General features: G+C 56.4%; 101 protein-coding genes and 1 pseudogene. 33 read left to right on the top strand and 69 right to left on the bottom strand.

The window, feature by feature from the left end:
- Positions 1 to 159: 159 nt before the first annotated feature.
- Positions 160 to 1,473 carry a glutamate/aspartate:proton symporter GltP gene (gene gltP, locus ACOTXF_RS12280; protein ID WP_008503398.1) on the bottom strand — a complete coding sequence of 438 codons (1,314 nt, stop codon included), beginning with the start codon at positions 1,471 to 1,473 and terminating at the stop codon, positions 160 to 162.
- A gap of 423 nt (positions 1,474 to 1,896) precedes the next feature.
- On the opposite strand from gltP, the gene acs reads away from it, so the two are divergent.
- The 3 genes from acs to actP all read left to right on the top strand — a co-directional run bounded on the left by acs (position 1,897) and on the right by actP (position 5,944).
- Positions 1,897 to 3,855: an acetate--CoA ligase gene (acs, locus tag ACOTXF_RS12275; protein WP_047745036.1), complete on the top strand. Its 1,959-nt coding sequence runs from the start codon at positions 1,897 to 1,899 to the stop codon at positions 3,853 to 3,855.
- A 128-nt stretch (positions 3,856 to 3,983) separates the two neighbouring features.
- Complete coding sequence (locus ACOTXF_RS12270; protein WP_008503396.1) at positions 3,984 to 4,298, top strand: DUF485 domain-containing protein; 315 nt, start codon at positions 3,984 to 3,986, stop codon at positions 4,296 to 4,298.
- On the top strand, positions 4,295 to 5,944 hold the full coding sequence (actP, locus tag ACOTXF_RS12265) for a cation/acetate symporter ActP (protein ID WP_045909181.1): 1,650 nt from the start codon (positions 4,295 to 4,297) through the stop codon (positions 5,942 to 5,944). The genes ACOTXF_RS12270 and actP overlap by 4 nt, the downstream gene beginning before the upstream one ends.
- Before the next feature lie 32 nt (positions 5,945 to 5,976).
- On the opposite strand, the gene ACOTXF_RS12260 is transcribed toward actP, so the two are convergent.
- Both ACOTXF_RS12260 and ACOTXF_RS12255 read right to left on the bottom strand, forming a co-directional pair.
- Complete coding sequence (locus tag ACOTXF_RS12260; RefSeq protein WP_045909180.1) at positions 5,977 to 6,666, bottom strand: LrgB family protein; 690 nt, start codon at positions 6,664 to 6,666, stop codon at positions 5,977 to 5,979.
- On the bottom strand, positions 6,659 to 7,069 hold the full coding sequence (locus tag ACOTXF_RS12255; RefSeq protein WP_021242769.1) for a CidA/LrgA family protein: 411 nt from the start codon (positions 7,067 to 7,069) through the stop codon (positions 6,659 to 6,661). The genes ACOTXF_RS12260 and ACOTXF_RS12255 overlap by 8 nt, the downstream gene beginning before the upstream one ends.
- Positions 7,070 to 7,171: 102 nt before the next feature.
- On the opposite strand from ACOTXF_RS12255, the gene ACOTXF_RS12250 reads away from it, so the two are divergent.
- On the top strand, positions 7,172 to 8,059 hold the full coding sequence (locus tag ACOTXF_RS12250; RefSeq protein WP_024906729.1) for a LysR family transcriptional regulator: 888 nt from the start codon (positions 7,172 to 7,174) through the stop codon (positions 8,057 to 8,059).
- Positions 8,060 to 8,140: 81 nt separating this feature from the next.
- Here ACOTXF_RS12250 and ACOTXF_RS12245 read toward each other — a convergent pair whose 3' ends face one another.
- From ACOTXF_RS12245 to soxR, 4 genes are all read right to left on the bottom strand, one after another.
- The gene (locus tag ACOTXF_RS12245) at positions 8,141 to 9,787 is read right to left on the bottom strand and encodes a Na+/H+ antiporter (RefSeq protein WP_008503391.1); all 1,647 of its coding nucleotides are present in this window, start codon (positions 9,785 to 9,787) and stop codon (positions 8,141 to 8,143) included.
- Positions 9,788 to 9,937: 150 nt separating this feature from the next.
- A complete protein-coding gene (gene ghxP / locus ACOTXF_RS12240) occupies positions 9,938 to 11,287 on the bottom strand; it encodes a guanine/hypoxanthine transporter GhxP (protein WP_008503390.1) in 1,350 nt (449 codons plus the stop codon).
- Positions 11,288 to 11,581: 294 nt separating this feature from the next.
- A complete protein-coding gene (locus ACOTXF_RS12235; protein ID WP_008503389.1) occupies positions 11,582 to 12,253 on the bottom strand; it encodes a glutathione S-transferase family protein in 672 nt (223 codons plus the stop codon).
- A 374-nt stretch (positions 12,254 to 12,627) separates the two neighbouring features.
- Complete coding sequence (gene soxR / locus ACOTXF_RS12230; RefSeq protein WP_008503388.1) at positions 12,628 to 13,086, bottom strand: redox-sensitive transcriptional activator SoxR; 459 nt, start codon at positions 13,084 to 13,086, stop codon at positions 12,628 to 12,630.
- Between the two features lie 98 nt (positions 13,087 to 13,184).
- On the opposite strand from soxR, the gene soxS reads away from it, so the two are divergent.
- Positions 13,185 to 13,511 (top strand): superoxide response transcriptional regulator SoxS, encoded by a 327-nt coding sequence (gene soxS / locus ACOTXF_RS12225; RefSeq protein WP_008503387.1) that lies wholly within the window; start codon positions 13,185 to 13,187, stop codon positions 13,509 to 13,511.
- 6 nt (positions 13,512 to 13,517) lie between these two features.
- On the opposite strand, the gene ACOTXF_RS12220 is transcribed toward soxS, so the two are convergent.
- Positions 13,518 to 15,083, bottom strand: coding sequence for an EAL domain-containing protein (locus ACOTXF_RS12220; RefSeq protein WP_232926932.1), 1,566 nt, complete (start codon positions 15,081 to 15,083; stop codon positions 13,518 to 13,520).
- A 636-nt stretch (positions 15,084 to 15,719) separates the two neighbouring features.
- On the opposite strand from ACOTXF_RS12220, the gene ACOTXF_RS12215 reads away from it, so the two are divergent.
- A complete protein-coding gene (locus tag ACOTXF_RS12215; RefSeq protein WP_008503385.1) occupies positions 15,720 to 16,001 on the top strand; it encodes a YjcB family protein in 282 nt (93 codons plus the stop codon).
- A 62-nt stretch (positions 16,002 to 16,063) separates the two neighbouring features.
- Here the strand turns inward: ACOTXF_RS12215 and ssb1 are convergent, their stop codons facing one another.
- Positions 16,064 to 16,588, bottom strand: coding sequence for a single-stranded DNA-binding protein SSB1 (ssb1, locus tag ACOTXF_RS12210; protein ID WP_008503384.1), 525 nt, complete (start codon positions 16,586 to 16,588; stop codon positions 16,064 to 16,066).
- 250 nt (positions 16,589 to 16,838) lie between these two features.
- Here ssb1 and uvrA point away from each other — a divergent pair, with 250 nt between their 5' ends.
- Positions 16,839 to 19,661, top strand: coding sequence for an excinuclease ABC subunit UvrA (gene uvrA / locus ACOTXF_RS12205; RefSeq protein WP_047745038.1), 2,823 nt, complete (start codon positions 16,839 to 16,841; stop codon positions 19,659 to 19,661).
- 3 nt (positions 19,662 to 19,664) lie between these two features.
- Here the strand turns inward: uvrA and ACOTXF_RS12200 are convergent, their stop codons facing one another.
- From ACOTXF_RS12200 to tyrB, 4 genes are all read right to left on the bottom strand, one after another.
- The gene (locus tag ACOTXF_RS12200) at positions 19,665 to 20,018 is read right to left on the bottom strand and encodes an MmcQ/YjbR family DNA-binding protein (RefSeq protein ID WP_008503382.1); all 354 of its coding nucleotides are present in this window, start codon (positions 20,016 to 20,018) and stop codon (positions 19,665 to 19,667) included.
- Between the two features lie 2 nt (positions 20,019 to 20,020).
- A complete protein-coding gene (locus ACOTXF_RS12195; RefSeq protein WP_045417704.1) occupies positions 20,021 to 20,437 on the bottom strand; it encodes a secondary thiamine-phosphate synthase enzyme YjbQ in 417 nt (138 codons plus the stop codon).
- A 113-nt stretch (positions 20,438 to 20,550) separates the two neighbouring features.
- Positions 20,551 to 21,264, bottom strand: coding sequence for an acid phosphatase AphA (aphA, locus tag ACOTXF_RS12190; protein ID WP_047745039.1), 714 nt, complete (start codon positions 21,262 to 21,264; stop codon positions 20,551 to 20,553).
- A 259-nt stretch (positions 21,265 to 21,523) separates the two neighbouring features.
- On the bottom strand, positions 21,524 to 22,717 hold the full coding sequence (gene tyrB, locus ACOTXF_RS12185) for an aromatic amino acid transaminase (protein WP_045417710.1): 1,194 nt from the start codon (positions 22,715 to 22,717) through the stop codon (positions 21,524 to 21,526).
- A 206-nt stretch (positions 22,718 to 22,923) separates the two neighbouring features.
- On the opposite strand from tyrB, the gene ACOTXF_RS12180 reads away from it, so the two are divergent.
- The 7 genes from ACOTXF_RS12180 (at position 22,924) to ACOTXF_RS12150 (ending at position 26,428) form a co-directional block, all read left to right on the top strand.
- On the top strand, positions 22,924 to 23,481 hold the full coding sequence (locus ACOTXF_RS12180; RefSeq protein WP_045335167.1) for a DUF2589 domain-containing protein: 558 nt from the start codon (positions 22,924 to 22,926) through the stop codon (positions 23,479 to 23,481).
- Between the two features lie 75 nt (positions 23,482 to 23,556).
- On the top strand, positions 23,557 to 24,159 hold the full coding sequence (locus ACOTXF_RS12175) for a DUF2589 domain-containing protein (protein WP_045417716.1): 603 nt from the start codon (positions 23,557 to 23,559) through the stop codon (positions 24,157 to 24,159).
- Positions 24,159 to 24,608, top strand: a complete 450-nt coding sequence (locus tag ACOTXF_RS12170; protein WP_045335165.1) for a lysozyme — start codon at positions 24,159 to 24,161, stop codon at positions 24,606 to 24,608. The genes ACOTXF_RS12175 and ACOTXF_RS12170 overlap by 1 nt, the downstream gene beginning before the upstream one ends.
- Before the next feature lie 14 nt (positions 24,609 to 24,622).
- Complete coding sequence (locus tag ACOTXF_RS12165) at positions 24,623 to 25,105, top strand: ribonuclease domain-containing protein (RefSeq protein ID WP_045417719.1); 483 nt, start codon at positions 24,623 to 24,625, stop codon at positions 25,103 to 25,105.
- Positions 25,106 to 25,129: 24 nt separating this feature from the next.
- The gene (locus ACOTXF_RS12160) at positions 25,130 to 25,666 is read left to right on the top strand and encodes a hypothetical protein (RefSeq protein WP_049107607.1); all 537 of its coding nucleotides are present in this window, start codon (positions 25,130 to 25,132) and stop codon (positions 25,664 to 25,666) included.
- Positions 25,667 to 25,737: 71 nt separating this feature from the next.
- Positions 25,738 to 26,142 carry a hypothetical protein gene (locus ACOTXF_RS12155; RefSeq protein ID WP_045335161.1) on the top strand — a complete coding sequence of 135 codons (405 nt, stop codon included), beginning with the start codon at positions 25,738 to 25,740 and terminating at the stop codon, positions 26,140 to 26,142.
- A gap of 1 nt (position 26,143) precedes the next feature.
- Positions 26,144 to 26,428, top strand: a complete 285-nt coding sequence (locus tag ACOTXF_RS12150) for a hypothetical protein (RefSeq protein WP_045335159.1) — start codon at positions 26,144 to 26,146, stop codon at positions 26,426 to 26,428.
- Positions 26,429 to 26,520: 92 nt separating this feature from the next.
- On the opposite strand, the gene ACOTXF_RS12145 is transcribed toward ACOTXF_RS12150, so the two are convergent.
- Positions 26,521 to 27,114: a helix-turn-helix transcriptional regulator gene (locus ACOTXF_RS12145; protein ID WP_223861881.1), complete on the bottom strand. Its 594-nt coding sequence runs from the start codon at positions 27,112 to 27,114 to the stop codon at positions 26,521 to 26,523.
- 380 nt (positions 27,115 to 27,494) lie between these two features.
- Here ACOTXF_RS12145 and ACOTXF_RS12140 point away from each other — a divergent pair, with 380 nt between their 5' ends.
- A complete protein-coding gene (locus ACOTXF_RS12140) occupies positions 27,495 to 27,971 on the top strand; it encodes a hypothetical protein (RefSeq protein WP_249577485.1) in 477 nt (158 codons plus the stop codon).
- Between the two features lie 40 nt (positions 27,972 to 28,011).
- On the opposite strand, the gene alr is transcribed toward ACOTXF_RS12140, so the two are convergent.
- Both alr and dnaB read right to left on the bottom strand, forming a co-directional pair.
- Complete coding sequence (gene alr / locus ACOTXF_RS12135) at positions 28,012 to 29,091, bottom strand: alanine racemase (protein WP_234115286.1); 1,080 nt, start codon at positions 29,089 to 29,091, stop codon at positions 28,012 to 28,014.
- Positions 29,092 to 29,107: 16 nt separating this feature from the next.
- Positions 29,108 to 30,520 (bottom strand): replicative DNA helicase, encoded by a 1,413-nt coding sequence (dnaB, locus tag ACOTXF_RS12130; RefSeq protein WP_008503375.1) that lies wholly within the window; start codon positions 30,518 to 30,520, stop codon positions 29,108 to 29,110.
- A 60-nt stretch (positions 30,521 to 30,580) separates the two neighbouring features.
- Between dnaB and ACOTXF_RS12125 the strand changes: the two genes are divergently transcribed.
- The gene (locus ACOTXF_RS12125) at positions 30,581 to 31,564 is read left to right on the top strand and encodes a quinone oxidoreductase (protein ID WP_008503374.1); all 984 of its coding nucleotides are present in this window, start codon (positions 30,581 to 30,583) and stop codon (positions 31,562 to 31,564) included.
- Between the two features lie 184 nt (positions 31,565 to 31,748).
- Here ACOTXF_RS12125 and pspG read toward each other — a convergent pair whose 3' ends face one another.
- From pspG to ACOTXF_RS12105, 4 genes are all read right to left on the bottom strand, one after another.
- The gene (pspG, locus tag ACOTXF_RS12120) at positions 31,749 to 31,991 is read right to left on the bottom strand and encodes an envelope stress response protein PspG (protein ID WP_023293521.1); all 243 of its coding nucleotides are present in this window, start codon (positions 31,989 to 31,991) and stop codon (positions 31,749 to 31,751) included.
- 136 nt (positions 31,992 to 32,127) lie between these two features.
- Complete coding sequence (gene dusA / locus ACOTXF_RS12115) at positions 32,128 to 33,123, bottom strand: tRNA dihydrouridine(20/20a) synthase DusA (protein ID WP_023293522.1); 996 nt, start codon at positions 33,121 to 33,123, stop codon at positions 32,128 to 32,130.
- An 82-nt stretch (positions 33,124 to 33,205) separates the two neighbouring features.
- Positions 33,206 to 34,516, bottom strand: coding sequence for a conjugal transfer protein TraF (locus tag ACOTXF_RS12110; RefSeq protein ID WP_021242754.1), 1,311 nt, complete (start codon positions 34,514 to 34,516; stop codon positions 33,206 to 33,208).
- A gap of 172 nt (positions 34,517 to 34,688) precedes the next feature.
- Positions 34,689 to 35,177, bottom strand: coding sequence for a cupin domain-containing protein (locus ACOTXF_RS12105; protein WP_008503370.1), 489 nt, complete (start codon positions 35,175 to 35,177; stop codon positions 34,689 to 34,691).
- 115 nt (positions 35,178 to 35,292) lie between these two features.
- On the opposite strand from ACOTXF_RS12105, the gene zur reads away from it, so the two are divergent.
- Positions 35,293 to 35,805, top strand: a complete 513-nt coding sequence (gene zur, locus ACOTXF_RS12100; protein ID WP_008503369.1) for a zinc uptake transcriptional repressor Zur — start codon at positions 35,293 to 35,295, stop codon at positions 35,803 to 35,805.
- Positions 35,806 to 35,874: 69 nt separating this feature from the next.
- On the opposite strand, the gene ACOTXF_RS12095 is transcribed toward zur, so the two are convergent.
- From ACOTXF_RS12095 to ACOTXF_RS12080, 4 genes are all read right to left on the bottom strand, one after another.
- Positions 35,875 to 36,084 carry a CsbD family protein gene (locus ACOTXF_RS12095; RefSeq protein ID WP_014830284.1) on the bottom strand — a complete coding sequence of 70 codons (210 nt, stop codon included), beginning with the start codon at positions 36,082 to 36,084 and terminating at the stop codon, positions 35,875 to 35,877.
- A gap of 120 nt (positions 36,085 to 36,204) precedes the next feature.
- Positions 36,205 to 37,542 (bottom strand): MATE family efflux transporter DinF, encoded by a 1,338-nt coding sequence (gene dinF, locus ACOTXF_RS12090; RefSeq protein ID WP_045417732.1) that lies wholly within the window; start codon positions 37,540 to 37,542, stop codon positions 36,205 to 36,207.
- Positions 37,543 to 37,605: 63 nt separating this feature from the next.
- Positions 37,606 to 38,214 (bottom strand): transcriptional repressor LexA, encoded by a 609-nt coding sequence (gene lexA / locus ACOTXF_RS12085; RefSeq protein WP_008503366.1) that lies wholly within the window; start codon positions 38,212 to 38,214, stop codon positions 37,606 to 37,608.
- Between the two features lie 108 nt (positions 38,215 to 38,322).
- A complete protein-coding gene (locus tag ACOTXF_RS12080; protein WP_021242750.1) occupies positions 38,323 to 38,691 on the bottom strand; it encodes a diacylglycerol kinase in 369 nt (122 codons plus the stop codon).
- Positions 38,692 to 38,845: 154 nt separating this feature from the next.
- Between ACOTXF_RS12080 and plsB the strand changes: the two genes are divergently transcribed.
- Positions 38,846 to 41,266, top strand: a complete 2,421-nt coding sequence (gene plsB, locus ACOTXF_RS12075) for a glycerol-3-phosphate 1-O-acyltransferase PlsB (RefSeq protein WP_032675776.1) — start codon at positions 38,846 to 38,848, stop codon at positions 41,264 to 41,266.
- 104 nt (positions 41,267 to 41,370) lie between these two features.
- Here plsB and gntU read toward each other — a convergent pair whose 3' ends face one another.
- From gntU to ACOTXF_RS12050, 5 genes are all read right to left on the bottom strand, one after another.
- A complete protein-coding gene (gene gntU / locus ACOTXF_RS12070; RefSeq protein WP_232926926.1) occupies positions 41,371 to 42,711 on the bottom strand; it encodes a gluconate transporter in 1,341 nt (446 codons plus the stop codon).
- A gap of 3 nt (positions 42,712 to 42,714) precedes the next feature.
- On the bottom strand, positions 42,715 to 43,242 hold the full coding sequence (gntK, locus tag ACOTXF_RS12065) for a gluconokinase (protein ID WP_008503362.1): 528 nt from the start codon (positions 43,240 to 43,242) through the stop codon (positions 42,715 to 42,717).
- Between the two features lie 126 nt (positions 43,243 to 43,368).
- Positions 43,369 to 44,364, bottom strand: a complete 996-nt coding sequence (gntR, locus tag ACOTXF_RS12060; RefSeq protein WP_021242747.1) for a gluconate operon transcriptional repressor GntR — start codon at positions 44,362 to 44,364, stop codon at positions 43,369 to 43,371.
- A gap of 101 nt (positions 44,365 to 44,465) precedes the next feature.
- Positions 44,466 to 45,161, bottom strand: a complete 696-nt coding sequence (locus tag ACOTXF_RS12055) for a pirin family protein (RefSeq protein ID WP_021242746.1) — start codon at positions 45,159 to 45,161, stop codon at positions 44,466 to 44,468.
- A 123-nt stretch (positions 45,162 to 45,284) separates the two neighbouring features.
- Positions 45,285 to 46,322, bottom strand: a complete 1,038-nt coding sequence (locus ACOTXF_RS12050; protein ID WP_047745043.1) for an oxidoreductase — start codon at positions 46,320 to 46,322, stop codon at positions 45,285 to 45,287.
- A 256-nt stretch (positions 46,323 to 46,578) separates the two neighbouring features.
- Here ACOTXF_RS12050 and yhhY point away from each other — a divergent pair, with 256 nt between their 5' ends.
- Positions 46,579 to 47,067, top strand: a complete 489-nt coding sequence (gene yhhY, locus ACOTXF_RS12045; protein ID WP_008503358.1) for an N-acetyltransferase — start codon at positions 46,579 to 46,581, stop codon at positions 47,065 to 47,067.
- An 86-nt stretch (positions 47,068 to 47,153) separates the two neighbouring features.
- On the opposite strand, the gene ggt is transcribed toward yhhY, so the two are convergent.
- Positions 47,154 to 48,899 (bottom strand): gamma-glutamyltransferase, encoded by a 1,746-nt coding sequence (gene ggt / locus ACOTXF_RS12040; protein ID WP_172621899.1) that lies wholly within the window; start codon positions 48,897 to 48,899, stop codon positions 47,154 to 47,156.
- 123 nt (positions 48,900 to 49,022) lie between these two features.
- Here ggt and ACOTXF_RS12035 point away from each other — a divergent pair, with 123 nt between their 5' ends.
- Positions 49,023 to 49,400 (top strand): DUF2756 family protein, encoded by a 378-nt coding sequence (locus tag ACOTXF_RS12035; protein ID WP_045328887.1) that lies wholly within the window; start codon positions 49,023 to 49,025, stop codon positions 49,398 to 49,400.
- Here ACOTXF_RS12035 and ugpQ read toward each other — a convergent pair.
- The 10 genes from ugpQ to livK all read right to left on the bottom strand — a co-directional run bounded on the left by ugpQ (position 49,384) and on the right by livK (position 59,434).
- Positions 49,384 to 50,130, bottom strand: coding sequence for a glycerophosphodiester phosphodiesterase (gene ugpQ / locus ACOTXF_RS12030; RefSeq protein ID WP_047745044.1), 747 nt, complete (start codon positions 50,128 to 50,130; stop codon positions 49,384 to 49,386). The genes ACOTXF_RS12035 and ugpQ overlap by 17 nt on opposite strands.
- Positions 50,127 to 51,197 (bottom strand): sn-glycerol-3-phosphate import ATP-binding protein UgpC, encoded by a 1,071-nt coding sequence (locus ACOTXF_RS12025; RefSeq protein ID WP_008503354.1) that lies wholly within the window; start codon positions 51,195 to 51,197, stop codon positions 50,127 to 50,129. Before ACOTXF_RS12025 ends, ugpQ begins: the two co-directional genes overlap by 4 nt.
- Position 51,198: 1 nt before the next feature.
- Positions 51,199 to 52,044 (bottom strand): sn-glycerol-3-phosphate ABC transporter permease UgpE, encoded by an 846-nt coding sequence (gene ugpE / locus ACOTXF_RS12020; protein WP_013099125.1) that lies wholly within the window; start codon positions 52,042 to 52,044, stop codon positions 51,199 to 51,201.
- A complete protein-coding gene (gene ugpA, locus ACOTXF_RS12015) occupies positions 52,041 to 52,928 on the bottom strand; it encodes a sn-glycerol-3-phosphate ABC transporter permease UgpA (RefSeq protein WP_008503352.1) in 888 nt (295 codons plus the stop codon). The genes ugpE and ugpA overlap by 4 nt, the downstream gene beginning before the upstream one ends.
- Positions 52,929 to 53,034: 106 nt before the next feature.
- The gene (gene ugpB / locus ACOTXF_RS12010) at positions 53,035 to 54,351 is read right to left on the bottom strand and encodes a sn-glycerol-3-phosphate ABC transporter substrate-binding protein UgpB (RefSeq protein ID WP_421635264.1); all 1,317 of its coding nucleotides are present in this window, start codon (positions 54,349 to 54,351) and stop codon (positions 53,035 to 53,037) included.
- A 247-nt stretch (positions 54,352 to 54,598) separates the two neighbouring features.
- A complete protein-coding gene (gene livF, locus ACOTXF_RS12005) occupies positions 54,599 to 55,312 on the bottom strand; it encodes a high-affinity branched-chain amino acid ABC transporter ATP-binding protein LivF (RefSeq protein WP_008500102.1) in 714 nt (237 codons plus the stop codon).
- A gap of 1 nt (position 55,313) precedes the next feature.
- Positions 55,314 to 56,081: a high-affinity branched-chain amino acid ABC transporter ATP-binding protein LivG gene (livG, locus tag ACOTXF_RS12000; RefSeq protein ID WP_008500101.1), complete on the bottom strand. Its 768-nt coding sequence runs from the start codon at positions 56,079 to 56,081 to the stop codon at positions 55,314 to 55,316.
- Positions 56,078 to 57,355, bottom strand: coding sequence for a branched chain amino acid ABC transporter permease LivM (gene livM / locus ACOTXF_RS11995; protein WP_008500100.1), 1,278 nt, complete (start codon positions 57,353 to 57,355; stop codon positions 56,078 to 56,080). Before livM ends, livG begins: the two co-directional genes overlap by 4 nt.
- Entirely contained in the window at positions 57,352 to 58,278 is a 927-nt protein-coding gene (livH, locus tag ACOTXF_RS11990; RefSeq protein WP_008500099.1) for a high-affinity branched-chain amino acid ABC transporter permease LivH, read from the bottom strand. The genes livM and livH overlap by 4 nt, the downstream gene beginning before the upstream one ends.
- 46 nt (positions 58,279 to 58,324) lie before the next feature.
- A complete protein-coding gene (livK, locus tag ACOTXF_RS11985) occupies positions 58,325 to 59,434 on the bottom strand; it encodes a high-affinity branched-chain amino acid ABC transporter substrate-binding protein LivK (protein ID WP_008500098.1) in 1,110 nt (369 codons plus the stop codon).
- Positions 59,435 to 59,858: 424 nt separating this feature from the next.
- On the opposite strand from livK, the gene panM reads away from it, so the two are divergent.
- The gene (gene panM / locus ACOTXF_RS11980) at positions 59,859 to 60,242 is read left to right on the top strand and encodes an aspartate 1-decarboxylase autocleavage activator PanM (protein WP_045909159.1); all 384 of its coding nucleotides are present in this window, start codon (positions 59,859 to 59,861) and stop codon (positions 60,240 to 60,242) included.
- 177 nt (positions 60,243 to 60,419) lie between these two features.
- Here panM and livJ read toward each other — a convergent pair whose 3' ends face one another.
- From livJ to ftsY, 6 genes are all read right to left on the bottom strand, one after another.
- On the bottom strand, positions 60,420 to 61,520 hold the full coding sequence (gene livJ, locus ACOTXF_RS11975) for a branched chain amino acid ABC transporter substrate-binding protein LivJ (RefSeq protein WP_072163886.1): 1,101 nt from the start codon (positions 61,518 to 61,520) through the stop codon (positions 60,420 to 60,422).
- Between the two features lie 197 nt (positions 61,521 to 61,717).
- Positions 61,718 to 62,983: a 4-aminobutyrate--2-oxoglutarate transaminase gene (locus ACOTXF_RS11970; RefSeq protein WP_023326489.1), complete on the bottom strand. Its 1,266-nt coding sequence runs from the start codon at positions 62,981 to 62,983 to the stop codon at positions 61,718 to 61,720.
- Between the two features lie 136 nt (positions 62,984 to 63,119).
- Positions 63,120 to 63,977 carry an RNA polymerase sigma factor RpoH gene (gene rpoH / locus ACOTXF_RS11965; protein ID WP_008500093.1) on the bottom strand — a complete coding sequence of 286 codons (858 nt, stop codon included), beginning with the start codon at positions 63,975 to 63,977 and terminating at the stop codon, positions 63,120 to 63,122.
- 251 nt (positions 63,978 to 64,228) lie between these two features.
- Positions 64,229 to 65,284, bottom strand: coding sequence for a permease-like cell division protein FtsX (gene ftsX, locus ACOTXF_RS11960; protein WP_023326488.1), 1,056 nt, complete (start codon positions 65,282 to 65,284; stop codon positions 64,229 to 64,231).
- Positions 65,271 to 65,942 (bottom strand): cell division ATP-binding protein FtsE, encoded by a 672-nt coding sequence (gene ftsE, locus ACOTXF_RS11955; protein ID WP_008500091.1) that lies wholly within the window; start codon positions 65,940 to 65,942, stop codon positions 65,271 to 65,273. Before ftsE ends, ftsX begins: the two co-directional genes overlap by 14 nt.
- Before the next feature lie 2 nt (positions 65,943 to 65,944).
- Complete coding sequence (gene ftsY, locus ACOTXF_RS11950) at positions 65,945 to 67,405, bottom strand: signal recognition particle-docking protein FtsY (protein ID WP_008500090.1); 1,461 nt, start codon at positions 67,403 to 67,405, stop codon at positions 65,945 to 65,947.
- A gap of 127 nt (positions 67,406 to 67,532) precedes the next feature.
- Here ftsY and rsmD point away from each other — a divergent pair, with 127 nt between their 5' ends.
- Together rsmD and ACOTXF_RS11940 are read left to right on the top strand one after the other, a co-directional pair.
- Positions 67,533 to 68,135 carry a 16S rRNA (guanine(966)-N(2))-methyltransferase gene (gene rsmD, locus ACOTXF_RS11945; protein ID WP_008500089.1) on the top strand — a complete coding sequence of 201 codons (603 nt, stop codon included), beginning with the start codon at positions 67,533 to 67,535 and terminating at the stop codon, positions 68,133 to 68,135.
- Positions 68,119 to 68,400, top strand: a complete 282-nt coding sequence (locus tag ACOTXF_RS11940; RefSeq protein WP_008500088.1) for a DUF1145 family protein — start codon at positions 68,119 to 68,121, stop codon at positions 68,398 to 68,400. Before rsmD ends, ACOTXF_RS11940 begins: the two co-directional genes overlap by 17 nt.
- Before the next feature lie 82 nt (positions 68,401 to 68,482).
- On the opposite strand, the gene ACOTXF_RS11935 is transcribed toward ACOTXF_RS11940, so the two are convergent.
- On the bottom strand, positions 68,483 to 68,842 hold the full coding sequence (locus tag ACOTXF_RS11935; protein WP_008500087.1) for a DUF2500 domain-containing protein: 360 nt from the start codon (positions 68,840 to 68,842) through the stop codon (positions 68,483 to 68,485).
- A gap of 129 nt (positions 68,843 to 68,971) precedes the next feature.
- Here ACOTXF_RS11935 and ACOTXF_RS11930 point away from each other — a divergent pair, with 129 nt between their 5' ends.
- Together ACOTXF_RS11930 and zntA are read left to right on the top strand one after the other, a co-directional pair.
- Positions 68,972 to 69,598: a lysoplasmalogenase gene (locus tag ACOTXF_RS11930; RefSeq protein ID WP_045909154.1), complete on the top strand. Its 627-nt coding sequence runs from the start codon at positions 68,972 to 68,974 to the stop codon at positions 69,596 to 69,598.
- Between the two features lie 76 nt (positions 69,599 to 69,674).
- Positions 69,675 to 71,846, top strand: a complete 2,172-nt coding sequence (zntA, locus tag ACOTXF_RS11925) for a Zn(II)/Cd(II)/Pb(II) translocating P-type ATPase ZntA (RefSeq protein WP_048962978.1) — start codon at positions 69,675 to 69,677, stop codon at positions 71,844 to 71,846.
- Between the two features lie 89 nt (positions 71,847 to 71,935).
- Here the strand turns inward: zntA and ubiA are convergent, their stop codons facing one another.
- The 5 genes from ubiA to malK form a co-directional block, all read right to left on the bottom strand.
- The gene (gene ubiA, locus ACOTXF_RS11920; RefSeq protein WP_023293539.1) at positions 71,936 to 72,805 is read right to left on the bottom strand and encodes a 4-hydroxybenzoate octaprenyltransferase; all 870 of its coding nucleotides are present in this window, start codon (positions 72,803 to 72,805) and stop codon (positions 71,936 to 71,938) included.
- A 12-nt stretch (positions 72,806 to 72,817) separates the two neighbouring features.
- A complete protein-coding gene (gene ubiC / locus ACOTXF_RS11915; protein ID WP_021242729.1) occupies positions 72,818 to 73,315 on the bottom strand; it encodes a chorismate lyase in 498 nt (165 codons plus the stop codon).
- A gap of 180 nt (positions 73,316 to 73,495) precedes the next feature.
- On the bottom strand, positions 73,496 to 74,449 hold the full coding sequence (gene malM, locus ACOTXF_RS11910; RefSeq protein WP_008500082.1) for a maltose operon protein MalM: 954 nt from the start codon (positions 74,447 to 74,449) through the stop codon (positions 73,496 to 73,498).
- A gap of 112 nt (positions 74,450 to 74,561) precedes the next feature.
- Positions 74,562 to 75,887, bottom strand: coding sequence for a maltoporin (locus ACOTXF_RS11905; protein ID WP_074172857.1), 1,326 nt, complete (start codon positions 75,885 to 75,887; stop codon positions 74,562 to 74,564).
- Between the two features lie 71 nt (positions 75,888 to 75,958).
- Positions 75,959 to 77,068 (bottom strand): maltose/maltodextrin ABC transporter ATP-binding protein MalK, encoded by a 1,110-nt coding sequence (gene malK / locus ACOTXF_RS11900; RefSeq protein ID WP_008500080.1) that lies wholly within the window; start codon positions 77,066 to 77,068, stop codon positions 75,959 to 75,961.
- A 370-nt stretch (positions 77,069 to 77,438) separates the two neighbouring features.
- Between malK and malE the strand changes: the two genes are divergently transcribed.
- The 3 genes from malE to malG all read left to right on the top strand — a co-directional run bounded on the left by malE (position 77,439) and on the right by malG (position 81,200).
- Complete coding sequence (malE, locus tag ACOTXF_RS11895; protein WP_008500079.1) at positions 77,439 to 78,629, top strand: maltose/maltodextrin ABC transporter substrate-binding protein MalE; 1,191 nt, start codon at positions 77,439 to 77,441, stop codon at positions 78,627 to 78,629.
- A 121-nt stretch (positions 78,630 to 78,750) separates the two neighbouring features.
- Positions 78,751 to 80,295, top strand: a complete 1,545-nt coding sequence (gene malF, locus ACOTXF_RS11890; RefSeq protein ID WP_025912219.1) for a maltose ABC transporter permease MalF — start codon at positions 78,751 to 78,753, stop codon at positions 80,293 to 80,295.
- Positions 80,296 to 80,309: 14 nt separating this feature from the next.
- Complete coding sequence (gene malG / locus ACOTXF_RS11885) at positions 80,310 to 81,200, top strand: maltose ABC transporter permease MalG (RefSeq protein ID WP_008500077.1); 891 nt, start codon at positions 80,310 to 80,312, stop codon at positions 81,198 to 81,200.
- Positions 81,201 to 81,297: 97 nt separating this feature from the next.
- On the opposite strand, the gene psiE is transcribed toward malG, so the two are convergent.
- From psiE to pgi, 6 genes are all read right to left on the bottom strand, one after another.
- The gene (psiE, locus tag ACOTXF_RS11880) at positions 81,298 to 81,708 is read right to left on the bottom strand and encodes a phosphate-starvation-inducible protein PsiE (RefSeq protein WP_021242727.1); all 411 of its coding nucleotides are present in this window, start codon (positions 81,706 to 81,708) and stop codon (positions 81,298 to 81,300) included.
- Positions 81,709 to 81,870: 162 nt separating this feature from the next.
- On the bottom strand, positions 81,871 to 83,967 hold the full coding sequence (locus ACOTXF_RS11875) for a YjbH domain-containing protein (RefSeq protein WP_008503426.1): 2,097 nt from the start codon (positions 83,965 to 83,967) through the stop codon (positions 81,871 to 81,873).
- Positions 83,967 to 84,704: a capsule biosynthesis GfcC D2 domain-containing protein gene (locus tag ACOTXF_RS11870; RefSeq protein WP_074172858.1), complete on the bottom strand. Its 738-nt coding sequence runs from the start codon at positions 84,702 to 84,704 to the stop codon at positions 83,967 to 83,969. The genes ACOTXF_RS11875 and ACOTXF_RS11870 overlap by 1 nt, the downstream gene beginning before the upstream one ends.
- Complete coding sequence (locus ACOTXF_RS11865) at positions 84,701 to 85,339, bottom strand: YjbF family lipoprotein (RefSeq protein WP_023345253.1); 639 nt, start codon at positions 85,337 to 85,339, stop codon at positions 84,701 to 84,703. Before ACOTXF_RS11865 ends, ACOTXF_RS11870 begins: the two co-directional genes overlap by 4 nt.
- Before the next feature lie 63 nt (positions 85,340 to 85,402).
- Positions 85,403 to 85,645, bottom strand: coding sequence for an exopolysaccharide production protein YjbE (gene yjbE, locus ACOTXF_RS11860; protein WP_008503423.1), 243 nt, complete (start codon positions 85,643 to 85,645; stop codon positions 85,403 to 85,405).
- 367 nt (positions 85,646 to 86,012) lie between these two features.
- Positions 86,013 to 87,662 carry a glucose-6-phosphate isomerase gene (pgi, locus tag ACOTXF_RS11855; RefSeq protein WP_048962979.1) on the bottom strand — a complete coding sequence of 550 codons (1,650 nt, stop codon included), beginning with the start codon at positions 87,660 to 87,662 and terminating at the stop codon, positions 86,013 to 86,015.
- 374 nt (positions 87,663 to 88,036) lie between these two features.
- On the opposite strand from pgi, the gene lysC reads away from it, so the two are divergent.
- Positions 88,037 to 89,386, top strand: a complete 1,350-nt coding sequence (gene lysC, locus ACOTXF_RS11850) for a lysine-sensitive aspartokinase 3 (RefSeq protein ID WP_008503421.1) — start codon at positions 88,037 to 88,039, stop codon at positions 89,384 to 89,386.
- A 41-nt stretch (positions 89,387 to 89,427) separates the two neighbouring features.
- Here the strand turns inward: lysC and ACOTXF_RS11845 are convergent, their stop codons facing one another.
- Genes ACOTXF_RS11845 through ACOTXF_RS11835 form a run of 3 tightly spaced genes read right to left on the bottom strand, consistent with a single transcriptional unit; the run spans position 89,428 to position 92,578 of the window.
- Positions 89,428 to 90,216 carry a nucleotidyltransferase domain-containing protein gene (locus ACOTXF_RS11845; protein WP_025912222.1) on the bottom strand — a complete coding sequence of 263 codons (789 nt, stop codon included), beginning with the start codon at positions 90,214 to 90,216 and terminating at the stop codon, positions 89,428 to 89,430.
- 3 nt (positions 90,217 to 90,219) lie between these two features.
- Positions 90,220 to 91,446, bottom strand: coding sequence for an RtcB family protein (locus ACOTXF_RS11840; RefSeq protein WP_048962980.1), 1,227 nt, complete (start codon positions 91,444 to 91,446; stop codon positions 90,220 to 90,222).
- A 4-nt stretch (positions 91,447 to 91,450) separates the two neighbouring features.
- On the bottom strand, positions 91,451 to 92,578 hold the full coding sequence (locus tag ACOTXF_RS11835; RefSeq protein ID WP_021242723.1) for a slipin family protein: 1,128 nt from the start codon (positions 92,576 to 92,578) through the stop codon (positions 91,451 to 91,453).
- Between the two features lie 441 nt (positions 92,579 to 93,019).
- Between ACOTXF_RS11835 and rtcR the strand changes: the two genes are divergently transcribed.
- The 3 genes from rtcR (at position 93,020) to ACOTXF_RS11820 (ending at position 95,967) form a co-directional block, all read left to right on the top strand.
- On the top strand, positions 93,020 to 94,594 hold the full coding sequence (gene rtcR / locus ACOTXF_RS11830) for an RNA repair transcriptional activator RtcR (protein ID WP_008503417.1): 1,575 nt from the start codon (positions 93,020 to 93,022) through the stop codon (positions 94,592 to 94,594).
- Between the two features lie 105 nt (positions 94,595 to 94,699).
- Positions 94,700 to 95,644 (top strand): ketopantoate/pantoate/pantothenate transporter PanS, encoded by a 945-nt coding sequence (gene panS / locus ACOTXF_RS11825; protein ID WP_023293551.1) that lies wholly within the window; start codon positions 94,700 to 94,702, stop codon positions 95,642 to 95,644.
- Between the two features lie 50 nt (positions 95,645 to 95,694).
- Positions 95,695 to 95,967 (top strand): DUF3811 domain-containing protein, encoded by a 273-nt coding sequence (locus ACOTXF_RS11820; protein WP_014830263.1) that lies wholly within the window; start codon positions 95,695 to 95,697, stop codon positions 95,965 to 95,967.
- On the opposite strand, the gene rluF is transcribed toward ACOTXF_RS11820, so the two are convergent.
- The 4 genes and pseudogenes from rluF to metH form a co-directional block, all read right to left on the bottom strand.
- The gene (gene rluF / locus ACOTXF_RS11815; RefSeq protein ID WP_045352872.1) at positions 95,968 to 96,840 is read right to left on the bottom strand and encodes a 23S rRNA pseudouridine(2604) synthase RluF; all 873 of its coding nucleotides are present in this window, start codon (positions 96,838 to 96,840) and stop codon (positions 95,968 to 95,970) included. It lies immediately after the preceding gene.
- A gap of 167 nt (positions 96,841 to 97,007) precedes the next feature.
- Positions 97,008 to 97,300: pseudogene (locus tag ACOTXF_RS11810) on the bottom strand (type II toxin-antitoxin system CcdA family antitoxin).
- A gap of 94 nt (positions 97,301 to 97,394) precedes the next feature.
- On the bottom strand, positions 97,395 to 99,026 hold the full coding sequence (locus ACOTXF_RS11805) for a Na/Pi cotransporter family protein (RefSeq protein WP_008503411.1): 1,632 nt from the start codon (positions 99,024 to 99,026) through the stop codon (positions 97,395 to 97,397).
- A gap of 217 nt (positions 99,027 to 99,243) precedes the next feature.
- Positions 99,244 to 102,927: a methionine synthase gene (metH, locus tag ACOTXF_RS11800; protein WP_232926924.1), complete on the bottom strand. Its 3,684-nt coding sequence runs from the start codon at positions 102,925 to 102,927 to the stop codon at positions 99,244 to 99,246.
- 193 nt (positions 102,928 to 103,120) lie between these two features.
- Here metH and iclR point away from each other — a divergent pair, with 193 nt between their 5' ends.
- Positions 103,121 to 103,951: a glyoxylate bypass operon transcriptional repressor IclR gene (iclR, locus tag ACOTXF_RS11795; RefSeq protein WP_023293555.1), complete on the top strand. Its 831-nt coding sequence runs from the start codon at positions 103,121 to 103,123 to the stop codon at positions 103,949 to 103,951.
- Positions 103,952 to 103,988: 37 nt separating this feature from the next.
- Here iclR and aceK read toward each other — a convergent pair whose 3' ends face one another.
- The 4 genes from aceK to metA form a co-directional block, all read right to left on the bottom strand.
- Positions 103,989 to 105,725 (bottom strand): bifunctional isocitrate dehydrogenase kinase/phosphatase, encoded by a 1,737-nt coding sequence (gene aceK / locus ACOTXF_RS11790; protein ID WP_047745050.1) that lies wholly within the window; start codon positions 105,723 to 105,725, stop codon positions 103,989 to 103,991.
- A gap of 51 nt (positions 105,726 to 105,776) precedes the next feature.
- Positions 105,777 to 107,081 carry an isocitrate lyase gene (aceA, locus tag ACOTXF_RS11785; RefSeq protein ID WP_008503407.1) on the bottom strand — a complete coding sequence of 435 codons (1,305 nt, stop codon included), beginning with the start codon at positions 107,079 to 107,081 and terminating at the stop codon, positions 105,777 to 105,779.
- Positions 107,082 to 107,112: 31 nt separating this feature from the next.
- Positions 107,113 to 108,714: a malate synthase A gene (gene aceB, locus ACOTXF_RS11780; protein ID WP_023294854.1), complete on the bottom strand. Its 1,602-nt coding sequence runs from the start codon at positions 108,712 to 108,714 to the stop codon at positions 107,113 to 107,115.
- A 270-nt stretch (positions 108,715 to 108,984) separates the two neighbouring features.
- Positions 108,985 to 109,914: a homoserine O-acetyltransferase MetA gene (metA, locus tag ACOTXF_RS11775; protein WP_008503405.1), complete on the bottom strand. Its 930-nt coding sequence runs from the start codon at positions 109,912 to 109,914 to the stop codon at positions 108,985 to 108,987.
- Positions 109,915 to 110,137: the final 223 nt, after the last annotated feature.

Here is a 110,137-nt window from a genome sequence, read left to right as displayed (position 1 = left end):
CTACGACCGAAAAACCCAGAGTGTGGTGCGGATAGACTAAAAGTGTTACCCATGTTCCCGGTCTGATCTGTCACCTATGTATCCGGTCATACACTGCGCTTACCGGGCCTACGGCTTGTGTAGGCCGGGTAAGGCGAAGCCGCCACCCGGCTTTTTACATCACTGGTCAGCCGTCTTATCAAAACGACCCAGCACCTCGCGTTCATACGCCAGCGCCTTTTTACGGTCGAATTTGTGTTCCCACTTGGCGATAACCAGCACCGCCAGCGCATTCCCCACCACGTTCAGCGCCGTACGCGCCATGTCGAGGATACGGTCCACACCCGCGATAAAGGCCAGGCCTTCCAGCGGAATGCCTACGCTGCCCAGCGTCGCCAGCAGTACCACGAACGAAACGCCCGGTACGCCTGCGATACCTTTAGACGTCACCATCAGGGTCAGCACCAGGACGATCTCCTGCCACAGCGACAGGTCAATGCCGTACAGCTGCGCAATAAAGATAGCGGCGATACTCTGGTAGAGCGTGGAACCATCCAGGTTAAAGGAGTAACCGGTCGGCACCACGAAGCTGGTGATCGACGCTGGCGCACCGTAGGCTTCCATCTTCTCAATAATACGCGGCAGCACGCTTTCAGAGCTTGCCGTGGAGTAGGCCAGAATCAGCTCATCTTTCAGGATACGAATCAGGATCCAGATGCTCAGCCCACACAGACGCGCCACAATTCCCAGCACCACCAGCGCAAAGAACAGGATGGCAAAGTGCACCAGGAGCACCAGCTTCGCCAGCGGCCAGAGGGAGGCAAAACCGAAGTTCGCCACGGTGACGGCGATAAGCGCAAACACCCCTACCGGCGCGTAACGCATCACCATGTGGGTCACTTTAAACATGGTTTCGGAGATCGAGCGGAACACGGTCACCAGCGGTTCGCGGTGCGTCGCGGGCAGTGAAGAGAGCCCCAGACCAAACAGGACCGAGAAGAAGATAATAGGCAGCATCTCGCCCTTCGCCATCGACGCCACGATGTTGGTCGGCACCAGAGAAAGGATCGTGCCCATCAGGCCGTGTGCATGGCTTTGCACGTCAGCGGTCGTACTTTGGTATTTCGAAATATCCACCGTCGCCAGCTGCGACATATCAATCCCGGAACCCGGCTGGAAAACGTTCGCCAGGGTGATACCGAGAATGATCGCAACCGTAGTGATCACTTCGAAATAGATAATGGTTTTCGCACCAATACGGCCTAACTGCTTCGCATCGCCGACGCCTGCAATACCCACCACCAGCGTCGAGATCACAATCGGTACTACGATCATCTTGATCAGGTGAATAAAGATATCCCCTGCCGGTGAAAGCAGGTTCGCAATCAGCCAGTCGCGGCTGTCGCTGTGATAGTGGAGGTAACTGCCCAGCAGGATGCCCAGCACAAGGGCGATTAAGATCTGCCAGGCCAGGCTGACTTTAACGTTTTTCATAGAAACTGACTTCCTCAATGAAGCGCCTTATTCACTCAAACTGCATGAATAGGGGGACATACTGAAAGGGTATGAATTGTGTTGCGTCGATTTATGGGATTTTTTAACGCGGCGTATGAGTATCATTTGCGCGGCCTGTTGCGCAAGCCTTAAAGAACGACGCATTTCACTCGTAAAAGCGTCTGTGACGGGAGTTTCTCCTGATTCTAATAAATAACCTTTTGTTATAAAAAACCTTTTTTAAACATAAATGTGAATAATCGTCAGCATAAATTATTTTCCTTCAAAGTTTCATTCGCTCATTTTTCAACCTGTTCAAACAATGCGTGATCTGTCGCCCAAATAATAAACAAAGCTTGTAAAGCCCCTACTATTAACGTTTTTGCGACATATTATTAACATCTTACAAGGAGAAAAAAAGCCATGAGCCAAATACACAAACATGACATTCCCGCAAACATTGCGGACCGTTGCCTGATCAACCCGGAGCAGTACCACGAGAAATATCAGCAATCTATCACCGCCCCGGACACCTTCTGGGGTGAGCAGGGCCATATCCTTGACTGGATCAAACCTTATCAGAAGGTAAAGAACACCTCCTTTGCGCCCGGTAACGTCTCCATTAAATGGTATGAAGATGGCACGCTGAACCTGGCGGCAAACTGTCTGGACCGTCACCTTGCCGCGCGCGGGAACGAAACGGCGATTATCTGGGAAGGCGATGATGCCTCGCAGAGCAAACACATTACCTATAAAGAACTGCACCGCGACGTGTGCCGCTTTGCCAACGTCCTGCTGGATAAAGGCATTAAAAAAGGCGACGTGGTCGCTATCTATATGCCGATGGTGCCGGAAGCGGCGGTGGCCATGCTGGCCTGTGCGCGTATCGGCGCGATTCATTCCGTTATTTTCGGTGGGTTCTCGCCAGAGGCGGTTGCGGGTCGTATTGTCGATTCAAGCTCAAAACTGGTGATCACCGCCGATGAAGGCGTGCGCGCAGGACGCAGTATCCCCCTGAAGAAAAACGTCGACGAAGCGCTGAAAAACCCGAACGTCAACACGGTCAGCAACGTCATCGTCCTCAAGCGTACCGGCGGCAAAATCGACTGGCACGAGGGGCGCGACCTGTGGTGGAGCGACCTGATTGAAAAGGCGAGCGACCAGCATCAGCCGGAAGAGATGAACGCGGAAGATCCGCTCTTCATTCTTTACACCTCTGGCTCAACCGGCAAACCGAAAGGCGTGCTGCACACCACCGGCGGTTATCTGGTCTACGCGGCCACTACCTTCAAATACGTCTTCGACTACCACCCGGGCGACATCTACTGGTGTACCGCCGACGTGGGCTGGGTCACCGGACACAGCTACCTGCTGTACGGCCCGCTGGCCTGTGGCGCCACCACGCTGATGTTTGAAGGCGTCCCGAACTGGCCGACCCCGGCGCGTATGTGCCAGGTGGTCGACAAACACCAGGTCAACATTCTCTACACCGCACCAACGGCCATCCGCGCCTTAATGGCGGAAGGCGACAAAGCCATCGAAGGCACCGACCGCTCTTCATTGCGCATCCTCGGTTCCGTGGGTGAGCCCATTAACCCGGAAGCCTGGGAGTGGTACTGGAAGAAAATCGGCAACGAGAAATGCCCGGTCATGGACACCTGGTGGCAGACCGAAACCGGCGGCTTTATGATCACCCCGATGCCGGGCGCCACGCAGCTGAAAGCGGGCTCGGCAACGCGTCCGTTCTTCGGCGTACAGCCTGCGCTGGTGGATAACGAAGGCAACCCACTGGAAGGGGCCACCGAAGGCAACCTGGTGATCACGGACTCGTGGCCGGGTCAGGCGCGTACCCTGTTCGGCGATCACGATCGCTTCGAGCAGACCTACTTCTCGACCTTTAAAAACATGTACTTCAGCGGCGACGGCGCGCGTCGTGATGAAGATGGCTATTACTGGATCACCGGACGCGTGGACGACGTGCTGAACGTCTCCGGCCACCGTCTGGGCACCGCGGAGATTGAATCGGCGCTGGTGTCGCATCCGAAGATTGCCGAAGCCGCCGTTGTCGGCATTCCGCACAACATCAAGGGCCAGGCAATTTACGCTTACGTCACCCTGAACCACGGGGAAGAGCCGTCGCCAGAGCTGTACACCGAAGTGCGCAACTGGGTGCGTAAAGAGATTGGCCCGCTGGCCACGCCGGACGTGCTGCACTGGACCGACTCGCTGCCGAAAACCCGCTCCGGCAAAATCATGCGCCGTATCTTGCGCAAAATCGCGGCAGGGGACACCAGCAACCTCGGTGATACCTCAACGCTCGCGGATCCTGGCGTGGTGGAAAAACTGCTCGAAGAGAAGCAGGCCATCGCAATGCCATCGTAATCTTTTCTCCCTCTCCCCGTGGGAGAGGGCCGGGGTGAGGGCATCAGACCGCACCTTCCTCCCCTCACCCTCTCCCCATAGGGGAGAGGGGATAAAAACAAACCAACCTTACCTTTGGAGACTCTGTGATGAATGACCATATTTGTCAGCAGATAGAGAATAGTGCGCACTACAGGGAGCTCGTCGATAAGCGGCAACGGTTTGCCTTCACCCTTTCCATCATCATGCTGATTATCTATGTCGGCTTTATTCTGCTGATCGCCTTTGCGCCGCACTGGCTGGGCACCCCGTTACACGAGGGGACCAGCGTGACGCGCGGTATTCCCATTGGCATTGGCGTGATTGTGATTTCATTTGTGCTCACCGGCGTCTACGTCTGGCGCGCGAACGGTGAATTCGATCGTCTTAATAAAGCGGTACTGCAAGAGGTAAAAGCATCATGAAGCGAGTCCTGACGGCGCTAGCCGCCACACTTCCCTTTGCCGCCCACGCGGCGGATGCCATTACCGGCGAGGTACAGCGCCAGCCAACCAACTGGCAGGCGATTATCATGTTCCTGATTTTCGTGGTGCTGACGCTGTACATTACATACTGGGCGTCAAAACGCGTGCGCTCCCGTAACGACTACTACACCGCAGGCGGCAACATTACCGGCTTCCAGAACGGCCTGGCGATTGCGGGTGACTTTATGTCCGCCGCCTCGTTCCTCGGGATCTCCGCGCTGGTCTACACCTCCGGCTATGACGGCCTGATTTACTCCCTCGGCTTCCTCGTCGGCTGGCCGATCATTCTGTTCCTGATTGCCGAGCGCCTGCGCAACCTGGGCCGCTATACCTTCGCCGACGTGGCCTCGTATCGCCTGAAGCAGGGGCCAATTCGCACCCTCTCCGCCTGCGGTTCGCTGGTGGTGGTGGCGCTGTATCTGATCGCGCAGATGGTGGGCGCGGGTAAATTGATCGAGCTGCTGTTCGGCCTGAACTACCACATCGCGGTGGTGCTGGTGGGCGTGCTGATGGTGATGTACGTCCTGTTCGGCGGCATGCTGGCGACCACCTGGGTGCAAATCATCAAAGCCGTCCTGCTGCTGTTCGGCGCCAGCTTTATGGCCTTTATGGTGATGAAGCACGTTGGGTTCAGCTTCAATAACCTGTTTACCGAAGCCATGGCGGTCCACCCGAAAGGGGAAGCCATTATGAGCCCGGGCGGGCTGGTGAAAGACCCGATTTCTGCCCTGTCGCTCGGTCTGGGCCTGATGTTTGGTACCGCAGGTCTACCGCACATTCTGATGCGCTTCTTCACCGTGAGCGATGCGCGTGAAGCGCGCAAGAGCGTCTTCTACGCTACCGGCTTCATGGGCTACTTCTATATCCTGACCTTTATCATCGGCTTTGGCGCAATCATGCTGGTGGGGGCAAACCCGGCGTTTAAAGATGCCGCGGGCGCGCTGATTGGCGGCAATAACATGGCGGCGGTACATCTGGCCGACGCGGTGGGCGGCAACCTGTTCCTCGGCTTTATCTCTGCCGTCGCCTTCGCCACCATTCTTGCGGTGGTTGCGGGTTTAACGCTGGCTGGGGCGTCGGCGGTTTCGCATGACCTCTACGCCAACGTCTTCCGCAAAGGCGCGAGCGAGCGCGATGAGCTGAAGGTCTCCAAAATCACCGTGCTGGTGCTGGGCGTTGTGGCGATCCTGCTGGGCATTCTGTTCGAGAAGCAAAACATCGCCTTTATGGTGGGGCTGGCCTTCTCCATCGCGGCAAGCTGTAACTTCCCGATTATCCTGCTCTCCATGTACTGGTCGAAACTGACCACCCGTGGCGCGATGATTGGCGGCTGGCTGGGGCTGCTGACGGCGGTGATCCTGATGATTCTGGGCCCGACGATCTGGGTGCAGATCCTCGGTCACGCCAGCGCCATCTTCCCGTATGAATACCCGGCGCTGTTCTCCATTGCCGTGGCGTTTATCGGTATCTGGGTCTTCTCGGCCACCGACAATTCGCCGGAGGGTAACCTGGAGCGCGAGAAATTCCGCGCCCAGTTTATTCGTTCACAAACCGGTCTTGGCGTTGAGCAGGGCCGCGCGCACTAAACCTTTCTCCCCGGCCATTCTGGTCGGGGAGCTTAAAACATCACCCACGCCACCAGCGGCGCAACCAGCACCATCACCACGCCCGACAGCATCATCACCAGGCTCGCGACAACGCCCTCCTGCTGGCCCAGCTCATAGGAACGTGCCGTGCCCGCGCCGTGCGACGCCGCGCCAAATCCCGCGCCTTTGGCCATTCCTTCCCGAATAGAAAGCCGCAGAAAGAGCATATCGCCCACTGCCATCCCGAAGACGCCCGTCACCACCACAAACAGCGCCACCAGATCCGGCTGTCCGCCGAGGGGTTTAGCCGCCGCCAGCGCAAACGGCGTGGTCACCGAGCGCACGGCCAGGCTGCGTTGAATTTCATCGGGCAGCGTAAACAGTCTCGCCAGCCAGACGGAGCTACAGACCGCGACCACCGTGGCGGTGATCACGCCTGCGCTGAGCGACATCCAATGGCGCCTGATAATCGCCAGGTTGTCATAAACGGGCACGGCAAAGGCGATGGTCGCCGGGCCGAGCAGCCACAGCAGCCAGTGGGACTCACCAATGTAGTTCTGCCAGGAAATGTGGCCGAAGACCAGCATCAGCACCAGCAGGATCGGCGTGAAGACCAGCGGCATCAGCGGCAGCGCATGAAACCGGCGATACAGCCGCTTGTTGGCGAAGTAGATCCCGAGCGTCGCGATCAGGCACAAGACGCTGATCTGAAAGTTAGTCATGTTTGTGCCTGCTGATTTCAAACCGGTAGACTTTATCCACGACCCAGGCGGTCGCCCCCAGCACCATCAACGTACTCAGCGCGATCACCGCAAAGATTCGCCAGCCGTCCACCATCAGCAGTTGCGCATAGTTCACCACCGCCACCACGGCAGGGACAAAGAACAGCAGCATCTCCGCCAGCAGCCAGCGCGCCCCGGCGCGCACCCAGTTAAGGGGGATCACGCGACAGAGGATGAGCGTCAGCATCAACAGCATCCCCACCAGGTTGGCAGGCAACGGCAGGTGGAGCCAGCCGACAAGATATTCGGCGAAAACAAACAGTCCCGCGTAGAGCAGTACCTGAACCGGGACCTGGAGTCGTTGTACAACGGCAGGCGTAACACGGCTTAACGCCACGGCCATGGGGGTTTTCCTCAAAAATGAGACGAGGCGCCAGTATAGTGAGCGCACGGTGTGGACTGAAATGAATTAAAATCATCAAAGGTATAGTTTCGAGGAATAATCATGGACATAAGAACGCTGCGCTATTTTGTCGAAGTGGTTCGTCAGCAAAGTTTTACCCGCGCAGCGGAGAAGTTGTTTGTTACCCAGCCCACCATCAGCAAAATGCTGAAAAACCTCGAAGATGAACTGAACTGTACCCTGCTGATCCGCGACGGGCGCAAGCTGCTGCTGACCGACACCGGACGCGTGGTGTTCGAACGCGGGCTGGCGATTCTGGCGGAGTTCCGCCAGCTGGAAGCAGAGCTGGACGATATTAATCATCTGACCAAAGGGGTGCTTCGCCTCGGCATTCCCCCGATGGTCGGCATGATGATGGCCGGGCCGATTAGCCTGTTTCGCCAGCGTTATCCCGGCGTAGAGCTGAAGATTTCGGAGTTTGGTGGGTTAACCGTCCAGCAGGCGGTCACTAACGGCGAGCTCGATGTGGCAATGACCGCCCTCCCCGTTGAGGAAGAGAGCGGCCTGGCGACGCTTCCGCTCTTTAGCCACCCGCTGTGCGTGCTGGTGCCCCGCTCCGGCGACTGGCTAAAGAGGGAGTCGGTGAAGCCTGAACTGCTCGGCGAGCACCCTCTGCTGATCTACAACGAAGACTTCGCCCTCAGCCGCCAGCTGATGACGCTGTTTAACCAGCATAACGTCAAGCCGCGCATTGCGGTACGCAGCGGACAGTGGGATTTCCTGGCAGCGATGGTGCAGGCCGGCGTGGGGATTGCCATTCTGCCGCAGCCGATTTGCGAGCGTCTGGATAAAAACACGCTGCGCTGGATCCCACTGGAGAGCGATCTGCACTGGCAGTTAGGGATGATCTGGCGTGAAGGGGTCTATTTGTCGCAGAGCGCGCAGGCGTGGCTGCAGTGTTGTGAGGGGTTTTGGGTGCGGTCTGAATAGTGCCGGGTGGCGGCTTCGCCTTACCCGGCCTACGGTTCAAATGTAGGCCCGGTAAGCGCAGCGCCACCGGGCAAAAGCGCGCTACTGATTCTCTATCAGCAGCGCTTCCAGCAGGTCCAGATCGTGCAGCAGTTTTTGCAGCGTCTCGTTGCTGATCTGGCGCGTGGCGCGCAGGTGATACAGTTCGGCACGCTCTGAGCGCAGCGCTGCCAGACGGAACCGGCGTTCCAGGTTCTCCTCCTGCAGCGAGCTTTCCACATCGTTACGCCCGTCCGCGCGGCGGCGAAGATTACCAATTACGCGGGAACTCACTTCCGTCAGCAGCTGATTATCGATGTTCTCTTCCGCATCCGCGGCCAGACGCTCTTCCATTTTCTGGATGGCGACAATCGCCACTTCGGCGGTCGCTGCACGCGCAATACGCTCTTCCTTGTGCTGCTGGGTCGAATCACCGACATCAATATGCTGGAGTAAAATCGGCAGCATAATCACGCCGACAAACAGTGAGAACAGAATGACGCCCGCCGCCAGGAACACCAGCTCGTAACGCGCCGGGAAGACGTCGCCCGTCGGCAGCAGCAGCGGAATGGAGAGGACACCGGCAAGGGTTATCGCCCCGCGTACGCCCGCAAAAGAGGCAATCAGCAGTTCACGCGTTGTCCACGAACCAAACTCCATCGGCTTTTTCTTCAGGAAGCGGACGCTGAAGTTTTTCATCGTCCACAGCCAGCCGAAACGCACCAGCATCAGCGCCAGGTAGATCAGCACGATGTCGGTAAACAGCATCCAGACTTCAACGTTCGGATCGGCTTCGGCCGCCACCAGCGAGGATTCCATAATGCCCGGCAGCTGCAGGCCCAACAGCAGGAACACCATGCCGTTAAAGACAAACTCCAGCATGGCCCAGGTGCTGTTGGCACGCAGACGCATAGCCAGCGGCGCGCGGCGCATCACGCCGGAGCGGGTAATGGTCATCCCTGCCGCCACTGCCGCCAGAATGCCCGACACGCCGATATGTTCGGCAATCAGATAAGAGGCGAACGGCAGCAGGAACAGCAGCACGATCTGCGTCGCGGGTTCATCGCCGCCCCAGCGGCTGAGGAAGCGCAATGAGCGGCCGTACAGCCAGCTCACCACGAAGCCCGCGAGAATACCGCCGATGGCTACCTTAAAGAACTCCAGCGTCGCGCCGCCGACGGTAAAGACCATCGTGCCCATCGCAACGGCCACGGCAAACTTCAGGGCAACCAGGCCGGAGGCGTCATTCATCAGCGCCTCACCCTGTAAAATCCCCATGATTTTCTTCGGAATGCGGCCTTCGCCCACAATGCCGGACAGCGCCACGGCATCGGTTGGCGACAGCACGGCGGCCAGCGCAAAGGCAGGAATTAACGGGATACCCGGTACCGTCCAGTAGATCAGGAAACCAATCCCGACGACGGTAACCACCACCAGCGCAAGCGCCAGGCCGAAGATCTCTCGCCCGTGCTCAAGGAACTCGCGCGTGGGCGTTTTCCAGCCATCGGCAAACAGCAGTGGCGGGATGAACAGCACGAGGAACAGTTCGGGGTCAAATTCCACGTGCAGGCCAAACGTCGGCCACGCCAGCAGCGCGCCGATGGCAATTTGCATTAATGGCAGGGGGACCTGAAAGGGCAGTACGCGTGTAACCACCCCGGATAGCGAGACCACAAGGGTCATGATGAGTATTGTGAAGAAGATTTCCATGCGTTCCCTGTTTGCTGTGTTGCTTATGTACTCCGGAAGGCGTCGTGCCTTTTATTCTATCTTCCCCAGAGTAACGCAAAAGGCAACAGGATGAGTCCTGAAAATAAAAACGGGCGGCCTGAGCCACCCGTTTTCGCATCAAAGGACAACTCAGATTGCCCAGCCGCCCGCGTAAAACGCCACCAGCGCAACGGCAATCACAACGGTGCCAACGTTGAGCTTGCGCCATTCACCGGAGACCAGACGACCAATCACCAGCGACGCGAAGCCGATCATAATGCCGGTCACGATGTTACAGGTCAGTACGATGAAGACCGCGGTAATCAGGCCAGACATCGCGTCAACGAAATCCGCAAAGTCGATTTTCGCCACGTTGCTCAGCATCAGCAGGCCAACGTACATCAGCGCTGGCGCGGTCGCGTACGCCGGAACCAGATAGGAGAGCGGGGAGAGGAACAGGATCAGCATGAACAGCACGCCCACGGTGATCGCCGTCAGGCCGGTTTTACCGCCCGCCGCCGTACCCGCTGCGGACTCGATGTACACCGCCGCAGGCGCTGCACCCACCAGGCCCGAGAAGACGCTGCTCAGGGAGTCCGTAGTCAGCGCTTTGCCGCCGTCAATAATCTGACCGTCTTTATCCAGCAGGTTCGCCTGACCGGCCACCGCACGAATGGTACCGGTCGCGTCAAACACGGCGGTCATCACCAGCGCCAGCACGCTTGGCAGGATCACCGGGTTGAGCGCGCCAACGATATCGAGGCTGCCAATCAGGGAGTTGCCTTTGTCATCGCTCAGCGACGGCATGGCGAAAATGCCGGAGAAGTGGACGTTCGGATCGAAAATCAGGCCCACAATGGACACGCCGATAATAGTCAGCAGAATGCCGCCCGGGACTTTCAGTTTTTCCAGACCGATAATCACCGCCAGGCCGATCAGCGACATGATCACCGGGAAGCTGGCGAAGTGGCCCAGCGCAACCGGCAGGCCGTCCAGCGGGTTCTTGATAACCAGACCGACGCCATTGGCGGCGATCAGCAGCAGGAACAGGCCGATGCCGATGCCGGTACCGTGCGCCACGCCCTGCGGCAGGTTGCGCAAGATCCAGCTACGGATGCCGGTCGCTGAAATAACGGTAAACAGCACACCCATCAGGAACACGGCGCCAAGCGCAACCGGTACGCTGATGTGCTGGCCCAGCACCAGGCTGAACGCGGTAAACGCGGTCAGGGAGATGGCGCAACCAATCGCCAGCGGCAGGTTCGCCCACAGGCCCATCACGATAGAGCCCACGCCGGCCACAAGGCAGGTCGCCACAAAGACAGCCGCTGGCGGGAAGCCCGCTTTGCCCAGCATACCCGGCACAACGATGACGGAATAAACCATCGCCAGAAACGTTGTCAAACCGGCAACGATTTCCTGGCGCACGGTGCTGCCGCGGGCCGAAATTTTAAACATGGCGTCAAGTGAACCGCCAGTACGCGCAGATGGCGTAGACATAGAAAACATCCCCTGAGAGTTTTTTAGGAAGTCCGTAAGCGAGGTGGAGACGCCACTGCCAGCTAAACGTCAAATCCTTGTGTTGCGTTTGCGACGAAAGGGCGTCACAGAAAAAGCAAACGTTTAGCTCCGCGCTTACAAACGGGTGGTCAAATTAAGGCAAACGATTATCTAGCCTAATCCCCGCCCTTTTCAACTGAACTTTATCGTTTTTCGCTAAAATTCCCTTATGACGCTGAAGAAATAAACAGAGGATGCGCAAACGTTATCGTCCATGCGCAATTTGTTTACATTTCAATCCTCACCCGGAATGGATAACGGTCCCCCTTGTGCCAGGGTTCGTTGCCAGCCGGGGCTGTTTTCAACTTTCGTTTTCCATGCCTGACTATGCGGCAGGTTGTCGATACCGCCGCGCGCCAGCAGGGCAAAGATCGGGAAGCTCATTTGAATGTCGGCCATGCTGAGCGAATCCCCGGCAAACCAGCTGTTTTTAGCAAGGTGCGACTCAATAAAGCGCGCATGGGTTTCCAGCTGGCGGTTAAGGTACGCTTTCTGCACCCCCTGCCCAAGCGCTTTGCCCAGGGTTCGGATACCAAACGGCACCGGCGGCTTGCCGAGACTGCTGAAGACCAGCTTCATTAGCAGCAGCGGCATCAGCGATCCTTCCGCGTAGTGCAGCCAGAAGCGATACTGCACCTTATGCGCCGGATCTAAAGGCTTAAGCCGCGACTCGGCATCGTATGTTTCCTGCAGATACTCCAGAATGGCGCCAGACTCCGCGAGGATCAGCCCGTTATCTTCGATGACCGGCGATTTGCCCAACGGATGCACCTTTTTGAGAGCCTCCGGCGCAAGCATGTTCTTTTCGCGCTGATAGTGAACGATCTCATAAGGCAGACCGAGTTCTTCCAGCGCCCAGATCACGCGGTGCGAACGCGACTGGTTAAGGTGGTGTACCGTGAGCATGGTTTTCTCCTGTTATTCATACTTTTTAACTATAGAAAATCGAACAACACCGCGAAAAAAATTCGGCTAAAAACCGGTCAGCGACGCTGGCGAAAAAACGGGTCTTGCATAGAATTAAAGTGTCAGCACAATCCGGAACCTCCCCAACCAGCTCGACATGAGGGGTGCTGACGTCGGGGGAAACCCTCCCGTGAACCAGCGGGATAGAGAGAAAGACAAAGACCGGGAAAAACTAAAGCGCCCTTTGTGGCGCTTTAGTTCTTTATGTATGTGGGGTTTTGCCGGGTGGCGGCTGCGCCTTACCCGGCCTACATTTGACGGTTTGGTAGGCCGGGTAAGCGAAGCGCCACCCGGCGAATGGGCTACACGCACGCTCAATCCTCTTCCAGCAACCGCGCTCCCGTCCCCTGCTCGCCCAGTTTGTCGCCGGGGTTACGCAACGGGCAGTCGCTGCGCGACAGGCAGCCGCAGCCGATACAACCGTCCAGCTCATCACGCAGCGCGACCAGCGTATGGATACGCCTGTCCAGCTCTTCTCGCCACTGGGATGAAAGCTCTTTCCACTCTTTCGGGCTCAGCGTATGCCCTTCCGGCAGCACGCCAAATGCCTCGCCAATGGTAGCCAGAGGAATGCCGATTCGTTGCGCAATTTTGATAATCGCCACGTAGCGGAGCACGTCGCGGGTATAGCGACGCTGGTTGCCGCCGTTGCGGATGCTTTTAATTAACCCTTTGCTTTCATAGAAGTGGAGCGCAGATACCGCAACGCCGCTTCGCTTTGCCACTTCGCCGGGGGTTAACAGCGCTTTAATGCGCGGCAATCTCTTTTCCATAAAACCTCTTTACCTCAAGTTAACTTGAGGAATTATACTCCCCCGCAGAGAAAACGACGAATCAACCGAGAAAGTTGTATCTACAGAGGGGCAACCTTATGTCGCATCAGCAGATTATTCAGACGCTTATTGAATGGATTGACGATCATATCGACCAACCGTTGAACATTGATGTGGTCGCGAAAAAGTCGGGCTATTCGAAATGGTATTTACAGAGAATGTTCCGCACGGTCATGCATCAGACGCTGGGTGAGTACATTCGTCAGCGCAGGCTGCTGCTGGCGGCGCAGGCGCTACGCTCAACGCAGCGGCCGATTTTTGATATCGCGATGGATCTTGGCTATGTGTCGCAACAAACCTTTTCCCGCGTGTTTCGCCGCGAGTTTGACCGCACGCCGAGCGACTATCGCCACCAGTTGAATTAATTACTCTCAGTGCAAAGGTTGCTGCTGCCAGGTCATAAATTCCTGGGGCGGCATCGCTTTCGCGAAGTGCCATCCCTGACAAAACTGCACGCCGCGCTTCAACAGCCAGCTCACCTGCTCTGCCGTCTCGACCCCTTCCGCAATGGTTTTCAGCCGCAGGCTTTGCGCCATCTCGATAATATGCTCGGCAATCAGGTGGCTGGTGCTGTTGGTTGTTAAGGTATCGATAAACGATTTGTCGATTTTCAGAATATCGACGTTCAGCGAGTAGAGGTTGTGCAGGTTCGAATAGCCGGTACCGAAATCATCGATCGCCACTTCATACCCCGCCTGACGGAAAGCCTGAATCACCGGCGTGGTTTTAGGCACATCGATAAAACCGCGTTCCGTCACTTCAATTTTGATTTGCTGCGCGCGGACGGCGTAGTGGCGAGCCTTCTCAGAAATCATGGCGATCAGCCGCGAGGAGTGGAAATCCGTGGCCGACAGGTTAATCGAAATATAGAGATGCGGGTGCTCGGCCAGGAAATGGCCCAAATCGCTGAACACTTCCTCAACGACGTAATCCGTAATCCGCTCGCTCATCCCCTCATTTTCAGCCAGCGGAATAAACTCAGCCGGGCTCATCACCTGCCCGTTAAAACCCGGCCAGCGTAACAACGCCTCCGCGCCGACACACCGGTTGTTCTTAATATCAATAATCGGTTGATAGTGCACGCAAAGCTGGCGTTTGTTCAGCGCCCGATGCAGTAAACGCCCCGGCGAATTAAGCTCACGATGAGTACGGGACCAGACCAGCAAAATAATAATGCTGCAGATCATGCCCAGCGGCAGCGTTAATGTCGCCTGATGATAAAGCGTTTCATAAAAGCGTTTATTCGATGTCGACACGATGGCCGCAATCGGTCTTTTGGGGGATGTGACGATCGTATAAAAGCGGTTATCTTTTTGAAATACCGATTCCTTATCCCGAATCAGCGAATTTAATAACGAAACGTTGGCTTTCTGACTGACGGAAAAGAAAGCATTGGTTACCGTGTCGTAAACCCCCCACGAGAGAGAATGATCCGCGGACATGACTTCGCTGTATGAAAGTGGATTAACGACCACTACATAATTTCCGCGCTGCATATATGTCATTTTATAGCCAGTATAAAATGGGGTGTCGCGATAATAATAGATAGCGACGTCAGGTTTTCGCGTGTAATCAGCGACGGGTATGGCGTAGGGTTGATCCGGTGTAAAAACGGTCGAACAAAGAAAATTCTGACCTTCAGCGTAAATTAAATCGGCAACAAACAGGCGACCACGAACAACGTTCAACATATATTGACGGTGTCCCGGGGTACAGAGCTCGCCCCGATATTTTTCTGCCTCGTCCCGGGCCAGATCAACCTGTTGTATAACCAGCTCAGTTTTGTCTAAAGCCAGTTCAGCAAATGTCCGTAGCTGGGCGCTTGTTTCAGACACGGCTCTTAGCTGGGCAAACCATAGCGCAAGCATCACCGGCAGCATAACTACCATGATGATCCCTACCATCCTGAGCATCTTGCGCCACGCGCTACGATTCATTTCCCGCCCTATATCCCTTCATGTTGTACGCCTGTAGTAATGAAGGCCGGATGCTGTGTTAAACAGGTGATTACGTTGCATGAATCATGCGAAGTTAGCAACTGACTTTTCGTATTAAAAATCTTAAATTTCGTTATGACGATAATATTTTCCCGTAAGTGAAACTGTAAGTATTCGTTCCGTTTCAATTAAGGAAAATAATTATCCAGCCCTCGAGGACGGAGGGAAGATAACACAACAGACGATCGTTGATTAAGCCAAACTTCTGGCAGCATGAAAAAAGCGCACCTTTATCATGACGTTTTATGCTATTTACTGTGGGGCTTTGTGTGCGTTGATTTATAAATAATCAGTCTTCGCCGCACTATTTTATGATTCGACTGAGCCCCCTCTTATAAAAACCGAATTTGAGGTAGCACTACTAGCCCGATGGACGTTTCCGGCACGCTGGGGGGCGCCTCCTCGCGCGCCGAAGGCAGGGCCAGCCTGCACACACTCTTTACCTGAGGAATAAAAACCGTTTTTTGATCGCACAGACACTGGCGAATAAATCAACAAATGTGATATAGTTCACACATATTCTGTAACGAGAAACACCGTTTCATTCAGGTCGTCTGTTTTGTAGAGGATGGGTTTATGGCAACCATTACTACCAGCATGGTTCTCCTGCGCTGGCCTTTGTTGAGTGCGGTACTGATGTTTTTGGCCAGCACGCTGAACATTCAGTTTCGTAAATCTGACTACGCGGGTCTCGCTGTCATCAGCACGCTGTTGGGGCTGGGTGCAGCATGTTGGTTTGCAACGGGGCTGCTTGGCATTACCCTGCTGGATATCGCCGCCGTCTGGGAAAATATCAAAGTGGTGATGGTTGAAGCGATGAGCCACACGCCACCAGACTGGCCAATGGTGATTACCTGATCCCTTTATGGAATAAAAAAACCCAGACGATGTCTGGGTTTTTTGTTTGAAGGACGCACAAATCAGAACGGAATGTCGTCGTCGAAATCCATTGGCGGTTCGTTAGACGGCGCCGGAGCAGACTGCTGCTGCGGGCGAGACTGCGCGCCGCCGCTGAACTGGTTGCCACCCTGCGGCTGCTGAGGCTGACCCCAACCGCCCTGCTGCTGGCCGCCACCTGCTGGTGCGCCACCGCCCTGACGGCCACCCAGCATCTGCATGGTGCCGCCGACGTTAACCACGACTTCAGTGGTGTACTTCTCAGCACCGGACTGATCGGTCCATTTGCGGGTACGCAGCTGGCCTTCGATATAGACCTGAGAACCTTTACGCAGATACTCACCGGCCACTTCTGCCAGTTTGCCAAACAGCACAACGCGGTGCCATTCGGTCTGCTCTTTCATCTCACCGGTCGCTTTATCACGCCAGGATTCGGAAGTAGCCAGCGTAATGTTGGCAACTGCGCCACCACTCGGCATGTAGCGTACTTCCGGGTCCTGGCCCAGATTACCGACGAGAATCACCTTGTTTACGCCTCTGCTGGCCATGTTCGTGTCTCCTGAATACGTTTCTTAATAGTGTAAACGCGCGAGTGTACCATTTCCATGCTGCACTTTGATAGTTGCGTAGCACGTTCCAGAGTTCTCCCGCAACTCGACATTGTTACACAGCGAATCAGAAAATGCATTCCAATACTGTATATTCAAACAGGTCAAATTGTGTCATAATTAGCCGTTTCTGACAGCCGTTTGTCCTTCAAACAAACCAGGCAATCCGTGTTCCAACCGGGAAAGGTGAATGGATAAGATCGAAGTTCGGGGCGCCCGCACCCACAATCTCAAGAATATCAACCTCATAATCCCTCGCGACAAACTCATTGTCGTGACCGGGCTTTCGGGGTCTGGCAAATCCTCACTGGCTTTCGACACTCTGTATGCCGAAGGACAGCGTCGTTACGTTGAATCGCTCTCGGCGTACGCGCGTCAGTTCCTGTCGCTGATGGAAAAACCGGATGTCGACCACATTGAAGGGTTGTCTCCTGCTATCTCTATCGAGCAGAAGTCCACGTCGCATAACCCGCGCTCCACGGTCGGTACCATTACTGAAATTCATGACTACCTGCGTCTGCTGTATGCCCGCGTGGGTGAGCCGCGCTGCCCGGACCACGACGTCCCGCTGGCGGCACAGACCGTGAGCCAGATGGTGGATAACGTGCTGTCTCAGCCGGAAGGCAAACGCCTGATGCTGCTGGCGCCAATCATTAAAGAGCGTAAGGGTGAGCACACCAAAACGCTGGAAAACCTGGCAAGCCAGGGCTATATCCGCGCCCGTATTGACGGCGAAGTGTGTGACCTGTCCGACCCGCCCAAGCTGGAACTGCAGAAGAAGCACACCATCGAGGTGGTGATTGACCGCTTTAAGGTGCGTGACGATCTCGCCACGCGTCTCGCAGAATCGTTTGAAACGGCGCTGGAGCTCTCCGGCGGCACGGCCGTGGTTTCCGACATGGACGACCCGCAGGCGGAAGAGCTGCTCTTCTCCGCCAACTTTGCCTGCCCGATTTGCGGCTACAGCATGCGCGAGCTGGAACCGCGCCTGTTCTCGTTTAACAACCCGGCGGGCGCCTGCCCGACGTGTGACGGTCTGGGCGTCCAGCAGTATTTCGACCCGGACCGCGTGATCCAGAATCCGGAGCTGTCGCTGGCGGGTGGCGCCATTCGCGGCTGGGACAAGCGTAACTTCTATTACTTCCAGATGCTGAAGTCGCTGGCGGAGCACTACAAGTTCGACGTGGAAGCGCCGTGGGCCAGCCTGAGCCCGAGCGTACACAAAGTGATCCTGTTTGGTTCTGGCAAAGAGAACATTGAGTTCAAGTATATGAACGATCGCGGCGATACCTCCGTGCGTCGCCACCCGTTCGAAGGGGTGCTGCACAATATGGAGCGCCGCTACAAAGAGACCGAATCCAGCGCGGTGCGCGAGGAACTGGCGAAGTTCATCAGCAACCGCTCCTGCGCCACCTGCGAGGGCACGCGCCTGCGTCGCGAAGCGCGCCACGTGTTTGTGGAAAATACGGCGCTGCCGACCATCTCAGACATGAGCATCGGCCACGCGATGGACTTCTTCAATAACCTGAAGCTGTCCGGCCAGCGCGCCAAAATTGCTGAAAAAGTCTTGAAAGAGATTGGCGATCGCCTGAAGTTCCTGGTGAACGTCGGCCTGAACTACCTGACGCTTTCACGCTCGGCAGAAACGCTCTCCGGCGGTGAAGCCCAGCGTATTCGTCTGGCGAGCCAGATTGGTGCGGGCCTGGTGGGCGTGATGTACGTGCTCGATGAGCCGTCCATCGGCCTGCACCAGCGCGATAACGAACGTCTGCTCGGCACCCTGGTTCACCTGCGTAACCTCGGTAACACGGTGATTGTGGTGGAGCACGACGAAGACGCGATCCGCGCCGCAGACCACGTGATCGACATCGGCCCGGGCGCTGGCGTCCACGGCGGCCAGGTGGTGGCGGAAGGCACGCTGAAGGACATTATGGCGGTGCCCGAGTCGCTGACCGGCCAGTACATGAGCGGCAAGCGCAAGATTGAAGTACCAAAACAGCGCGTGGCGGCGAACCCGGAAAAAGTGCTGAAGCTGACCGGCGCGCGCGGCAACAACCTGAAAGACGTTACCCTGACGCTGCCGGTGGGCCTGTTTACCTGCATTACCGGCGTGTCCGGTTCCGGTAAGTCGACGCTGATCAACGATACGCTGTTCCCGATTGCGCAGACGGCGCTGAACGGCGCGACGCTGGCCGAACCTGCACCGTACCGTGACATTCAGGGGCTGGAGCATTTCGATAAGGTTATCGACATCGACCAGAGCCCGATTGGCCGTACGCCACGCTCTAACCCGGCAACCTATACCGGTGTTTTCACGCCCGTACGTGAACTGTTTGCCGGTGTGCCGGAAGCGCGTTCACGCGGCTACACGCCGGGACGTTTCAGCTTTAACGTGCGCGGCGGCCGCTGTGAAGCGTGCCAGGGCGACGGCGTGATCAAGGTTGAAATGCACTTCCTGCCGGATATCTACGTGCCGTGCGACCAGTGCAAAGGCAAGCGCTATAACCGCGAAACGCTGGAGATTAAGTACAAGGGCAAGACCATCCACGAAGTGCTGGATATGACCATCGAAGAGGCGCGTGAGTTCTTTGACGCCGTCCCTGCGCTGGCGCGTAAGCTGCAGACGCTGATGGACGTCGGCCTGACCTACATTCGTCTGGGGCAGTCCGCCACGACGCTGTCCGGCGGTGAAGCGCAGCGCGTGAAGCTGGCGCGCGAGCTGTCAAAACGCGGCACCGGTCAGACGCTGTATATCCTGGATGAGCCGACCACCGGTCTGCACTTTGCTGATATCCAGCAGCTGCTGGACGTGCTGCATCAGCTGCGCGATCAGGGCAACACCATCGTGGTCATCGAGCATAACCTGGACGTGATTAAAACCGCGGACTGGATTGTCGATCTTGGCCCGGAAGGTGGCAGCGGCGGCGGTGAAATCCTCGTCTCCGGTACGCCAGAGACCGTTGCAGAGTGCGAAGCCTCGCACACCGCGCGCTTCCTTAAACCGTTGCTGTAATTGTCACACGGAGAGTTGCTGTCGGGTCGTTTCCGGCAGCAGCTCAACCGCCTGCTGATAGGACGCGTCCACCAGGTAGTAAATTTGCGAGCCTGGAATCGATCCATCCAGATAGACGGTGCTCCAGTGCGCCTTATTGAGGTGCTGGCTCGGCCTCACGTCATCATGCTGCTGACGGAGTAAATCGGCCAGTTCAGGGCTGGTTTTCAGCGACGCCGCCGGACGGCCCTCCACCTCTTTCACCATCGCAAACAGCACATCTCCCACCTTAACCTGCGTGGCTTTCCAGTCGCTATGGACGCTCTGCTCCGCGCCGGGCTTGCTCATGCAGTACTGAAGTATCTCCGAAATTGTCATCTTTATTCCCCTTGTAGCGTGGCGATAATTTTACGCGAACCACCGTGAATGCGATGCTCTCCCAGCCAGATCCCCTGCCACGTTCCCAACAGCAGCCGCCCGTTGTGGACCGGCAGCATCAACGATACGCCCAGCAAAGAGGATTTAATATGTGAAGGCATATCGTCCGCCCCCTCATAGTCATGCTCGTAGGGGGCGCTATCCGGGACGCTCTTCAGAAAATGCCGTTCCATGTCAGACCGGACGGTAGGATCGCAATTTTCATTCAGCGTCAGTGAGGCAGACGTATGCTGAAGCAGCAGATGCAGCAAACCCGTTCTGACGCGCGACAGGTCGCGGAGTTGCCCGATGACTTCATCCGTCACCAGGTGAAATCCGCGTGGCTTCGCGCTTAAGGTCAGGGTCTGTTGGTACCACATAGGCTGCTCCGTGATGAAAGATGAATCTTTCTAAGTGTGCAGCAAGAAGGCGAAAGGTAAAACCCGCAGCAGCGAGATTTGATTAAAAAAGAGTCAAACTCGCCGCCAGGGGCTCAATACTCCGAGTTGACGATCACCTCTTCACCAAACTTTCCGGCCATCGGCAGGGGTCGATAGGTCGAGTTAGACGCGCGTAACACCCTGATCCCTCTGGCACCAGCATCCTGTGCGGCGGTAATGTCGTTATCCGAATCGCCATAAAACACTTTGACGTTTTTCTTTTCCAGCCACTGGATTTTGGTGTTTTGCCCCTCTTTGTCACCCGCAAAGATGACCGGGTTCATGTTGGCTGCCGGGATCTGGAAATCGTCCTGCAGGGTTCTGGAGACGGTTTCCGTTTTAGTCTGGCTACGGCCGGTGACGAAGTAAATGCTGTCACCGCGCTTAACGTGCATAGCAATAAGCGCCCGGGCGACCTCTTTCGGGATGCTGTACTCGTCCCAGCCGTTATTCATTTTTTCCCAGAACTCCGGATTCTTCAGATACGCTTCGCTGTCCGGTGAATACATTTTTTTGCCGCGCCAGAAGCCAGGGCTTGAGAACAGCACGGTATCGTCAATGTCGAAGCCCACGGCCATTGGCGCGCGTCCCATCAGGCTGTTTTCGATTTGGGCCACGGAGACCCAGTGAATGGGCGCCTGTTCGGCAAGCATGGCGGCGGTGGTGCCGGTGTAAAGCGGCGTCGGCGCCGAGGCACGTGCGACGACGGCGCTATTAAGTGAGAACAATAAGCAGGCGGCGCTGAGCGCCAGTGTGATCTTGCGCATGTTTTCCCCTGAATATTCAGCTTGTTATCGTTTTATTTTGAGTGAATGGTCAAAAAACTATCCGACCTTAACCCCAGCGGGAGGTGAAGGGAAGGAGTTTTTGCTTATGAAGCGGAATAAAAAGAAGACGATCACAAAGTGTGGATGAGTGATGTAGGCCCGGTAAGGCGCAGCCGCCACCGGGCAAGATTTTCTGCGGCCTGATGCCCTCACCCCAGCCCTCTCCCACAGGGAGAGGGAGATAAAAAGTAGTGAGTACTTACATCACAGCTGCAAACGCCTGCGCCACGCGGTGTACGTTGCCGGCATTCAGGCCCGCCACGCACATACGGCCGCTGGCGATCAGGTAGACACCGAACTCTTCGCGCAGGCGATCGACCTGTGCCGCGCTCAGTCCGGTATAGCTGAACATCCCGCGCTGCTTGAGCAGATAATCAAAGTTATGCCCTGGCACGGCCTCTTTCAGGACGTTAACCAGCGCCTGACGCATCGACAGGATGCGCTTACGCATCGCTTCCACTTCGGCAAGCCAGGAGGCTTTCAGCGTTTCGTCACCGAGAACCGTCGCCACCACCTGAGCACCAAAGTTTGGCGGGCTGGAGTAGATACGGCGCACCGTCGCCTTCAGCTGGCCCAGCACGCGGCCCGCCGCTTCGGCGTCTTCACACACCACGGACAGGCCACCAACGCGTTCACCGTACAGGGAGAAGATCTTAGAGAAGGAGTTACTCACCAGTACAGGCAGCCCGGCGCTGGCAGCGGCACGGATGGCATAGGCGTCTTCTTCCATACCCGCGCCAAAGCCCTGGTAGGCAATGTCGAGGAACGGGATCAGGTTACGGGTCTTCAGCACCTCGATCACCGCATCCCACTGGGCATGGGTGAGATCCGCCCCGGTTGGGTTATGGCAGCATGGGTGCAGCAGCACAATACTGCGCGCTGGCAGCGTGTTCAGCTTTTCCAGCAGCGCGTCAACGCGCACGCCGTTCGTTTCGCTGTCGAACCACGGATAGGTCGCCACCTTAAAGCCCGCGCCCTCGAAGATCGCAACGTGGTTTTCCCACGTCGGGTCGCTGACCCACACGCCTGAATCCGGGAAGTATTTTTTCAGGAAGTCTGCACCGACTTTCAGCGCACCCGAGCCGCCCAGCGTCTGGATAGTCGCCACGCGTTTTTGCGCGAGCACAGCGTGATCGGCGCCGAACAGCAGCGGTGCAATGGTGTTGCGATAAGCGTTTAGCCCTTCCATCGGCAGATACAGAGACGCGCCGTGTGGAACCGCGTTCAGACGCGCTTCGGCTTCGGCAACGGCTTTTAATTGAGGAATAATGCCATCCTCGTTGTAATACAGACCGATGCTGAGGTTCACTTTGTCGCTGCGAGGATCTTCTTTGAAACGCTCCATTAAGGAGAGGATAGGGTCGCCGGCATAGGCGTCAACTTTCTGAAACACGCGATGGTTCTCCGGAATTCGATGAGGCAGGGATTTCAACAATAAACCGGAATATCACGCAACACCACCCCTTAAGATTATCCTGCGATCGGCATAGGTTTTTTGCGTCCTTTAGCCATGACATTTACCCAATATTTTCCCCTTCTCGCTTTCCGTAATGTGACTCCTGCGCAACCGCGCATTCACTGATTCAAGGAGTTCACATCATGGATTCACAATTTATTGGTTCAGTTATTAACGCCCTGCCGCTGGAGCATATGATCGGCGGTCCGCTGCAGGCGATGATCAAAGCACAGGTTCAGGCGAGCAAGTCCTATACCGACTTCCTGCTCTCTGTCTGCATTAAAGACGGCAAAGCCGTCGCGATCGAGTTCGACTACGACGAAACCGTGGTAGACGAACAAGGCGTGAACAAAGGCAGCGTGACCCGCAAGATGAGCATTCCGCTGCTGGCGGCGATCACGCACCCTATCATCTGTATCGAAGACGGCACCATCGACTTTGAGCTGGAAGTGAGCCAGAGCGAAGCCAGTTCCAGCAGTACCGAAGCGGAGGCCTCCGTGGAAGCGTCCGTCGGCTGGGGTGTCTTTAAAGCCAAAATGACCGGCAAGGTCTCCCATAAATCGGAGCAGACCCGTTCGACCGATACACGCGCGAAATACTCCATTCATACCCAGATCAAACGCCAGGAGCCACCAGAAGCTCTGCAGCGCGTAATTGACTATCTGACCAACGCCAAAACCAAGCCTGTCGCCGCGCAATAATCTTCCACGCCGCGACATACGTGCGATTCCGTAACGCAGGGGCTACCCGGGTAGCCCTTTTTCCAGGAGCGAAATATGTCTTTTAAAAAATGGCTGCGCGGCGGCAAGGATGAAGAGCCGGAAAACAGGACGGACAAAGAGGATGAAGGCACGCCGCCGGTACAGGAAAACACGCCCCCTACGCCGCCAGCCGATATTCCCGGCGTGCCGATCTCGCTTGAAGATATCACGCGCGGGATGCAGTACGCGGCCACGGCAGCCAACGAACTGATTGCTCAGCAGTATATGAAAGCGCTGGATCCCTTTTTCGAACCTGCTGAGGACGGTTCGTTGGTTCCACGCACGGTACAGCTGGCACTGGATGAAAAGCACTACTTTGACCTGCCCTTGGTCGCACTTTCAACGCCGCGCGGACTGATGCTGGAGAAAATGAAGGTCAACCTGACGATCCGTACGGAAGGCATGCAGGCACCTTCCCGCCAGTCCGGTGAAAACGAATTTGGTCGCTTTCATGTCAGCCTTTCGCCTTCCAGCGATAACAAAGGCGGGCGTGACAGCCGCCACGTCGATGTGGAGATGCAGTTTACCGCGCTTGAGCCACCGGAAAGCGTTATGCGCTTGATTGACGAATACACCAACAAGGTGATTCCCCGTCCGAAAGCAGAGGAGACTCCGTAATGCACACACAACCAGAACGTACAGGTGACAAGGGTATTCAGCTGATTTGCCAGTTTGAAGGACTGAAGCTGGAGCGTTATCGCGATGCCGTAGGTTTATGGACCATCGGCTATGGCCATTTGATCCTCAAAGAGGAGATGGAAAAGCTCACCAAAATTACTACCGGCGAAGCCAAAGATCTGCTGCGCAAAGATCTGAAACGCACCGAGGACGGCGTGAAAAAGCTGCTGAACCAGCCAGCAACGCAGGCGCAATTCGACGCGCTGGTTTCCTTCGCCTTCAACCTCGGCGTTGGCAATTTAAAGAAATCAACGCTGCTAAAAAAATTCAACGCGGGCGATGTTCAGGGTGCCGCACTGCAGTTCAAAAGCTGGAATAAGGCAGGCGGGAAGGTATTGGCCGGTCTGACGCGTCGCCGCGAGGCGGAAATGAAGTTATTTCTTGGTTAAATTTGGAGGTTAACATGACATCATCTGTGGCTTTAAAAAAAGTGATTTTCTTTGTACCCCTGCTTACCGTTATGCAGGTCAATGCAGCGTTACCCACCTGCGAGAGTGAGATTAAGGACGTTAATACCTTCCTGTCTTTACAGGGTACCGCCCGAATAAATGATGTGGATGATCTGGCAAAAATATTGCGCAGTCTCACACAAACTGGGCGACTGCCGCCGCGCTACATCACCAGTGATGAAGCGAAACGTCAGGGATGGTCGGGTAATGAAACAGAAACACTCTGGGGTATTAAACCCACCAATAACAAATGGATAGGCGGGGATAACTATGTCAGTTCAAAACTTCCCTCAGCACAATCCTGGTTTAGCGCCGATATTGATGTTTCTAAAGGATACCGGGGGACCAAACGACTGATCTACACCCTTTCCGGACCTCAGCGCTATATCACCACCGATAAATACCAACATTTAGTGGAAGTAAACGCCTGCAATTAATCCATACGTTAACACCGGAGAAGCATGATGGAACTGAAAACAGAATGTCTTCCAGCAGGCGTGCTCGGCTACAAGGCCTGCAAATATAAAGCAAAAGACTGGGATTCAACGAAGTATCGTAGTGAGGCAACAAACAATGATGAATGGTCTGGATTTTATACGGGTAGTACGGAAACCCTGACATTCGGCTATATGCCAGATTGCACTGACAATCAGGGGAATGGGACGGCCTATCTGAACATTGTGAACATAACTACACCTGCGCGTATTATTGTATGCCAGGATGAGAGATTTAAATCCCCGGTGCAGGACAAGACGGCATTATTAAATGAAATTAAAGAAGCATTACGCAGAATAGAAATTCCCGTAGCGGATAGTGATTTGTTAATACCCACACTAGCCCGCTATCGTTTCTACTTTAAATGTTACAATAACGAAGATAGTAACGATATGGAAATCATTATACCAAACGACCTGGTTGATAACGTAGCGCTACAAAGCTATAAGCAGCAAATATTTATAAATGGCGTTGGTCAGACACTGACCAAATATGTCAAATAGACATAATAATGTGGCTTTTATTCACAAAAAGACCCTCCTGCGAGGGTCTTGTTATCAATGAGGAGATTGTCATGTATACCTCCGTTCCTCCAGCTTTAATTAGCGCTTCACTCCTGGCTCTCGCAGGATTATTCGGTGGTGTCAGTATATCTTTTTTTTGGCAACCACAGCGCTTACATCAGCACAGTAAGTTCATTGCAGGCATTATATTTGGTGGAATCAGTATGGGTGCCGCCGTAGCGTTAGGCGGTCTGGCCGCAAGATGGTTGAAGATTGATTTAAACCAGTCGGATATCACCCTGGGATTAGGTTATATTCTCGGAGCAATGAGCAATGGTCTTATTGTTTGGCTGGCAAATTTTTTTCGCCGTCACGAGCAGCAAGATATTTTTGATGTCGCCTCAGTCATCAAGAAAAGAGTACGTAATGAAGCACTCCCCGACGCATCCCTTATTAATACTGATAAAGAGGACTAACATGAGCAGCGTAACAGACTGGTGGATGTTATTTATAACAATCATGCTGGACCTTGTTATTTCTTTTATTATTCTCTTTTGCGCATACAGTAATAGAATTAAAAAACAGCCTATCCTCTATAAGATAGGATTTGCCGCGATAGCTTTTGGGCTATTTGCACAAAGCGGATTAAACATTGAAAGTTTATTGACAGGCCATGATAATTTTAGCGCAAGTGTTCCTTTTTGGTTTCTTCAGGATGCTGGCACCTTAATGATCATCATTCGTTTCTTTTTAGCAAGATAATTATCGCATGACAAAATGCGTGACAAATGCCATCGTTGTCACGCATTTTTAAATAAAAAGTTTTCAGGATATAACGGAGTATAAATGATAACTCATTTATCAATGTATTTAAAATATAACCTTGCTGCTTGTGTGCGGTTATTCACCTGCAAACGATGAAATATTGATTCCAGATGAACCTTGACGGTACCAGCACTAATGTTCAATGCTCTACCGATTTGCTTGTTTGTTCCGCCATTTGCCAGCAAGCTCAATACTTCCTTTTGCCGCTGGCTAAGCATAAGAACGGGTGAATTAATTGTCGTTGCGGTACCCTGCATAATTACTTGTTCTGGGATACAGATAACTCCCGACAACACTACATTGATAACTTGTACTATTTTTTCAGCAGAGAGTGATTTTGTGAAAACACCTCTAATATTATGATGCTGATAAAGGTTAAAATTTCGCTCGCATGCTTTACGGAACATGATCACTATCGGCACCATCGGCCATTCAAGCTCAAGCTCTTCAACAAACTTAGAATAGTCCATATCGCCATCAAGCAGCACAATCGAAACAGGCATCGACTTGAGCACTTCTTTTGCATCTTCGTAGCTGTTAGTAGCAGAAAAAGTACATTCTGGCATGACTCTCTTCAGTTCATTTTTCATACCATGAATGTAGATCGGTAATTCATCGATCATCAATATATTCATCTCAACTTAACCTCATCCAAGTACTATTCTTTTAGGTTATGAATATTAACATCAACATATTCCAAAAATGAGTATGAGCGCTAATTGAGATCTTATAAAACATCATTTGCCATAGGGTAAATATCATATACAGCATGACTAACATCAAGATGAAGCAGGAGTACAATCCACAAATAATGTTCTGCATCATTTTCTACGAAAAATAGCATTTCCCACAGAGCATATATTCATTCATAACGCTGCTGTTTATTATTTCTGTGCTGTAAACACAATTAACTAAGGAGAAACATGTGCCGTGGTCCAATCAATATGGTTTTAATTATAAAAATATGGTTTTTCAGAATTCGTGCTTCCCGAATTGCCTGCAGATGGTTCTGGCTAATTTCGGTACCTATTCCCGCAACGATATTCTCGAAAACCAGTGGGATGCACTTCAGGTTGCCCACCATCTTCCCGGTCTCGCTGCGCAGGCGCCGAATGAGGATGATGTTAATCGTAACCTGGCACGTACCGATCTAAAAGGAGCTGGCTGCCGGATTATCACTCCGTCAATGCTGGGAGATTACGTTAATCGTCAGGCGCTAGAGCAGGAGACTCAACACTATCTGGCTGACTATAGTGCAATGATCATCGGTGTCGGGCATGCGACAGTGATTTACCGGACCACTACCGGGTTTGTTCATGTGATCCCTTCCCCGGACATCAACCAGGTGCACGTTGAACACTATGCAAACCTGGACCTTAATGTTGTCGAGCATCAGGGGCAACACGCGGTACGAGTGATTAACAGGGCGAACGGGCAACCGATTATTGCCGGAACCTTTGTAATGCTGCTTCGTCCGTAAAACGGTGACGGTGGCTCCCCAGGAGCCACCATTTTGCGGATCAATCCAGATACTTCATCGCCACCCGCGACGTCAGGCGGGTGATAAGTTCGTAAGCACTCACTTTAGTGATTTCAGCAATACGTTCAACGGGTAAACCTTCCCCCCACATCACCACATCGTCGCCGGGTTTATCCTGCGCTTCTGGCCCCAGATCGACGCAAATCATGTCCATCGCCACGCGGCCAACGATCTTCACCTCGCGACCGTTGACCAGCACCGGCGTACCCGTTGGTGCAGCGCGCGGATAGCCGTCGCCGTAGCCCATCGCCACCACGCCGAGACGCGTGTCGCGCTCGCTGGTCCAGGTGCCACCATAGCCCACCGGTTCACCGGCTTTGTGTTCACGTACGGCAATCAGAGTAGACACCAGAGACATCACCGGCTGGAAACCCATGTCCGGCCCCCAGGGTTTATTCTCCAGCGGCGACACGCCGTAAAGAATGATGCCCGGTCGCGCCCAGTCGAAATGCGACTGCGGCCACAGCAGAATACCGCCGGATGCGGCGATCGAGCGCATCCCCGGCTTGCCTTCGCAGAAGGTATTAAAGATATCCAGCTGTCGCTCGGTCGCACCGCACTCGGGCTCATCGGCACGGGCGAAGTGGCTGACAATATTCACCGGCTGGCGCACGTTTTTGCACCGGCATAAACGCTGATAAAACGCTTCGGCGCTTTCCGGACGCACGCCCAGACGGTGCATGCCCGTATCAAGCTTCATCCACACGGTCACCGGCTCGCTCAGCTCAGCGGTTTCCAGCGCGGCCAGCTGTTCTTCGTTGTGTACCGCCGTGTGCAGATGCTGATCCGCGATAGTTGGCAGATCGGCGGCTTCGAAAAAGCCTTCGAGGAGCAGAATCGGCTGGGTAATCCCCCCCGCGCGCAGGCGAAGGGCTTCTTCAAGACGGGCGACGCCAAAGGCGTCGGCATCGGGGAGCGTTCGCGCGGTCTCAAGAAGACCGTGTCCGTAAGCGTTCGCTTTCACGACTGCAACGAGCTTGCTGGAGGGTGCCAGTTCACGCAGACGTTGCAGGTTGTGTCGCAGAGCGCGGCGGTTAATGACAACAGTTGCCGCTTGCATTTGAATTCCTTAGAAATTACTCATCATCATATTGAGGACCGGCATAGTTGTCGAAACGCGACCACTGGCCGTTAAAGGTCAGACGCACCGTCCCGATCGGGCCGTTACGTTGTTTACCAATAATAATTTCGGCGATCCCTTTCAGGTCGCTGTTCTCGTGATAAACCTCATCACGGTAGATAAACATGATTAAGTCGGCATCCTGCTCGATGGAGCCGGATTCACGCAGGTCGGAGTTGACCGGGCGCTTGTCGGCACGTTGTTCCAGAGAGCGGTTAAGCTGCGACAGTGCCACCACCGGCACGTGCAGCTCTTTGGCTAACGCCTTGAGCGAGCGGGAAATTTCGGCGATCTCCAGCGTACGATTGTCGGAGAGCGACGGGACCCGCATCAGCTGAAGGTAGTCGATCATGATAAGGCCGATACCGCCGTGTTCGCGGGCGATACGACGCGCGCGGGAACGGACTTCCGTCGGCGTCAGGCCGGAGGAGTCATCAATATAGATGTTACGTTTTTCCAGCAGAATGCCCATGGTGCCGGAAATGCGCGCCCAGTCCTCATCGTCGAGCTGGCCGGTACGGATGCGGGTCTGGTCCACGCGCGACAGCGATGCCAGAGAACGCATCATGATCTGCTCAGAGGGCATCTCAAGGCTGAAAATCAGTACCGGCTTATCCTGCAACATCGCCGCATTTTCGACGAGGTTCATCGCAAATGTCGTTTTACCCATCGACGGACGCGCGGCGACGATAATCAAATCCGACGGCTGCAGACCGGCGGTTTTCTTGTTGAGATCGTCATAGCCGGTGTTCACCCCGGTCACACCGTCGTGCGGCTGCTGGAACAGCTGTTCGATACGGGCAACGGTGGCGTCGAGGACGTCGGCGATATTTTTGGGGCCTTCGTCTTTGTTGGCGCGGCTTTCGGCGATTTTGAAGACGCGAGACTCGGCAAGGTCGAGCAGGTCTTCACTCGTGCGACCCTGCGGATCAAAACCCGCTTCGGCGATCTCATTCGCCACCGAGATCATCTCGCGGACAACGGCGCGTTCACGCACGATGTCAGCATAAGCGCTGATGTTCGCCGCACTTGGCGTGTTTTTTGACAGTTCTGCCAGATAGGCAAACCCGCCGACGCTGTCCAGCTGTCCCTGACGCTCCAGCGATTCCGCGAGGGTGATCAGGTCAATCGGGCTACCCGACTCCTGCAGGCGCGCCATTTCGGTAAAGATATGACGGTGCGGACGGGTATAGAAATCCTCAGACACCACGCGCTCGGCGACGTCGTCCCAGCGCTCGTTATCCAGCATTAAACCGCCCAACACCGACTGTTCCGCTTCAATCGAGTGCGGCGGGACTTTTAACCCTGCGACCTGGAAATCACGCTCGCGAGGTTCAGTCTGTTTGTTGAAGGGTTTGTTTCCTGCCATAGTGAATGGAGTTACCGAGATAAAGAGTGGGTCGAAAGATTACCACATTCTGGAGGAAGCATGGCAACACGTATTGAATTTCACAAGCATGGTGGCCCTGACGTACTCAACGCGGTGGAGTTCACCCCCACCGCGCCTGGCGAAAACGAAGTGCAGGTTGAAAACAAAGCCATCGGCATAAACTACATCGATACCTATATACGCGGCGGGCTCTACCCGCCTCCGTCGATGCCGAGCGGACTGGGCACCGAGGCGGCCGGCGTCGTCGTCAAAGTGGGCAGCGCGGTTAAGCATATTAAAGAAGGCGACCGCGTGGTGTACGCGCAATCTCCGCTGGGCGCTTACAGCTCCGTCCACAACGTCCCGGCGGATAAAGCCGCCCTGCTGCCCAACGCCATCTCCTTTGAGCAGGCGGCGGCCTCCTTTCTAAAAGGGTTAACCGTTTACTACCTGCTGCGCAAAACCTATGAAATTAAACCCGACGAGCAGTTCCTGTTTCATGCCGCGGCGGGTGGCGTCGGGCTCATCGCCTGTCAGTGGGCAAAAGCGCTGGGCGCAAAACTGATCGGCACCGTGGGCAATGCCCAAAAAGCCCAGCGCGCGCTGCAGGCGGGCGCCTGGCAGGTGATTAACTACCGTGAAGAGAGCATTGTCGAACGGCTGAAGGAGATCACCAGCGGCAAAAAGGTGCGCGTGGTGTATGACTCGGTAGGGAAAGATACCTGGGAAGCGTCGCTGGACTGCCTGCAGCGTCGTGGGCTGATGGTGAGCTTCGGGAATGCGTCAGGCGCAGTCACCGGCGTGAATCTCGGCATCCTGAACCAGAAAGGCTCGCTGTACGTCACGCGCCCTTCCCTGCAAGGCTACATCACCAACCGGGAAGAACTTGAGGAAGCCAGCAACGAGCTGTTCTCGCTGATCGCCAGCGGCGTCATTAAGGTGGATGTGGCAGAAGCGCAGAAATACCCGCTAGCCGACGCGCAGCGCGCGCATGAGGTGCTGGAGAGCCGGGCAACGCAGGGATCGAGCTTGTTGATTCCCTGAGCCCCAAAAAGAAATTGGGCTTCCCGTGGGAAGCCCTTTCTTTTTTTAGTTCGGCTGTATGTAGGGTACAGCGCGATGAATTCTTTAACGGCAGTCATAGTGACAGATTCGATAAGTAAATCCTATTCTGTTCTAAGCCAGGCTGCCGGAAAAGTTACAACTCTGTGACGAACCCCTCAATACCTTAGTAACGGAAGCGGTTATTGCGCTGATAACTGGGCACTTTTGGCGATTTAATCGCCCGTATCACCCACACCGCCGCGACGGCCAGCAGTAACCACGGCAGCAGTTTGATCGTCAGGGCAAACAATCCGCCAATAAACATGACGACCGTCGCCACCACGATAGCCGCCAGAATGCCGAGCAGCGAAATGCCCGTTGCTAACAGCATGACAAAAAAGCCAATCACAAAAAGTAGTTCCAGCATGGTGCTCTCCCACGAGTTCCCGAATGATGCAGCAAACATTACAAGAATCATGCCAGACATAACGTGTTGTTCTTAAAGCAAAACGCCCCGCGAGAATTCGCAGGGCGTGGTGAATTTGACGAACTTTTAGCGAAAGTTATCGCTTGTCCGCCACCAGGCGCAACGCATGTTCCAGCACCTCAATATCGGCCCCGGCTTTATGGGCGTTTTCGCTCAGGTAGCGACGCCACTGACGCGCGCCCGGAATGCCCTGGAACAGCCCAAGCATATGGCGAGTGATATGGCCGAGATACGTACCGTTGCTCAGCTCGCGCTCAATGTAAGGATACATCGCACGCACGACGCCAACCGGATCGGTGTCTGCACCTTCGATGCCAAAGATTTCGCGATCGACCGTCGCCAGAATGCCCGGGTTCTGATACGCCTCGCGCCCGACCATCACCCCATCCATATGTTCAAGATGCGCTTTGGCCTCTTCCAGCGACTTGATGCCGCCGTTAATGGACATCGTCAGGTGCGGGAAGTCACGCTTCAGCTGATACACGCGCGGATAGTCCAGCGGCGGGATCTCACGGTTCTCTTTCGGGCTCAGGCCGGAGAGCCAGGCTTTTCGCGCGTGGATGATGAACATCTCGCATTCGCCCTTGCCGGAGACCGTATTGATGAAATCGCACAGGAATTCGTAGCTGTCCTGGTCGTCAATCCCGATACGGGTTTTGACCGTCACCGGAATGGAAACGACGTCGCGCATCGCCTTGATACAGTCCGCCACTAGCTGCGCGTTCCCCATCAGGCAGGCGCCGAACATGCCGTTTTGCACGCGATCGGACGGGCAGCCAACGTTGAGGTTGATCTCGTCGTAGCCGCGCGCTTCAGCCAGCTTCGCGCACTGCGCCAGGGCGGCCGGATCGCTGCCGCCCAGCTGCAGGGCAACCGGATGCTCTTCTTCGCTATAGGCCAGATAGTCGCCCTTGCCGTGAATGATTGCGCCTGTGGTCACCATTTCGGTGTACAGCAGCGTATGGCGGGAGAGCTGGCGCAGGAAATAGCGGCAGTGTCTGTCCGTCCAGTCGAGCATCGGCGCAATGGAAAAACGGTGTGCAGGGAAAGCGGTCTGTAATTCTGACGACATGGCGAAGTTTTAAGCATCTGGTGGAAAAGGGGCGCTACTATAGCACAAAGAAAAGCCGGAGGCGCAGCGCCTCCGGTGGACTTTAGAACGTCATGCTCAGCTGAGCCCCTGCGCCCCAGGTTTCGTCTTCACCGTACAGGCCCATCAGGTCAACATGCACGGTGCTAAACGGCGCGAAACCGACACCGCCGGTAAAGACATTGCTGTCGTTACCCTTCACGTCGGCACGATAACCCGCACGCACCGCCAGCCAGCTCAGCGGCGTCACCTCGGCACCGACACCCACGTACTGCGATGTATCTTCGCTCTTGAAGCCTTTGGTTTCGGTCAGATCGCCATCGGCGGTCAGCGTCACCAGGTCGTTGTGCCAGGCAGCACCGGCGGTCACCAGCGGACGGATCTGGTAGGTGTCTTTATAGCTCACCACTTCTCCCGTACGGCCGTTGCGGATACGGATATCTTTGGTGTCGATATCACGCGACATCAGGTTTTGTCCGCTCACGCCCACGGTCCAGTGTTCGCCGAAATCGGCCGCAATACCGGCATCCACGTTGAAGCCCGTATCGTCAGTGCGGTAGCGGCTGTCGTTCCACTTGTTACTGTCGTAATCGTAGATTGACGTGGTGTAGTTATAGACCCAGGTTTTTTGCAGTTTTGGCGTAACCCCCACGGAAACCGGGACGCCACCCAGATCGAACTGACGGGCAACAGCAACACCGTAATCGGAGACTATCGCCGCCCGGCCGGATGCCGTTGAGTTGAGGTTTTTGGTGATCTGATCCGTACCATTCAGCGCAGCGTCCAGCGCGACACCGGCAGCCACGACATTGCTTCGTTGAATACGGCGAAGGTAATCAATATCTTGCTGATCGATAGACGAGCTCACCCGGCCATGGGCATAGCCTTTCGCCATGAAGGCTACCGAAAGGACATCGTTAGGGATACTCACCGCAAGCCCTGCCCCTGCCGTTGCGCGTGCGGTTTTGCCTTTGAGATAGTCCAGCTCATCGGCCAGATCTTTGGCCGCGCCCTGGAATTGATTAATGGAACCTAATGGATTGGTGATAATTTCTCGTGGCGTGAGATTATCAACCACATCCTTGTAGTGATTAATTTTGTCGTTGATGTTATCAATCTCGTCCTGAAGATTGTCTTCATCCGTGATTTGCGCGCCAACCGAAGGCAATATGACCGTCACATCATCGTCCGGTTTTGCCTTTGCCAGCAGCGCGGGGTTGATTAACGCCCCACTACCATAGCTTCCCGAAGCCACGCCGGTGCCACCCATTGCGTCGCTGCGTGATTCTGTCCAGGTATTGGCTGCTCCCGCCTGATTTGCCATAAACAAGGAGACAGCAATGCTAACCACCGAAAATTTAAAATTTTTTTTCACAGTATGCCCGTTATAGTCTGTTATGAAATAACCCCTGTCTGTTATCACCCAAACAGGAACGAACTATTGCTGTGAATAAGTAGTAAAAGACCCGCTATTTCTTTCCCTAAGTAAAACTCCCTTACGGCCTGTTATATTTTGTGACGGCCCTCAATATTTATAGAAGAGGAAATTATTTTTTCCCAGGTTTTCCATCATGCGGTCCAAAAAACTGCGGGGGATGATCTACCCAGCGATCTTCCCGCGTGGCGGCATACACGGGGTTGAGCGGGTAGTAGATGCGGTTGTGCTTCTTGTTGGCCTCGCCAACGACCAGGAGCCGAACCTCATCGTCCGTGTTGTTGATAAAGGTATGACAGATGCCGGTTCCGGCGGGAAAGCCTACGCTGTCGCCAGGCTCCAGTTTCCACAAGTAGCCGTTAATCCAGGCTTCAGGGTAGCCTTCGAGCACGTAAACAAACTCTTCTTCGTCGCTCTCCGCATGCGGATAGGACGTTCTGCGCCCAGGCGGCAGGCGCTCATGATGGATGCCAATACGCCCGAGCCCAAGCTTGCGAGCCAGCGGAGCACCAATGGAAAACAGCTCATCGCTGTCGGGGTAGGTCGAGTCATCCGCGCCTTCCACGTCGCGCCAGTGTCGAATGCAGTCAGGTCTTTTCATTCTGGTTCTCACGGTTTTCGATGGGTCAGGTATAGCACAGACTGGCGGATCTCGGTGTTTTTAGCAGAACATGATAAAGTGAAGGTTTTCCGTCCTATAACATCCGGGGTGCTACATGGATAAGTCCACAAAAGAGCTGTTAGCGCAGGCCGAAAAGCTGTGTGCGCAACGCAATGTGCGCCTGACTCCGCAGCGCCTTGAAGTATTACGTCTGATGAGCCTGCAGCAGGGTGCCATCAGCGCCTACGATCTGCTGGATCTGCTGCGCGAAAGCGAGCCGCAGGCAAAGCCGCCGACGGTCTATCGCGCTCTGGATTTCCTGCTTGAACAAGGGTTCGTGCACAAGGTGGAATCCACCAACAGCTATGTGCTATGCCATCTGTTCGATCAACCCACCCACACATCGGCGATGTTTATCTGTGACCGCTGCGGCGTGGTGAAGGAAGAGGCTGCGGAAGGCGTGGAAGATATTATGCATACGCTGGCAGCGAAAATGGGCTTTGCCCTGCGTCATAACGTGATTGAAGCGCACGGGCTCTGTTCCGCGTGCGTGGAGGTGGAAGCCTGTCGCCATCAGGACGCGTGTCAGCACGACCACTCTATCCTGGTGAAGAAAAAGCCGCGTTAGCGTCAAAAGCAAAGGCGGCTCATGGCCGCCCTCAGGGTGTACTTCCTTGTACTTTCGGGTATAGCCCGGTTACCAGCGGTAGTCGTTGCGTTTTTCCCAGTCGCCCACTTCTTTTTCCGCCTGGTCTTTTGCGTAGCCGTAACGCTCCTGGATTTTACCGACAAGCTGATCGCGTTTACCTTCGATGACGGTCATGTCGTCATCCGTCAGCTTACCCCACTGTTCTTTCGCTTTACCTTTGAACTGCTTCCAGTTGCCGCCGATTTCGTCTTTATTCATCATCGTGTCCTCTTCGTTAAGCGTCGGGTCGTAACGTCCGTTACGTTCTTTTCTGCTGGACGTGATAATTATTGTAGTTAAGGATTCCGTGGTTAATTTCATATTCGGAATCTTTAACCGTCACGATATATCGTGGCGTGAGGGAAACCAGGTATTGTTTTGCCAGTGTCGATGCCAGATAAACGCCAGCGACAACCCGCGCAGTGAGAGGAAGACGGCCAGGGCCAGCCACAAACCATGATTCCCCAGCCAGGGGAGCGTCAGCAGCGTCAGGCCAAACCCGGCCGCCGCGACGGCCATGCTGTTACGCATTTCGGCCCCGCGCGTCGCACCAATAAACATGCCGTCCAGCAGATAACACCAGACGCCAACCACCGGTAAGACGACTTGCCAGATGAGATAGTGGCTCGCCAGCTCGCGCAGCGCAGGGAGAGAGGTAAGCAATGCAACGATCTGCTCACCGAAGCAGGCGTAAACCAGGCCAAATGCCAGCGCCACCAGTCCCGACTGACGGCAGGCTGCCCGCCAGACATCCCGTAGCTGCCCGCTTTCGCGCGCCCCGTACGCCTGCCCGGAATGCGCTTCAACCGCGTAGGCAAAACCGTCCAGCGCGTAGGCGGTAAACGTCAGCAACGTCATCAATACTGCGTTGACCGCGACGATTTCTGGCCCCAGTCGAGCTCCGAAAACCGTCAGTGCCCCGAAGCAAAGCTGGAGAAGAAGCGAGCGCAGCATGATGTCACGGTTGAGGGCCAGCAGCTTACGGATATTGCCGCGCCATGCGGTTTTGAGCAGCGCCAGGGAGATCCCGCGCATGGCCAGTACCCGCCAGACCATCCACAAGCCAATGATAAAGGTCCCGTATTCGGCAATCGCCGTCGCCAGCGCCGCGCCCTGCACGTTCAAATGCAGACCCATGACCAGCCAGACGTCCAGAACAATGTTGAGCAGATTACCCACCACCAGCAAAATCACGGGCGCGCGGGCGTACTGCACGCCCAGTAGCCACCCCAGCAGAACCAGGTTAGCCAGTGACGCGGGTGCGCTGAGCCAGCGGATTTCAAGGAAACGTCGCGCCTGCTCTAATACCGCCTCGCTGCCGCCAACAATATGAAGCGCAAGATCGATCAGGGGTGCCCGCAATACAACGATTAACGCACCCGCGCCAAGCGCGAGGATCAGCGGCTGCACCAGCGCGCGCGCCAGACGCAGCGGATCTTTCGCGCCATAAGCCTGTGCGGTAAGACCGGTGGTGCTCATGCGCAAAAAGAGCAGCAGCATAAACAGGAAGCTGGTTGCCGTCGCGCCAATCGCCACGCCACCAAGATAAACCGGTGAATCAAGATGGCCTATAACGGCAGTATCGACCAGTCCCAGCAAGGGCACGGTAATATTGGAGAAAATCATCGGCAGAGCAAGACGCCACAATGCCTTATCGGATGCCGTCAGCAGTGACATGAAAGATACCGGGAGTGGGGAATGAATCAGGCTACAGCGGTGCCATAGCCTGTCAGGAAGAGGTTACAGCCATTCACCGTTGCGAATCACGCCTACCGCCAGACCTTCAATAGAGAAGCTCTGTTCGCGGAGGTCGACCACAATCGGGGTGAACTCGCTGTTTTCGGGCAGCAACTGAACAGTGTTGCCCTGCTTTTTCAGACGCTTAACGGTCACTTCGTCATCAATGCGTGCGACCACGACCTGGCCGTTTCGCACGTCCTGGGTTTTATGCACCGCAAGCAGATCGCCATCAAGAATGCCGATGTCTTTCATCGACATGCCACTGACGCGCAGCAGGAAATCAGCGCTCGGTTTGAACATGCCGGGATCGACCTGGTAGTGACCTTCAATATGCTGTTGTGCCAGCAGCGGCTCACCTGCAGCAACGCGGCCTATCAGCGGAATGCCCGTCTCTTCTTCCACCAGCAGGCGGATACCACGCGACGCGCCTGACACAATCTCAATCACACCCTTACGCGCCAGCGCTTTCAGGTGTTCCTCGGCAGCATTCGGAGAACGGAAGCCCAGACGCTGCGCGATTTCCGCACGCGTGGGTGGCATACCCGTCTGGCCGATATGATCCCGAATGAGATCAAACACCTCTTGCTGCCTGGTCGTTAACGCTTTCATTCCGCCCCCTGGGTGTATATACAGTTATGCTGTGAGTATATACAGTCAAAGGCGATTTTGGAACCAAAAACTGCACAAAAAACCAGGGACTTAATTATTCCTCGAGGCTCATCGGAAATGTGACCAAAGCAGGGTGACCCAGGTGATAACGGCAGTGATAATCGCCAGCAACACGGCAGCAGAGCCCATGTCTTTTGCACGGCCAGAAAGCTCATGGAAATCGGAACCAATGCGATCAACAACGGCCTCAATAGCGCTATTAAGAATTTCCACTATCATCACCAGAAGTACGGAACCGATAAGCAGTACGCGGGTAATCGCATCAACATCAAGGAAACAGGCGACGATCACCGCGATGATTGCGGCGACGCCCTCCTGGCGAAAAGCGGCTTCGTTGACCCATGCGGCACGGAAACCTTTCCATGAATAGCCGGCGGCTTTGATGATACGCGTTAACCCAGTGGTATTATTGGCCATTAAAAGAACCTTTTTTAAAAAAGAGCGTCATTAACATGAGGCGGAGCGCGTTTCGCTACAGCCTGAAGTATGACGGGTAACAACAGAAATTTTGCGCGCTTTCTGTTATCCTTGCGCCGCAATTGCATTATTAACCAGAGGCTTTACATCGTTTATGTCCGGCTGGCCACGAATTTACTACAAATTACTTAATTTACCATTAAGCATCCTGGTAAAAAGCAAGTCTATCCCAGCAGAACCCGCGCTGGAACTGGGGCTCGATACGTCGCGCCCTATTATGTACGTTTTGCCTTATAACTCGAAGGCAGACTTACTGACGCTTCGCGCCCAGTGTCTGGCGCATGACTTACCTGACCCGCTTGAACCGCTGGAAGTTGACGGTACGCTGCTGCCACGCTATGTGTTCATCCACGGCGGGCCGCGCGTGTTTACCTATTACACGCCGAAAGAAGAGTCCATCAAGCTGTTCCATGACTATCTCGACCTGCACCGCAGCAACCCCGATCTGGATGTGCAGATGGTGCCGGTATCGGTGATGTTTGGTCGTCGTCCGGGTCGTGAAAAAGGCGAAGAGAATCCGCCGCTGCGCATGCTTAACGGCATCCAGAAGTTCTTCGCGGTCTCCTGGCTGGGACGCGACAGCTTTGTGCGTTTCTCCCCTTCCGTTTCGCTGCGTCGCATGGCGGACGAGCACGGCACCGACAAGATCATCGCGCAAAAACTGGCGCGCGTGGCGCGTATGCACTTCGCCCGTCAGCGCCTGGCGGCCGTAGGGCCACGCCTTCCGGCGCGTCAGGACCTGTTCAACAAGCTGCTGGCCTCCAAAGCGATCGCCCGCGCCGTTGAAGACGAAGCGCGCAGCAAGAAAATTTCGCATGAGAAAGCTCAGCAGAACGCCATTGCGCTGATGGAAGAGATCGCAGCGAACTTCTCTTATGAGATGATTCGCCTGTCCGATCGTATTCTCGGCTTTACCTGGAACCGCCTGTATCAGGGTATCAACGTCCATAACGCCGAGCGCGTGCGTCAGCTGGCGCACGATGGCCATGAGATTGTCTATGTCCCCTGCCACCGCAGCCACATGGACTACCTGCTCCTTTCCTACGTGCTCTATCACCAGGGGCTGGTGCCACCGCACATCGCAGCCGGTATCAACCTGAACTTCTGGCCCGCGGGCCCGATTTTCCGTCGCCTGGGCGCGTTCTTTATTCGTCGTACCTTCAAGGGCAACAAGCTCTACTCCACCGTGTTCCGCGAGTATCTAGGCGAGCTGTTCAGCCGCGGCTATTCCGTGGAGTACTTCGTGGAGGGTGGGCGTTCCCGTACCGGTCGTCTGCTCGATCCGAAGACCGGCACGCTGTCGATGACCATCCAGGCCATGCTGCGCGGCGGTACGCGTCCGATCACGCTGGTGCCTATCTACATCGGCTACGAGCACGTGATGGAAGTGGGCACGTACGCGAAAGAGCTGCGTGGCGCGACCAAAGAGAAAGAGAGCCTGCCGCAGATGCTGCGCGGCTTGAGCAAGCTGCGCAATCTCGGTCAGGGCTACGTGAACTTCGGCGAGCCGATGCCGCTGATGACCTACCTGAACCATCACGTGCCGGAGTGGCGCGAGTCCATCGATCCTATCGAAGCGGTGCGTCCGGCCTGGCTGACGCCAACGGTTAACGGCATCGCATCGGAGCTGATGGTGCGCATTAACAACGCCGGTGCGGCTAACGCCATGAACCTGTGCTGTACGGCACTTCTGGCTTCACGTCAGCGCTCGCTGACCCGTGAACAGCTCACGGAGCAGCTGGATTGCTATCTGGACATGATGCGTAACGTGCCGTACTCGGTTGATTCAACCGTGCCTTCTGCGACCGCCAGTGAACTTATCGATCACGCGTTGCAGATGAACAAGTTTGAAGTGGAGAAGGACACGATCGGCGACATCATCATTCTGCCGCGCGAGCAGGCGGTGCTGATGACCTACTACCGCAACAACATCACGCATATGCTGATGCTGCCGTCGCTCATGGCCGCCATTATTACCCAGCATCGTCATATCTCCCGTCAGGAGCTATTGCGCCATCTTGAGACCCTCTATCCGATGCTGAAAGCGGAGCTGTTCCTGCGCTGGAGTAAGGATGAGCTGGCGACAGAACTGGATAAGATGACGGAAGAGATGCGTCGCCAGGGGCTGATTACCCTGAACAACGACGAGCTGCACATCAATCCGTCACGCTCCCGCACCCTGCAGCTGCTGGCGGCCGGTGCGCGCGAAACGCTGCAGCGCTACGCCATTACGTTCTGGCTGCTGAGCGCGAATCCGTCTATCAACCGCGGTACGCTGGAGAAAGAGAGCCGGACGCTGGCCCAGCGCCTGTCCGTTCTGCACGGCATTAACGCCCCTGAATTCTTCGACAAAGCGGTCTTCAGTTCCCTGGTGCTGACGCTGCGTGATGAAGGCTTCATCAGCGATACGGGTGATGCCGAGCCGGAAGAGACGCTGAAGGTATACCAGATGCTGGCAGAGCTAATTACCTCGGACGTGCGCTTGACGATTGAGAGCGCCACGCAGGGCGAGTAACACAATGCCGGGTTATGGCCCGGCCTGACGCCCTGGATAATAAAAAGGCCCGGTAAGCGCTGACGCTACCGGGCCTTATTTTTAGCCTTGTTAAATCACCGCATTTAGCTGAGCAGCGTAAAGGCAATCATCCCGACAATTGCACCCGTCGTGCCGAGAATGGTTTCCATCAGCGTCCAGGTTTTCAGGGTTTGCGCTTCGGTGGCGCCGGTAAACTTACCGAACAGCCAGAAGCCGGCGTCGTTAACGTGAGAGACCACAATCGAACCACCCGCGATACAAATAGAAAGCGCGGCCATCTGGGCACCGGAGTAGTTCAGCTGTTCAATCACCGGCATCACCAGACCCACGGCGGTTAAACACGCCACGGTAGCAGAACCCTGGATGATACGTACCGCCGCAGCCAGCACAAAGCAGGTCACCGCAATCGGCAGGCCCATCCCGGTCAGCGCTTCACCCAGAGCCGGGCCCACGCCGGAATCCACCAGCACCTGCTTGAACACACCGCCTGCACCGATCACCAGCAGGATAATCCCCGCAGGCTGCAGCGCCGCACCGCAGATCTCCATCACCCGGTCTTTTGGCATCCCCTGACGCATCGCCAGGCCGTAAATCGCCACCAGGCACGCCACCAGAATCGCCGTGAACGGGTGACCGATGAACTCAAACCACTCGTAGGCAGTGGACCCCACCGGCACAAAGCGCGCAGCGATGGTTTTCAGACCCACCAGCACCAGCGGCAGCAGGATCAGCGACAGGCTGAAGCCGAAGGATGGCATTTTGCCCTCGCCCAGGTGCGGCTCGGTGATGTCATCCGGAATATGCAGCTCAACGTAACGGCTGATGAAGTTGCCCCACAGCGGGCCGGCGATAATCATCCCCGGGATTGCCGCGCACAGGCCAATCAGAATCATCCAGCCAAAGTCGGCGTGCATCTGGGATGCCAGCAGCATCGGGGCTGGTCCCGGCAGCAGAAACGCCGCAGCCGCCGCCACGCCCGCAAACAGCGGAATGACCAGCTTCACGAGGTTAGTACCGGTATGGCGCGCCATGGAGAATGCGACGCTTATCAGCAGCACAACGGCCACTTCGAAGAACAGCGGCAGCGCGCAAATCAGACCGGCCAGACCAATCGCGTAATGCGCACGGCTGTGGCCAAAGGATTTCAGCATCTTGACGGCAATCTGGTCGACCGCACCCGTCTCGTGCAAAATCTTGCCAAACATCGCGCCCAGCGCGACCACAATCGCCAGGAAGCCCAGCGTACTGCCCATCCCTTTTTCCATCGTCGCGGCGATCTTGTCGAGCGGCATACCGGAAAAGAGACCAGCACCAATAGAAACCACCATCAAAGCAACAAAGGCGTGCATACGCGCCTTCATCACTAAAAACAGCAGCAGCAATACCGAACCCACTGCTGTCAAAACTAGCGTTAATGTACTCAAAACTTACTGCCTTTTATTAATGACCTCGATGGTGCTGGCAACAACACCCTCCAGTGACTGATCGATATCAACCACTAAGACGTCTTTCTCGTCTTCACCCGGCTCCTGCAGCGCTTCGAACTGCGTTACCAGCATCTGGGTTTTGAAGAAGTGACCTTTGCGCGCCTTCAGGCGGCTTTCAATCACTTCGAAATCTCCTTTCAGGTAGATGAAAGAGAGGTTCGGGTTGCCATCACGCAGCAGGTCGCGATAGGTTTTTTTCAGCGCGGAGCAGACGATCAGGGAGACTTTGTTGGTGCGCTGCATCGCGAACGCGGCGTCATTCAGCGCCTGCAACCACGGTTTGCGGTCGTCATCGTTCAGCGGCTCGCCGGAGGCCATTTTCATGATGTTGCTGCGCGGATGGAGGAAGTCGCCATCAAGAAACGCAGCCTGGAGTTGATGCGCCACTTCGCTGGCCACGGCTGATTTCCCGCTACCGGAAACGCCCATCAGGACGTAGACGTGGTGATCGTGATTAGTCGTGCTCAAAGGGTGTCCCTCAGTCAATTGTTACGGGTAACAGTTATCGGTAACATTGTCCTGCTGGGGCAAAAGAGAAGCAATATCCAAACGTGCGCGAAGTGAATAAGTGTGAGCTACTTCAAATTTGTCAGTTCAAATAGATCCACCCGGTGACAAGGTGAAACCTAAATCTAACATTTTCGGGGTCACCGTCTCGCCACGAATGCGCGCCAGCAGGCGTTCTGCGCCAATACGGCCCATACGTTCACGCGGCGTCAGGACGCTCGCCAGACGCGGCTCCATCACCTGGCCAATATCGTGGCCGTGGAAACCGGCGATCGCCATATCATCAGGGATCTTCAGCCCCAGACGCTGACACTCAAATGCTGCGCCGACCGCAAGGTCATCGTTGGTACAGAAAATACCGTCCAGTTGCGGATACTCGCGTCGCGCCTGACGCATCAGCTCAATACCCGACGTATAGGAAGAGGACTGCTCCACCATCACGCTGTACGGGGTTAAGTTCGCGTCGAGCATCGCCTGCTCGTATCCCTTCTGTTTGATGATAGTACGTTCATCAAGACGCGCACCCAGATAGGCGATATGACGATGCCCGCGGGCGATGATGGCCGCCGTCATCTGACGCGCCGCTTCGAAGTTATCAAACCCCACGGCGATGTCGAGGCACGGCGACTGGCTGTCCATCAGCTCCACGACTGGGATACCGGCCACTTCAATCATTTTGAGCGTGCGGGCAGTGTGGGTTCGTTCGGTTAAAATCAGGCCGTCAATGTTCCAGGAAAGCATCGATTCAAGACGTTCCTCTTCGAGTTCCGGCTTGTACCCGTAGTGGGCGAGCATGGTCTGGTAGCCAAACGCATCGGTGACGCTTTCAATGCCGCGCAAAACTTCGGCGAAAACCTGGTTGGTCAAAGAAGGAAGCAGAACGCCCACCGCGCGGCTGGTCGCATTCGAGAGAATATCGGGTGCACGGTTGGGGATATAACCCAGTTCATCAAGGGCAGCGGCAATCTTGCCACGTAACGCCACGGAAACCTGTTCCGGGTTACGTAAAAAACGGCTGACCGTCATTTTGGTCACACCGACGCGATCGGCGACATCCTGAAGTACGGGGCGTTTCTTTTTCATCGTCCTGAGAAATCTTGAAGTGAGAGATTTGCTCAGTTTACCACGGACAAAGCCCATCCTTCCCCTGTCAAAGGGAAGGATGGGGATTTATTTATGTTTTATTACACCGGCGGCAGGTCAAACAGCAGAATTTCGCTTTCGCTGTCGGCATGCACGGAGATCGCCTGCTCATCCCAGATCGCCAGACCATCGGCGGTTGTCGCTTTGGTGCCGTTGATGGACACGTCCCCTTTCACCACCTGGATCCAGACGCGGCGGTTAGCGGCAATCTGATGCACGGACTGTTCATCTTTCGCCAGCGCCCAGCGGTACAGCTCCATATCCTGATGCACTTTCAGGGAACCTTCACGCGCATCCGGGGAGAGCACCAGCTGTTTACCCTGTTTGGCGTCGAAGCGGCGCTGCTCGTAGCGCGGCGTGATGCCGGTCTCTTCTGGAATGATCCAGATTTGATACAGGTGCAGTTTTTCCGTTTTGCTTGGGTTGTACTCGGAGTGACGCACCCCGGTACCCGCGCTCATAATCTGGAACTCGCCCGCCGGAACCTGCTCTTTGTTGCCCATGCTGTCCTGGTGCTCAACCGCGCCTTCCAGCACATAGGTCAGGATTTCCATGTCTTTGTGCGGGTGGGTACCGAAGCCCTGGCCTGCATCAATCACGTCGTCGTTAATCACGCGCAGTGCGGAGAAGCCCATGAAGTTCGGGTCGTAGTAGTCGGCAAACGAGAATGAATGCCATGAGTCCAGCCAGCCATGATTCGCGTGACCACGTTCGTTTGCTTTGCGTAAGTAGATCATTGTTTTCACCCTCAGTTCGTTTCGATGGAATAAGTGTGGACGCAAACGGCCTGGGATCATAGAGGGTGAAAATTGACTCCTCTGTTCAAAAATTGTGAACAAGTGCAGAGGAGCCGTTTTTGCTTATTTTGCGAGGGTTATCGTGGCAGGAGAAGCCTGTTCGAAGGCCCGTTCAAGGATTTCGAGGTTGGTCAGAACGTCAGATTCCTTGACGTAATTCGCCGTGCCGTTTGTGAGGGTCTCAAACAGCGCATCATAGACGCGGCCATAGTCGCCGGTTTCCGGCTTCAGCGTTTCTTTGACCGTCACGCCCTCGTCGTTCACATACTCCAGCACGCCCACGGAATCGTCCGCGGCAAAGCCCGGCTCACCCGGCATGATATTGGCCTTCAGGCTGGTCTCCTGCTGGTCAATGCCGTACTTAATGAACGAACCTTTAGTGCCGTGAACGATAAATTTCGGGTAGTCGATTTTCACCAGATGGCTGGTTTTGACGATGGCCTTCAGGTCGCCGTAGAACAGCTGAGCTTCGAAGGTATCGTCCGGGTTGGCTTTGTTGCGTAGGCTGCGAATGTCATACGCCACGTGGTCCGGGCGGCCAAACAGGGAGATGATCTGGTCCATGGTGTGCACGCCCAGACCATAGAACGAACCATCCTGCGGCAGTCCGGGTTGCGTTTCCGCCACCGGACGGTAGTAATCGAAGTGGCTTTCGATTTCCACGATGTTGCCGAGCTTGCCGCTTTCAATCGCTTTTTTCGCCGTCAGGAAGCAGCTGTCAAAGCGACGGTTCTGATACGGCGTGACGGTCAGGCCTTTGCTTTTCGCCAGCGCGAACAGCTCTTTCGCTTCGGCAATAGTCGGGGTGAACGGCTTTTCTACCAGCACGTTTTTACCCGCATTGAGCGCGCGTTTGGCATAGTCAAAATGGCTGTCGGCGTGGGTGCAGACAACCACCAGCTTCACCTGTGGGTCGTTAAGCACCTCATCGAGATTGCTGGTGAAGTGGATGTGGGAATACTGCGGAGATTGCTCTTCCGGCTTCGCGCGGCGGCGGTAGATATGGGCCACATGCCAGCTGTCTTTGCGGTTAAGAACATACGGAAGGTGATAGCGGGTCGTACTTTTACCAAATCCAATAAATGCGCAATGTAGTGTCATAGCTCAGTCCTTTTGGAAGGTTACTGAGTCTAACCATAACAAAAAAAAAGCCAGCTAAAAGCTGGCTAAAGTAATACTGGAAGCAATGTGAGCAATGTCGTGCTTTCAGGTTCCCGTAGGGGTCTTCCTGAATGCAGAGCAATAATAATCATTCTCATTCGCACTTGTCCAATACTTTTTGCAAAAAATAGCGGTTGACTCAAATTTTAAAGTCATTGATGTTGGAAGGGCCTTTTAACTGACTGAGGAACAAGGAATGAGTGAGATAGTGATACGCCACATCGAACCCAGCGATGCAGAAGCTTTACGTGACATCATGTCGCATCCTGATGTGTATCACGACACGCTACAGCTCCCTCATCCTTCTATGGAAATGTGGCACGAACGCGTTGCGACAAAACCAGGCCGACGCCATCTCGTTGCCTGTCTGGACCAGCGCGTTATTGGACATATGGCACTGGACGTAATGGAAAACCCGCGTCGCAGCCATGTTGCCACATTCGGCATCAGCGTGGCTGCGGATATGCAGGGACGCGGCGTAGGCCGCAGGCTCATGAGCGAGATGATCAACCTGTGTGACAACTGGTTGCGTATTGAACGTATCGAACTGACGGTCTTTGCCGATAACCCCTCGGCAGTTGCCCTCTATAAAAATTTTGGTTTTGAAATCGAAGGAACCGGCAAGAAATTTGCCCTGCGCAACGGCGAATATGTGGACGCGTATTATATGGCGAGAATGAAGTAATGATTTGCCGGGTGGCGGCTTCGCCTTACCCGGCCTACGTTCGTGCAGTTGTAGGCCCGGTAAGCGCAGCGCCACCGGGCAATACATCAATACCCCGCCGTCAAATCATCCACCGAACGCGGGTCTGATGCGCCAAACAGCGCTCCGTCCGGCCCCACCATAATGCTCTGGGTGCTGCCCATCGCCTCCTTCACCGCCACCTTCTGCCCACGCTGCTCAAGCAGTTTAATGGTGTCCGGGCTAAAGCCCTTCTCGACGCGCAGCTCGTCCGGCAGCCACTGGTGGTGGAAACGCGGGGCGTTAGTCGCTTCGGCGACGTTCATCCCAAAGTCGATGCTGTTCACCACCATCTGCAATACGGTGGTGATAATCCGGCTGCCGCCCGGGCTACCGGTTACCAGCCAGGTTTTGCCCTCTTTCACCACGATGGTGGGCGACATGGACGACAGCGGACGTTTCTTCGGCCCTACCGCATTCGCATCGCCGCCGACCAGCCCGTAGACGTTCGGCACGCCCGGCTTGGCAGAGAAGTCATCCATCTCGTTGTTCAGCAGAATGCCGCTATTGCCCGCCACAATCCCAGTTCCGAAGGTGGTGTTGAGCGTATAGGTCACCGCCACCGCGTTACCGTCTTTATCCACCACCGAGAAGTGGGTGGTCTGGTTGCTTTCATACGGTGCCAGCTTGCCGGGACGGATCTCGCTCGACGGCTTGGCCTTGTTGATGTCGATCTGATCGGCAATGGATTTGGCGTACGCCTTGTTGGTCAGCGCCTGCCACGGCACCTTCACGAAGTCCGGGTCGCCGAGATATTCCGAGCGGTCGGCATAGGCGCGTTTTTCCGCTTCCGCCATTATCTGCATGGCATCCGCGCTGCCGAAACCGAACTTGTGCATATCGAAGTTTTCAAGAATGTTGAGGATCTGCACGATGTGAATGCCCCCGGAAGACGGCGGCGGCATGGAGAAGACCTCGTACCCGCGGTAGGTGCCGCTAATCGGCTCGCGCTCCACCGCCCTGTAGTCCGCCAGATCCGCTTTGGTGATGAGCCCGCCGTTCTTCTGCATCTCTTCCGCAATCTGGTCGGCAATCGCCCCTTTGTAGAAAGCGTCCGGACCGTGCTCCGCAATCAGCTCCAGGCTTTTGGCGAGGTTCTTCTGCACCAGCTTATCGCCCTTCTTCAGCGGTTCACCGTCTTTCCAGAAGATCGCCTTGCTGTTTTCGTGATTCGGGATGACTTCGCTGCCGTAGGTTTTGAGGTCGTCCGCCAGGGCGTCATTCACCACAAAGCCCTCCCGCGCCAGCTTGATAGCAGGCTGCACCACCTTGTTCAGCGGCATCGTGCCGTATTTTTCCAGCGCCAGCGAGAAGCCCGCAACGGTGCCCGGCGTGCCGGAGGCCAGGTGCGAGGTCAGGGATTTTTTACTGTCCGGGTTGCCCTGGTCATCGAGGAACATGTCCCGTGACGCCTGAGAAGGCGCCATTTCACGGAAGTCGATGGCGGTGGTTTTCCCGTCTTTGGTGCGCAGCATCATAAAGCCGCCGCCGCCCAGGTTCCCCGCCTGCGGGTGCGTCACCGCCAGCGCATAGCCGACGGCGACCGCCGCATCCACCGCGTTACCGCCCTGCCTGAGAATATCGACGCCCACGCGGGTCGCCAGCGCATCCACCGACGCCACCATGCCGTGGGTTGCCCGCACGGGATGAAAGACATCTTCCTCCACGCCGTAAGAGACCGGAGGCGCCGCGGGCGGGTTGGCCGCCACGCTAAATGTACCGCCTGCCATCAGCGCGGCGAGGGCGACCCAGCGCAAAAACGTTGGTTTCATCATTATTGTTCTCCAGGTGAAGGGATCCATATTCCCCGCTTAAGCCTGGTTCACAACTCCTAAAAAATCATCGTCATGGTGAAATCAGGGTAAACTTAAGAGAGACCTCAAAAGGAGGAAATGACAATGAAACGCTTATTGATTCTTACGGCGCTGATCCCCTTTGCCGCGCTCGCACAGCCACTCAATACGATGAATAACCCTAACCAGCAGGGTTACGTTATCCCGAGCCAGCAGCGTATGCAGACCGAGATGATGAGCCAGCAACAGCAGCAAAAAGGGATGCTGAATCAGCAGCTGAGAACGCAGACCCAGATGCAGCAGCAAAGCCTGCAAAATCAGATGAACGCCAACACCCAGCGCGTGCAGCAGGGGCAGGTTCGCGAGCAGCCGCTGCCGAACAAAAATGGCGGAATGTTAGGTGGAATGACCTCGTCAGGCAGCGGACAGCAGCATATGCTGCCGCCGCAGTCGAATGGCAGTATGCTTAATCCGCAGAACTAAAGTCCGGGCCGATCAGGTCAATCGCATCGGTACAGATGCTGTCCACGCCCCAGCGCAGCAGTTCGGTCGCACGCTGGGGTTTATTGACGGTGTAAACCAGAATATGCAGTCCCGCGTCTTTCAGCATCTTCACCCGCGCCTCATCCAGCAGCTTGTGATTAAGATGAATAGAGACACACGCTAAGCGCGTCGTCAGCTCGCGCCAGTCCTCGCGCCACTCGTCCAGCAATAGCCCGCGCGGCAATTCCGGCACGGCCGCCTGCGCCGCCTCCAGGGCGTCAATTTCAAACGAGGAGAGCAGCGGCGCGGTCATCCCTTCCCACAGCTCGCGCGCGGCCAGGGCAATGACTTTGCCCGTCAGCGGCCCGGTGCCGGTGGTCGGTTTGATTTCGATATTGGCCATCATGCCGTGCTGGCGACAGCGATCGGCCACTTCCGCCAGCAGCGGCAGCGGTTCGCCTTTGAATTCGCCGCTGTACCAGCTTCCGGCGTCGACTTTCAGCAGATCGCGCCACGGCAGCTCGCCCGCCACGCCCCAGCCGTTGCTGGTGCGTTCGAGGTTATCGTCATGCAGCAGGAAAATCTCGCCGTCTTTCGACAGCTTGGCGTCGAACTCGATCATGGTGTGGCCGTAACGCGCGCCAACATCAATCGCCGCCAGGGTGTTCTCCGGCGCCAGCTTACCGCCGCCGCGGTGGGCGACGACGTGGGGATAAGGCCAGTTGCTCATACTCGTTGTCCTGTTTCACCGTCAAAAAGGTGCAGATGATTTTCCGGCAGGTGCAGCCACAGCGTGCTGCCCGCTTTCGGGCGCTCCTGGTGCGCCAGACGCACCACCATCTTTTGCTCGCCCCAGCGCCCGTGCGCCAGGTTATCTGCACCCAACATCTCCAGCGTGTCCATCACCAGCGGCACGCCGCCTTCCGCCTGAGAGGTTAAACCGATATGTTCCGGGCGGATACCGAGCGTCATCTTACGCCCGGCGTAGCCACGATAGTACCAGTTGATCGGCAATGCCATCCCGCTTTCCAGCTCAAAGTGCGTGCCCGTGCTGCTGATGCGCCCTTCGAGCAGGTTCATCGCCGGGCTGCCGATAAAGCTCGCCACAAAGCGGGTGGCCGGTTTCTCGTAGACTTCCACGGGGGTACCAATCTGCTCGGCAACGCCTTTGTTCATCACCATCACGCGCTGGGCGAGGGTCATGGCTTCGACCTGATCGTGGGTAACGTACAGCGATGTGGTTTTCAGACGACGGTGCAATTGCTGCAGCTCAAGACGCATCTGCACGCGCAGCTTGGCGTCGAGGTTAGACAGCGGCTCGTCGAACAGGAATACCGCCGGGTCGCGCACGATGGCGCGTCCCATCGCCACGCGCTGGCGCTGGCCGCCGGAGAGCTCTCGCGGGCGGCGCTTGAGCAGGCCGTCCAGCTCCAGAATGCGCGCCGCTTCTTTCACGCGCTCCTCGATATGGCCTTTGCCCATGCCGCGAATTTTCAGCCCCCAGGCCATGTTCTCTTCCACGCTCATGTGCGGATAGAGGGCGTAGTTCTGGAATACCATCGCGATGCCGCGATCTTTGGGTTCCATCTCGGTAACGCGCTGGCGGTCAATCCAGATATCCCCGGACGTCACGCGCTCCAGCCCCGCCACCATGCGCAGCAGCGTAGATTTGCCGCAGCCGGACGGGCCGACCATCACGATAAACTCCCCGTCCGCCACGTCGAGCGTGAGCGGCTGAATCACCTGGGTTTTGCCGTCCCAGCTTTTGGTTACTGCCTGAAGTTTTAAACCTGCCATCTTATTTCTCGCTATCGACCAGGCCGCGGACAAACGCGCGCTGCATGGCTAAAACAATGACTACGGGTGGGATTAGGGTGAGCAGCATCGCCGCCATCACCTGGTTCCAGAGGGTGGTGCCTTCGCCGGTGGCAATCATGCCTTTGATGCCCGCCACGGCGGTGCCGAGATTGACGTCCTGAATAATCAGCAGCGGCCACAGGTACTGGTTCCAGCCGTAGATAAAGGTGATCACAAACAGCGCCGCAAGGTTGGTTTTCGACAGCGGCAGCACGATGTCACGGAAGAAGCGCATCGGCGAGGCGCCGTCGATGCGCGCGGCTTCAATCAGCTCGTCCGGCAGGGTCATAAAGAACTGGCGGAACAGGAAGGTGGCGGTCGCCGAGGCCATCAGCGGCAGGGTTAGGCCCGCGTAGCTGTCGAGCATCTTCAGGTTGGCGATCACTTCCACCGTCGGGAAGATACGCACCTCCACCGGCAGCATCAGGGTGATAAAAATCATCCAGAAAAACAGGTTGCGCAGCGGAAAGCGGAACCAGACGATGGCGAAGGCCGAGAGCATCGACACCGTAATTTTGCCGACCGTAATGCCGAACGCCATGATGAAGCTATTGAGCATCATCAGCCAGAACGGCGCGCTGTTGGCGCCCACGCCCTGGGTCCAGATGGTCTTCATGTTCTCGAACAGATGCGTGCCTGGGATCAGCGTCATCGGCGTATCGAACACCGCTTTGGTGTCCAGCGTGGCGGCGACAAACGCCACGTACAGCGGGAACAGGATGACGATGATCCCCAGAATCAGCATGGTGTGGCTGAAAATCGTCAGCCCGCGACGGTTCTCAATCATTGGTAGCGCACCTTACTTTCAACATAGCGGAACTGCACCACCGTGAGGATGATGACGAGGAACATCAGCACCACCGACTGCGCGGCGGAGGCCGAGAGATCCAGCCCGGCGAAGCCTTCGCGGTAGATCTTATAGATAAGCGTGGTGGTCGCCTGCACCGGACCGCCTGCGGTGGCCGCATCGATCACCGGGAAGGTGTCGAAGAAGGCGTAGACGAGGTTAACCACCAGCAGGAAGAAGCTCACCGGGGCGATCAGCGGCAGCGACAGCCTGAAGAAGCGACGAATCGGCCCTGCGCCGTCAATCGCGGCGGCCTCCACCAGCGAACGCGGGATGGACTGCAGCGCGGCAAAGAAGAACAGGAAGTTGTAGCTGATCTGCTTCCACACCGAGGCGAACACCACCAGGAACATGGCCTGGCCGCTGTTCTGGGCGTGGTTCCAGTCGTAGCCGAACTCTGCCAGGAAATGGGTAATCAACCCGCGGCCGGGGTTAAACAGGAAAATCCATAGCACGGCGGCGACGGCGGGTGCCACGGCGTACGGCAGCAGCATCAGGGTCTGATACAGGCGGCTGCCGCGCACCACATAGTCCACCAGCGCGGCGAAAAACAGCGAGGCAACAAGGCCGCTGACGGTGACCAGCGCGCTGAACCTGATCGTCGTCCAGAAGGCGTCCAGGTAGTAGCTGTCATGGAACAGCGCGGTAAAGTTGTCCAGCCCGACAAACTGGCTGGAGAGCCCAAACGGATCGACGCTTTGTACCGAGTACCACAGCGCTTCGCCCGCAGGCCAGATAAAGAAGATAACGGTGATGACCAGCTGAGGCGCGACCAGCAGGTACGGCAGCCAGCGGGAACGGAACACCGGACGGGATGATGACATTGAGATTGGGTTCCTGAACAGTGCCGGGTGGCGGCTACGCCTTACCCGGCCTACATGGGGCACATCGTAGGCCCGGTAAGCGCAGCGCCACCGGGCGAATCACGGATTACGATTTCGTCGACTGCTCAAAGCGGCGCAGCAGCTGATTTCCGCGCTCTACCGCGGAATCCAGCGCCTGCTGTGGCGTTTTCTTCCCGGTCCAGACGCTTTCCAGCTCTTCATCCACGATGGTGCGGATCTGCGGCATGTTGCCCAGACGCAGGCCTTTGGTGAACGGCAACGGCGGCTTGTTCAGCATCTGACGCGTCGCGATATCCGCGCCCGGGTTCTTGCTGTAGAAGCCCTGCTCGCGGGTCAGGTCATACGCGGCTTTGGTGATCGGCAGGTAGCCGGTCTTCTGGTGCCATTCGGCGGCGTTTTCCGGCTTCGCCAGGAAGTCAAGGAACTCGGCCACGCCTTTGTAGGTGCCCTTGTCTTTACCCTGCATCACCCACAGGCTCGCCCCGCCGATGATGGCGTTCTGCGGCGCGCCCTTCACGTCAGCGTCGTACGGCATCATGCCCACGCCGTAGTTGAATTTGGCGTAGTGACGGATATCCGCCAGAGAGCCGGACGAGGCGGTGGTAATGGCGCAGTCGCCGTTGTAGAACTTCTCGGTGGATTCGTCTTTACGCCCGAAGTAGCTGAAGTCGCCCTTCTTGTTGAGTTCTTCCAGCAGCGCAATGTGCTTCACCTGCTCCGGCTTGTTGAACTCCAGTACCGCATCGGTGCCGTCGAAGCCGTTGTTTTTGGTTGCCACCGGCAGGCCGTGCCAGGCGCTGAAGTTTTCAATCTGGATCCAGCCCTGCCAGCCGCTGGCGTAGCCGCACTTCATCCCCGCCGCTTTCAGCTTCGCGGTGTATTCGGCCAGGTCCTGCCAGGTTTTTGGCGGCTGCTCCGGGTCTAAACCGGCTTTCTTGAAGGCGTCTTTGTTGTAGTACAGCACCGGCGTGGAGCTGTTAAACGGCTGAGACAGCAGATGTCCGGTTTTGGAATCGGTGTAGTAACCCGCTACGGTTGGCACGAACTGGGATTCATCGAAGTTAATACCCGCTTCTTTGAACACTTCATAGACCGGCTTGATGGCTTTGGAGGCCATCATGGTGGCGGTGCCCACTTCATAAACCTGTAACAGCGCAGGCGCGTTGCCGGTACGGAAGGCGGCAATGCCCGCGCTCAGGCTCTGCTCGTAGTTACCTTTGTACACCGGCACAATTTTGTAATCCAGGTGGGTGTCGTTGAAACGCTGCGCCAGGGAGTCAACTTCTTTACCCAACTCCCCTTCCATGGAATGCCAGAACGGAATGGTCGTCACAGCCATTGCGTTCGTCGCAAAAGCCAGACCCAGTGCCAGACCCAAAGCTGTGTGTCGTAACGATGTCATTGTCATCTCTCTTATTGTGCCGGATGCGCGATATCACGCGTTTTATGCTCGCGAGGTAACATGACATGCTCGAATGACAGAAAAATAACTGTTTGTTTACAGATAAGTGACAGCAAAGGGTCAGGGGGATGATGGTTGTGTGAAGGGGTGTGGTGGTTAAAAAAGCCGGGTGGCGGCTACGCCTTACCCGGCCTGGTCGATCCCTGTAGGCCCGGTAAGCGCAGCGCCACCGGGCGATACAGACGGCTCAGCCGCCCAGGTAAGCGCTCCGCACCGCTTCGTTCGCCAGCAGCGCGTCGCCGGTGTCTTCCAGCACCACGCGGCCGTTCTCCAGCACGTAGCCACGGTCAGCCAGCTTCAGCGCCTGGTTGGCGTTCTGCTCAACGAGGAAGATGGTCATCCCCTCTTTACGCAGCTGCTCAATGGTGTCGAAAATCTGCTGGATGATGATCGGCGCCAGGCCGAGCGACGGCTCATCCAGCAGCAGCAGGCGCGGCTGGCTCATCAGCGCGCGGCCGATCGCCAGCATCTGCTGTTCACCGCCGGACATGGTGCCCGCACGCTGGATGCGACGCTCCCACAGGCGCGGGAAGAGTTCGTACACCCACTTGATGCGGGTCTGGTATTCATCGCGGTGGGCGAAGAAGCCGCCCATCGCCAGGTTCTCTTCCACCGTCATACGCGAGAACACGCGACGCCCTTCCGGAACAATCGCCACCGCCTCGCGCATGATTCTGGCGGTCTGCCAGTCGGTAATGTCTTTGCCGTCAAACACAATCCGCCCGCTGGTGGCGCGCGGGTCACCGCACAGGGTGCCGAGCAGCGTGGTCTTACCCGCGCCGTTGGCGCCAATCAGGGTGACGATTTCACCCTGGTTGATATGCAGGCTGACGTCGTGCAGCGCCTGGATCTTGCCGTAGTGCGCATTGACCTTGTCGAACGTTAACATCGCTTTTTCCATCTTATGCCTCACCCAGGTATGCGCGGATCACGTCCGGGTTGTTGCGGATCTCTTCCGGCGTGCCGTTTGCCAGCGGCGTGCCCTGGTTGACCACGTAGATACGGTCGGAAATGCCCATCACCAGCTTCATGTCATGCTCAATCAGCAGAATGGTGGTGTCGTGGTGATCGCGCAGCTCGGCAATCAGCTCGTCCAGCTCTTTGGTCTCTTTCGGGTTGAGGCCCGCCGCCGGTTCGTCGAGCATGAGGATCTCCGGCTGGGTCACCATGCAGCGCACAATCTCCAGGCGACGCTGGTCGCCGTAGGCCAGGTTGCTCGCCTGACGGTTGGCGTGCTGCAGCAGGCCAATTCGGTCGAGCCAGGTGGCGGCGCGATCGAGCGCTTCATCCTGGGCGCGGCGGAAGGCCGGGGTTTTCAGCAGGCCGGAGAACAGCCCGGTTTTCAGCTGCTGATGCTGTGCCACCAGCAGGTTCTCAATCACCGTCATCTCGCGGAACAGACGCACGTGCTGGAAGGTACGCACCACGCCCATGCGGGCAATCTGCTGGCCCGGCAGCCCTTCAAGATGCTGATCGCGCAGCATGATGGTGCCGCCCGTCGGCTTGTAGAAGCCGGTCAGGCAGTTAAAGACCGTGGTTTTCCCCGCGCCGTTCGGGCCAATCAGGGAGACAATCTCTTTCTTGTGCAAATCCAGATTCACGTTGTTGACCGCCAGCAGGCCGCCAAAACGCATCATCAGACCGTTAACGGATAATAATGGCTGACTCATGCCTGCTCTCCTTTCGCTTGCCCGTTCTTCAGCTTCAGCTGTGGACGGGTCATCGGCAGCAAGCCCTGCGGACGCCAGATCATCATCAGCACCATCAAACCACCCAGCATTAACATGCTGTATTCGTTAAAGTCGCGCATCAGCTCGCGCGAGACCACCAGCAGGATGGCCGCCAGGATAACGGCGAACTGCGAGCCCATCCCGCCCAGCACCACAATCGCCAGCACAAAGGCGGATTCGGCAAAGGTGAACGATTCCGGGCTGACGAAGCCCTGACGCGCGGCAAACAGCGTCCCGGCGAAACCGGCAAACGCGGCGCTGATGGTGAACGCGGTCAGCTTGATGCGGGTCGGGTTCAGGCCCAGGGAGCGGCAGGCGATCTCATCTTCGCGCAGCGCTTCCCACGCGCGGCCCAGCGGCATGCGCAGCAGGCGGTTAATCACGAACAGGGTGATGACCACCAGCAGCAGCGCCACCAGATAGAGCCAGATGACGCGGTCGGACGGGTCATACTTCACGCCAAAGAAGTTACTGAAGGTGTCCCAGCCGCCTTCGCGAGCGGTGCGGCTGAACTCCAGGCCGAAGAAGGTCGGTTTCGGGATCTGGCTTATGCCGTTCGGGCCGCCGGTCACTTCGGTGTTGTTCAGCAGCAGGATACGGACGATTTCACCGAAGCCTAAGGTCACAATCGCCAGGTAGTCACCGCGCAGGCGCAGCACCGGGAAACCGAGCAGGAAGCCTGCGGCGGCAGAGACCAGCCCTGCCAGCGGCAGGCAGGTCCAGAAGCCGAGCCCGTAATAGTGGTTCAGCAGCGCGAAGGTATAGGCACCGATGGCGTAGAAGCCGCCGTAGCCCAGCACCAGCAGGCCTGAGAGCCCCACCACCACGTTCAGACCGAGACCGAGGATCACGTAGATCATGGTCAGGGTAGCGATATCCACGGTTCCACGAGACACCACGAACGGCCAGGCCACGGCAGCCACCAGCAGCGCCACGAGGAACAGCTTCTGCTTAACGGTAGACCCGTCGATGGCCGGCAGGACGAATTTCGGCCCGGAGACGTTTTTCAGCGACTTCTGGAACAGCGGACGCAGCAGCTGGAACAGGAACACCACGGCGGTACCGATAAACACCCACTGCCAGCGGATGTCGGGGGCGGTATCCACCACCAGTTTGGTGCCATTCAGCTCAAGCTGGACGCCCATAAAGACGCCCGCCAGCACGAAGAACATGGCGGCAGAGAGCAGCGCCATTGCAAAATGCATCGGTTTCATACTTTCTCTACCTCCGGACGGCCCAGAATACCGGTAGGCATGACCAGCAGAACCAGAATCAGCAGGGCAAACGACACAACGTCTTTATATTCGGTGCTCAGATACGCCGAAGAGAGCGCTTCCGCCACGCCCAGGATCAGGCCGCCAATCATCGCGCCCGGAATACTGCCGATACCGCCCAGCACCGCCGCGGTAAAGGCTTTCATCCCGGCCATAAAGCCGATGTACGGGTTGATCACGCCGTAGAACTGGCCGAGCAGCACGCCTGCGACGGCAGCCATCGCGGCGCCAATCACGAAGGTCAGGGCAATCACGCGGTCGGTGTTGATGCCGAGCAGGCTCGCCATCTTCAGGTCTTCTGCGCAGGCGCGGCAGGCGCGTCCCATCCGCGAGTAGCGGATGAACAGCGTCAGGGCCAGCATCGCAATAAAGGTCACGACCCAGATAACCAGCTGCATGGTAGTGATAGAGGCCGCGAAGTTTTCGCTGGCTCCCACAATCCACTGGCCGTTAAACAGGCTTGGCAGCGCCACGTCGCGCGAGCCTTCGGTCAGGCTGACGTAGTTTTGCAGGAAGATCGACATCCCGATGGCGGAAATCAGTGCAATCAAACGCTTGGAGCTGCGCACCGGCCGGTAGGCCACGCGCTCGATGCTCCAGCCATAGGCGCTGGCAATCACAATCGCGCCGACAAACCCGGCGGCGACCAGCAGCCAGCTGCTGTCGATGCCCATCATCATCAGGGCGGCGATAATCATAAAGGAGACATAGCTACCGATCATGTAGACCTCGCCGTGGGCGAAGTTGATCATGCCGATAATGCCGTAAACCATCGTATAGCCGATGGCGATCAGCGCGTAGGTGCTTCCCAGCGTGACGCCGTTAAACATCTGCTGCAGGAAATAGAGAAACTGCTCGGACATATGCAAACCTTTTTATACCCGCCCGTCATGCCGGGCGGTGGGATAATTATTTGGCGGCCGAAGACGAACCGTCGGCGTGCCACTTAAAGACACCAAACTCAAATCCCTTCAGATCGCCTTTCTCATCCCAGTTCAGCGGCCCAATCACGGTGTTCGCCCCGTGTGCTTTTAAATCTTTCACCAGATCCAGCGGTTCTTTGCTGCCGGTACGATCCAGCGCGGTGGCCAGAGACTGTACGGCGGCATAGGTGATCCAGACGTACGGACCACTCGGATCTTTCTTCTGCGCCTTGAGCGCATCCACGATAGCCTTGTTGGCCGGATCCTGGTCATAGCGTTTTGGCATCGTCACCAGCATGCCTTCGGCAGAATCCCCGGCGATGTTGGACAGGGAGGCATTGCCCACACCCTCTGGCCCCATAAACTGAGTTTTCAGACCGGTGGCGCGCGCCTGACGCAGCATCTGCCCCATCTCCGGGTAGTAGCCGCCGTAGTAAACAAAGTCGATATTCTCTTTTTGCAGACGGGCGATCAGCGCGGAGAAGTCTTTCTCACCGGCGGTAATGCCGTCGAAGAAGACGATGTTCGCGCCGCCTTTTTTCAGGCCGTCCTGAACGGAGCGCGCCAGGCCTTCGCCGTACTGCTGCTTGTCATGAATAATGGCGATACGCTGCGGCTTGACGGTTTCAAGGATGTATTTGGCGGCGGTAGGCCCCTGAGAGGAGTCCAGACCGGCGGTGCGCATGATGTGCTGGTAGCCGCGCTGGGTCAGCTCAGGGTTAGTGGCGCCAGGGGTGATCATCAGAATGCCTTCGTCTTCGTAGATGTCAGACGCGGGCTGGGTGGACGATGAGCACAGGTGGCCGATCACATACTGGATGCCATCGTTGACGATTTTGTTGGCGACCGCGACGGCCTGTTTCGGATCGCAGGCGTCGTCATATTCTACGCCCACCAGCTTGTCGCCTTTGATGCCGCCCTTAGCGTTGATGTCTTTGATGGCCTGGCGCGCACCGTTGAATTCCATGTCACCCCACTGGGCAACAGGGCCGGACATCGCACCCACAACCGCAACTTTAATGTCCTCCGCCATGGCGGCATGCGAGATCGACAGTGCGACCATCCCCGCGATTAACGTCTTCGCGTTCCTTTTCATCTCTGAATCCCCATTCGTGATGTCGTGTTTATATTTTGTTTTATTATGGTTAAAAAGCATTCTGTACTTTTAATGAACAACGCTATTTTTACCAGTGCCTTTAATGGTTTAGCGCAGGTTTTTGTCAAAAACCAGACTAAAATCTCTATTTTTCAGGCGATTAAGCAAAGATAATATTCTGAAATCAGGCAGAGATAAACAACTAAAAGTGCAGTTTGCAGCATAAAATAACGGTACAAAGCGCCGAATAAATCACTACCCATCAGGTTAAAATTCTGCGTATTTTTCGATCCATGTGTTTTCAAACTGCCCAACGCGTTGCCAAAAAACTAATCACCTGGCGAATGAGAATAAAAAGAGGAAGCCCCTGAGTGAATAAATTGAGTACACTGCCTCTACTCAATTTGATTTGGACAAGTAGCTAATGAAACTGACTATCGTGCGTCTGGTGACCTTTAGCGACCAGGATCATATCGACCTGGGCAAGATCTGGCCGGAATATTCCCCTTCGTCGCTACGCGTGGATGAGACCCACCGCATTTATGCCGCGCGTTTTAACGAGCGCCTGCTGGCAGCGGTTCGCGTCACCCTGAGCGGTACAGAAGGGGCGCTGGACTCGCTGCGCGTGCGTGACGTCACCCGTCGTCGCGGCGTGGGACAGTATTTAATTGAAGAAGTGATCCGCGAAAACCCGAGCGTGACCTCCTGGTGGATGGCCGACGTGGGCGTGGAAGACCGCGACGTGATGGCGGCGTTTATGCAGGCGTTAGGCTTTACGGCGCAGGAGAGCGGGTGGGAGAAGCGCTAAAAGAAAGCCGGGTGGCGGCTACGCCTTACCCGGCCTACAATTTCTACCGCATTTTCCCAAGCATTTCGTGTTGCAGGAAGGCGGCAAGTTATGAAATCCCCGGGAGCTTACATAAGTAAGTGACCGGGGTTGAATAACGCAGCCAACGCACCTGCGGCGCGAAAGGCGACGGGAAAATTATTTGGCGTCTGTCGCCGTGCCATTGGCATGCCAGTCAAACACGCCGAACTCGAAGCCCTTCAGGTCGCCCTTCGCGTCCCAAGAAAGAGGCCCCATGACGGTCTCAACCGTGTTCGCTTTCAGCCAGGTGGCAATCTCAGCCGGATCGGCTGACTGGTTCAGGCCTGCCTGCAGAGACTGCAGCGCCGCATAGGTGGTCCAGACGAACGCGCCGCTTGGATCCTGTTTCTTCGCCTTGATGGCATCTACGATAGGTTTGTTCGCAGGAACCTGGTCGTAGTTCTTCGGTTTGGTCACCAGTAGGCCTTCAGCGGATTCGCCTGCGATGTTAGACAGAGAAACGTTCGCCACCCCTTCCGGGCCCATGAACTGGGTTTTCAGACCCGCTGCGCGCGCCTGGCGCAGGATCTGGCCCATTTCCGGGTGGTAGCCGCCGTAGTATACGAAGTCGATATTCTCTTTCTTCAGACGCGCCACCAGGGTGGAGAAGTCTTTCTCACCGGCGGTGATCCCGTCGAAGAACACCACATCGGCATTGGCTTTCTTGAGGTTGTCCTGCACTGAACGCGCCAGACCTTCACCGTACTGCTGCTTGTCATGAACGATGGCAATGCGCTTCGGCTTCACTTTTTCAACGATGTACTTCGCCGCGGTTGGGCCCTGGTCAGAGTCCAGCCCGGTGGTACGCAGGGTCAGCTTGTAACCGCGTGCGGTCAGCTCCGGTGCGGTCGCAGCCGGGGTGATCATCAGGATACCTTCGTCTTCGTAGATGTCAGACGCGGGCTGAGTAGAAGAAGAGCACAGGTGACCGATAACGTATTTGATCCCGTCGTTCACCACTTTGTTCGCGACCGCGACCGCTTGTTTCGGGTCACAGGCATCATCATATTTTACGATCTGCAGTTTTTCGCCCTTAATACCGCCTTTGGCATTAATGTCTGCAACCGCCTGTTCTGCGCCAGTAAACTCCTGGTCGCCGTACTGCGCTACCGGTCCGGACATGGCGCCAACCACAGCCACTTTAATGTCTGCCTGTGCCATGGTGCTGAATGCCAACGCGATACATCCTGCCAGTAACGCTTTACCCTTCATGTTCATCCTGAGATTCCCCATTATTATGGTTATTACGATTGTTGTGATGTTGTTGTGCAGCGCTTTATGTCATTTATAGGTGTGCTGTTCGCGCTTTTTCAGCATACTCTGCTAAAACATACCCGATTTTTATGATTTTGGAATAGCTAATTTGAAATGAATATATGATAGGCCCGGCAGGGATTTTCGCCGGGCATATGGCTTTAACGTGTCAGCGACGCGGAGATAATGTCCAGCGCTTTACGGAACTGCACTTCGGGAATCGTCAGCGGATACAGGAAACGAATGACGTTGCCGTAGACGCCGCAGCTCAGAAGCAGCAGACCTTCCTGCAGTGCACGCTCCTGCACCTGGCGGGTAAATTCCGGCGAAGGCTGACCCGTTTGCGGATCGTTAAACTCCACCGCCACCATCGAGCCCTGCGCGCGAATATCCGCGATATACGGGCAGTGTTCCTTCGCCTTGTTCAACACTTCCACCAGGTGATGGCCAAGATGCGCCGATCGCGTGCAGAGATCCTCTTCGTCAATCACGTCCAGCACGGCGTGCGCCGCCGCAATCGCCAGCGGGTTACCCGCGTAGGTACCGCCCAGCCCACCCGGCGCGGGCGCATCCATCACTTCAGCACGGCCCGACACCGCCGAGAGCGGCATCCCGCCCGCCAGGCTTTTCGCCATAGTGATCAGATCGGGCTTCACGCAGTGGTGTTCCATCGAGAACAGCTTGCCGGTGCGGGCGAAGCCGCTTTGCACCTCGTCGGCAATCAGCAAAATGCCGTGGGTATCGCACAGGGCGCGCAGCGCCTGCATAAAATCAGCCGGGGCGATGTTGAAACCGCCCTCTCCCTGAACCGGTTCGAGAATAATCGCCGCGACCTGGTCAGGGGCAATATCCGCTTTAAAGATGCGTTCCAGGCTTTTCAACGCTTCCGCCGTGCTGACGCCGTGCAGTTCATTCGGATACTGGGCGTGATACACCGAGCCGGGGAAAGGTCCAAAGCCGAGCTTGTAGGGCGCGACTTTGCCGGTCAGCGCCATGGTCATAAAGGTGCGGCCGTGGAACGCGCCGCCGAAGGTGATAAGGCCGGGACGTCTGGTAAAGGCGCGTGCAATTTTCACCGCGTTTTCGACCGCCTCAGCCCCCGTCGAGAAGAACGCGGTTTTAGCCGGGCCGTCAATCGGCACGCGCTGGTTGATGCGCTCGGCAAGCGCCACGTAGCCTTCGTACGGCACAATCTGGTAGGCCGTGTGGGTAAACGCGTGGAGTTGTTTTTCGATGGCGGAAATGACTTTAGGATGGCGATGGCCGGTATTCAGCACCGCGATCCCGGCGGCGAAGTCGATGTACTCATTGCCTTCCACGTCCCACACCGTGGCGTTTTCGGCTTTATCGGCATAGAAGTTACACATCACGCCGATGCCGCGCGGCGTCGCCTGTAACCGCCGGTCGTTCAGTTCGTTGTTTTTCACCCTGTCCCCCTGAGAAAGTCGCCTGCTTAGCGCATCAGTAAGTGTTTGCCAGGGGGGAGAAATTCGCCAGAGCGGGCGCTAAAAAAACAAAACCCCCAGACTCTCATCCAGGGGTTCTCGGTGTACTTCGCGTTAATTACGCTTCGATAGCGGCGCGAAGTTTCTTCATGGCGTTCTTTTCAAGCTGACGGACACGTTCCGCAGAGACGCCGTAGCGGTCGGCCAGCTCCTGCAGCGTGGACTTGTTGTCTTCGTCCAGCCAGCGGGCGCGGATAATGTCCTGGCTACGTTCGTCGAGGCCTTCCATCGCATAGCTCAGCTTGTTCGCGGCCTGATCTTCCCAGTTATCCTCTTCGATGCCGTCGGCAAAGTTAGAGGTTTTATCCTGCAGATACAGAACCGGTGCCATCGGCTGGCTGTCAGATGCGTCGTCGTCGGAGGACATATCGAAGGTCATGTCCTGCGCGGCCATACGGGATTCCATCTCACGCACGTCTTTGCTGGATACGCCCAGCTCGCGCGCGACCATTTCCACTTCATCCTGATTGAACCAGCCCAGACGCTGCTTGGTTTTACGCAGGTTGAAGAACAGTTTGCGTTGCGCTTTTGTCGTGGCGACTTTCACGATACGCCAGTTGCGCAGCACGTATTCATGAATTTCTGCTTTGATCCAGTGGACGGCGAAGGAGACCAGTCGCACCCCCACTTCCGGGTTAAAGCGACGCACAGCCTTCATCAGGCCGATGTTACCTTCCTGAATCAAGTCCGCCTGCGGCAGGCCATAGCCCGCATAATTACGAGCAATGTGAACAACAAAGCGCAGGTGAGACAGGATCAGCTTTTTCGCTGCTTCCAGATCGCCCTGGTAATGCAGCTTTTCAGCAAGCTCCTTTTCTTCCTCGGCCGTTAACATCGGCCAGGTGTTCGCAGCCCGGATATAGGATTCCAGGTTACCAACAGGGGCTAAAGCTAAAGTTTGCATTTCTTTGGTCATTCATTCCTCTCAGTGTTTCTTCTGGTCCAGGCTGTCCCCGTCAGGCAACAACCATGCCAAAGCGTTTGAGCAACGAGATTAGCATTCACTCTTTTATCAGACAGTGATTTTATCCACAAGTTCCAGGTGCAACGGTGAATAAATTACGCACAAAATGTGACATGGAGATGATAACAGGGGAAGAGACAACAGGGACGCTTTCCCTGCAGAGCGAACATCTCGGTGCAGGGAAAGATTATATCACGCTTTTATTAGTCGGGAGTAAAGTGACGTAAATGTTGAACGGTTGCCAGCCACGCTGCCACCCACCCAATCATTGAACACACCAGCAGCAGTAACAGGCACTCATCGAACCCTAAGCCGCTGATATCAAACTTCGTTCCGAAAACCTGCGCCACTTCAGTCACGGCAGAGGAAAGCCGCATCACCAAAATTTCTGACAATATCAGTGAAAGAAATGCGCCGGAAAAACCGAGCAGTGCGCCACCGTAGAGGAACGGTCGGAGGATGAAGCCATCCGTCGCACCAATCAGTTTCTGCACGTTGATGGTATCGCGACGAGCGAAGATGCTCAGGCGTACGCTGTTGCCAATGACGAGGAAGACCGCCGCCACCATCAGCACGCCAATCATCGCCGCGACGCGGCCTACCAGCCCGGTCAAAGCAGCGAGACGCGCAAACCAGCTGTCATCCATGCGCACTTCATCAATGCCCTTAATGCGCGTGATGCGATCGCGCAGGGTGTTAAGCGAATCGGTCCCCTGGAAATCCAGCTTCGGGATCACCACCGCCACGGCGGGCAGCGGGTTCTCTTCAAGCATATCCAGCGCACCGCCAAAGCCTGACCAGTTGCGGAACTCGCCCAGCGCGTCTTCACGTGAGAGATAGTTGACCTTCTCCACGCCCTGCTCGGCCTGAATTTGCCCAACCACCTGCGCGGCCGCGTTATCGTCGAGCGCTTTATCCAGATAGACCGTGATCTGCGGAGACGGATAATACTGCGACGCCGCCTGGTTGACGTTCTTGTAAACCATGTAGCAGACGCTTGGCAGCGTCAGGGAGATGGCGATTACCATCACCGTCAGGAACGTCGCCAGCGGTTTGCTTTTCAGGTCCTGCAGCGCGCCGTGGAACGCGTAGCGCACCTGCTCGTTAAAGACGTTGGTTTTGCGGGAGGCCGGTTTTGGCGCGGCCTTCTGGCGCTTCGGCGCATTACGATTGCCGTCACCACCGCCCTGCGGCTTACGGAAACGGTCAAACCGGTTCCCGAACTGCCGAATCTGGTTTATTGCATCACGCTTGTTCACCGTGGCCTCCGTGCAAATGCCCGTCGCTCAGGGTCAGCATGCGGTACGAACGACGGGAAATCAGCCCGATGTCGTGCGTTGCCATCAATACGGTAACCCCTACGCGGTTAAACTCCTCAAACAGACGCAAAATCCCTTCTGACAGGGCATCGTCCAGGTTACCGGTCGGTTCATCCGCCAGCAGCACGGCAGGCTTGTTCACCACCGCGCGGGCGATACCCACGCGCTGCTGTTCACCGCCGGAGAGCTGGATCGGGAAGTTCTTCGCTTTGTCCAGTAGCCCGACCTTATCCAGCGCCGCAGAGACGCGGCGGCGGATATCGTCATAGCTGGCGCCGGCAATAATCAGCGGAATGGCCACGTTATCGAAAACGGTGCGATCCATCAGCAGGTGGTGATCCTGGAAAATCATGCCGATCTGACGACGCAGGAACGGCACCTCACGGTTTTTCAGACGGCTGATCTCATGGCCGCTGAAAAAGATTTTTCCGGCGCTTGGCCGCTCGATCCCACAGATAAGCTTGAGCAGGGTACTTTTCCCCGCGCCGGAATGGCCGGTCAGGAATGCCATCTCGCCCGGCTGCAGGTGAAAAGTCACCCCCTGCAGCGCTTGTCTCCCACCGAGATAGGCCTTGCTGACGTGTTCAAAGCGAATCATTGTTAGTCCTCTCGGGCAAATAATGCCTCAATAAAGTCGTCCGCCTTAAACGGACGTAAATCCTCAATACGCTCGCCCACACCGATGTAACGGATAGGAATGCCGAACTGGTCGGCTACGGAGAAGATCACCCCGCCTTTCGCGGTGCCGTCCAGTTTGGTCAGCGTGATCCCCGTCAGTCCTACCGCTTCATGGAACAGTTTTGCCTGGCTGATGGCGTTCTGTCCGGTGCTGGCATCAATGGTCAGCATAATTTCATGCGGTGCGTCTTCGTCCAGCTTCTTCATGACGCGAACGATTTTCTTCAGCTCTTCCATCAGGTGCGATTTGTTCTGCAAACGCCCTGCGGTATCGGCAATCAGCACGTCCACGTTGCGCGCCTTCGCCGCCTGGATGGCGTCAAAGATCACGGATGCGGAATCCGCGCCGGTATGCTGAGCAATCACCGGGATGTTGTTGCGCTGGCCCCAGACCTGCAGCTGCTCAACCGCCGCCGCACGGAAGGTATCGCCCGCCGCCAGCATCACCGATTTGCCCTGCTGCTCGAACTGACGCGCCAGCTTGCCGATGGTGGTGGTTTTACCCACGCCGTTCACGCCGACCATCAGAATAACAAATGGCGTTTTGCCTTCAATATTAAGCGGTTCGTCAACTTTTGCGAGAATTTCACCCATCTCGTCTTTCAGCAGGCCGTACAGCGCTTCGGCGTCACGCAATTGCTTGCGGCTCGCCCCTTCGGTCAGATTAGTGATGATCTTACGGGTGGTTTCCACCCCAACGTCCGCAATCAGCAACTGCTCTTCCAGCTCTTCAAACAGATCGTCGTCGATCTTCTTGCCGCGGAACAGACTGATAAATCCGGAACCTAAGTTTTCTTTGGTTTTAAGCAGGCTGCGCTTCAGGCGCGCGAAGAAACCCTCTTTGGTCGGTTTTTCCTGCTCCTGAACGGTCTCTTCTTCGGCCTGCTCTTCTACCGGCACAACGATGACCGCTTCTTCAGCCGCTTCCGCCGCCAGCGCCTGGGCTTCCAGCTCTTCGTCGGTTAGCTCCGGCTCGAGCGCCGCTTCTTCTTCCACCGCCTCAACGATTTCAACGGTTTCCGCTTCGGCCTGCCACTCTTCGGCAGACACCGCTTCGTCTTTGACCTCTTCCGGCAGCGGAAGCTCTTCGTGTTCGATAGCGGCCTGTGGCGCTTCGATAGCGGCTTCTACGACAACCGGTTCTGGCTTCTCGCTCTCCTGAACCTGTTCAGTGACCTCAACCACCTCTTCAGCAAAGGTTTCAACCTCTTCTTTGCTGTGCGCCGTTTCTTCCGCATCGACAACCGCGGCGGTTTCTACTGGCGTTTCAGGCTGCGATGGCTCTTCAACGGCTTGTTGCTCTTCGGTTTTCTGTTCTGTTTCTTGCTCTTTTTCACCGAAGCCCAGCCAGGAAAAGAAGCCACGTTTTTTTTGTTTTGCCATCTGCGACTACACTCCTCGCGGCGCTATATACATGGAAGCTAAAAAAATGATGAAATAGTCTAACACTTTACTTAATTGACATCACCGCCCGCAATCGCAGGCCAATTGTTAACAGAGCTTTCCTGAGATGAAGAAACCCAACCGCGCCCCGGCCGGTCAAATTCGTATTATCGGCGGTCAGTGGCGAGGCCGGAAATTACCGGTGCCGGACAGCCCCGGTTTACGCCCCACTACCGACCGCGTGCGCGAGACGCTGTTTAACTGGCTGGCCCCGTCAATGGTAGACGCCCGCTGCCTGGACTGCTTCGCCGGTAGCGGCGCGCTCGGGCTGGAAGCGCTGTCGCGCTATGCTGCCAGCGCCACGCTGCTGGAGATGGAGCGCGGCGTGGCGCAGACGCTGCAGCAAAATCTGGCGACGCTGAAGGCGAGCAACGCGAAAGTGGTTAACACCAACACGCTGAGCTTCCTCGCGCAAAAGGGCACGCCGCACACCGTGGTGTTTGTCGACCCGCCGTTCCGCAAGGGGCTGCTGGAAGAGACGTTATCCCTGCTGGAGCAAAACGGCTGGCTGGCGGATGACGCATTGATTTACGTGGAAAGCGAAGTGGAAAACGGTTTGCCGCCGGTTCCCGCTCACTGGGATCTGCACCGTGAAAAAGTGGCAGGTCAGGTTGCTTATCGTCTGTATCACCGTCAGGCACAAGGAGGATCCGATGCCGGTACTGATTAATCTGGGACGTCTGCTGATGCTGGGCGTCTGGGCGTTTTTGCTGCTCAACCTGGTGCACCCGTTCCCGCGCCCGATGAATATTTTTGTTAACGTCGCGCTGATTTTCACCTCGTTCATGCACGCCCTGCAGATGGTGATGCTGAAAAACGGTCTGCCGAAAGACGGCCCGCAGATGACGGGCTGGCAGCAGCTGCGCGTGTTTATTTTCGGCGTGTTTGAGCTGCTGGTGTGGATGAAGAAGTTTAAGGCGCAGGTGAAGAAGTAAGGTGCGTTTAGTCGCCCGGTGGCGCTTCGCTTACCGGGCCTACGAAACCACGTAGGCCGGGCAAACGCAGTGCCGCCCGGCGTTACAACTCCGGAACAAAGCCCTCAAACCGCGATCCTTTGTAACTCAGCGTTCCTTTTTCCCCCACCGTCAGCTGGTGGTACTGCTGCGCCTCCAGGCGGAAGGTCATCTCCAGGCCGCCCGTTTCCGGCTTAAAGCTCGCTTCATAGCGCATTGTTGTGCCCGCAGGCGTCACTTGCTGCTGGCGCGAGCGGCGGTCATTGAGCGGTTTTTCGCGTTTGTTCGTCACCACCACGCGCTTTTGCATCAGCGGTGCGGCATCGTTATCCGCCTTCTCGCGGCGCTGCTGCACGAAGCGGAACGAGGCGGCAATGACGATAATCGCCACCACGATAATGAAAAACAGCGGCATCTTGCTCATTCTACAATCCCATCAGATTATGCGGAATTCAGGATACCCTGCCTTCCCCGCCATTGCCAAACGCCCGCCCGCGTCACTACACTGGATCAGAAACTGATTATTCAGACTTAACAGATACAGGGAGTTAATATGCTTTGGTCATTTATCGCTGTCTGTTTTTCCGCATGGCTTTATGTCGATGCGTCGTACCGTGGTCCCACCTGGCAGCGCTGGCTGTTTAAACCCGTCACGCTGTTGCTCCTGTTGCTGCTGGCCTGGCAAGCGCCGATGTTCAACGCCGTCAGCTATCTGGTGCTCGCCGGGCTGTGCGCCTCTCTGATTGGCGACGCCCTGACCCTGCTGCCGCGCCAGCGCCTGCTGTATGCCGTAGGGGCATTTTTCCTGTCGCACCTGCTGTATACCATCTACTTCGCCAGCCAGATGACGCTCTCTTTCTTCTGGCCGCTGCCGCTGGTCCTGCTGGTGATTGGCGCCCTGCTGATCGCGGTGATCTGGTCGCGTCTGGAAGAGATGCGTTTGCCGGTCTGCACGTTTATCGCCATGACCCTGGTGATGGTATGGCTGGCAGGTGAACTGTGGTTCTTCCGTCCGACCGCTCCGGCAATGTCCGCATTCTTCGGCGCCGCGCTGCTGCTGATTGGGAATATCGTGTGGCTGGGCAGCCACTATCGCCGCCGTTTCCGGGCGGATAACGCGATTGCCGCCGCCTGTTACTTTGCCGGGCACTTCCTGATTGTGCGTTCGCTGTATATCTAAATAACGCTTGACTCTGGAGTCGACTCCAGAGTGTATGCTGCGGTTAATGAGAAAATTATCATTGCCGGAGACTGCCATGTCGACTCCAGAAACACCCAAAAAAGTTCCTCAATTCTCGGCGCTTAAGCTCAGCCCGGTTCCGCCGCAAGACGACTGCTGCTGCGAAGGCGCGTGCGAAACGCAAACGGAAATGCTGCCCGAAAGCGGCAACCGCTACAGCTGGGTCGTTAACGGCATGGACTGCGCCGCCTGCGCCCGTAAAGTGGAAAATGCGGTGAAACAGGTGCCGGGCGTCAGCCACGTTCAGGTGCTGTTCGCCACCGAAAAGCTGCTGGTTAGCGCCGAAAACGACGTCAGCAAACAGGTGGAAGCCGCGGTAAGCAAGGCGGGTTACAGCCTGCGTAGCGAAGCCGCGCCCGCGGAAAAAACGTCATCCCTGCGGGAAAACCTGCCGCTCATCACCCTCATCATCATGATGGCCCTGAGCTGGGGGCTGGAACAGATTAACCATCCGTTCGGCAACCTGGCGTTTATCGCCACCACGCTGGTCGGTCTGTTCCCGATTGCCCGTCAGGCGCTGCGCCTGATGAAAAGCGGCAGCTGGTTTGCCATCGAAACGCTGATGAGCGTGGCGGCCATCGGCGCGCTGTTTATTGGCGCGACGGCAGAAGCGGCGATGGTGCTACTGCTGTTCTTAATCGGTGAACGCCTTGAGGGCTGGGCAGCCAGCCGGGCGCGTAAAGGGGTCAGCGCGCTGATGGCGCTGAAGCCGGAAACCGCCACGCGCGTGGTAAACGGCACGCGAGAAACGGTCGCCATCACGACCCTTCGTCCGGGCGACGTGATTGAAGTCGCGGCAGGCGGACGCTTGCCTGCAGACGGTGCGCTGCTTACCGCCACCGCGAGCTTTGATGAAAGCGCCCTGACCGGAGAATCCATTCCGGTCGAACGTGAGGCGGGTGAAAAAGTGCCAGCGGGCGCCACCAGCGTCGACCGTCTGGTGCAGCTCACCGTGCTTTCCGAGCCGGGTGACAGCGCCATCGACCGCATCCTGAAGCTGATTGAAGAGGCCGAAGAGCGCCGCGCGCCGGTCGAACGCTTTATCGACCGCTTCAGCCGGATCTACACGCCCGCCATTATGCTGGTTGCCCTGCTGGTTACCGTCGTTCCGCCGCTGTTCTCTGGCGCGCCGTGGGAGGGGTGGATTTATAAAGGGCTGACGCTATTGCTGATCGGCTGCCCGTGCGCGCTGGTGATTTCCACACCGGCGGCCATTACCTCCGGGCTGGCGGCTGCGGCACGTCGCGGGGCGCTGATTAAGGGCGGCGCGGCGCTGGAGCAGCTGAGCCAGGTCCAGCATATCGCCTTCGATAAAACCGGTACGCTGACCGTCGGCAAGCCGCAGGTCACCGGTGTGTATCCGCAGGAAATCAGTGAAGACGAACTGCTGATCCTGGCCGCCGCCGTTGAGCAGGGTTCCACTCACCCGCTGGCGCTGGCGATTGTGCGAGAAGCGCAGTCGCGCGGGCTGAATATCCCACCGGCAACCGCTCAGCGGGCGCTGGTAGGCTCCGGGATTGAGGCCACCGTTGACGGTAAAAAGGTACTGATTGTCGCGGCGGGCAAGTCTTCTCATCCAGAGGTGGAGGCGTTAGAACAGACCGGACAAACTGTCGTGACCGTTATGCAGGACGGCGTCGCAAAAGGGATGCTGGCGCTGCGCGACACCCTGCGCGATGACGCAAAAGAGGCCGTGGCGGCGCTGCATCAGCTGGGCGTGCAGGGCGTGATTCTCACCGGCGATAACCCTCGCGCGGCGGCAGCGATTGCCGGTGAGCTGGGGCTGGCGTTTAAAGCCGGATTGCTGCCGGCGGATAAGGTCAGCGCGGTAACGGAGCTGAACGCGCACGCCCCGCTGGCGATGGTCGGTGACGGGATTAACGATGCCCCGGCGATGAAGGCGTCCACCATCGGCATTGCGATGGGCAGCGGCACCGACGTGGCGCTAGAGACGGCGGACGCGGCGCTGACCCACAACCGCCTGACCGGACTGGCGCAGATGATCGATCTTGCGCGGGCGACGCGTGCCAACATCCGCCAGAACATCGGCATCGCGCTGGGGCTGAAGGGGATTTTCCTGGTGACCACCCTGCTCGGCATGACCGGACTGTGGCTGGCGGTGCTGGCGGATACCGGCGCGACGGTGCTGGTGACGGCGAACGCGCTGCGGCTGCTGCGTCGCCGGTAAAAAAACGCCCGGTGGCGCTGACGCTTACCGGGCCTACATATCCTGCTAAAACGTAGGCCGGGTAAGGCGAAGCCGCCACCCGGCTTTTTTTATAAGAAGTAGCTCATCGCCAGCCCTAAAAACAGCACCAGACCGACGTAGTTATTGTTCATAAACGCCTTGAAGCAGGCGTCGCGTTCGCGCTTCGCAATCAGCTTTTGCTGGTACGCAAACAGCAGCCCCGCCACCAGCACCGACCAGTAAAACGCCCAGTTCAGCCCGTTCAGGCGGCCAATCGCCACCATCAGCGCCAGCACGGCGACCTGCAGAATCCCGATAATCAGCTTGTCCTGACGGCCAAAGAGGATGGCGGTGGATTTGATGCCAATTTTCAGGTCATCGTCGCGGTCAACCATCGCGTATTGCGTGTCGTAAGCCACGGCCCAAAGTATGTTCGCCAGAAACATCAGCCAGCAGCTGAGCGGTAAGGACTCACTAACTGCCGCAAACGCCATTGGAATCGACCAGCCAAACGCGGCGCCCAGCACCACCTGAGGCAGGTGGGTATAGCGCTTCATAAACGGATAAACCCAGGCCAGTGCCAGCGCCGCAACGGAAAGCAGTATGGTCATGGTGTTCAGGGTTAACACCAGCAGGAAAGAGAGCAGCACCAGAACAGCAAACAGCACGCGGGCTTCTTTCCCGGTCACCTGCCCGCTGGGTAACGGACGACCGGCAGTCCGCTTTACATGGCCGTCGAATTTACGATCGGCATAATCATTGACCACGCAGCCCGCTGCGCGCATCAGCCAGACGCCAGCAACAAACACGCCGAGGATCCACAGCGGCGGCACGCCCGGCGTGGCGACCCACAGCGCCCATAAGGTCGGCCACAGCAGCAGTAACGCGCCAATCGGTTTATCGGTACGCATTAAGCGGTGATACGCCAACAGCTTATTCTGCGTCAGGCTCCACTCCATTTTTTCTTCCTCTTAGTACAACGGTGATGCCGGTAAAAAAAGCTCCGTCAGAATTAACGGTTTACCGCTCAGGCGAAGGCGGGAACGACGCCCCCACAGTTCGGCATCACGACCAATTTCAATAAAATCCCGGGTAAGTTCTGACGAGGTGAAGAGGTAACGCCCCAGCGGCGTTTTCCCCAGACGCTGCAGCGCCAGCTCGGGCCCGGAAAGGGTGGACTCGGGCACCACCGTCCGTCCGGCAAGCCACGGCTCGCCGTCAGCGCAGAGTAAAATTTCACGCAGCCAGTAACGTGGCTCGTGCGGCAGCAGCGGCAGCTCGTTGGCGATCTCATCGCCGGAGACAAACCCTTCCTGAATCAGGGTCACCGTGACCGTTTTTCCCTGCTGCTCAAAACGTTTTGTCATGGAATCTTCCAGCAACAGCCAGTCCAGCTGCTGCGGATCAAGCGCAGGTATTTGGTCGAAATAGCGCAGCGCACGCAGTTGCGTTAGCGCAGGGTGTGACATGCCAGACTCTCCGATACATAACGTACAGGCATTGTATCGCAGAAACGCGGATTGAGGGGGGCCAAACGTTATTTAACGATCACGATCGCAACAAGAGTGCAACAGCCCGGCGGAGACGAAAAAAAGTGCGCCCACTCAGGCGCACCAAACGACTAACAAATCAGCATTGTGGGGAAACGGTTACCCCTTGCCTTTTACACTGCTGATAAAGGTGGAACGGGCAGTGGTTGAACCTAAACGTTCGGCTTCATCAAGCAGCTTCAGCGCTTTATCGACATCGCCGCGCTTCACTGCCTGCTTGATGGCATTGTTGAAGTATTCTTCGGTGTCGTTCAGTACCGGCTCCGCTTTCTTCGCCGGGGCCGGCGCTGCGGTCGCTACCGGTGCGGCTGCCGTGGCAGCGGGTGCGGTATAGGCAGGCGCAGCGGTGTTGCCCACGGTGACAGGGCCGGTACCGGAGGAGCCAAACAGCGGGCCGACCAGGACGCTGGACGCACTGCTGGTCGACACTTTCAGCTTCACAAGACCGTCAGTGGTGTGGCGGGCGATCGGATCCGGGATATCCGGTGCGGCGTTACCTACGCCTTTGGCATAGGCCTTCGCAGGATCAAGCAGCGTGGTGGTTTGCTGCAAATCTTTTTCCGTGGTGAAGACGAGTACATAAATTTTCTGCTGACCCAGCGCAGGCGTCAGGCGCATTACCCCTTCCAGGCGATCGGCGCTCATGACGCCCGGTTCCTGATAGGTAAAATATTCGCTCGGGAAGAACGCAGAAGGCGTCATGTTCTGGTCAAGAATCAGCACGTTCGGCGCAAAGACGCTGGTCTGTTTATTGACTTCACTGGAGAGCGTTAACGTCAGTTCGCCAATGTTAGCGGGCACGCTGTACGCGACCACCGGACCACTAATACCCGGAACATTAAGCGGTTGCCCACCCGTCGAGAGCTGGGTCGTTTGGGCTTTAGATTGATCGACAGGCGTCCAGACCAGCTGTTGCAACGCAGCTGCCGGAATGGCCGGCGCGGATGTTGTGTTTTGCGGAACGAAATTCACATTAGCGAGCGTTACAGCAGGCGCGCTCGCCAGCAACCCTGCGGATAAACAAAGGGCAAGGAGAGTTTTGTTCATTTTCATTGTTATCACCTCAAAATGCACAGGTCAGCGGTAGCCAGGCAATAGCGCGCCGTCCCAAGGATTGAGGGGCTTGCGCCCCTCAGTTTGGTCATTACGTCAGATTAAGACGGGATTACCACCAGATTTCCATCTGGGCGCCGAAGGACCACTCATCGTTGTCACCACGGCTGTAGGTTGTGGCTTTGGTATCGCTTTTTGCAATGCCGTTGTCATAACCCCATTTCTCATCCCACTTCGCGTAAGTTGCGAAGACACGGATCGCTGGACGAGACCAGATGCTGTTACCGGCCTGCCATTGCTGTGCAAGGGTAATTTTGTACTGGTTGTTGGTATCGTCAGTTTTCTGCGACTTAACGTTGTCGTAGCCCACTTCAAGCAAGGTGCTCATGATTGGCGTCCATTTATACATTGGGCGCACACCCACGGTGTACCAGGTCGTACCGTTGTTGTCGTCACGATCGATATCCTGATACATACCGACGTACATCAGATCCCAGCTGTCACCCAAAGAGATCGCACCGTGGTCAAGAATACGAACCAGAGAGCCGTTGTTGTTGATCTTGTTGTCTACAACACCAATTTCAGCGTCTTTGTCATAGTTGTTGCCGGTGAACGAACCCTGCGGAATACCTTTGCCCTGAGTGGTCATTGCATCGGTAGCGTACTGGACAACAAACTTGTTGTAGCCTTTCAGCATGCTCTGGGTATGTTCAGCGGTGAACATCCAGCCATCTTTAGATGCGCCGTCAGCGAAGCTGTAACCGTCAGTTTTGTTAGCTCGGCCATAGTCAACACCCAGCTCCAGCGTACCGCCCGGGTTGATTTCCATCTGCGCTAAACGCACATCGAAGACGTCGTTAGCGGTGTCTTTGAAGTTATGATAGATATCGTTGCTGGTGAAGATGTATGAGCCACCCGCTTCCTGAGAACGGGTCGCGGCCAGAGACAGTTTACCGAAGCCTAGATCGACGTTTTCGATACCCGCACCAGGACCTGAAATATCCCAGTAGTAGAAGTCGATCATGTGGACGTCATGACGCTGATAGAAGCGCTTACCGGCCCAGATGGTGGAACCTGGCAGCCACTCAATCAGGTTTTTACCCTGCACGTTGGCTTCACGGAACGCCGGATCAGTGGCTTCCCAGTCGTTCTGTTGCGCCACGGAGTACGCTACGTTGGTGTCGAAGTAGAAGCTCTTGTCGCCTTCTTTCCACACTTCCTGGCCCAGCTTCAGTTCCGCATAGGTTTCACATTCGTTACCCAGACGGTATTTACTTTGAGCACCGGTTGCCTGGAAGCACTGTTGTTCGCCGCCACTCCCCGTCCAGCCGATACCGGAACGAGCATAACCATGGAAATCCACGGCCATTGCCTGAGCAGACATTACGCCCGCTGCGACGGCAACTGCCAGAGGAAGTTTGCGCAGAGTAATCATCATTCTATCTCCTGAGATCATTGCTTTTCTTTGAACACTTCACCTGTCGGTTTCGTGTCTTCTTTTGGGATTGCTTAAACGCCTGGCTCTTTGTGCAACCGACGACATGCAGTGCCATCCTCACGGAACAGATGGCAACGCTCTGGCGGCAAGCCGATAGCGAATGTGGCACCCTCTTCTACCAACACCACGTCGTTCTGGCGGTAGACCAGGTTCTGACGGATGGCGGGGATCTGGATATGAATCTGTGTTTCGTGACCAAGCTGTTCGACGACCTGAACTTCACCTTCCAGCGTCACATCGGCGATGTGGCTCGGCAGTAAATGCTCAGGACGAATACCGAGGGACATGTTTGCCCCCACCTGTACGTTGGCGCTGTCGACCGGCAGCCAGACCTGCTGACGGTTTGGCAGCTCCACCTGTACCTGTTCAATGGCTGTCGCGGTCACTTTGACGGGCAGGAAGTTCATCTTTGGCGAGCCAATGAAGCCCGCAACAAAGCGGTCTGCCGGGTAGTGATACAGCTCCAGCGGTTTGCCCACCTGCGCCACGCGGCCGGCATCCAGCACCACAATTTTGTCGGCGAGGGTCATCGCTTCGACCTGATCGTGGGTGACGTAAATCATCGTGCGGCCAAGACGCTTGTGCAGACGGGAGATTTCGATACGCATCTGGACGCGCAGGGCGGCATCCAGGTTGGAAAGCGGTTCGTCGAGCAGGAAGACGCGCGGCTCGGCGACCAGGGTACGGCCAATCGCCACACGCTGACGCTGACCGCCGGAAAGCGCTTTCGGTTTACGCTCCAGCAGGTGCGCCAGCTGTAATACTTCCGCCACCTGCGTCACGCGCTGGTTAATCACCTCTTTCTTCGCGCCGGCCAGCTTCAGACCAAAGGACATGTTCTCGGCGACGGAAAGATGGGGATAGAGTGCATAAGACTGGAACACCATGCCTACGCCACGTTCGGCAGGCGGGATGTCATTCATTCGGGTATCACCGATCAGCAAGTCGCCGCTGGTGATGGTTTCAAGACCGGCAATCATACGCAGCAGGGTTGATTTACCGCAGCCTGATGGGCCGACAAATACCACGAATTCACCTTCGTGGATGTCCAGATTGATGTCTTTCGACACCACAACGTCACCCCAGGCTTTCGTTACATTACGCAGCTGTACGCTCGCCATGCCCTTCTCCCTTCGTTACAACCTGTCACCGACAGAAACATTCAAGATAAGGTGACTATGGGGGATCCATTACTTTCACGAATCCTCCACCCCCCGGCTTTTTTATGGGGGAGGAGGCGGGAGGATGAGAGAGCAGGCTCTGCGACCGGCGTGGGCGGGCTGAGGCAAAATTCGTGAAGCCGCCTGCAAAATTCAGTGCGTTTTTATGTGCGCCAGCACTCATAACTTAAATTTATGCAACGGAGATCACACAAACGGGGGGTGGGGCGTAGGGGTTGGGAGGATGGAAAGAGGATGTCAAATAAGGAGACTGAGTCACGTTGAACCACTGAAGTCATACCACGAGACATCACCAAAAAGGATGGCAGATATGAATATCAAGACTGGCGCACGCGTTTTCGCATTGTCCGCCCTTGCAGCAATGATGATTTCCGCACCGGCGCTCGCCAAAATTGAAGAAGGCAAGCTGGTTATCTGGATTAACGGCGACAAGGGCTATAACGGCCTGGCCGAAGTGGGCAAAAAATTCGAGAAAGACACCGGCATCAAAGTGACCGTAGAGCACCCGGACAAACTGGAAGAGAAATTCCCGCAGGTTGCGGCAACCGGCGACGGCCCGGACATCATCTTCTGGGCGCATGACCGTTTTGGCGGTTACGCACAGTCTGGCCTGCTGGCTGAAGTCACCCCGGACAAAGCTTTCCAGGACAAACTGTTCCCGTTCACCTGGGACGCCGTTCGCTATAACGGCAAGCTGATCGCTTACCCTGTCGCGGTTGAAGCCCTGTCTCTGATTTACAACAAAGACCTGGTCCCTAACCCACCGAAAACCTGGGAAGAGATCCCGAAACTGGATAAAGAGCTGAAGGCGAAAGGTAAATCTGCCCTGATGTTCAACCTGCAAGAGCCGTACTTCACCTGGCCGCTGATTGCTGCCGACGGCGGTTACGCGTTCAAGTTTGAAAACGGCAAATACGACGTGAAAGACGTGGGCGTCGACAGCGCGGGCGCGAAAGCGGGCCTGACCTTCCTGGTCGACCTGATCAAGAACAAACACATGAACGCGGATACCGATTACTCCATCGCGGAAGCGGCGTTCAACAAAGGCGAAACCGCGATGACCATCAACGGTCCGTGGGCCTGGACCAACATCGACAAGAGCAAAGTCAACTACGGCGTGACGCTGCTGCCAACCTTCAAAGGCAAGCCGTCTAAACCGTTCGTTGGCGTGCTGAGCGCAGGCATCAACGCCGCCAGCCCGAACAAAGAGCTGGCGAAAGAGTTCCTGGAAAACTACCTGCTGACCGATCAGGGTCTGGATGAAGTGAACAAGGACAAACCGCTGGGTGCCGTTGCGCTGAAATCCTTCCAGGATCAGCTGGCGAAAGACCCACGTATCGCGGCCACCATGGATAACGCCCAGAAAGGCGAAATCATGCCGAACATCCCACAGATGGCCGCATTCTGGTACGCCACCCGTACCGCGGTTATCAACGCTGCAAGCGGTCGTCAGACTGTCGATGCCGCACTGAAAGATGCTCAGGGTCGTATTACTAAGTAAGTCTGAAAAACGGCGGGTAGCGCGTGCGCTTACCCGCCCTACGACTACGGCACGATCCGTAGGTCAGGTAAGCGCAGCGCCACCTGACGATAAGATTCCACCGTTGTAGAGGAAGAACCCCATGGATGTCATTAAAAAGAAACGCTGGTGGCAAAGCGACGCGCTGAAATGGTCAGCGATCGGTCTGCTGTGTCTGCTGGTGGGTTACCTTGTTGTTTTAATGTACGTACAAGGGGAATATCTGTTCGCCATCATGACGCTGATTTTAAGCTCTGCTGGCCTGTATATTTTCGCCAACCGTAAAGCCTATGCCTGGCGCTATGTCTACCCGGGCGTGGCCGGGATGGGGCTGTTTGTCCTGTTCCCGTTGATTTGTACCGTCGCCATTGCGTTTACCAACTACAGCAGCACCAACCAGCTTGCGCAGGAACGCGCGCAGCAGGTCCTGCTGGACCGCTCATACCAGGCAGGCAAGACCTTTAACTTCGGCCTTTATCCCGCAGGCAACGAATGGAAGTTAGCGCTTACTGACGAAGCAAGCGGGAAATACTATGTCTCTGACGCCTTCAAATTTGGCGGCGAGCAGAAGCTGGCCTTAAAAGAGGCCCAGGCTCTGCCGGAAGGTGAACGTGCCAACCTGCGCGTCATCACCCAAAACCGTCAGGCGCTGACCCAGCTCACCGCCGTGCTGCCAGACGACAGCAAAGTGATCATGAGCTCGCTGCGCCAGTTCTCCGGCACCCAACCGCTCTATACCCTGGGGGATGACGGCACGCTGACCAACAACCAGAGCGGCGTGAAGTACCGTCCGAATAACGACATTGGTTTCTATCAGTCCATTACTGCCGACGGCAAATGGGGTGATGACAAGCTCAGCCCGGGCTACACCGTCACCATCGGCTGGGACAACTTTACCCGCGTGTTTACCGACGAAGGCATTCAGAAACCGTTCTTCGCCATCTTCGTCTGGACGGTGGTCTTCTCCGTACTGACCGTGATCCTCACCGTGGCCGTGGGCATGGTGCTGGCCTGTCTTGTCCAGTGGGAATCCCTGAAGGGCAAAGCGATCTACCGCGTGCTGCTGATTCTGCCGTATGCCGTGCCGTCGTTTATCTCGATTCTGATTTTCAAAGGGCTGTTTAACCAGAGCTTCGGTGAAATCAACATGATGCTGAGCGCGCTGTTCGGCATCAAACCGGCCTGGTTCAGCGACCCGACCACCGCCCGCTCGATGATCATCATCGTGAACACCTGGCTGGGCTATCCGTACATGATGATCCTGTGCATGGGGCTGCTGAAGGCCATCCCGGATGACTTGTACGAAGCTTCGGCGATGGACGGCGCGGGTCCGTTCCAGAACTTCTTTAAGATTACGCTGCCGCTGCTCATCAAGCCGCTCACCCCGCTGATGATTGCCAGCTTCGCCTTTAACTTTAACAACTTCGTGCTGATTCAGCTGTTGACCAACGGCGGCCCGGACCGTCTTGGCACCACCACGCCGGCAGGCTATACCGACCTGCTCGTGAGCTACACCTACCGTATCGCCTTCGAAGGCGGCGGCGGTCAGGACTTCGGTCTGGCGGCAGCGATTGCCACCCTGATCTTCCTGCTGGTGGGCGCCCTGGCGATTGTGAACCTGAAAGCCACGCGTATGAAATTTGACTAAGGAGGGCACTGAACATGGCTATGGTACAACCCAAATCTCAGAAACTGCGCCTCCTGGCGACGCACCTGGGCCTGCTGATTTTTATCGCGGCGATCATGTTCCCGCTGCTGATGGTTATCGCCATCTCCCTGCGTTCGGGTAACTTCGCCACCGGGAGCCTGATCCCGGACGAAATCTCCTGGGAGCACTGGAAGCTCGCGCTGGGCTTCAGCGTGGAACACGCGGATGGCCGCGTCACGCCGCCGCCGTTCCCGGTGCTGCTGTGGCTGTGGAACTCGGTGAAAATCGCAGGCATTACTGCGATCGGTATCGTGGCGCTGTCCACCACCTGCGCTTACGCCTTTGCCCGCATGCGTTTCCCGGGCAAAGCGACGCTGCTGAAAGGGATGCTGATTTTCCAGATGTTCCCGGCGGTGCTGTCGCTGGTGGCGCTGTATGCCCTGTTTGACCGCCTGGGCCAGTACATTCCGTTTATCGGTCTGAACACCCACGGCGGCGTGATCTTCGCCTACCTTGGCGGTATCGCACTGCATGTGTGGACCATTAAAGGCTATTTCGAAACCATCGACGGTTCGCTGGAAGAAGCGGCCGCGCTGGATGGCGCGACCCCATGGCAGGCGTTCCGCCTGGTGCTGCTGCCGCTGTCGGTGCCGATTCTGGCGGTAGTGTTTATCCTGTCGTTTATCGCTGCGATCACCGAAGTACCGGTTGCCTCACTGTTACTGCGTGATGTGAACAGCTACACCCTGGCCGTAGGGATGCAGCAATACCTCAACCCGCAAAACTACCTGTGGGGCGACTTTGCCGCGGCGGCCGTACTCTCTGCCATCCCGATTACCGTGGTGTTCCTGCTGGCGCAGCGCTGGCTGGTGAACGGCCTGACGGCGGGCGGTGTGAAAGGTTAAGTTTCATTTTGTTATGCCACTGCAACCCTCAACTTTAGACGTATTGTATTGACCCAACTTGTGACTGTTGTTAGGCGGCCTCCGGGCCGCCATTTTTTTATTCGCGTTTCAGCCGCTTCGAGTTACACAGCCAGAGGGTGATCACCAGCAGCAGGATCGCCGCCGAGTAGATCAGCACATCGAGCGGGGATTTATGATCGACGATGATCAGCCGCACAATCGCGGTGATCCCAATGTAGACAAAATAACGCAGCGGGAAGTGAAAGCCGGACTGAAAATACTTCACAATCAGGGCGATAAATTCAAAGTAGAGAAAGTAGACCACCAGGCCTTCCACCAGCGCATATTTGCTGGTTTGTTCAGGGGCGAACAGCACATCCGCCAGATGCACCGTCTCCTTACCCAAAAAGACGACCAGGATCAGGCCAAGGCTCAGCAGACCGAGGTTCAGCACGGTCTGGAGGACAGTTGAGATAAACTCAACGCGCGGGCGAGTCAGGGATGTCATACAGCACCTCATTCTCCAGGGCGAGGTTTCTGTATAACGCAAAAATGTGACGGGGATCTATATTTTTTGTTTATGTTTGGCGCATTCGCCCGGTGGCGCTGCGCTTACCCGGCCTACAAAAACCGTAGGCAGGGCAAACGCAGTGCCGCCCGGCGTGAAGCATCAGCGGAAGTTAATGTTCTTATCGCTGGTCATGTCGTACAGCTGGAACTTACGTCCAAGCTGCTGACCGCCGTCACGCGTCAGCGGCGTCCAGCCGATGGCCGCGCGGCTACGGGTTGGACCGGATGAGAACAGATCCAGCGGAATCGACACGTAAACCCCTTTGGTGAAGTCCCCTTCCCCATATTCGTCCGGCGAGACGTTGGTAATGGTGGCGTAGCCGCCCACCACGACGCCGCTGTCGAAGTGTTTGGAGATATCCAGCGTGCCGCCCTTATCGCCCGCCAGGTACTGACCGACGCTGGCTTTCACCAGCACGTCAGGCGCGAACGACGGCGTCCAGTAGGCGGTCAGGTGACCGGTTTTAACGCTGTAGTCGGTGAACTTCATCATGTCCTGGGCGCTGCGCCAGTCACGCTGTTTGACGTAGTTGGCATCAATCCCGAACGCCCAGTTGCTGTCGACAGGACGATAAAGCACTTCTGCCCCCGCACCGCCGTACATGGTTTCCAGATACCCGCCGTACACCTGACCGTAGAAGCCGTTACCGAAGTACTGGAAGTAGTTGGCCTGCAGGTTGTTCACGTAGGCATCGTTCTGTACGTACTCACGCACGCGGGTACGCACGCGCGGCAGCGTCGAGTCTTTTGGCGGGTTGGTGTAGTTGAACTTGTCGTAGTTGTTGGCGATGTTGCCGAACAGGCTGCCGGTGGTCAGCAGGTGGTCGGTCAGCCACAGATCCGCCGTCGCCATGACGCCCAGCTGATACATGTAGAAGTTTTCCGGCCCGCCGACGGACTGGTTCAACACCGGATCGATATGGAAATCGAAGCGCGACTTGTCGATATACCAGCCCTGCTCGGTGGTCTCCGGCACGATCGGCTCAACGCGTTTTTGCACCAGCTCGGTTTCATGTCCGAGCGGTTCGCCTTCCAGATGGCGCTTCAGGCTGGCAACGTCCGTTTCCGTCGTCACCTGCGGCAGGTTGAGACGGTTCTCCGTCACGCGGATCGTACGGATCCCGTCCGGGAGATCGTTCATGACGATCCGGTTGGCGCGCTCGATCCCCTCCCGCGAGTCGCGGTATTTCACCTGCTCGCCGGTGACGTAAAGCGTATCGCCTTTCACCTGAATTTTTGGATCCGCCAGACCGGCATTGTATTTCAGCAGCGTCAGCTGGTTTGCCACCACGGAGTGCTGCAGAATCGCATCCTGCGGCTCCGGCTGGTATGCAGGCCGTGCGTTGTCGTTGTAGTGCGGCCGCATGTCGTTGAAGTTGGTGCGCAGCGTAAAGCCAAACATCACCGTATTGCCGCGCTCGTAGCTGAGGTTAACGTCGGCCCAATCGGTGACGCGATAAATGGCGCCGACGTTAAACTTGCTCTTCTGCTCAATCTTCCCGGCGAAGTCCTGCGAGTAGTCATTCCCCTCGTACTCCAGCTTCAGGCGCAATGGCTGCCAGGGCGTCTGATACTCCACGCCGCCAAACAGCGAGGCCGGGCCGTGGAACATCTGGTCGCCGTTGATGGAGCCCGCTTTCTGATAGCTGTTATCGCGGTAGCAGTATTTATCGCTGTAGGAGCAAAACGGGTTTTTCACGTTGCCGCTGGTGCCGAGATAGCCCCATCCCAGACCGAGCGAGAAGTCGAACGGCCCCCAGGCCTTGCTGGCCACGATGTATTCCGCATCAAACAGGCCGGTACCGCCAATATCTTTGGCGCCCACGGAGACCTGCGGCATCCAGTAGCTCTCTTCCCACAGGCGCAGCTTGACGTCGAAGGCTTTATCTTTGTAGGTCTGATCGCCTGAGAACGCCTCGACGCTGCTGTATTGTTTCGTACGGACGTCGGTATAGCGCAGCGTGGTTTCAAGCCACGGGAACAGCTGCACCGACGCCGAGTAGTAACGATACTGGTCGTTATCACGGTAGTTAAGGCTAATTTCCCCTTCGCGCGCCATACGCGCGGTGGGCGTTTGCAGTAAACCGACGCCGCCGAAGTCTGACTGAGACGGGCCTATGGGTGCCGGATACGTTTCTGCATGGCAGGCGGCACTCACGCAGAGCGCCAGCATGCTGTAGAGATAGGTTCTTTTCATTATTCCGGTATCCGCTGAATCAGGGAGTGAAGGATATCGGCGTTAAGCCCGTCATACGCCTTCGTCCAGAAATGGTCGGCAAAACCGACAAAAATAATGCTGCCCGGCATGGGTTCGATATGGCGTTTATTCCAGTAAGCAACGGGGGTTTTTTGCGTGTGGCCGTCAGGGTAAACCACCCAGGCGTAGCTGTTATCCGCACCGCTCAGCAGACTCTGCTCGTCGAGGTAGCTCGCCACGTCGCGGCCGGGGGTAAAGGGCTTGTTACCCGGGCTGCCGATCAGCCCCATCACGGTCACCGTCGTCGGCTTCGCCGGAAGCCAGAGCGTATAGTCCCCTTCCAGGGTCGGGTTGCCGTTTTCCGTGACACGCACCTCATCCGGGTCAAGATTGACGTTCTGTCGGCCCGTCACCTTCAGTGCCTGCAGCTGCTGACGGACGCTGTTAATGGCCGCCGCGTCGTCGCCGTCTTCCTGTTCCGCGAGTCCCGTTAGCCTGGCAAGAAGCGCCTTGTGCTGCTGTTCCGCTTCCACGGTCTTCTGCCGTTCAGCGATGACCGCGCCTGGCCACCAGCTGTTGGCAAGCCTTGGCTGTCCGACGAGATCGAGCAGATGTTCGGCGTGGGTTAAGGTTTTAGGTTTTTCACTGTCCGGCGTGTAGACCTTTACCGTTCCCGCGGACCATGCCAGCGGCGCGGCAAAACTGGCGATAAGCGCAGCGTGAATGAGCGTTTTCATGATTTCGCCGCCTTGATCAGGGTGGTTTTGACCGGGAAGAATCCGGCACCGAGATACTGTAAGGACTGGCGGATCTGCCCTTCCTCGTCGATCCAGAAGCGGTTGTGCCAGGTGGCCTGGTCGGTGGTGACCTCTTCATCCAGCACGCGAACCTGCGTTTCGTCGCTGCCGACCTTCACGCTGTCGGTGCCGTCCCAGCGGAAGGTCGAGCGTGCCGTGGCGTAACGCACCTGCTTGTGTTCGGTCCAGCCCATCGTGCGCGTCCAGCCCGCGCCGTTGGCGATCTGGTTCGGCTTGATCAGCGGGTCGTCAGCGAGATTATTCACCTCCAGCAGGTTATCGCCGCCCAAGAGGGTTTTCACGATACGACCATGCTGCGTCACGATGGTGGCCTGATCCTGCGTCACCCATTTCTGCTGCCCGTTTTCATCGAAAGCGAGCACCACAAACAGTTGCGGGCCATCGTTAAGCTGCATGTACTGACTGGCATAGGGCATGTTCTGAAGTTCGTCATCGGTCAGATGCACGCCCGGTGTGCCGAACAGGCTTTCCCACAGTGAGTTTCCCAGCCCTTTAGTGGTGGCCGAGCATGCCTGCAGCAGCAGGCAAATCAGAATGATTGCTGGTCGCTTCACGACTCTTCTCCGAAGGGGCGAAATAACCACACCGAAGTGTGGTTATGATTAAAACACCCGCTATTACTGGGTGCTGGTTGTCGTGGTGGTCGTGGTTCCGGTGTTGGAGCCATCACCGCCACCGGTTGCCGCCAGCGCGACACCCACGGCTGAACTTACGGTGCTGGCGCTGGCTGCGGTAGAACTCCCCGCAGACGCAGACGTCGCAGCCGACCCTGCCGCTTCCCCGACCTGAACCGGAGCTGCATAAACAGATGTCGCCGCAAGCGCAGATATGGCAAAAATGCCATACAGTACTTTCTTCATAACAATTTCCCTTCAATGAATGAATGGAGATTTGCCCGAAAAGAATTTCAGGCGGAATCGAGTATACACAACTCATGCCGTGGGTTTGCCGTAAGGGGAAATAGAGGGTGGGTTTTCAGACTAATGGATAAAACCGAAATGAAAGACAAAGAGGGAAAATATTAAATAGCTATAAAACAATAACTTACATTATTAATATATTAAGTTCCTTATGCGTATTTTCTTAAAATAAACCGCAGCAATTAACGGGTTAAACGTCTTTTTCAGATTAAACTCAGAACCAGAATTTGCGTTAACTAACAGACATCAGGAATTATCTGATAAAAAAATGCCGGCATTAAGCCGGCACGTTTTCATGGCGTTTTAATTACGCACGCCATGCTTTATAACGGTTGATCAACCCATTGGTCGAGCTGTCATGGCTGGTAATCGCGTTATCGTCACCCAGCTCTGGCAGAATACGGTTTGCCAGCTGTTTACCCAGCTCAACGCCCCACTGGTCAAAGGTGAAGATGTTCAGGATCGCGCCCTGCGTGAAGATTTTGTGCTCGTACAGGACAATCAGCGCGCCAAGGCTGAACGGCGTGATTTCGCGCAGCAGGATGGAGTTGGTTGGACGGTTGCCTTCGAACACTTTGAACGGCACCACGTGCTCCAGCGTTGCCGGATCTTTACCCTGGTCGCGGTATTCCTGCTCAACCACCTCGCGGGATTTACCGAACGCCAGCGCTTCGGTCTGGGCGAAGAAGTTGGACAGCAGCTTCGGATGGTGGTCGGACAGCGGATTATGGGTGATAGCCGGGGCGATGAAATCGCACGGTACCATTTTGGTGCCCTGGTGAATCAGCTGATAGAACGCGTGCTGACCGTTAGTGCCCGGCTCGCCCCAGATGATTGGGCCAGTCTGGTAATCCACCGCGTTGCCGTTACGGTCCACGTATTTACCGTTGGATTCCATGTTGCCCTGCTGGAAGTAAGCAGCAAAGCGGTGCATGTACTGGTCATACGGCAGGATCGCTTCGGTTTCAGCGCCAAAGAAGTTGTTGTACCAGATACCGATCAGCGCCAGCAGCACCGGCAGGTTTTTCTCTGGTGCGGTGGTGGAGAAGTGTTTGTCCATCGCATGCGCGCCGGAGAGCAGCTCAACGAAGTTGTCGAAGCCCACGGACAGGATGATAGACAGACCGATTGCAGACCACAGAGAGTAGCGGCCACCGACCCAGTCCCAGAATTCGAACATGTTCGCGGTGTCGATACCGAACTCGCTGACGGCTTTACCGTTGGTGGACAGCGCAGCGAAGTGTTTCGCCACGTGCTTGTTGTCGCCCGCGGTTTTCAGGAACCAGTCGCGCGCGCTGTGGGCGTTGGTCATGGTTTCCTGAGTGGTGAAGGTTTTCGACGCAACCAGGAACAGGGTGGTTTCCGGGTTCACGTTCTTCAGCACTTCGGCGATGTGGGTACCATCGACGTTAGACACAAAGTGCATATTCAGGTGGTTTTTGTACGGGCGCAGCGCTTCGGTCACCATGAACGGACCGAGGTCAGAACCGCCGATACCGATGTTAACCACGTCGGTGATCGGTTTGCCGGTGTAGCCTTTCCAGCTTCCGGAGATGATCGCTTCGGAGAAGGTTTTCATCTTTTCCAGCACCGCGTTCACTTCCGGCATGACGTCTTTGCCGTCAACGATGATTGGGGTATTGCTACGGTTACGCAGGGCTACGTGCAGCACGGCACGGTCTTCGGTGCGGTTGATCTTCTCACCGGAGAACATGGATTTGATGGCGTCCGCCAGTTCGGTCTCTTTCGCCAGATCCTGCAGTTTTGCCAGCGTCTCTTCGGTAATGCGGTTTTTAGAGAAATCCACCAGCATCAGGTCGTCGAAGGTCGCGGAGAACTTGTTGAAACGATCGGCATCTTTCGCGAACAGGTCCGCGATGGTGACGTCTTTCATTTCATCAAAATGTTTCTGGAGTGCCTGCCAGGCAGCGGTCTGCGTTGGGTTGATGTTTTTCATTAGCAATACTCTTCTGATTTGAGAATTGTGACTGCGGTCGATTGTAGCGCCTGCAAATAAAAATTGTGATGGTTTTTATGCCATTGCCCTGGCCTGCATCAAACACAGGTGAAAAGACCCGAAAAGTATAGCTGCTGAAGCGCCCTCCTGGAGCGGAGAAATGTCGGTCAAAATGCCCTAAAACGAAGCATAAAATCTGGCCCTGTTATAAGTCCTGTTTCTCAGGGGTACCCCCCCATAAAAAATCCGCATAATCCCAGCATTGACAGGACCTCCCCCACATTTTATTTATAGGGCCGTATTTTGCGCCTGCACCTGTTTTCGTTTCATTCTTGTGCCATGGTCGCTTATTCATTCCCTGACACGAGGTTGTTATGACGAGTTTTGTGGTCGCCAAGTTTGGCGGCACCAGTGTGGCCGATTACGATGCCATGAACCGCAGCGCCGATGTGGTGCTGGCCGATCCGAATACCCGCCTGGTGGTGCTCTCTGCATCTGCCGGCGTGACGAACCTGCTGGTTTCTCTGTCTGAAGGGCTGGAAGCGACAGAACGTTTCGTGAAGCTGGATGCACTGCGCAAAATTCAGTTCGACATCCTTGAGCGTCTGCAGAACCCGAACGTCATCCGCGAGGAAGTGGAACGCCTGCTGGAAAACATCACCACGCTGGCAGAAGCGGCCTCTCTGGCCACCTCCACCGCCCTGACCGATGAGCTGGTCAGCCACGGTGAGCTGATGTCCACCCTGCTATTTGTGGAAATCATGCGCGAGCGTAACGTTCAGGCGCAGTGGTTTGACGTACGCAAAATCATGCGTACCAGCGACCGCTTTGGCCGCGCCGAGCCGGACGTTGAAGCGCTGGCGGAGCTGACCAATCAGCAGCTGGCCCCGCGCCTGGCAGACGGCATCGTGATCACTCAGGGCTTTATCGGCAGCGAAGCAAAGGGCCGCACCACCACGCTTGGCCGTGGCGGCAGCGACTATACCGCCGCGCTGCTGGGCGAGGCCCTGCATGCTACGCGCGTCGATATCTGGACTGACGTTCCGGGCATTTACACCACCGACCCGCGCGTTGTTTCCGCGGCGAAACGTATTGATGTGATCGCGTTTGAAGAAGCGGCGGAAATGGCCACCTTCGGCGCGAAAGTGCTGCACCCGGCCACGCTGCTGCCTGCCGTACGCAGCGATATTCCGGTCTTCGTCGGCTCCAGTAAAGATCCAAAAGCGGGCGGCACGCTGGTCTGCAAGAAAACGGAAAACCCGCCGCTGTTCCGCGCCCTGGCCCTGCGCCGTCGCCAGACGCTGGTGACGCTCCACAGCCACAATATGCTGCACTCCCGCGGTTTCCTGGCGGAAGTGTTTGGTATTCTGGCACGCCACAACATCTCCGTGGATCTGATCACCACCTCTGAAGTGAGCATTGCGCTGACGCTGGACACCACCGGCTCCACATCAACCGGCGATACCCTGCTGACGCAGTCGCTGCTGATTGAGCTGTCCGAGCTGTGCCGCGTGGAAGTCGAAGAAGACCTGGCGCTGGTTGCTATCATCGGCAACAAGCTGTCCCGCGCCTGCGGCGTGGGCAAAGAGGTGTTTGGCGTGCTCGACCCGTTCAACATCCGCATGATTTGCTACGGTGCGTCCAGCTATAACCTCTGCTTCCTGGTGCCAGCCGATCAGGCCGAGCAGGTGGTGCAGAAACTTCATCAGAATTTGTTTGAATAAGCGCAAGAATGGCCCGGGCGTTTTCACTACCGGGCCATTCTTTAGCTTTTCATTACTGTTCTCATCAGCAGCGAATCCAGATCTTTTAAATTTCCTTCTCTGCTGTCGGGTAGTACAGGCGGCACTTCTCCTCTCACCAGCTCACTTTGCAAAAAAGCGTGGAGTAAGGGCCGTTTAGGACCATATTCCGCTTCACCTGCGCGCTGTTTTATTTCCAGTAATCCATCGATTTCCGCACGTAACGGCGCACACAGTTCGCTCCCGGCAAGCAGTTCGGCAAAACGCATCGGTGGAACGCCTTTCCCCGCTTCTACCCACCGCGCCGCCAGCAAAGGTCGCAGAACATAAAAGTACTTTTTCAGCCGAACCGTTTCCCCCTGTAAATATCCACGGAAGTTTTTTCGGGCCATTGAGTAGTAATGCCAGCGGGCGCGCAATGGCGAAAACCACGCAGGTATTAGCGCGCGCAACTCGGCCACTACCGTCTCATCCTCCTGATAAACAACAGGGGAATCCAGCCACTCGATAAGCGTCGGGTTTGCCCCCTTCAGCAGGCCCAGTGCCTTGCGCCATTCCCAGCCACAAACGTCCAGTTCATCATCTATCGGCAGCTCGATCACATCCCGCTGGGATTCGACGCGCAGATACCATTCTGGGCGGTGAACGTACAAAAACCGCACATCATAATCGCTATCCGGTGAGGCAAAACCCCATCCCCGGCTGCCCGATTCACAGGCGTAGAGCACGCGCACGTTATAGCGCTGCTCTATATCGCGAAGTTGCGCGCAGACACGTGCGCGCATCGCGCTATCAACATCGTTGTTGCTCATTTTTTATCCTTTTACACACACTACCTGACGCAGGGTGTGAACGATCTCCACCAGCGACGATTGCGCGGCCATCACGGCATCAATGTCTTTATAGGCCATCGGCGTTTCATCGATCACCTCATTGTCTTTGCGACACTCTACGTGAGAGGTCGCCTGAATATGGTCGCTAAGGGTATAGCGTTTTTTGGCCGCCGTTCGGCTCATCACTCGCCCGGCGCCGTGGCTGCAGGAACAGAAGCTTTGCTCGTTGCCGAGGCCACGCACGATGAAGCTCTTTGCGCCCATTGAGCCCGGAATAATCCCCATCTGCCCTTTCTGCGCCGACACCGCACCTTTGCGCGTGATCAGTACCTCTTCCCCAAAGTGATGCTCTTTCTGCACATAGTTGTGATGGCAGTTAACCGCCTCCTGCTGCGTAATAAAGGGCTTTGTCACTTCGCGAGAGAGCGCCGCCAGCACGCGCGACATCATCACTTCCCGATTGTGGCGGGCAAAATCCTGCGCCCACTCCACCGCCTCGATGTAGTCCTCATAGTGACGACTCCCCTCCTGAAAATAGGCCAGATTTTTATCCGGCAGATGTCCCAGGTGATGCTGCATATCCTGCTGTGCCAGGGCGATAAACACATTACCGATGGCGTTTCCTACGCCGCGCGAGCCACTGTGCAACATCACCCAGACGCGCTGCTGCTCATCGAGGCAAATTTCAATAAAGTGGTTTCCGGTACCCAGCGTGCCCAGATGCTGGTAGTTGTTGGTTTTCAGCAACTGCGGGTATTTATCCGTGAGTTGTTTAAAACGTGGGGCCAGCACCCACCAGCGATCGTCCACTTCTTTCGGTGGCGTTTCCCACGCGCCTTTATCCCGTCGAGAACGGGTATTGGTTCTCCCATGCGGTACTGCCTGTTCAATGGCGCTACGTAAACCGCTGAGATTATCCGGCAAATCACCGGCCACCAGCGACGTGCGAACGGCAATCATCCCGCAGCCAATATCCACGCCAACCGCCGCAGGAATAATTGCCCCTTTGGTCGGAATCACGCTGCCAATGGTTGAGCCTTTACCGAGATGAACGTCGGGCATCACCGCAAGGTGTTTGAAAATAAACGGCATCTTTGCAGTATCCAGTAACTGCGCCTGTGCCTCTGGCTCCACGGGAACGCCGTGAGTCCACATTTTGATCGGGGCGCCGTTTGACGCCGTCAGTAATTCAAAATCATTCTGTTGCATTGCGTTATCCTTTCAGGTTAACAAGGCCGTGTAATACCTGGTCCAGGCCACCAAATACTGAAATTTTGTCGATACGCTCCGCGACCCTTTCAAGGGTTTCCAGCTCTTTTAAACGCAGCGCCACCGGGTTGTTCTCCATCACCTTTGCGGTGTTTAACAGCGATCGTGTCGCCGCCGTTTCTTCACGTCGGCGAATAACATTCGCCTGGGCCGATTTTTCGGCCTCTACCAGACGGGATAAAATCGTTTTCATATCACCAGGTAAAACAATATCTTTTACCCCAAGCGACGCAATTTCCATTCCAAAGGATGACAGGCGGCCTTGCACCTGTTTGCTGACCACCTCATCAATGATCTGCTTATCTTCCAGTAACTCATCGAGCGTGCGGGTGCCGACCGCCTCACGCAGTGCGAACTGGAGTTCGCGGTACAAATGTTCCAGCGGTTTCGTAAGCTGTCCGCAGGCCTGCAGCACGTCGCTGTAGCGCCAGTTAGCCGCCAGGTTCAGGCGCAGGTTAACTTTGTCCTTCGTCAGGATCTCCTGCCCGCTCACTTCCACCACCTGAAGGCGCGTATCCACTATCTCTGCCTCAACCAGATGGTTAATTTTCCAGTAAGCCGTCAGTCCCGGCGGTAACAGTGCCTGAATTTCTCCGTCGATTTTCACCACCCCGACGTGCCAGGCAGGTACCTGTACCACCAGCATCGCGTCGCGCCCCTTTAGCGCGCCATTGCGACGCGGTTGCAGAGCAGCATTCATCACGTCCACCGGCACCCGCACGTCGCGGGTATCGATTCTTTGCAGGGTCAACGCCGCATCCTGCTGCCAGTACAGACGACGAGTCGAAGGCGGCACAATTTCCTGCAATACGCCGTTGTTCGATAACACCCCGATTTCATCCGCAGTAAGGTCGACCGCCAGGCAGTAACGTACCACCCAGTCAGGCTGAAAGCGGCGCAGATAATCCGCCAGCGCACCCGGCACCTCGCTGCCATCCTGGCTCACCACCAGCACGTCGTCAGTATTGAACCAACCCAGACGGTGTTCACCCGCCTCCAGTACCCGGTAATAATCGCCAGCTTTTGCTACCAGTCCTAACTGACCTTTTTTTATCGTGATTTTTTTAGCCATTTTATATTCCTTAAAGTCAGGCGCGGGTGCAGGCACGAAATCACAGGGGAATGCCTTTTCGCCTGCGATCCGGCGCCATTACCGGCGACCTTCATTGGGATTGCTGACTGCGCAATCCCCGTTTTTACTTTGATGTTTACAACCAGTTTTCATTGGGAGAATGAATCGGGAATCGAACCCTTCTGTCTGTCATTGGTTGACGGAACGCCCCCGGAAAACAGCCTTGCCGTTCCTGGTGCGCCGACGGGGCCTTAACCCCCAGTGTGCTCAACGTCGTGACGTTATCTGTATTGCCAGAAGCGTGCCAAAAACAAAAATCGCCGTTTTATTTTTTTATTTTATTGATAATTAATGCTTTTTATTTATCGCGCTTTTCATGCATTGCCGTTCGGCTCAACATTTCTTATCCTGCTATATCGACAATTATCTTTCTGGATAAATATGAAGAAGCGGAAGGTGGTGATCGGGGTGCTTGGCACCGTGATGGATAAACGGGGAAAGCGGGCTAATCGCTTTCGCAAATGGCGACCGACCGTCGGGCTGTGCCAACAGCCGGATTTCCCGGTCGACAGGCTGGAGCTGCTACATCAACCGCGAGATCTCGGCATGGCTCAGCAACTGGCGGAAGATATTGTGCTGGTTTCCCCCCACACCGAGGTGCGTCCCAGCACGGTAACCATTGAAGACCCGTGGGATTTCGAAGAGGTTTATGCCGCGTTTCTCGATTTCGCCACCCAGTACACTTTTGATACCGATCGCGAAGAGTATTTCGTCCACATCACCACCGGCACGCATGTGGCGCAGATCTGCTGGTTCCTGCTGACGGAAGCACGCTATCTTCCCGCCAGCCTTTTGCAGACTGGCCCTGCCAGAAAAGAAGCCTCTGCTGAGGAGACAGCAGCCGGAACTTACTCAATTATCGACCTGGATTTAAGCCGCTACACGACCCTTACCAACCGTTTTCAGCGCGAGCAGCAGCAGTCAATCTCATTTCTGAAAGCGGGCATTGAGACGCGAAATGCCACCTTTAACAGTCTGATCGACAAGATTGAACGCGTGGCGCTACGTTCAACAGCCCCGATCCTGCTGACCGGCCCCACCGGCGCGGGCAAGTCGTTCCTCGCGAACCGCATTTATCAGCTTAAGCAGTCACGCCATCAGGTATCCGGCAAGCTGGTTTCCGTCAACTGCGCGACCCTGCGCGGTGATAACGCCATGTCCACGCTGTTCGGCCATGTGAAAGGAGCCTTTACCGGCGCACTGTCGGCGCGCAGCGGCCTGCTGCGTGAAGCCGATGGCGGCGTCCTTTTCCTCGACGAGATTGCCGAACTAGGCCTGGATGAACAGGCGATGCTGCTCAAAGCCATTGAAGAGAAAACTTTTTTCCCGTTTGGCTCCGATAAAGAAGTTCACAGCGATTTTCAACTTATCGCCGGAACCCACCGTGATATGCGCCAGTGGGTGGCAGAAGGACGTTTTCGTGAAGATCTCTATGCCCGTATTAATATGTGGAGCTTTGCCTTACCCGGCCTTGCCCAACGGAAAGAAGACATCACGCCGAATGTTGACTACGAACTTCAACGTTTCTCTCGCGAAAGCCAGACGCAAATCCGCTTCGATAAAGAGGCACGCGAAGGCTATCTGGCCTTTGCCTGTTCCAGCAGAGCGCTTTGGCGGGGCAACTTTCGCGAACTGAGCGCCAGCGTCGCACGCATGGCGACGCTGGCGGAACGAGGGCGTATTACTCAGGATCTGGTGCTGGAGGAGATTTCCCGGCTTCAGACCGACTGGCAAACTGACGTGACGCAGCCTGCAACTGACATGGAAATTGATCTCTTTGACCAGCGGCAACTGGAAACGGTGCTGGAGGTTTGTCGCCGCAGCGCATCGTTGTCTGAAGCCGGACGTGAGCTGTTTGCCGTTTCACGGCTCAAAAAAGCCAATCCTAACGACGCCGACCGACTGCGCAAATATCTGGCTCGCTTTAGTCTGAGCTGGGAAAGCATCCGGTCATAATTCATTTGAATATTACTTCCTTACGCGATAAACAATAACTATAGCCGGGCTCGATCCCGGCTTTTTATAACAAACACACGCAACATTCATCGCAAGGAAATCATTATGTTATCCGCTATTACGCGGCTGTTCCCGTTATGGGCGCTGCTGCTCTCCGTACTCGCGTATTACACGCCCACCACGTTCACCGGTATTGGTCCGTGGGTCGCCACGCTGCTGATGCTGATCATGTTCGGTATGGGTGTGCATCTGAAAGTAGACGATTTTAAGCGCGTGCTGTCTCGCCCTGCGCCCGTCGCGGCAGGAATATTCCTGCACTACCTGGTGATGCCGCTCGCGGCGTGGCTGCTGGCGATGGTCTTTAAGATGCCGCCCGACCTCTCCGCCGGGATGGTGCTGGTGGGCAGCGTCGCCAGCGGCACGGCATCCAACGTCATGATCTATCTGGCGAAAGGCGACGTGGCGCTCTCCGTCACTATCTCGTCCGTCTCCACGCTGGTTGGCGTGATTGCCACGCCGCTGTTAACCCGCCTGTACGTGGATGCGCATATTCAGGTGGACGTGATGGGGATGCTGCTGAGCATTCTGCAGATTGTAGTAATCCCGATTGCGCTGGGGCTGGTCATTCACCACCTGTTCCCGCGCGTGGTGAAGGCCGTTGAGCCGTACCTGCCCGCGTTTTCGATGGTCTGTATTCTGGCGATCATCAGCGCCGTGGTGGCGGGTTCCGCCTCGCACATAGCTTCCGTAGGCTTTGTGGTGATCGTTGCGGTGGTGCTGCATAACACCATTGGCCTGCTGGGCGGCTACTGGGGCGGGAAACTGTTTGGCTTTGACGAATCGACCTGCCGCACGCTGGCAATCGAGGTAGGGATGCAGAACTCCGGCCTGGCGGCGGCGCTCGGCAAAATCTACTTCTCGCCGCTGGCGGCCCTGCCGGGTGCGCTGTTCTCTGTCTGGCACAACCTCTCCGGCTCGCTGCTGGCGGGCTACTGGTCCGGCAAACCGATTGAGGAACAAACGAAAAAAGATGCGGTGAAACAGGGTTAATTGACTCAGCTTGCTTTACACTGAAGCCTCTCTCTCAGGAGGCTTCAGCAATGGCGACACCACGTTTGACCCAGAAAGACATGACGGAAGCCGAGCAGCGCGAACTGAAAACGCTTCTCGACCGCGCCCGCATCGCGCATGGCCGCACGCTGACGAACGCCGAAACCAATCAGGTTAAAAAAGAGTACATCGATAAACTGATGGCGCAGCGTGACGCCGAGGCGAAAAAAGCCCGCAAGCTGAAAAAGCAGCAGGCTTATAAGCCGGATACTGAAACGACCTTTTCCTGGTCGGCCAATACCTCTACTCGTGGAAGGCGCTAGCTAGCGCCCTTTCTTTTTACGGCCCGGCTGGGTAAATCGCTTCCCGTTACCCGGTTTGCCGCGTCCTTTCTCTTCCGCCTGCGGCGCCTTCACGACCGGACGTTTAATCGCCTGGGTTTTCGGTTTGGCTTTGGCCTTCGGCTTCGCTTCGGACGAGGAATTCTCGATAAGCCTGAACAGCTCGATCAGTTCGTCGTCCGTTAAGTCGCGCCATTCGCCCAGCGGAATGCCGGACAGGCTGACGTTCATGATGCGCGTGCGCTCCAGCTTCGTCACTTCATAACCGAAGTACTCGCACATGCGGCGGATCTGGCGGTTTAAGCCCTGCACCAGGGTAATGCGGAACGCGAACGGCGCTTCTTTCTTCACCTTACACTTTTTCGTGACGGTACCGAGGATCGGCACACCGGCGCCCATGCCGCGAATAAAGTCGTCTGTGACCGGCTTATTCACCGTCACAATGTACTCTTTTTCGTGATCGTTACCGGCACGCAGGATCTTGTTGACCAGATCGCCGTGGTTGGTGAGGAAAATCAGCCCCTGAGAGTCTTTATCCAGACGGCCAATCGGGAAGATACGGCTGCTGTGGTTCACGAAATCAACGATGTTGTCCCGCTCACCGTCTTCCGTGGTGCTGACAATTCCAACCGGTTTGTTCAACGCGATAAACACCAGGTCTTCGGCATCACGCGGTTCGATGAGCTGACCATTCACTTTAACCACGTCGCCAGGCATGACCTGGTCACCAATCGTGGCGCGCTTGCCGTTGAGGAACACATTACCTTGTTCAATGTAACGGTCCGCCTCGCGACGTGAGCAGATCCCGCTCTCGCTAATGTATTTGTTTAATCGGGTTGATTGAGTTGGCAGCATAGTTTCTCCTGTGAAGGGCGAAATATACCTTACCTTGCGGCTGACAAAAAAGTGTTAGTAACCGTTGTTCAAAAAATCGAGTGCATCCCGCAATGAAGCACGGTTTTGCGTAAGATCGGCGACACGCTCGCCTACCTCTTTTGGCGATATGCCTGCCTATTGATCCATCAGAACGACCTCTGAAAGTCACTAAAGGAGCCGTTTTCATCAACCCACTGGTTAATGGCCTCGATAGAAACTTTATTTTCTGCTAACCGCTCTGCGCGCTAATGCGCACGAAACCGCTCCTGCAGTGCAGCCGTGAGTACAGCGGAGAGATTAAGCTTAAGCCGTCGCGCCTCTTCAAGGATTTCAGGCGCTAACGACACATTGACAGATTTTTTTGACGCCATGAGTAGTGCGCATGAGCCCCCATCGGAATGCGCATGAATTGGCGAAGTGTAGCGTAATAAACGAGCATTTCTATTCCCTTAAAAACGTAAGGTCTGAAGGGTAAATGGCGCTTGATAAGGTGTCACGCCTCGCAAAACGGTTTTGCGAGGCGCTTTCAGAGATTAATACTCATCCCGCTGGTCATCTTCATCCGGCTGTTCCATCACGCTGTAGGCCACCGCGCAGAATAACGAGTTGAGGCGCTTCATATCCCCCAGCAGCCCCAGGTGGAGTGAGCTGGTCTCGATACTCTGCACGTTCTGCTGATGCAGGCGCTCAACGTGGGCGTGCGAGTAGCGGCGGTTAAGAATGCGGAAGCGATGCTTGTTGCGGCGCAGGCGGCGCGCGCTCGGCACGTCGCTGGAGAAGAAGACCAGCATCGCCAGCTTGAGGTTGCTGACCAGCTGTTCGTGCAGCGCTTCAAGCTCTTTTAAGCCTTCAACGGAGAACGCCCGGCGGGCGGCCAGCGACTTATCGGCTATCTCGCTGCCCATGCGCTCAACAATATCGGAGGCCTGCTCAAGGTTGAGCGACATCTCAATGATTTCCGCCCAGCGGCGGGACTCCTCCTCCGCCAGCTCGTCCTGCGGCATGCGGGCCAGGTAAAGCTTAATGGCGGTATAGAGCACGTTGATATCGTCCGCCAGTCTGCGCAGCTCTTTCTCCTCTCGCGGCTCGCCGTGCATCACCTTTTGCAGGCCTTCGAGCATGGTTTCCATGGCGTCGCCCATGCGCAGCGTCTCGCGCGCGGCATTCGCCAGCGCCAGCGCCGGGGTGTCCAGCGCGGAGGTATCCAGATGCTTTGGCTTCAGGCGGGCGTCCAGCTCCGGTTCGTCCTGAATGAGTCGCTCGCAGAAGCGGGCCATCGACCCGGCAAAAGGGACCATCGCCAGGCAGCGCACCAGGTTGTAGAACACGTGGAAGTAGATCACCAGCTCCGCCTTCGGCAGCGGGAGGTTATCCATCAGGTTCGCCAGCGGATGGATAAAGGGCAGAATAATCAGGCTGCCCACCAGCTTAAACAGCAGGCTGCCGAGCGCCACGCGGCGGGCGGCGGCGTTGGCGGCGCTGTTATTGAGCATCGCCAGCAGGCCAGAGCCGAGGTTGGCACCGATCACCAGGCACAGAGCCACCGGGAAGGAGATCGCCCCGGCGGCGGTGAGCGTGGCCGTCAGCAGCACGGCGGCCAGGCTGGAGTAGCTGACGATGGCAAACACCGCGCCAATCAGCGCGTCGAGCATGATGTCACCGGTCAGGGAGGCGAAGATGACCTGCACGCCGTTGGCTTCGGTAATCGGGGTGACCGCCTGCACAATCAGCTCCAGCGCCAGCAGGATCAGCCCCAGGCCAATGCCCACGCGTCCAAGCTGGCCGGCCCGCGTCTGTTTGCGGCCGAGGAAGAAGATAACGCCGACAAAAATCAGCAGCGGCGACAGCCAGGAGAGATCGAAGGTCAGGATACGCGCCATCAGCGCGGTACCCACATCAGCCCCCAGCACAATGACCAGCGCCGGGGCCAGCGCCACCAGATCCTGCGCCACAAAAGAGGTGACAAGCAGGGTTGTGGCGTTGCTGCTCTGAACGAGTGCCGTTACGCCAATGCCTGCGCAGAAGGCGAGCGGCTTCTTCTCAACGCTGCTGCTGAGAACGGTACGTAAACGGGCACCAAATACGCGCATCACGCCGGTACGGACGATATGGGTGCCCCATACGAGCAGTGCGACTGCAGAGAGCAGATGTAACAGGGTCAGCACGGATGGTTTTCCTCCTTATCTTTATCGGTTTTCCTGAGGTTCCCTGCGCGTTGCCATGTCGGATGACGGCGACGCCTTATCCGACCTACGCACAGGCCCGGTAAGCGCACCGCCACCGGGTGCCAGGGATAGAACCTTATTTCAGTATAAGGGGTTAAGCGTAAGAAAGAGACAAGGCACCCTTGAGGTGCCCTGTTTGTTGTAAGGAAAAGTGACGTTAGTCTGCGTCGTAGCCTAAGTTCGGTGCCAGCCAGCGCTCTACTTCTGACACGCTCATGCCTTTGCGCAGGGCGTAATCTTCAATCTGATCGCGCTGAAGCTGTGCCACGGCAAAGTACTTGCTGTCCGGGTGGCTGAAGTACCAGCCGGAGACGGACGCGCCCGGCCACATGGCGTACGACTCGGTGAGCTTCATCCCGGTATGGGCTTCGACGTCCAGCAGTTGCCAGATCGTGCCCTTTTCGGTGTGCTCCGGGCAGGCCGGATAGCCCGGCGCCGGACGAATCCCCTGGTAGTTTTCGCGGATCAGCTCCTCGTTGCTGAGGTTTTCGTTCGCCGCGTAGCCCCAGTGCACCTTACGCACGCGCTCGTGCAGGTACTCGGCGAAGGCTTCCGCCAGGCGGTCGGCGATCGCTTTCACCATGATTTTATTGTAATCATCGTGCTGCGCTTCGAACGCGTCCGCCAGCGCATCTTCTTCCAGACCGCCGGTTACCGCAAAGGCGCCAATATAGTCGGCTTTACCGCTCAGCTTCGGCGCGACAAAATCGGCCAGGCAGTAGTTGGCAAAGCCCACTTTCTCGGTTTGCTGGCGCAGATGGCGGCTGACCGCCAGCACGTGAGTGCGGGTTTCATCGCGGTAAATTTCGATGTCGTCGCCCACGCGGTTGGCCGGGAACAGCCCCACCACGCCGCGTGGGTTGAGGGTTTTCTCCGCGCTTAGCCTGTCGAGCATGTCGTTGGCATCGTTAAACAGGCGTTTCGCCTCCTCGCCCACCACCTCATCTTCCAGAATGCGCGGATATTTTCCCGCGAGCGACCAGGTCATAAAGAACGGCGTCCAGTCAATGTAGTTGCGCAGCGTTTCGATGCTGGCACTGACCTCCTGAACGCCCAGGCGATGCGCGACCGGCGGCGTATAGCTCGACCAGTCAAACGCCAGATCGTTATCGCGCGCCGCCTGGAGTGAAACTGGCGGGGTGCGCGGTTTCTTGCGCCCGTGCTGGATGCGAACGGTTTCGTACTCTTTGCGGGTGCGCTCAACAAACTCGTCGCGCTGGGTGTCAGAGAGCAGCGCGGAGACCACGCCCACCGTGCGCGAGGCGTTCTGCACGTAGACCGTCGGCCCGCTGTAGTTCTGCTCGATTTTCACCGCCGTGTGCGCCTTGGAGGTGGTCGCGCCGCCAATCAGCAGCGGAATGGTGAAGCCCTGACGCTCCATCTCCTTCGCCACGTTAACCATCTCGTCCAGCGACGGGGTGATCAGCCCGGAGAGGCCAATCAGGTCGGCATTCACTTCGCGCGCGGTCTTGAGGATTTTATCCGCCGGGACCATCACGCCAAGGTCGATAATCTCGTAGTTATTGCACTGCAGCACCACGCCGACGATGTTCTTGCCGATGTCGTGCACGTCGCCCTTCACGGTGGCGATGACCATTTTGCCGTTGCTGGAGCCTTTCTCTTTGCTGGCTTCGATAAACGGCTCCAGGTACGCCACGGCCTGCTTCATCACGCGCGCGGATTTCACCACCTGCGGCAGGAACATTTTGCCCTCGCCGAACAGATCGCCCACCACGTTCATGCCGTCCATCAGCGGCCCTTCGATCACTTCAATCGGGCGGGCTGACTGCTGACGCGCCTCTTCGGTGTCCTGCTCGATAAACTCGGTGATGCCTTTTACCAGCGAATATTCCAGACGTTTTTTCACGTCCCAGGCGCGCCACTCGGCCTGCTGAACGTTGGCTGCGTCATCCGACTTGCTGCCGCGGTATTTTTCTGCCAGGTCAAGCAGCCGCTCGGTGGCGTCGTCGCGGCGGTTGAGGATCACGTCTTCCACCGCGTCGCGCAGCTCGGCGGGCAGGTCGTCGTAAATCGCCAGCTGGCCGGCGTTGACGATCCCCATGTCCATCCCGTTGCGGATGGCGTAGTAGAGGAACACGGCGTGAATCGCTTCACGCACCGGGTCGTTGCCGCGGAACGAGAACGAGACGTTCGATACGCCGCCGGAGATGAGGGCATGCGGCAGCTCGCGCTTGATGTCCTCGCACGCGCCGATAAAGTCCTGGGCGTAGTTGTTGTGCTCTTCGATGCCGGTCGCCACGGCGAAGATGTTCGGGTCAAAGATGATGTCTTCCGGCGGGAAGCCTACCTCTTCGGTCAGTATTTTGTACGCGCGGCGGCAAATCTCAATTTTACGCGCGCGGGTGTCGGCCTGGCCCACTTCATCAAAAGCCATCACCACCACCGCAGCACCGTAGCGGCGGACCTGCTTCGCGTGATGAATAAAGGTATCAACGCCCTCTTTCATCGAGATAGAGTTGACGATGCCTTTACCCTGAATGCACTTCAGCCCCTTCTCGATCACCTCCCATTTGGAGGAGTCGATCATGATCGGCACGCGGGCGATGTCCGGCTCACCGGCGATCAGGTTCAGGAAACGCACCATCGCCGCTTCGGCGTCGAGCATCCCCTCATCCATGTTGATATCGATAATCTGCGCGCCGCTTTCCACCTGCTGGCGGGCAACGTCCAGCGCTTCGCTGTACTTCTCCTCTTTGATCAGACGCTTGAACTTCGCGGAGCCGGTGACGTTTGTACGCTCACCCACGTTCACAAACAGGCTGTCTTCGCCGATGGTTAACGGCTCAAGGCCGGAGAGGCGACAGGCAACCGGCAGCTTGGGCAGCCTGCGTGGCGGCAGTCCGGCCACGGCGTTGCTCATGGCGGCGATGTGCTCCGGCGTGGTGCCGCAGCAGCCGCCGACGATGTTCAGAAATCCAGACTCGGCCCACTCGCGGATTTGTGCCGCCATGGTGTCGGCATCCAGATCGTATTCACCGAAGGCGTTCGGCAGACCGGCGTTCGGGTGCGCGGTAACGTAGCATTCCGCAATGCGCGACAGCTCCTGCACGTACTGGCGCAGCTCGTCCGGGCCCAGCGCGCAGTTCAGGCCGAAGGAGAGCGCGTCGGCGTGGCGCAGGGAGTTATAAAACGCTTCGGTGGTCTGGCCGGACAGGGTACGGCCGGAGGCGTCGGTGATGGTGCCGGAAATCATGATCGGCAGGTCAACACCCAGCGCCTCGAACTCCTCTTTCACCGCGTAAATCGCGGCCTTGGCGTTGAGGGTGTCGAATACCGTTTCAATCAGGATCAGATCGGAACCGCCTTCCACCAGCGCTCTGGTCGATTCACGGTAGGCAACAACCAGCTGGTCAAAGGTGATATTACGAAACGCCGGGTCGTTGACGTCCGGTGAAATCGACGCGGTGCGGTTCGTCGGGCCAAGCACCCCGGCAACGTAGCGCGGCTTATCCGGCGTGCGGGCCGTCCACTCGTCGGCGCAGGAGCGCGCCAGCTTCGCGGCTTCAAAGTTGATCTCCGCCGACAGGGATTCCATCTGGTAATCCGCCATGGCGATGGTTGTCGAGTTAAAGGTGTTGGTTTCAACGATATCCGCACCCGCTTCGAAGTAGGCGTTGTGGATATCTTTAATCACGGACGGCTTGCTGAGCACCAGCAGGTCGTTGTTCCCTTTCAGGTCGCAGGGCCAGTCGGCGAAGCGTTCGCCGCGGAAATCGCCTTCGCTCAGACGATAGCCCTGGATCATGGTGCCCATGCCGCCGTCCAGCACCAGAATTCGTTCATTTAACTGCGCACGCAGTTGCTCTACTTTGCTGCTCACACTTGCTCCCGACAACGCTCAACAAGGCCAAAAGGCTGCGTTCCATACTGGCACAATCTCGCAGGGTGGAAAAGCCGCTCAGCGGTAACATGAGACATGTTCACTATCACTCCTCCGATCAGTCAGGATAACGGTTGCAAAATCACCAAATAAAACGAAAATGATTTCCACGATACAGAAAAAGGAGATCGTCATGGTCGCGACCGTTCCCGCTAAACGCGGCAGAAAACCTGCTGCCACCACCGCTGCCGCACAACAGGGTGGACAGGTTCAATCGCTCACGCGCGGTCTGAAGCTGCTGGAGTGGATAGCCGAGTCGCACAGCAGCGTGGCCCTGACGGAGCTGGCCCAGCAGGCTGGCCTGCCGAACTCCACGACGCACCGCCTGCTGACCACCATGCAGCAGCTGGGCTTTGTCCGCCAGGTAGGCGAGCTGGGGCACTGGGCGGTGGGCGCGCATGCGTTTATCGTGGGCAGCAGCTTCCTGCAGAGCCGTAACCTGCTGGCGATTGTGCACCCGATTCTGCGCAAATTGATGGAAGAGTCGGGCGAGACCGTGAATCTGGCCGTGCTCGACCAGAGCGACCATCAGGCGATTATCATCGACCAGGTGCAATGCACGCAGCTGATGCGCATGTCCGCGCCGATTGGCGGCAAGCTGCCGATGCATGCCTCAGGGGCGGGTAAAGCGTTCCTCTCGCAGCTGACCGAGGAGCAGGTGACGGGGCTGCTGCACCGTAAAGGACTGCATGCCTATACCCACGCCACGCTGGTTTCGCCGGTGCATCTGAAAGAAGATTTGGCCCTGACCCGCAAGCGCGGCTATTCGTTTGACGACGAGGAGCACGCCCTCGGCCTGCGCTGTATCGCAGCCTGCATTTTTGACGAGCACCGCGAGCCGTTTGCCGCCATCTCTATTTCCGGGCCGATTTCACGTATGACCGACGATCGGGTCACTGAGTTGGGTGCGCTGGTGATTAAGGCGGCGAAAGAGGTCACGCTGGCGTACGGTGGGATTCGTTAAGCATGCATTGCCGGGTGGCGGCTTCGCCTTACCCGGCCTACATGATGCCCTCTGAAAACCGGATGCAAAACCGCTGCTTGCGGCGGTATGCATACACATCTTCTACGTGCCCGTTTTTGATCCGCGTTTGCAGTCCCCGCCAGTAGCTGGCGCGGAACAGATCGGCATGCATCTCTTCGAATAGCGGCCCGATGCGCGGATCGGCGCAGAGCCAGTGTCGAAACTCTTCGGGAAACACATCGCCCGGCGAAACGCTGTACCACGGCTCGCTGGAAAGCTCATCTTCCGGGTAGCGGGGCGGTGGGATATCGCGGAAGTTCACCTCGGTCATGTAGCAAATTTCGTCGTAATCGTAGAACACTACCCGTCCGTGACGGGTGACGCCGAAGTTTTTGAACAGCATATCGCCCGGGAAGATATTGGCGGCGGCAAGCTGGCGAATCGCGTTGCCGTACTCTTCAATCGCATCTCTTAAAGCCTGACCGTCGGACTGCTCCAGCCAGATATTCAGCGGCACCATGCGACGTTCAATGTAGAGATGGCTGATCGCGATTTTATCGCCAAGATCGGTGATTTTGGCGGGTGCTTCCTGCAGTAAAAGCGCCATGAGTGCCGGATCGATCTGCTGCTTATCCAGCACAAAGTTTTCGAACTCCTGGGTATCCGCCATGCGCCCAACGCGGTCGTGCTCTTTAACCAGCTGGTAGCAGGCGCGGACGTGCGCGGCGGTCATCTCTTTCTGCGGCGCGAATCTGTCCTTAATCACCTTAAAGACCCGGTCAAAGCCCGGCAGCGTAAACACCAGCATCACCATGCCGCGAATGCCGGGCGCTTCGATAAACTGCTCATCAGCGGTAGTGACATAACGCAGGTATTCCCGGTAGCTTTCCGTTTTAGCGTGCTTCTGGCAGCCAATAGCCATATACAGTTCGGCGGTGGTTTTACCCGGCAGGATCTCGCGCAGCCACTCCACCAGCGCGGCGGGCAGCGGAGCGTACACCATAAAATAGGAACGGGCGAAGCCAAACACGATGCTGGCCTCGGCGCTGGTAGTCAGGCAGGTATCGACAAACAGTTCCCCGTCGTCTGTACGATGAATGGGCAGCAGAAACGGCACAATGGCCGTCGGCGTAACCAGTTTGCCCACCAGCCAGGCGGCTTTATTGCGGTAGAAAAGCTCGTTGGCCACCTGCAAATGGCTGCGGCTGAGCACCTCAGCGCCGAATGCTTCTTTGAGATGGGCGTGGATATACCCGATATCCCGGGTTTTATTCTCCCAGGGCAGGCGCAGCGGCAGATCCGTCAGCACGCGGTGCAGGAGCTTTTCCCATCCGCGATCGGGGAAGTAATCTTTCGCCAGCGGACGCGGAATGGTACGAAAGCGTCGCTCGGGCTGGGAACTGAAGATAAATAACCGCTCAGGAGATAATGAGCGGTGGTCAAATAACCGGCAATAGACGGAGTTGAAAAAGCTCTCCGCAATCTCGAAGCGCGGGTAGTCGGGTAACAAATGGGTGTAATGCTCTTTTACGCGCAGTAAAAATTCCGCGTCCGGACTTTTACCGTCGGTAATACAGCGCAGCTGCTCCACCACCAGACCCACGTGGTGGTCATAAAGATGGATACGCTGCTTCATGGCCTGCTGAACCGCATGCCAGTCTGCGTGTTCGAAGCGCTGCTGGGCGCCGGAGGTTACTTCCAGAAAACGACCATACTGGGCATCGAAGCCCTGCAAAATAGTTTGGGCAATCAGTAATTCCAGGCCACGCGACATATATTCCCCCTCACCACCAACCCTCTCCCCAGGGGGGAGAGGGGGAAAAGATTAGAACTGTGCTTCTTCCGTTGAACCCGTTAAGGCGGTGACGGAGGAGGTGCCGCCCTGAATAATCGTGGTCACATTATCAAAGTAGCCGGTGCCCACCTCCTGCTGGTGAGACACGAAGGTGTAACCGTCTTTGCCCGCCGCAAATTCCGGCTGCTGCACCTTCTCAACGTAGTGCTTCATGCCCTCACCCTGCGCATAGGCGTGCGCCAGGTCGAACATGTTGAACCACATGCTGTGGATGCCTGCCAGCGTAATGAACTGGTATTTGTAGCCCATGTCGGACAGCTGCTGCTGGAAGCTAGCGATGGTTTTGTCATCCAGCTTTTTCTGCCAGTTGAAGGACGGCGAGCAGTTGTAGGCCAGCAGTTTGCCCGGGTACTTCGCATGAATGGCGTCGGCAAAGCGTTTTGCCAGCGCCAGATCCGGCGTAGAGGTTTCACACCAGACCAGGTCCGCGTACGGCGCGTACGCCAGACCGCGGCTGATCGCCTGCTCAATACCCGCATGGGTACGATAGAACCCTTCGCTGGTGCGCTCGCCGGTGATGAACTCGCTGTCGTACGGATCGCAGTCAGAGGTGATCAGGTCAGCCGCGTCGGCATCGGTACGGGCAATAACCAGCGTCGGCACGCCGAGCACGTCAGCAGCCAGACGCGCGGCAACCAGCTTCTGCACGGCTTCCTGAGTCGGAACGAGCACCTTACCGCCCATGTGTCCGCATTTCTTCACTGACGCCAGCTGATCTTCGAAGTGAACGGCCGCTGCACCGGCCTCAATCATCGATTTCATCAGCTCGAAGGCGTTCAGCACGCCGCCGAAGCCCGCTTCCGCATCTGCAACGATCGGCAGGAAATAGTCAATAAAGCGCGGATCGTTAGGTTCGATGCCCGCCGCCCACTGGATCTGATCTGCACGACGGAAGGTGTTGTTGATCCGATCCACGACCGACGGCACGGAGTTAGCCGGATAGAGCGACTGATCCGGGTACATGCTGGAGGCCAGGTTGGCGTCCGCCGCGACCTGCCAGCCGGAGAGGTAGATAGCCTCAATACCGGCCTTCGCCTGCTGCAGCGCCTGACCGCCGGTCAGCGCGCCGAGGCTGTTGATGTAGCCCTTTTTAGAGCCACCGTGCAGCAGCTTCCACATTTTAGCCGCGCCATTTTGCGCCAGCGTGCATTCCGGATTGACCGAGCCGCGTAATTTCACCACGTCTTCCGCGCTGTACGGGCGGCGGATGCCTTCCCAGCGAGGTTGTGTCCACTCTTTCTTTAATTCTTCGATTTGTTGGGTACGGGTTTTCATGTGCAGATGCTCCATATTGTTATGTGGTGAGTTACGCCAGGAAGCGGTAGCCCGGCAGGGTCAGGAAGTCGATTAAGTCATCTGATGTGGTGATTTGCTCCATCAGGCGCGCAGCGTCGTCAAAGCGTCCGCTGCTGAAGCGGTGTTCGCCCAGTTCGTCCTGGATCACCCGCATCTCTTCGGCCAGCATCTGGCGGAACAGGGTCTTGGTCACCGGTTTGCCGTTGCTAAGCGTTTTTTGATGGTGGATCCACTGCCAGATAGAGGTACGTGAGATCTCCGCCGTCGCAGCATCTTCCATCAGGCCGTAGATCGGCACGCAGCCGTTGCCGGAGATCCACGCTTCGATGTACTGCACCGCGACGCGAATGTTGGCCCGCATCCCCTCTTCCGTCCGTTCGCCCGCGCACGGCGCCAGCAGCTGTTCTTCTGCGATTGGTGCATCATCTTCACGGGTGACAAACAGCTGGTTTTTGTTGTCGCCGAGCACGCGGTTAAAGACCTCCATCGCCGTATCGGCCAAACCCGGATGGGCGATCCACGTCCCGTCGTGGCCGTTACGTGCTTCAAGCTCTTTGTCGGCTTTCACCTTGTTGAGCACCTGATTGTTGCGCTCTGCGTCTTTGCTCGGGATAAAGGCTGCCATGCCGCCCATCGCAAAGGCACCGCGCTTGTGGCAGGTTTTGATCAGCAGACGCGAATAGGCGCTCAGGAACGGTTTGTCCATGGTGACAACCTGACGATCGGGGAGCACGCGATCGGGATAATTTTTCAGGGTTTTGATGTAGCTGAAAATATAGTCCCAGCGTCCGCAGTTCAGACCCACAATGTGATCGCGCAGGGCGTGCAGGATTTCATGCATCTGGAATACGGCGGGCAGCGTTTCAATCAGCAGGGTGGCTTTGATGGTGCCGCGCGGCAGGTTGAAACGATCTTCCGCATAGCTGAAGACCTCGCTCCACCAGGCTGCTTCCTGCCAGGCCTGCGTTTTAGGCAGGTAGAAATACGGGCCGCTGCCTTTCGCCAGCAGGGCTTTGTAGTTGTGGAAGAAATAGAGTGCAAAATCAAACAGGCTTCCTGGAATGGCTTCTCCACGCCAGGTGACATGTTTTTCGGGCAGGTGCAGGCCGCGCACGCGACAGATCAGCACCGCCGGGTTAGGTTTGAGCTGGTATATTTTGCCGGCTTCATTGGTATAGCTGATGGTGCCGTTTACGGCGTCGCGCAGGTTGATCTGCCCCTCGATGACCTTACGCCAGTCCGGTGCCAGCGAGTCTTCAAAATCGGCCATAAAGACTTTAACGTTGGCGTTCATGGCGTTGATCACCATTTTGCGTTCTACCGGACCGGTGATCTCAACGCGACGATCCTGTAAATCTTCAGGGATGCCGCGGATTTTCCACTCACCGCGACGAATGGAAGCGGTTTCCGAAATGAAGCCAGGCAACTTGCCATCGTCAATTTCCTGCTGCTGATGAATACGTGCCGCCAGCAGCTTATTGCGCTGCGGCGTAAAGCGGGTCACCAGTTCAGTCAGAAATTCTACCGCTTCTGCCGTTAATACTTGCTGTTCTTGCTCGCCATACGGCTGGGTAAAGGCCAGTTCATCGACCGTCGTTGCCTGTTGAGTCATTACTCTGCTCCTCATCAAAGATCCAAAATCACGCCCCCGATGCGAACGAAAGATCGTTGGGTAGTTTTCGCTCAGCAGAATTAAGACTATCTCTATTTTTTCTAAAATCAAAAACAATTTCCATTTTAATTATAAATTGCCATTAATTAATTGATTTTATTGAAATTAAAGTTTTAAAGAATGATGAGTGACATTTCGGAAATAAAAAAGGCACCCGAAGGTGCCTGATTTGAATAGCTGAAACGCTTTAGGATCGTTTAGTGCAGACGATTACTCCAGCGTCGGGTTCATGTGACGCAGATCGTATGGTGTTATCTGGTAGACGTAATAGTTGAGCCAGTTAGTAAAAAGCAAATTCCCGTGGCTGCGCCAGGTCGCTCTCGGTTTGTTTTGCGGATCGTCTTTCGGGAAATAGTTGTACGGGACATCCGGGTTCAGACCCGCTTCGACATCACGGAAATACTCTGACGCAAGGGTGTGCGGATCGTATTCAGGATGTCCGGTCACAAAGGCAATGCGCTTATCTTTACTGGCAAACAGGTAAGCGTCCCCATCTTCCGTTTCGGCCAGGATCTCCAGATCGGTGTAATCACGAATCAGCTGGGCCGGGAAATCGGCGTAGCGAGAATGCGGAGCCAGGAAAGAATCATCAAACCCGCGCGTCAGCAACGCATGGGGATGGAGAATATGGTGTTCGTATACGCCGGAGAGCTTTTCAGTGCGGGTTTGCTTGGGGATGCCATACAGAATATTCAGTGCGGCTTGTACCGCCCAACAGACAAACAGCGTGGACGTGACGTGATCTTTTGCCCATTCCAGCACCTGTTTGATCTGCGGCCAGTAAGCGACATCGTTAAATTCCACCAGACCGAGCGGGGCGCCGGTCACAATCAATCCATCAAAATTTTCACCCTGAATGTCATCAAAGTTGCAGTAGAAGTTGTTCAGGTGCTCAGAAGGCGTGTTGCGAGACTCACGGGCGTCGATCCGCAGCAGCTGAATATCAACCTGCAGTGGGGAGTTCGACAGCAGACGCAGGAACTGGTTTTCTGTTTCGATCTTTTTGGGCATCAGATTGAGAATAAGCACCTTCAGCGGGCGAATTTCCTGACCTGTCGCACGTGAAGTCGTCATCACAAAGACATTTTCTTCACGCAAGAAATTGACGGCTGGTAGCTCGTCCTGCACCCGAATCGGCATAGCTTTATATCCTCACAACATACGTATAAACGTTTAGACATCCAGACAGCTAACGATACCCAGAAATGATCGGAATGTCGAGTCTGCAAGGCGAAGGTGAGAAAGTTTCAGGGAGAGGAAGAAATACAAAAGCAAAAAACCCCGCACCTTTCGGTACGGGGTTCTTCTTGTTTGATGCCTGGCAGTTCCCTACTCTCACATGGGGAGACCCCACACTACCATC

This window comes from Enterobacter cloacae complex sp. IR53041 (genome assembly GCF_049238285.1).
In the GTDB taxonomy this organism is placed as follows: Bacteria; Pseudomonadota; Gammaproteobacteria; order Enterobacterales; family Enterobacteriaceae; genus Enterobacter; species Enterobacter roggenkampii.
Note: the sequence above shows the minus strand (reverse complement) of the source record. Positions and strands in the feature narration are given on the sequence as shown.

Excerpts from the sequence above, each read along its gene's own strand:
- ssb1 (WP_008503384.1), bottom strand. The coding sequence starts at position 16,588 with ATGGCCAGCAGAGGCGTAAACAAGGTGATTCTCGTCGGTAATCTGGGC.
- dnaB (WP_008503375.1), bottom strand. The coding sequence starts at position 30,520 with ATGGCAGGAAACAAACCCTTCAACAAACAGACTGAACCTCGCGAGCGT.
- ACOTXF_RS12180 (WP_045335167.1), top strand. The coding sequence starts at position 22,924 with ATGGATTCACAATTTATTGGTTCAGTTATTAACGCCCTGCCGCTGGAG.
- rpoH (WP_008500093.1), bottom strand. The coding sequence starts at position 63,977 with ATGACCAAAGAAATGCAAACTTTAGCTTTAGCCCCTGTTGGTAACCTG.
- zur (WP_008503369.1), top strand. The coding sequence starts at position 35,293 with ATGGATAAGTCCACAAAAGAGCTGTTAGCGCAGGCCGAAAAGCTGTGT.
- ACOTXF_RS12050 (WP_047745043.1), bottom strand. The coding sequence starts at position 46,322 with ATGACACTACATTGCGCATTTATTGGATTTGGTAAAAGTACGACCCGC.
- ACOTXF_RS11845 (WP_025912222.1), bottom strand. The coding sequence starts at position 90,216 with ATGAGCAACAACGATGTTGATAGCGCGATGCGCGCACGTGTCTGCGCG.
- ACOTXF_RS12170 (WP_045335165.1), top strand. The coding sequence starts at position 24,159 with ATGCACACACAACCAGAACGTACAGGTGACAAGGGTATTCAGCTGATT.
- panS (WP_023293551.1), top strand. The coding sequence starts at position 94,700 with ATGTTATCCGCTATTACGCGGCTGTTCCCGTTATGGGCGCTGCTGCTC.
- gntR (WP_021242747.1), bottom strand. The coding sequence starts at position 44,364 with ATGAAAAAGAAACGCCCCGTACTTCAGGATGTCGCCGATCGCGTCGGT.
- lysC (WP_008503421.1), top strand. The coding sequence starts at position 88,037 with ATGACGAGTTTTGTGGTCGCCAAGTTTGGCGGCACCAGTGTGGCCGAT.
- ugpQ (WP_047745044.1), bottom strand. The coding sequence starts at position 50,130 with ATGAGCAACTGGCCTTATCCCCACGTCGTCGCCCACCGCGGCGGCGGT.
- acs (WP_047745036.1), top strand. The coding sequence starts at position 1,897 with ATGAGCCAAATACACAAACATGACATTCCCGCAAACATTGCGGACCGT.
- ugpA (WP_008503352.1), bottom strand. The coding sequence starts at position 52,928 with ATGTCATCATCCCGTCCGGTGTTCCGTTCCCGCTGGCTGCCGTACCTG.
- ACOTXF_RS12160 (WP_049107607.1), top strand. The coding sequence starts at position 25,130 with ATGATGGAACTGAAAACAGAATGTCTTCCAGCAGGCGTGCTCGGCTAC.
- malG (WP_008500077.1), top strand. The coding sequence starts at position 80,310 with ATGGCTATGGTACAACCCAAATCTCAGAAACTGCGCCTCCTGGCGACG.
- ubiA (WP_023293539.1), bottom strand. The coding sequence starts at position 72,805 with ATGGAGTGGAGCCTGACGCAGAATAAGCTGTTGGCGTATCACCGCTTA.
- ACOTXF_RS11905 (WP_074172857.1), bottom strand. The coding sequence starts at position 75,887 with ATGATGATTACTCTGCGCAAACTTCCTCTGGCAGTTGCCGTCGCAGCG.
- ACOTXF_RS12035 (WP_045328887.1), top strand. The coding sequence starts at position 49,023 with ATGAAACGCTTATTGATTCTTACGGCGCTGATCCCCTTTGCCGCGCTC.
- ACOTXF_RS12080 (WP_021242750.1), bottom strand. The coding sequence starts at position 38,691 with ATGGCCAATAATACCACTGGGTTAACGCGTATCATCAAAGCCGCCGGC.
- plsB (WP_032675776.1), top strand. The coding sequence starts at position 38,846 with ATGTCCGGCTGGCCACGAATTTACTACAAATTACTTAATTTACCATTA.
- aceA (WP_008503407.1), bottom strand. The coding sequence starts at position 107,081 with ATGAAAACCCGTACCCAACAAATCGAAGAATTAAAGAAAGAGTGGACA.
- panM (WP_045909159.1), top strand. The coding sequence starts at position 59,859 with ATGAAACTGACTATCGTGCGTCTGGTGACCTTTAGCGACCAGGATCAT.
- uvrA (WP_047745038.1), top strand. The coding sequence starts at position 16,839 with ATGGATAAGATCGAAGTTCGGGGCGCCCGCACCCACAATCTCAAGAAT.
- ACOTXF_RS11820 (WP_014830263.1), top strand. The coding sequence starts at position 95,695 with ATGGCGACACCACGTTTGACCCAGAAAGACATGACGGAAGCCGAGCAG.
- alr (WP_234115286.1), bottom strand. The coding sequence starts at position 29,091 with ATGCAAGCGGCAACTGTTGTCATTAACCGCCGCGCTCTGCGACACAAC.
- ACOTXF_RS12105 (WP_008503370.1), bottom strand. The coding sequence starts at position 35,177 with ATGAAAAGACCTGACTGCATTCGACACTGGCGCGACGTGGAAGGCGCG.
- ACOTXF_RS12125 (WP_008503374.1), top strand. The coding sequence starts at position 30,581 with ATGGCAACACGTATTGAATTTCACAAGCATGGTGGCCCTGACGTACTC.
- ACOTXF_RS12175 (WP_045417716.1), top strand. The coding sequence starts at position 23,557 with ATGTCTTTTAAAAAATGGCTGCGCGGCGGCAAGGATGAAGAGCCGGAA.
- livK (WP_008500098.1), bottom strand. The coding sequence starts at position 59,434 with ATGAAAAGGAACGCGAAGACGTTAATCGCGGGGATGGTCGCACTGTCG.
- aphA (WP_047745039.1), bottom strand. The coding sequence starts at position 21,264 with ATGCGCAAGATCACACTGGCGCTCAGCGCCGCCTGCTTATTGTTCTCA.
- ACOTXF_RS12255 (WP_021242769.1), bottom strand. The coding sequence starts at position 7,069 with ATGGCCGTGGCGTTAAGCCGTGTTACGCCTGCCGTTGTACAACGACTC.
- pspG (WP_023293521.1), bottom strand. The coding sequence starts at position 31,991 with ATGCTGGAACTACTTTTTGTGATTGGCTTTTTTGTCATGCTGTTAGCA.
- ACOTXF_RS11940 (WP_008500088.1), top strand. The coding sequence starts at position 68,119 with ATGCCGGTACTGATTAATCTGGGACGTCTGCTGATGCTGGGCGTCTGG.
- malF (WP_025912219.1), top strand. The coding sequence starts at position 78,751 with ATGGATGTCATTAAAAAGAAACGCTGGTGGCAAAGCGACGCGCTGAAA.
- ACOTXF_RS12095 (WP_014830284.1), bottom strand. The coding sequence starts at position 36,084 with ATGAATAAAGACGAAATCGGCGGCAACTGGAAGCAGTTCAAAGGTAAA.
- ubiC (WP_021242729.1), bottom strand. The coding sequence starts at position 73,315 with ATGTCACACCCTGCGCTAACGCAACTGCGTGCGCTGCGCTATTTCGAC.
- ACOTXF_RS12235 (WP_008503389.1), bottom strand. The coding sequence starts at position 12,253 with ATGCTCACGGTACACCACCTTAACCAGTCGCGTTCGCACCGCGTGATC.
- ACOTXF_RS12260 (WP_045909180.1), bottom strand. The coding sequence starts at position 6,666 with ATGACTAACTTTCAGATCAGCGTCTTGTGCCTGATCGCGACGCTCGGG.
- pgi (WP_048962979.1), bottom strand. The coding sequence starts at position 87,662 with ATGAAAAACATCAACCCAACGCAGACCGCTGCCTGGCAGGCACTCCAG.
- ACOTXF_RS12220 (WP_232926932.1), bottom strand. The coding sequence starts at position 15,083 with ATGAATCGTAGCGCGTGGCGCAAGATGCTCAGGATGGTAGGGATCATC.
- ugpB (WP_421635264.1), bottom strand. The coding sequence starts at position 54,351 with ATGACATCGTTACGACACACAGCTTTGGGTCTGGCACTGGGTCTGGCT.
- ACOTXF_RS12195 (WP_045417704.1), bottom strand. The coding sequence starts at position 20,437 with ATGTGGTACCAACAGACCCTGACCTTAAGCGCGAAGCCACGCGGATTT.
- ugpE (WP_013099125.1), bottom strand. The coding sequence starts at position 52,044 with ATGATTGAGAACCGTCGCGGGCTGACGATTTTCAGCCACACCATGCTG.
- iclR (WP_023293555.1), top strand. The coding sequence starts at position 103,121 with ATGGTCGCGACCGTTCCCGCTAAACGCGGCAGAAAACCTGCTGCCACC.
- ACOTXF_RS12155 (WP_045335161.1), top strand. The coding sequence starts at position 25,738 with ATGTATACCTCCGTTCCTCCAGCTTTAATTAGCGCTTCACTCCTGGCT.
- ACOTXF_RS11870 (WP_074172858.1), bottom strand. The coding sequence starts at position 84,704 with ATGAAAACGCTCATTCACGCTGCGCTTATCGCCAGTTTTGCCGCGCCG.
- livH (WP_008500099.1), bottom strand. The coding sequence starts at position 58,278 with ATGTCCGAGCAGTTTCTCTATTTCCTGCAGCAGATGTTTAACGGCGTC.
- ftsE (WP_008500091.1), bottom strand. The coding sequence starts at position 65,942 with ATGATTCGCTTTGAACACGTCAGCAAGGCCTATCTCGGTGGGAGACAA.
- zntA (WP_048962978.1), top strand. The coding sequence starts at position 69,675 with ATGTCGACTCCAGAAACACCCAAAAAAGTTCCTCAATTCTCGGCGCTT.
- yhhY (WP_008503358.1), top strand. The coding sequence starts at position 46,579 with ATGAGTGAGATAGTGATACGCCACATCGAACCCAGCGATGCAGAAGCT.
- ACOTXF_RS11835 (WP_021242723.1), bottom strand. The coding sequence starts at position 92,578 with ATGGCTAAAAAAATCACGATAAAAAAAGGTCAGTTAGGACTGGTAGCA.
- ACOTXF_RS12055 (WP_021242746.1), bottom strand. The coding sequence starts at position 45,161 with ATGATCTACTTACGCAAAGCAAACGAACGTGGTCACGCGAATCATGGC.
- aceK (WP_047745050.1), bottom strand. The coding sequence starts at position 105,725 with ATGTCGCGTGGCCTGGAATTACTGATTGCCCAAACTATTTTGCAGGGC.
- livF (WP_008500102.1), bottom strand. The coding sequence starts at position 55,312 with ATGGAAAAAGCGATGTTAACGTTCGACAAGGTCAATGCGCACTACGGC.
- soxS (WP_008503387.1), top strand. The coding sequence starts at position 13,185 with ATGTCGCATCAGCAGATTATTCAGACGCTTATTGAATGGATTGACGAT.
- yjbE (WP_008503423.1), bottom strand. The coding sequence starts at position 85,645 with ATGAAGAAAGTACTGTATGGCATTTTTGCCATATCTGCGCTTGCGGCG.
- rtcR (WP_008503417.1), top strand. The coding sequence starts at position 93,020 with ATGAAGAAGCGGAAGGTGGTGATCGGGGTGCTTGGCACCGTGATGGAT.
- ACOTXF_RS11935 (WP_008500087.1), bottom strand. The coding sequence starts at position 68,842 with ATGAGCAAGATGCCGCTGTTTTTCATTATCGTGGTGGCGATTATCGTC.
- gltP (WP_008503398.1), bottom strand. The coding sequence starts at position 1,473 with ATGAAAAACGTTAAAGTCAGCCTGGCCTGGCAGATCTTAATCGCCCTT.
- ACOTXF_RS11930 (WP_045909154.1), top strand. The coding sequence starts at position 68,972 with ATGCTTTGGTCATTTATCGCTGTCTGTTTTTCCGCATGGCTTTATGTC.
- ACOTXF_RS12140 (WP_249577485.1), top strand. The coding sequence starts at position 27,495 with ATGGTTCTGGCTAATTTCGGTACCTATTCCCGCAACGATATTCTCGAA.
- metA (WP_008503405.1), bottom strand. The coding sequence starts at position 109,914 with ATGCCGATTCGGGTGCAGGACGAGCTACCAGCCGTCAATTTCTTGCGT.
- dinF (WP_045417732.1), bottom strand. The coding sequence starts at position 37,542 with ATGTCACTGCTGACGGCATCCGATAAGGCATTGTGGCGTCTTGCTCTG.
- psiE (WP_021242727.1), bottom strand. The coding sequence starts at position 81,708 with ATGACATCCCTGACTCGCCCGCGCGTTGAGTTTATCTCAACTGTCCTC.
- ACOTXF_RS12250 (WP_024906729.1), top strand. The coding sequence starts at position 7,172 with ATGGACATAAGAACGCTGCGCTATTTTGTCGAAGTGGTTCGTCAGCAA.
- actP (WP_045909181.1), top strand. The coding sequence starts at position 4,295 with ATGAAGCGAGTCCTGACGGCGCTAGCCGCCACACTTCCCTTTGCCGCC.
- dusA (WP_023293522.1), bottom strand. The coding sequence starts at position 33,123 with ATGTCGTCAGAATTACAGACCGCTTTCCCTGCACACCGTTTTTCCATT.
- ACOTXF_RS12200 (WP_008503382.1), bottom strand. The coding sequence starts at position 20,018 with ATGACAATTTCGGAGATACTTCAGTACTGCATGAGCAAGCCCGGCGCG.
- ftsY (WP_008500090.1), bottom strand. The coding sequence starts at position 67,405 with ATGGCAAAACAAAAAAAACGTGGCTTCTTTTCCTGGCTGGGCTTCGGT.
- livJ (WP_072163886.1), bottom strand. The coding sequence starts at position 61,520 with ATGAACATGAAGGGTAAAGCGTTACTGGCAGGATGTATCGCGTTGGCA.
- ACOTXF_RS12150 (WP_045335159.1), top strand. The coding sequence starts at position 26,144 with ATGAGCAGCGTAACAGACTGGTGGATGTTATTTATAACAATCATGCTG.
- rluF (WP_045352872.1), bottom strand. The coding sequence starts at position 96,840 with ATGCTGCCAACTCAATCAACCCGATTAAACAAATACATTAGCGAGAGC.
- soxR (WP_008503388.1), bottom strand. The coding sequence starts at position 13,086 with ATGGAAAAGAGATTGCCGCGCATTAAAGCGCTGTTAACCCCCGGCGAA.
- ghxP (WP_008503390.1), bottom strand. The coding sequence starts at position 11,287 with ATGTCTACGCCATCTGCGCGTACTGGCGGTTCACTTGACGCCATGTTT.
- ACOTXF_RS11875 (WP_008503426.1), bottom strand. The coding sequence starts at position 83,967 with ATGAAAAGAACCTATCTCTACAGCATGCTGGCGCTCTGCGTGAGTGCC.
- aceB (WP_023294854.1), bottom strand. The coding sequence starts at position 108,714 with ATGACTCAACAGGCAACGACGGTCGATGAACTGGCCTTTACCCAGCCG.
- livM (WP_008500100.1), bottom strand. The coding sequence starts at position 57,355 with ATGAAACCGATGCATTTTGCAATGGCGCTGCTCTCTGCCGCCATGTTC.
- ACOTXF_RS12245 (WP_008503391.1), bottom strand. The coding sequence starts at position 9,787 with ATGGAAATCTTCTTCACAATACTCATCATGACCCTTGTGGTCTCGCTA.
- rsmD (WP_008500089.1), top strand. The coding sequence starts at position 67,533 with ATGAAGAAACCCAACCGCGCCCCGGCCGGTCAAATTCGTATTATCGGC.
- ACOTXF_RS11840 (WP_048962980.1), bottom strand. The coding sequence starts at position 91,446 with ATGCAACAGAATGATTTTGAATTACTGACGGCGTCAAACGGCGCCCCG.
- malK (WP_008500080.1), bottom strand. The coding sequence starts at position 77,068 with ATGGCGAGCGTACAGCTGCGTAATGTAACGAAAGCCTGGGGTGACGTT.
- ACOTXF_RS12025 (WP_008503354.1), bottom strand. The coding sequence starts at position 51,197 with ATGGCAGGTTTAAAACTTCAGGCAGTAACCAAAAGCTGGGACGGCAAA.
- ACOTXF_RS12165 (WP_045417719.1), top strand. The coding sequence starts at position 24,623 with ATGACATCATCTGTGGCTTTAAAAAAAGTGATTTTCTTTGTACCCCTG.
- malM (WP_008500082.1), bottom strand. The coding sequence starts at position 74,449 with ATGAAAATGAACAAAACTCTCCTTGCCCTTTGTTTATCCGCAGGGTTG.
- lexA (WP_008503366.1), bottom strand. The coding sequence starts at position 38,214 with ATGAAAGCGTTAACGACCAGGCAGCAAGAGGTGTTTGATCTCATTCGG.
- ACOTXF_RS12215 (WP_008503385.1), top strand. The coding sequence starts at position 15,720 with ATGGCAACCATTACTACCAGCATGGTTCTCCTGCGCTGGCCTTTGTTG.
- ggt (WP_172621899.1), bottom strand. The coding sequence starts at position 48,899 with ATGATGAAACCAACGTTTTTGCGCTGGGTCGCCCTCGCCGCGCTGATG.
- livG (WP_008500101.1), bottom strand. The coding sequence starts at position 56,081 with ATGAGTCAGCCATTATTATCCGTTAACGGTCTGATGATGCGTTTTGGC.
- malE (WP_008500079.1), top strand. The coding sequence starts at position 77,439 with ATGAATATCAAGACTGGCGCACGCGTTTTCGCATTGTCCGCCCTTGCA.
- ACOTXF_RS12270 (WP_008503396.1), top strand. The coding sequence starts at position 3,984 with ATGAATGACCATATTTGTCAGCAGATAGAGAATAGTGCGCACTACAGG.
- ACOTXF_RS12145 (WP_223861881.1), bottom strand. The coding sequence starts at position 27,114 with ATGATCGATGAATTACCGATCTACATTCATGGTATGAAAAATGAACTG.